General features: G+C 72.6%; 92 protein-coding genes (1 of these 92 cut by a window edge). 43 read left to right on the forward strand and 49 right to left on the reverse strand.

Going from position 1 to position 90,814, the window contains the following annotated elements:
* From ACGFI1_RS41925 to ACGFI1_RS41960, 8 genes are all read right to left on the reverse strand, one after another.
* Positions 1-65: the 5' end (the start) of a LamB/YcsF family protein gene (locus ACGFI1_RS41925; RefSeq protein WP_138640036.1), read on the reverse strand. It extends 688 nt beyond the left edge of the window; 65 of the gene's 753 nt are visible here — the first part of the coding sequence; it begins with the start codon at positions 63-65; its stop codon lies off the left edge, out of view.
* A gap of 55 nt (positions 66-120) precedes the next feature.
* Positions 121-489: a hypothetical protein gene (locus ACGFI1_RS41930; protein ID WP_138640037.1), complete on the reverse strand. Its 369-nt coding sequence runs from the start codon at positions 487-489 to the stop codon at positions 121-123.
* On the reverse strand, positions 486-2,471 hold the full coding sequence (locus ACGFI1_RS41935) for an SseB family protein (RefSeq protein WP_392793234.1): 1,986 nt from the start codon (positions 2,469-2,471) through the stop codon (positions 486-488). Before ACGFI1_RS41935 ends, ACGFI1_RS41930 begins: the two co-directional genes overlap by 4 nt.
* 64 nt (positions 2,472-2,535) lie before the next feature.
* The gene (locus ACGFI1_RS41940) at positions 2,536-4,155 is read right to left on the reverse strand and encodes a TY-Chap domain-containing protein (RefSeq protein WP_392793236.1); all 1,620 of its coding nucleotides are present in this window, start codon (positions 4,153-4,155) and stop codon (positions 2,536-2,538) included.
* 107 nt (positions 4,156-4,262) lie between these two features.
* Positions 4,263-5,798: a hypothetical protein gene (locus ACGFI1_RS41945; protein WP_386871720.1), complete on the reverse strand. Its 1,536-nt coding sequence runs from the start codon at positions 5,796-5,798 to the stop codon at positions 4,263-4,265.
* 176 nt (positions 5,799-5,974) lie between these two features.
* A complete protein-coding gene (locus ACGFI1_RS41950; RefSeq protein ID WP_386870976.1) occupies positions 5,975-6,223 on the reverse strand; it encodes a hypothetical protein in 249 nt (82 codons plus the stop codon).
* Between the two features lie 185 nt (positions 6,224-6,408).
* Positions 6,409-7,122: a cytochrome b/b6 domain-containing protein gene (locus tag ACGFI1_RS41955; protein WP_387074342.1), complete on the reverse strand. Its 714-nt coding sequence runs from the start codon at positions 7,120-7,122 to the stop codon at positions 6,409-6,411.
* Complete coding sequence (locus ACGFI1_RS41960; protein WP_392793238.1) at positions 7,109-7,813, reverse strand: molybdopterin-dependent oxidoreductase; 705 nt, start codon at positions 7,811-7,813, stop codon at positions 7,109-7,111. The genes ACGFI1_RS41955 and ACGFI1_RS41960 overlap by 14 nt, the downstream gene beginning before the upstream one ends.
* Before the next feature lie 94 nt (positions 7,814-7,907).
* On the opposite strand from ACGFI1_RS41960, the gene ACGFI1_RS41965 reads away from it, so the two are divergent.
* The 3 genes from ACGFI1_RS41965 (at position 7,908) to ACGFI1_RS41975 (ending at position 12,889) form a co-directional block, all read left to right on the forward strand.
* Positions 7,908-8,489, forward strand: a complete 582-nt coding sequence (locus tag ACGFI1_RS41965) for an HhH-GPD-type base excision DNA repair protein (RefSeq protein ID WP_138636743.1) — start codon at positions 7,908-7,910, stop codon at positions 8,487-8,489.
* A 389-nt stretch (positions 8,490-8,878) separates the two neighbouring features.
* Positions 8,879-10,978, forward strand: a complete 2,100-nt coding sequence (locus tag ACGFI1_RS41970; protein WP_392737544.1) for a SpoIIE family protein phosphatase — start codon at positions 8,879-8,881, stop codon at positions 10,976-10,978.
* Between the two features lie 252 nt (positions 10,979-11,230).
* Complete coding sequence (locus tag ACGFI1_RS41975) at positions 11,231-12,889, forward strand: RNA polymerase sigma factor (protein WP_138636741.1); 1,659 nt, start codon at positions 11,231-11,233, stop codon at positions 12,887-12,889.
* Between the two features lie 106 nt (positions 12,890-12,995).
* Here ACGFI1_RS41975 and ACGFI1_RS41980 read toward each other — a convergent pair whose 3' ends face one another.
* Positions 12,996-13,739 (reverse strand): YaaA family protein, encoded by a 744-nt coding sequence (locus tag ACGFI1_RS41980; RefSeq protein ID WP_392793240.1) that lies wholly within the window; start codon positions 13,737-13,739, stop codon positions 12,996-12,998.
* A 50-nt stretch (positions 13,740-13,789) separates the two neighbouring features.
* Between ACGFI1_RS41980 and ACGFI1_RS41985 the strand changes: the two genes are divergently transcribed.
* Positions 13,790-14,497 carry a GNAT family N-acetyltransferase gene (locus tag ACGFI1_RS41985; RefSeq protein WP_387074338.1) on the forward strand — a complete coding sequence of 236 codons (708 nt, stop codon included), beginning with the start codon at positions 13,790-13,792 and terminating at the stop codon, positions 14,495-14,497.
* 180 nt (positions 14,498-14,677) lie between these two features.
* Here the strand turns inward: ACGFI1_RS41985 and ACGFI1_RS41990 are convergent, their stop codons facing one another.
* The 3 genes from ACGFI1_RS41990 to ACGFI1_RS42000 form a co-directional block, all read right to left on the reverse strand.
* Positions 14,678-14,908: a DUF7455 domain-containing protein gene (locus ACGFI1_RS41990; protein WP_138636738.1), complete on the reverse strand. Its 231-nt coding sequence runs from the start codon at positions 14,906-14,908 to the stop codon at positions 14,678-14,680.
* 119 nt (positions 14,909-15,027) lie between these two features.
* Positions 15,028-16,101, reverse strand: coding sequence for an ABC transporter permease (locus ACGFI1_RS41995; protein ID WP_386870988.1), 1,074 nt, complete (start codon positions 16,099-16,101; stop codon positions 15,028-15,030).
* Complete coding sequence (locus tag ACGFI1_RS42000) at positions 16,098-17,000, reverse strand: ABC transporter ATP-binding protein (RefSeq protein WP_138636736.1); 903 nt, start codon at positions 16,998-17,000, stop codon at positions 16,098-16,100. Before ACGFI1_RS42000 ends, ACGFI1_RS41995 begins: the two co-directional genes overlap by 4 nt.
* 248 nt (positions 17,001-17,248) lie before the next feature.
* Between ACGFI1_RS42000 and ACGFI1_RS42005 the strand changes: the two genes are divergently transcribed.
* A complete protein-coding gene (locus ACGFI1_RS42005) occupies positions 17,249-19,339 on the forward strand; it encodes a DNA gyrase/topoisomerase IV subunit B (RefSeq protein WP_392793242.1) in 2,091 nt (696 codons plus the stop codon).
* A 60-nt stretch (positions 19,340-19,399) separates the two neighbouring features.
* Here the strand turns inward: ACGFI1_RS42005 and ACGFI1_RS42010 are convergent, their stop codons facing one another.
* On the reverse strand, positions 19,400-20,287 hold the full coding sequence (locus ACGFI1_RS42010) for a hypothetical protein (protein WP_386870993.1): 888 nt from the start codon (positions 20,285-20,287) through the stop codon (positions 19,400-19,402).
* A gap of 300 nt (positions 20,288-20,587) precedes the next feature.
* On the opposite strand from ACGFI1_RS42010, the gene ACGFI1_RS42015 reads away from it, so the two are divergent.
* The 6 genes from ACGFI1_RS42015 (at position 20,588) to ACGFI1_RS42040 (ending at position 24,365) form a co-directional block, all read left to right on the forward strand.
* Positions 20,588-21,724: a sensor histidine kinase gene (locus ACGFI1_RS42015; RefSeq protein WP_392793243.1), complete on the forward strand. Its 1,137-nt coding sequence runs from the start codon at positions 20,588-20,590 to the stop codon at positions 21,722-21,724.
* A gap of 11 nt (positions 21,725-21,735) precedes the next feature.
* The gene (locus ACGFI1_RS42020; RefSeq protein ID WP_392793244.1) at positions 21,736-22,380 is read left to right on the forward strand and encodes a response regulator; all 645 of its coding nucleotides are present in this window, start codon (positions 21,736-21,738) and stop codon (positions 22,378-22,380) included.
* Between the two features lie 74 nt (positions 22,381-22,454).
* Entirely contained in the window at positions 22,455-22,796 is a 342-nt protein-coding gene (locus ACGFI1_RS42025) for a hypothetical protein (protein WP_386870999.1), read from the forward strand.
* A 93-nt stretch (positions 22,797-22,889) separates the two neighbouring features.
* Positions 22,890-23,252 (forward strand): nuclear transport factor 2 family protein, encoded by a 363-nt coding sequence (locus ACGFI1_RS42030; RefSeq protein ID WP_392793245.1) that lies wholly within the window; start codon positions 22,890-22,892, stop codon positions 23,250-23,252.
* Positions 23,253-23,358: 106 nt separating this feature from the next.
* Positions 23,359-23,895, forward strand: coding sequence for a TetR/AcrR family transcriptional regulator (locus tag ACGFI1_RS42035; protein WP_392793247.1), 537 nt, complete (start codon positions 23,359-23,361; stop codon positions 23,893-23,895).
* Between the two features lie 23 nt (positions 23,896-23,918).
* On the forward strand, positions 23,919-24,365 hold the full coding sequence (locus ACGFI1_RS42040; protein WP_392793248.1) for a DUF6463 family protein: 447 nt from the start codon (positions 23,919-23,921) through the stop codon (positions 24,363-24,365).
* A 45-nt stretch (positions 24,366-24,410) separates the two neighbouring features.
* On the opposite strand, the gene ACGFI1_RS42045 is transcribed toward ACGFI1_RS42040, so the two are convergent.
* Positions 24,411-24,974 (reverse strand): TetR-like C-terminal domain-containing protein, encoded by a 564-nt coding sequence (locus tag ACGFI1_RS42045; RefSeq protein WP_392793249.1) that lies wholly within the window; start codon positions 24,972-24,974, stop codon positions 24,411-24,413.
* On the reverse strand, positions 24,967-25,806 hold the full coding sequence (locus ACGFI1_RS42050; RefSeq protein ID WP_392793250.1) for an alpha/beta fold hydrolase: 840 nt from the start codon (positions 25,804-25,806) through the stop codon (positions 24,967-24,969). The genes ACGFI1_RS42045 and ACGFI1_RS42050 overlap by 8 nt, the downstream gene beginning before the upstream one ends.
* 107 nt (positions 25,807-25,913) lie before the next feature.
* Here ACGFI1_RS42050 and ACGFI1_RS42055 point away from each other — a divergent pair, with 107 nt between their 5' ends.
* Both ACGFI1_RS42055 and ACGFI1_RS42060 read left to right on the forward strand, forming a co-directional pair.
* Positions 25,914-26,459 (forward strand): flavoprotein, encoded by a 546-nt coding sequence (locus ACGFI1_RS42055; protein WP_392793251.1) that lies wholly within the window; start codon positions 25,914-25,916, stop codon positions 26,457-26,459.
* A gap of 208 nt (positions 26,460-26,667) precedes the next feature.
* Entirely contained in the window at positions 26,668-27,861 is a 1,194-nt protein-coding gene (locus ACGFI1_RS42060) for an RNA-guided endonuclease InsQ/TnpB family protein (protein ID WP_392737562.1), read from the forward strand.
* Positions 27,862-27,902: 41 nt separating this feature from the next.
* Here the strand turns inward: ACGFI1_RS42060 and ACGFI1_RS42065 are convergent, their stop codons facing one another.
* The 4 genes from ACGFI1_RS42065 to ACGFI1_RS42080 all read right to left on the reverse strand — a co-directional run bounded on the left by ACGFI1_RS42065 (position 27,903) and on the right by ACGFI1_RS42080 (position 30,079).
* A complete protein-coding gene (locus ACGFI1_RS42065; protein ID WP_387074314.1) occupies positions 27,903-28,163 on the reverse strand; it encodes a hypothetical protein in 261 nt (86 codons plus the stop codon).
* Between the two features lie 9 nt (positions 28,164-28,172).
* Entirely contained in the window at positions 28,173-28,580 is a 408-nt protein-coding gene (locus ACGFI1_RS42070) for an SDR family NAD(P)-dependent oxidoreductase (RefSeq protein WP_387074311.1), read from the reverse strand.
* Positions 28,581-28,647: 67 nt separating this feature from the next.
* Positions 28,648-29,535, reverse strand: a complete 888-nt coding sequence (locus ACGFI1_RS42075) for an alpha/beta fold hydrolase (protein ID WP_392793252.1) — start codon at positions 29,533-29,535, stop codon at positions 28,648-28,650.
* Between the two features lie 70 nt (positions 29,536-29,605).
* Positions 29,606-30,079, reverse strand: coding sequence for a hypothetical protein (locus ACGFI1_RS42080; protein WP_392793253.1), 474 nt, complete (start codon positions 30,077-30,079; stop codon positions 29,606-29,608).
* A gap of 59 nt (positions 30,080-30,138) precedes the next feature.
* Between ACGFI1_RS42080 and ACGFI1_RS42085 the strand changes: the two genes are divergently transcribed.
* Complete coding sequence (locus tag ACGFI1_RS42085; RefSeq protein ID WP_392793254.1) at positions 30,139-30,549, forward strand: DUF4259 domain-containing protein; 411 nt, start codon at positions 30,139-30,141, stop codon at positions 30,547-30,549.
* 39 nt (positions 30,550-30,588) lie between these two features.
* Here the strand turns inward: ACGFI1_RS42085 and ACGFI1_RS42090 are convergent, their stop codons facing one another.
* From ACGFI1_RS42090 to ACGFI1_RS42100, 3 genes are read right to left on the reverse strand one after another with little or no spacing between them, the layout of a single operon-like run.
* Positions 30,589-31,053, reverse strand: coding sequence for a DUF397 domain-containing protein (locus ACGFI1_RS42090; RefSeq protein WP_392793255.1), 465 nt, complete (start codon positions 31,051-31,053; stop codon positions 30,589-30,591).
* A 49-nt stretch (positions 31,054-31,102) separates the two neighbouring features.
* On the reverse strand, positions 31,103-31,306 hold the full coding sequence (locus tag ACGFI1_RS42095; protein WP_386871025.1) for a DUF397 domain-containing protein: 204 nt from the start codon (positions 31,304-31,306) through the stop codon (positions 31,103-31,105).
* Positions 31,290-32,204: a helix-turn-helix domain-containing protein gene (locus ACGFI1_RS42100; RefSeq protein WP_392793256.1), complete on the reverse strand. Its 915-nt coding sequence runs from the start codon at positions 32,202-32,204 to the stop codon at positions 31,290-31,292. Before ACGFI1_RS42100 ends, ACGFI1_RS42095 begins: the two co-directional genes overlap by 17 nt.
* 260 nt (positions 32,205-32,464) lie before the next feature.
* On the opposite strand from ACGFI1_RS42100, the gene ACGFI1_RS42105 reads away from it, so the two are divergent.
* Both ACGFI1_RS42105 and ACGFI1_RS42110 read left to right on the forward strand, forming a co-directional pair.
* On the forward strand, positions 32,465-32,656 hold the full coding sequence (locus ACGFI1_RS42105; protein WP_392793258.1) for a hypothetical protein: 192 nt from the start codon (positions 32,465-32,467) through the stop codon (positions 32,654-32,656).
* 9 nt (positions 32,657-32,665) lie between these two features.
* Positions 32,666-33,157 (forward strand): hypothetical protein, encoded by a 492-nt coding sequence (locus ACGFI1_RS42110; protein WP_392793259.1) that lies wholly within the window; start codon positions 32,666-32,668, stop codon positions 33,155-33,157.
* 31 nt (positions 33,158-33,188) lie between these two features.
* Here the strand turns inward: ACGFI1_RS42110 and ACGFI1_RS42115 are convergent, their stop codons facing one another.
* Entirely contained in the window at positions 33,189-35,681 is a 2,493-nt protein-coding gene (locus tag ACGFI1_RS42115) for a DNA gyrase/topoisomerase IV subunit A (RefSeq protein ID WP_364549959.1), read from the reverse strand.
* Positions 35,682-35,829: 148 nt separating this feature from the next.
* On the opposite strand from ACGFI1_RS42115, the gene ACGFI1_RS42120 reads away from it, so the two are divergent.
* The 5 genes from ACGFI1_RS42120 (at position 35,830) to ACGFI1_RS42140 (ending at position 40,869) form a co-directional block, all read left to right on the forward strand.
* Complete coding sequence (locus ACGFI1_RS42120; protein WP_392793261.1) at positions 35,830-36,993, forward strand: lactate 2-monooxygenase; 1,164 nt, start codon at positions 35,830-35,832, stop codon at positions 36,991-36,993.
* Between the two features lie 46 nt (positions 36,994-37,039).
* Positions 37,040-38,320: an alpha-amylase family glycosyl hydrolase gene (locus ACGFI1_RS42125; protein WP_392793262.1), complete on the forward strand. Its 1,281-nt coding sequence runs from the start codon at positions 37,040-37,042 to the stop codon at positions 38,318-38,320.
* Between the two features lie 92 nt (positions 38,321-38,412).
* Positions 38,413-39,075 carry an ABC transporter ATP-binding protein gene (locus ACGFI1_RS42130; protein ID WP_392793264.1) on the forward strand — a complete coding sequence of 221 codons (663 nt, stop codon included), beginning with the start codon at positions 38,413-38,415 and terminating at the stop codon, positions 39,073-39,075.
* 61 nt (positions 39,076-39,136) lie between these two features.
* Positions 39,137-40,267, forward strand: coding sequence for a sensor histidine kinase (locus ACGFI1_RS42135; RefSeq protein WP_392793265.1), 1,131 nt, complete (start codon positions 39,137-39,139; stop codon positions 40,265-40,267).
* Positions 40,264-40,869 (forward strand): response regulator transcription factor, encoded by a 606-nt coding sequence (locus ACGFI1_RS42140; RefSeq protein WP_138641906.1) that lies wholly within the window; start codon positions 40,264-40,266, stop codon positions 40,867-40,869. Before ACGFI1_RS42135 ends, ACGFI1_RS42140 begins: the two co-directional genes overlap by 4 nt.
* A 10-nt stretch (positions 40,870-40,879) precedes the next feature.
* Here the strand turns inward: ACGFI1_RS42140 and ACGFI1_RS42145 are convergent, their stop codons facing one another.
* The 5 genes from ACGFI1_RS42145 to ACGFI1_RS42165 all read right to left on the reverse strand — a co-directional run bounded on the left by ACGFI1_RS42145 (position 40,880) and on the right by ACGFI1_RS42165 (position 44,097).
* The gene (locus ACGFI1_RS42145) at positions 40,880-41,569 is read right to left on the reverse strand and encodes a class I SAM-dependent methyltransferase (protein WP_386871040.1); all 690 of its coding nucleotides are present in this window, start codon (positions 41,567-41,569) and stop codon (positions 40,880-40,882) included.
* 39 nt (positions 41,570-41,608) lie between these two features.
* Positions 41,609-42,358 carry an SDR family NAD(P)-dependent oxidoreductase gene (locus ACGFI1_RS42150; RefSeq protein ID WP_138641908.1) on the reverse strand — a complete coding sequence of 250 codons (750 nt, stop codon included), beginning with the start codon at positions 42,356-42,358 and terminating at the stop codon, positions 41,609-41,611.
* A gap of 75 nt (positions 42,359-42,433) precedes the next feature.
* Positions 42,434-43,015: a TetR/AcrR family transcriptional regulator gene (locus ACGFI1_RS42155; protein ID WP_386871042.1), complete on the reverse strand. Its 582-nt coding sequence runs from the start codon at positions 43,013-43,015 to the stop codon at positions 42,434-42,436.
* Between the two features lie 39 nt (positions 43,016-43,054).
* Positions 43,055-43,624, reverse strand: a complete 570-nt coding sequence (locus tag ACGFI1_RS42160) for a hypothetical protein (RefSeq protein WP_138641910.1) — start codon at positions 43,622-43,624, stop codon at positions 43,055-43,057.
* 95 nt (positions 43,625-43,719) lie between these two features.
* Positions 43,720-44,097: a hypothetical protein gene (locus tag ACGFI1_RS42165; RefSeq protein WP_392793267.1), complete on the reverse strand. Its 378-nt coding sequence runs from the start codon at positions 44,095-44,097 to the stop codon at positions 43,720-43,722.
* A 323-nt stretch (positions 44,098-44,420) separates the two neighbouring features.
* Between ACGFI1_RS42165 and ACGFI1_RS42170 the strand changes: the two genes are divergently transcribed.
* The 12 genes from ACGFI1_RS42170 (at position 44,421) to ACGFI1_RS42225 (ending at position 56,241) form a co-directional block, all read left to right on the forward strand.
* Positions 44,421-45,677 carry a sensor histidine kinase gene (locus tag ACGFI1_RS42170; RefSeq protein ID WP_392793269.1) on the forward strand — a complete coding sequence of 419 codons (1,257 nt, stop codon included), beginning with the start codon at positions 44,421-44,423 and terminating at the stop codon, positions 45,675-45,677.
* The gene (locus ACGFI1_RS42175) at positions 45,665-46,312 is read left to right on the forward strand and encodes a response regulator (RefSeq protein WP_392793271.1); all 648 of its coding nucleotides are present in this window, start codon (positions 45,665-45,667) and stop codon (positions 46,310-46,312) included. The genes ACGFI1_RS42170 and ACGFI1_RS42175 overlap by 13 nt, the downstream gene beginning before the upstream one ends.
* Positions 46,309-47,118: a DUF4097 family beta strand repeat-containing protein gene (locus ACGFI1_RS42180; RefSeq protein ID WP_392793273.1), complete on the forward strand. Its 810-nt coding sequence runs from the start codon at positions 46,309-46,311 to the stop codon at positions 47,116-47,118. Before ACGFI1_RS42175 ends, ACGFI1_RS42180 begins: the two co-directional genes overlap by 4 nt.
* A 492-nt stretch (positions 47,119-47,610) precedes the next feature.
* Entirely contained in the window at positions 47,611-48,663 is a 1,053-nt protein-coding gene (locus tag ACGFI1_RS42185) for a methionine ABC transporter ATP-binding protein (RefSeq protein ID WP_386871052.1), read from the forward strand.
* Positions 48,660-49,316: a methionine ABC transporter permease gene (locus ACGFI1_RS42190; RefSeq protein WP_386871054.1), complete on the forward strand. Its 657-nt coding sequence runs from the start codon at positions 48,660-48,662 to the stop codon at positions 49,314-49,316. The genes ACGFI1_RS42185 and ACGFI1_RS42190 overlap by 4 nt, the downstream gene beginning before the upstream one ends.
* Before the next feature lie 20 nt (positions 49,317-49,336).
* Positions 49,337-50,152, forward strand: a complete 816-nt coding sequence (locus ACGFI1_RS42195) for a MetQ/NlpA family ABC transporter substrate-binding protein (protein ID WP_392793275.1) — start codon at positions 49,337-49,339, stop codon at positions 50,150-50,152.
* Positions 50,153-50,270: 118 nt separating this feature from the next.
* Positions 50,271-51,236, forward strand: coding sequence for an STM4015 family protein (locus ACGFI1_RS42200; RefSeq protein WP_392793277.1), 966 nt, complete (start codon positions 50,271-50,273; stop codon positions 51,234-51,236).
* Complete coding sequence (locus ACGFI1_RS42205) at positions 51,233-52,213, forward strand: STM4015 family protein (RefSeq protein ID WP_386871060.1); 981 nt, start codon at positions 51,233-51,235, stop codon at positions 52,211-52,213. The genes ACGFI1_RS42200 and ACGFI1_RS42205 overlap by 4 nt, the downstream gene beginning before the upstream one ends.
* Positions 52,210-53,289, forward strand: coding sequence for an STM4014 family protein (locus tag ACGFI1_RS42210; RefSeq protein ID WP_392793279.1), 1,080 nt, complete (start codon positions 52,210-52,212; stop codon positions 53,287-53,289). The genes ACGFI1_RS42205 and ACGFI1_RS42210 overlap by 4 nt, the downstream gene beginning before the upstream one ends.
* A 29-nt stretch (positions 53,290-53,318) precedes the next feature.
* Positions 53,319-54,110 carry an STM4013/SEN3800 family hydrolase gene (locus tag ACGFI1_RS42215; protein WP_171069190.1) on the forward strand — a complete coding sequence of 264 codons (792 nt, stop codon included), beginning with the start codon at positions 53,319-53,321 and terminating at the stop codon, positions 54,108-54,110.
* Positions 54,107-55,387, forward strand: coding sequence for an STM4012 family radical SAM protein (locus ACGFI1_RS42220; RefSeq protein WP_392793281.1), 1,281 nt, complete (start codon positions 54,107-54,109; stop codon positions 55,385-55,387). The genes ACGFI1_RS42215 and ACGFI1_RS42220 overlap by 4 nt, the downstream gene beginning before the upstream one ends.
* Positions 55,387-56,241: an STM4011 family radical SAM protein gene (locus ACGFI1_RS42225; RefSeq protein ID WP_392793283.1), complete on the forward strand. Its 855-nt coding sequence runs from the start codon at positions 55,387-55,389 to the stop codon at positions 56,239-56,241. The genes ACGFI1_RS42220 and ACGFI1_RS42225 overlap by 1 nt, the downstream gene beginning before the upstream one ends.
* 54 nt (positions 56,242-56,295) lie before the next feature.
* Here ACGFI1_RS42225 and ACGFI1_RS42230 read toward each other — a convergent pair whose 3' ends face one another.
* From ACGFI1_RS42230 to ACGFI1_RS42240, 3 genes are read right to left on the reverse strand one after another with little or no spacing between them, the layout of a single operon-like run.
* The gene (locus ACGFI1_RS42230) at positions 56,296-57,447 is read right to left on the reverse strand and encodes a DUF6745 domain-containing protein (RefSeq protein WP_392793285.1); all 1,152 of its coding nucleotides are present in this window, start codon (positions 57,445-57,447) and stop codon (positions 56,296-56,298) included.
* Positions 57,448-57,456: 9 nt separating this feature from the next.
* Positions 57,457-57,783 (reverse strand): hypothetical protein, encoded by a 327-nt coding sequence (locus tag ACGFI1_RS42235; RefSeq protein WP_392737608.1) that lies wholly within the window; start codon positions 57,781-57,783, stop codon positions 57,457-57,459.
* 38 nt (positions 57,784-57,821) lie between these two features.
* Entirely contained in the window at positions 57,822-59,192 is a 1,371-nt protein-coding gene (locus ACGFI1_RS42240; RefSeq protein ID WP_240808072.1) for a threonine/serine exporter family protein, read from the reverse strand.
* Positions 59,193-59,343: 151 nt separating this feature from the next.
* On the opposite strand from ACGFI1_RS42240, the gene ACGFI1_RS42245 reads away from it, so the two are divergent.
* The 3 genes from ACGFI1_RS42245 (at position 59,344) to ACGFI1_RS42255 (ending at position 63,240) form a co-directional block, all read left to right on the forward strand.
* Positions 59,344-61,437 carry a RecQ family ATP-dependent DNA helicase gene (locus tag ACGFI1_RS42245; RefSeq protein WP_392793287.1) on the forward strand — a complete coding sequence of 698 codons (2,094 nt, stop codon included), beginning with the start codon at positions 59,344-59,346 and terminating at the stop codon, positions 61,435-61,437.
* 292 nt (positions 61,438-61,729) lie between these two features.
* On the forward strand, positions 61,730-63,016 hold the full coding sequence (locus ACGFI1_RS42250) for an alpha/beta fold hydrolase (protein WP_392793289.1): 1,287 nt from the start codon (positions 61,730-61,732) through the stop codon (positions 63,014-63,016).
* Complete coding sequence (locus ACGFI1_RS42255; RefSeq protein WP_392793291.1) at positions 63,013-63,240, forward strand: alpha/beta hydrolase; 228 nt, start codon at positions 63,013-63,015, stop codon at positions 63,238-63,240. The genes ACGFI1_RS42250 and ACGFI1_RS42255 overlap by 4 nt, the downstream gene beginning before the upstream one ends.
* A gap of 4 nt (positions 63,241-63,244) precedes the next feature.
* Here the strand turns inward: ACGFI1_RS42255 and ACGFI1_RS42260 are convergent, their stop codons facing one another.
* Together ACGFI1_RS42260 and ACGFI1_RS42265 are read right to left on the reverse strand one after the other, a co-directional pair.
* Positions 63,245-63,751 carry a pyridoxamine 5'-phosphate oxidase family protein gene (locus tag ACGFI1_RS42260; RefSeq protein WP_301174811.1) on the reverse strand — a complete coding sequence of 169 codons (507 nt, stop codon included), beginning with the start codon at positions 63,749-63,751 and terminating at the stop codon, positions 63,245-63,247.
* The gene (locus ACGFI1_RS42265) at positions 63,748-64,833 is read right to left on the reverse strand and encodes a serine hydrolase domain-containing protein (RefSeq protein ID WP_392793293.1); all 1,086 of its coding nucleotides are present in this window, start codon (positions 64,831-64,833) and stop codon (positions 63,748-63,750) included. Before ACGFI1_RS42265 ends, ACGFI1_RS42260 begins: the two co-directional genes overlap by 4 nt.
* A gap of 688 nt (positions 64,834-65,521) precedes the next feature.
* Here ACGFI1_RS42265 and ACGFI1_RS42270 point away from each other — a divergent pair.
* Positions 65,522-66,547 carry a LysR family transcriptional regulator gene (locus ACGFI1_RS42270; RefSeq protein WP_205719696.1) on the forward strand — a complete coding sequence of 342 codons (1,026 nt, stop codon included), beginning with the start codon at positions 65,522-65,524 and terminating at the stop codon, positions 66,545-66,547.
* A 34-nt stretch (positions 66,548-66,581) separates the two neighbouring features.
* Here ACGFI1_RS42270 and ACGFI1_RS42275 read toward each other — a convergent pair whose 3' ends face one another.
* Positions 66,582-67,505 (reverse strand): carbohydrate kinase family protein, encoded by a 924-nt coding sequence (locus ACGFI1_RS42275; RefSeq protein WP_138641624.1) that lies wholly within the window; start codon positions 67,503-67,505, stop codon positions 66,582-66,584.
* A gap of 168 nt (positions 67,506-67,673) precedes the next feature.
* On the opposite strand from ACGFI1_RS42275, the gene ACGFI1_RS42280 reads away from it, so the two are divergent.
* The 4 genes from ACGFI1_RS42280 (at position 67,674) to ACGFI1_RS42295 (ending at position 73,265) form a co-directional block, all read left to right on the forward strand.
* Positions 67,674-70,112 carry a bifunctional acetate--CoA ligase family protein/GNAT family N-acetyltransferase gene (locus ACGFI1_RS42280; RefSeq protein WP_387074249.1) on the forward strand — a complete coding sequence of 813 codons (2,439 nt, stop codon included), beginning with the start codon at positions 67,674-67,676 and terminating at the stop codon, positions 70,110-70,112.
* Between the two features lie 415 nt (positions 70,113-70,527).
* Positions 70,528-71,109 (forward strand): DUF5998 family protein, encoded by a 582-nt coding sequence (locus ACGFI1_RS42285; protein WP_301177027.1) that lies wholly within the window; start codon positions 70,528-70,530, stop codon positions 71,107-71,109.
* 198 nt (positions 71,110-71,307) lie between these two features.
* Complete coding sequence (locus ACGFI1_RS42290) at positions 71,308-72,363, forward strand: alkaline phosphatase family protein (protein ID WP_392793296.1); 1,056 nt, start codon at positions 71,308-71,310, stop codon at positions 72,361-72,363.
* A 71-nt stretch (positions 72,364-72,434) separates the two neighbouring features.
* Positions 72,435-73,265, forward strand: a complete 831-nt coding sequence (locus ACGFI1_RS42295) for a sulfurtransferase (protein WP_386871088.1) — start codon at positions 72,435-72,437, stop codon at positions 73,263-73,265.
* Positions 73,266-73,285: 20 nt separating this feature from the next.
* On the opposite strand, the gene ACGFI1_RS42300 is transcribed toward ACGFI1_RS42295, so the two are convergent.
* Genes ACGFI1_RS42300 through ACGFI1_RS42315 form a run of 4 tightly spaced genes read right to left on the reverse strand, consistent with a single transcriptional unit; the run spans position 73,286 to position 78,013 of the window.
* Positions 73,286-75,796 carry a CHAT domain-containing protein gene (locus ACGFI1_RS42300; RefSeq protein WP_392793298.1) on the reverse strand — a complete coding sequence of 837 codons (2,511 nt, stop codon included), beginning with the start codon at positions 75,794-75,796 and terminating at the stop codon, positions 73,286-73,288.
* The gene (locus ACGFI1_RS42305) at positions 75,793-76,242 is read right to left on the reverse strand and encodes a hypothetical protein (RefSeq protein WP_386871092.1); all 450 of its coding nucleotides are present in this window, start codon (positions 76,240-76,242) and stop codon (positions 75,793-75,795) included. Before ACGFI1_RS42305 ends, ACGFI1_RS42300 begins: the two co-directional genes overlap by 4 nt.
* Positions 76,239-76,763, reverse strand: coding sequence for an RNA polymerase sigma factor (locus tag ACGFI1_RS42310; protein WP_138637218.1), 525 nt, complete (start codon positions 76,761-76,763; stop codon positions 76,239-76,241). The genes ACGFI1_RS42305 and ACGFI1_RS42310 overlap by 4 nt, the downstream gene beginning before the upstream one ends.
* A gap of 38 nt (positions 76,764-76,801) precedes the next feature.
* Entirely contained in the window at positions 76,802-78,013 is a 1,212-nt protein-coding gene (locus tag ACGFI1_RS42315; protein ID WP_392793300.1) for a S8 family peptidase, read from the reverse strand.
* A gap of 343 nt (positions 78,014-78,356) precedes the next feature.
* Between ACGFI1_RS42315 and ACGFI1_RS42320 the strand changes: the two genes are divergently transcribed.
* A complete protein-coding gene (locus ACGFI1_RS42320) occupies positions 78,357-78,851 on the forward strand; it encodes a DUF3145 domain-containing protein (RefSeq protein ID WP_392793302.1) in 495 nt (164 codons plus the stop codon).
* A 204-nt stretch (positions 78,852-79,055) separates the two neighbouring features.
* Here ACGFI1_RS42320 and ACGFI1_RS42325 read toward each other — a convergent pair whose 3' ends face one another.
* From ACGFI1_RS42325 to ACGFI1_RS42370, 10 genes are all read right to left on the reverse strand, one after another.
* On the reverse strand, positions 79,056-80,363 hold the full coding sequence (locus ACGFI1_RS42325; RefSeq protein WP_138637212.1) for a beta-ketoacyl-[acyl-carrier-protein] synthase family protein: 1,308 nt from the start codon (positions 80,361-80,363) through the stop codon (positions 79,056-79,058).
* 84 nt (positions 80,364-80,447) lie between these two features.
* Complete coding sequence (locus ACGFI1_RS42330) at positions 80,448-80,699, reverse strand: acyl carrier protein (RefSeq protein ID WP_138637210.1); 252 nt, start codon at positions 80,697-80,699, stop codon at positions 80,448-80,450.
* Positions 80,700-80,755: 56 nt separating this feature from the next.
* The gene (locus ACGFI1_RS42335; protein ID WP_387074232.1) at positions 80,756-81,724 is read right to left on the reverse strand and encodes a beta-ketoacyl-ACP synthase III; all 969 of its coding nucleotides are present in this window, start codon (positions 81,722-81,724) and stop codon (positions 80,756-80,758) included.
* Complete coding sequence (locus ACGFI1_RS42340; RefSeq protein WP_392793319.1) at positions 81,721-82,635, reverse strand: ACP S-malonyltransferase; 915 nt, start codon at positions 82,633-82,635, stop codon at positions 81,721-81,723. Before ACGFI1_RS42340 ends, ACGFI1_RS42335 begins: the two co-directional genes overlap by 4 nt.
* A 126-nt stretch (positions 82,636-82,761) precedes the next feature.
* Positions 82,762-83,943, reverse strand: a complete 1,182-nt coding sequence (locus ACGFI1_RS42345; RefSeq protein WP_240807697.1) for a PucR family transcriptional regulator — start codon at positions 83,941-83,943, stop codon at positions 82,762-82,764.
* A 53-nt stretch (positions 83,944-83,996) separates the two neighbouring features.
* The gene (locus tag ACGFI1_RS42350; RefSeq protein WP_392793305.1) at positions 83,997-85,064 is read right to left on the reverse strand and encodes an alpha/beta hydrolase; all 1,068 of its coding nucleotides are present in this window, start codon (positions 85,062-85,064) and stop codon (positions 83,997-83,999) included.
* Complete coding sequence (locus ACGFI1_RS42355) at positions 85,058-86,224, reverse strand: acyltransferase family protein (RefSeq protein WP_392793306.1); 1,167 nt, start codon at positions 86,222-86,224, stop codon at positions 85,058-85,060. Before ACGFI1_RS42355 ends, ACGFI1_RS42350 begins: the two co-directional genes overlap by 7 nt.
* Positions 86,217-87,164, reverse strand: a complete 948-nt coding sequence (locus tag ACGFI1_RS42360) for an alpha/beta hydrolase (RefSeq protein WP_392793308.1) — start codon at positions 87,162-87,164, stop codon at positions 86,217-86,219. The genes ACGFI1_RS42355 and ACGFI1_RS42360 overlap by 8 nt, the downstream gene beginning before the upstream one ends.
* A 132-nt stretch (positions 87,165-87,296) precedes the next feature.
* On the reverse strand, positions 87,297-87,962 hold the full coding sequence (locus tag ACGFI1_RS42365) for a response regulator transcription factor (protein WP_386871105.1): 666 nt from the start codon (positions 87,960-87,962) through the stop codon (positions 87,297-87,299).
* Positions 87,959-89,236: a sensor histidine kinase gene (locus ACGFI1_RS42370; protein WP_138637199.1), complete on the reverse strand. Its 1,278-nt coding sequence runs from the start codon at positions 89,234-89,236 to the stop codon at positions 87,959-87,961. Before ACGFI1_RS42370 ends, ACGFI1_RS42365 begins: the two co-directional genes overlap by 4 nt.
* Positions 89,237-89,320: 84 nt before the next feature.
* Between ACGFI1_RS42370 and ACGFI1_RS42375 the strand changes: the two genes are divergently transcribed.
* On the forward strand, positions 89,321-90,349 hold the full coding sequence (locus tag ACGFI1_RS42375; RefSeq protein ID WP_392793311.1) for a PHP domain-containing protein: 1,029 nt from the start codon (positions 89,321-89,323) through the stop codon (positions 90,347-90,349).
* Positions 90,350-90,359: 10 nt separating this feature from the next.
* Here ACGFI1_RS42375 and ACGFI1_RS42380 read toward each other — a convergent pair.
* Positions 90,360-90,814, reverse strand: a 455-nt coding sequence (locus ACGFI1_RS42380) for a transposase (RefSeq protein WP_392793313.1), incomplete at its 5' end; no start/stop codon positions are given.

A 90,814-nucleotide genomic window follows, 5' to 3' on the forward strand; every position in this document is an offset into this window, starting at 1 on the left:
TCGTCGCCCAGCTCCCAGATGCCGAACCCCTCGCCGAGGTCGGCGTTGATGTCGATGACCGCCATGTCCAAGACCTACCACCGATCCCGCGTCACTGACCGAGCGCACCCGCCGCCGGGCTCAGACGGGCTCCTCGTGCAGGTCCTCGACCTCGTGCCGGGACGCCCACGCCTGGTACACGCCGCGGTCGAACAGCTCCAGACCGAGACCCTCCGCCACGGGGGCCTTACCGCCGCAGTACTCCACCCGGAGCCAGCCGTCATGCTCGCCGAGCACCACGAAGGGTTCGCCGCGCCACGTGCAATGCGTGGTCACGTACTGCAGGCGGTCGACGTCGGCCAGGGGCACCACCTGGACGAACCGGTCCGGTGAGACCTGGCGGAAGCCGTCCGTGTGCCTCGCCGTGTACAGCCGCACCTGCTCGCCGTCGGGACTGGCCTCGTACTCGCCGCCGCGCCAGCTCGCGTAGAACCCGTGCCGGATGCTCATCCCCGCCCTCCCGGCAGCTTCACCAGCCACCTGCGCAGATCGGCGTCGTACCCCGCGACCAGGGTCTCGGCGCCGCGCGCGTCCAGCCGGTACAGCCCGGCGCCGTGCGGCAGCCGCTGGCTCTCGATCTTGAACTCCGGGATGGCCGGGCCCTCGCCGGGCGCGTACCCCGACCCGGGGAACGGCGCCCGCTCGATCACCCAGCCGCCCGGGATGATGCCCATGCTCCACTCGTCGATCCCGCCGAGGGGGCGCCGGAACAGCGCCGGCTTCACCGCCGGCCACCGGATCATGAAGACCTGCTCGTCCGCGTGCGTGAAGGGCGACCCCTCGTACACGAGCCCGAGCGCCCGGATCATCGCGGCGGGGGACCGGATCTCCCGCACGTCCTGCAGGCGGTGGACGTAACCGGCGACAAGGTCGTAGCCGCCCTCCAGGTAGTGCTGCACATGCTCGGGCCGCACCACCTTCTGCATCATCACCACCTGGGACGGAGTCTCGGGGGACGCGTCCTTCCCGGCCTGTGGTGCGGCAGTGGCCTCCTCCTGCGTGAGGACGGGCTCCTGCTTGGGGGCGGGCTCTGGCTTGGGGGCGGGTTCGTCGCGGCGTCCCTTGCCCTGGCCGTAGAGCGGCGCGACCGGGAGGCCGTGCGGGTCGCTCGGCGTCTCGCGTGCCGGCGATATCGGCGGGGCAGGCGGCCTGGCGACCGGCTGGGCGGCAGGGGGCGGCGGCGCGGCGGCCGCCGCGGGGCGCTGCGCGGGCGCCGGGGGACGCGGGGCCGGGGGCGCGGGCGGGGCGGGAGGCGGCGGGGCCGCCGTCGGGGCGGCCGACGGGGCCGGGGCGGCGGGAGCCGGAGGCCGGGCCGCGCGGACGGGCGGCCGCGGCGCACCGGCGGCGCGGGACGGGCCTGTGGGCGCCTCTGGCGGCGCACCGGCCGCGGCCGGTGCCTGCGGACGGCTCCGCGCCGGTTCGGGGCTCTGCGGCGCCTTGGCGGCCTGCGGTCGTGGCGGACGGAGGTCGGTGCGGGTGTCGGTGCGCGACGCGGCGTCGCGGGCCCGGCGGCGGGACGCGGGCCCCGCCACATGGACGTCCGTGGGCGCCGGCGGCGTCGGGGTGGCGGGCCTGCGCGGCTCCTCGGGTTCGAGGAGCGCCTTGGCGTCCAGGTAGGAGGCGCTGGGCAGGCCGGGGTTCACGGCGAGCTGCCACTCGGGGTGCGGCCAGCGCCGGGCGAGCTCGGCCAGCGTCGCCTCGCGGTGGTGGACGGCCTGGCCCTGCAGGGAGCGGTCCATGGCGCCGGGCGAGGTGAACGCCAGGACGAACGTGCCGTCCCCGAACTGGGCCGTGGCGAACTGGTGCCCGGCCGCGCCCGGTTCACCCGGCGCGGGCAGGTAGAGGGTCGCGCGCGCGAGGAGCTCCAGGTAGCCGTGCTGGTCGCCGCGCTCCCGGGCGTCGGTGAGGGCGTCCTCCAGGGCGGAGCCGGACGGCCGCGCGGGACGGGCGGAGGACGCGGCACGCCGCGCCTCGTCCTCGGGCACGGCCAGCGGGATGCCGAGGCCGGGCAGGGCCAGCGGCCCGCCGTCCGGCCCGGCCTTGCTCGCCTGGTAGACCAGCTCCAGCGGGGACTCGATGCCGTACACGTCGCGGAAGGCGCCCACCATCTGCCCGGCGAGCAGCGCGCACGCCTCCAGGTGCTCGGCCGAGGTGCGGCCGCCGCGGTCGCGCCAGGTGTACCGGTCCCACCAGTTCTTGCGCTCCTCCCCGTCCGGGGACTCCCAGCCGAGCGCGCTGAGCCGCCGCTCCTGCCGCGGAGCCAGCGGGCGGGGCAGGAACGCGCTGCCGACGGCCTCCGCGTCCAGCACGCCCTCGGAGCGCATCGCCTGCGCATAGGGCAGCCCGCTCGGCCCCTGCACGATGAGGAACGACTTGACCGGCAGCCGTGAAAGCTCCAGCGTCAGCCGTTTGGCGAAGTCGTTCCAGTCCACTCGGGATCCACTTTCACGTCCGCGGGGGCGAGGATGCCGTACTTGACGGTAGCCGAACGGTGCGTCACTCGGTCCAGGGTGCCGGGACGGCGTCGGCCCTTACCTGGGTCCAGACGCCGCCTATGGCGTCGTACACCGCGAGCGGTGTCTCGTCACCGTCACCGGCCGTCCGCCAGAGCCGGGTGCCGTGGGGCAGCCGCATGGGGGCGCCCGCAGGGCGCGGCTCAGGGGAGGGCGGCGTGCTCGGCGCGCGGTTCGCGGGCTGCTCCGGCGCCGGGCGGGGAGCCGGCGGCGGATCGCTGCGCGGCTGGTCCTGGGGCCGCTGCTCCACTGGGGGCTGAACGTCCGGTGCACGGTCGTCGGACGGCTTGTCCACCGGCTGGTCCGCCGGCCTGTCCGCGGGCTTGTCCGTCGGTGCGCCGAGTGGAGGCGCGGCCGGTGCCGGTTCGCGTGCCTCGGGCTCGGCCGTGCCCGCCGCCAGCGCCGCCCGCAGATCGTCCACCGTGTACGGGTCGATCGCCGTATGCGAGTCGTCGTAGGAGTCGCGCGGGTCGTCCGCACTGGGCAGGTCGGGGACGGAACCGTTCAGGCCCGGGACGGAGCCGTTCAGCCCCGGCACCGAACCGTTCAGACCGGGGGCCGAGCCACCGGCGACGGGGTTCGGCCCGGAGAGCGCGGTGGGATCGACCCTCCCGTACGGGTTGGACGGCTCCTCCGGGGCGGCGGGAGGCGTTTCCGGCCCGCCGCTCAGCCGGACGAGGGCGGACGAGTCGAGCAGCACCTCGCTGGGCAGCCCCCAGTTGATCGCCACCCGCCACGCCGGGTCCGGCCAGCCGGACGCCAGCCGCGCGAAGGTGGTGCGCCGGTACAGCCCGGGATGGCGGTCGCCGGTGCGCGCGAGGGCGCCCGGCGAGGTGAACACGGTGACGTGGGTGTCGCCGCCGATGGTGATGGTGGGGAACTCGGCGCGGTCGGGGTCCTCCACGGCGGAGGCGGTCGCGGGGAGCACGAGGTCGGCGCTCTCCAGCAGCCTGAAGTAGGTGGTGTTGTCCCCGTTCGCCTTGGCCTCGGCCAGGCGGGGCTCCAGCAGGTCGGCCTCCGCGCTCGGCAGCCCGTCCGTCGGCAGCGGCAGCGGCGTCCCCGCCGGGGGCAGGCCGGCCGGCTGCGCGCCGGCCTCGGGCAGGACCCCGCCGGACGCGGCGCGCCGCTTGTTCACCCTGGACGGGTCGGCGACGTCGATACCGAACCCGACGAGCTCGATGAGGCCCGTCCCGTGCCGGTGGAACGACTCGTAGACGAGGTCGGACGGGCGCCGGACGCCCTGGACGTCGCGCAGGGCCGTGACCATCACGTCGGCCAGCCGCGAGTAGTCGCCGTCCGTCACGCCGAGCATCCCGCCGGGGGCGCCGGCCTCGGGCAGCTCCGTCCACCAGTTGCGCGGCGCGGGGTCGGCGGGCGGGCGCCAGCCCGCGTCGCTCATGACCTCCTCGTCGGCCACCGTGAGAAGCAGCGGCCCGTCGAGGAAGTTGTTGCTCACGGCCTCGGCGTAGAGCCGGTCGGGCTCGCGCATGGCCTGGACGTAGTGACGGCTCTCCTCCCGCTCGCGCACGATGAGGATCGTGTCGCGCTCGAGCCCCGCCAGCTCACGTCCCAGCCGCCGGGCGAACTCGGACCACTCCAACAAGATCACTCCCTACGACCGGGGGCCGGCCCCCGGGCCCCGGAGACCCCGCGAGACCATGCCCGGGTCCCGATGATTGTCGTCGGGGACGCCGCGCGCAAACCGGGAGTTCACTCGGGCGGGGGTTCGTGACGAAGCACACGCAGCGCGTCGCGGAGCGCCTCCGGGGCGTGCCCGAAGCGGTCGAGGACGGCGATCAGCCTGTGCAGGATCTCGTGCCGTTCGTAGCCGACGTCCAGCAGCGCCTGGGCGGTCGTCCACAGCTGCGGGGGCCGGCCGTCCCACAGCCGCGCGGCGAGGCGCTCGTGCGCGTCGAGGTGGGCCTCGTCGGCGCCGGGATGCTCGAACTCCAGGATCGCGCGGCGGTCGTCCGGGTCGGACGGATCGAGTTTCGACAGGTCGATGAAGCCGTGCCGGCCCGACTGCCGGTGGGTGCCCGACAGGAACGGCATCGCGAACGCGCGGCGCGGCAGTGCCTCCAGGTCGCCGTCGGGCAGCAGCCGCTTGACGAGGTCGCGGTCGAGGCCGAACGCGGCCGGGTCGCGGTAGGCGTCGGCGAACTTCGCGGTGGCGTCCCACAGGGCGTCCAAGGTGGCCCTGATGCCCTCCTCCGGAAGACCCGTTCGCCGCCCCGCCCAGCGGACCCAGGCCCCCAGCACGTGCGGGACAGCCTCTTGTTCCGACGGGGACAGCAGAACCTTCCTCGGCAGCCAGTCGAGCAGGAACATCTCGCATTTGACGGGGGAGACCCGCAGCGGCCGGCCGAAGTCGTGGGTGCAGCCGTAGTCGATGATCCGGTCCACGCACCGGCTCGCCGCGGACAGGTCGGACAGCTCCTCCGCCTCGTCCGAGGCGAGGAACCGGGCCGCGATCGTGGCGCGCCTGTCCCGGCCGTACACCGGCGGCTGGGGCAGCCGCCCGCCGGGCGGAAGGATGTCCACGCGCGCGCGGACGAACGCGTGGTAAGTGCCGAAGGTGTCGTTCACCGGCGGGTCGTCGATGCCGTCCGTGAGCTCCAGGGCGCTCCGCAGCAGCGCCGCGGTGTCGCGGAGGTCGAGCTCCTCGAACCGCATCAGCGGGTTGTCGCGGCCGTCGCGGCGGCACCGGTCGAGGAGCGCGTCGACCCGCGAGGAGACCCAGGCGTCCCTGACCATGCCGCTCACCGGCGGCGCGGCCGGCGCGGCGGAGGCGAACGGGTCGCCGGACGGCAGGACGGCCCCGGCCTTGGTGCGGTCGACCACGATGACCAGGGCGTGCCGTTCGGCGCCGCCGTAGGTGTAGGTGCAGATGATGGAGTCCTGGTCGCCGTAGACGTCCCGGGAGACGAAGCACCCCTCCGGCTCCACCATCCCCACGCGGTCGGCCCATCCCGGCCGCGGGACGCCGCCGGCCATCAGCTCCAGGGCAGCGCGCTCGGCCTTGGCCGCCTGCCGGGGCGTGCCCATGTAGGCCATCCCGGTCAGCAGGGCCAGCGCGGCGGGCGTGGCGGCGGCCCTGGCGTGGTCGACCAGCGCCTCGCCGATGACCTCCTCGACGTCGCCGTCCGGGAGCCGGTGCCCCCACCAGGAGCCGAGGATCTCGCTGACGATCAGTTCCGCGTCCAGGGGGCTGCGCACGGCGAGGAGTTCGCGCGCGTGCTGCAGCATGCCGTCGAAGATGGCCGAGACCTCGTCCGGGGTGGTGTGGCCGTCCCGGGCCGGGTCCCCGGAGGAGCTGTTGCGGCTGCGGGGACTCACCCTTCTAGCCTCTCAGATCGCGCGCGCACGTTGGCCGGGACACGGCCGAATACCGGCGGGATCCGCGCCCTTTCCGCGTCGGCCGCTCAGCCGTCCACCCCTCCGCCGGGAGTGCGCCCGGACGGAGGCTCCGACTTCAGCACGCCGGTGAGGTGCTCACGCGCCATCCGCTCCACGCTGTCGGGCGTGGCGTCCAGCCCCAGGTGGTCCATGCATGCCTGGACGTCGTCCACGCACCGCCGGACCGCGTCCGAGGGGAAGGTGGTGAACTCGTCGCACAGGCGCCGTGCGAGCGCGTCGCGTGTCTCGATTTGGTGATCGGTCAGTGCAGGCATCTTGCGCACACCTCCGGGCACGGGGTTCCGGCAGGCGGGGCGCCGCCGGCTGAGGCGAAGCGCGGCACGGACCGGCCCCGGCGGGGGGATTCCGTGGAAACCCCGCCTCGATGTCCCATTTCAGCGCTTTCACGGGAAGAGTCAAGACATGCCGGGGGTGGCGTTCGGCAAATTCTGGACGGCCCTCAGGTGCCCTCTCGGTGCCGCCCTTGCGATCCGGCGCCCTGCGGCTCATCGCCGCGCGTCCGGGCATCGGCCCAGGCGGCGTGGTGGCGCGCCGCCCAGCCGCGGTCCACCCGCCCTGTCAGCATCCCGGTGAGCGCGTCACGGTCCCGTAGCGCCTCCCACAGGTGCCCGGCCGTCACCACGACGACGACGAGGAAGAGCCAGTCGTGGACGAACGTGGCTCCCGTCCGCCACCGGTCGCCCCACGGGTCCGGGAACGTCATGATCTCGCCGGTGCCGAGCATGACCAGGATTGCGCCCGCCGTGAACGCCGCGTTGAGCTTCTGCCCGGCGTTGAACTTGCCCACCGGCAGGACGCCCCGCCCGCCCTGCACGGCCCTCCGGTCGCTGCGTCTGAGCCATTCCCAGTCGTGCGGGGCGAATCTGTTCAACCGCCCGAGGTCGGCCCTGAACGCGCGTGACAGCAGGCCCAGCACGATCGGCACGGGCAGCGCGAACCCGCACCACACGTGGACGGTCTTGACCATTTCCCTGCGGCCCACCAGCGTCGACAGGACCGGCAGGTAGAGCAGTGCCGCGGTCAGCAGGCAGACGAGCATCAAGAGCGCGGTCGCATGGTGTATCGACCGCTCCGCCCGCGTGAACCGCAGCAGCCAACGCGACGCACCCGCCTCTGGGGTCTCCTCGTGCCCGCGCGTGTCATGTCGGTGCATCGTTACGCCCGTTCGACCGTCCGACCCAGGCGTCCACGTCGTAACCGAGGTTCTCCCAGTAGCCGGGCTCCACCTTGTCGGTCAGTTCGATGCCGCTGAGCCACTTCAGCGACTTGTAGCCGTACATGGGCGCCACGTAGAGGCGCGTCGGGCCGCCGTGATCGTGGGTCACCGGCTTGCCGTCCATCTGGGTCGCGACAAGGACGTCCCTACGGCGTGCCTGTTCCAGCGTGAGCGACTCGGTGTAGACGCCGTCGAACGACGTGAACCGCACTGCTCGGGCCTGCGGTGACACACCGACCGCGTCCAGCAGATCGGGCAGGGCGACTCCCACCCAGTGCACATCCGGTACCCGCCAGCCCGTCACGCATTGGAAATCGCGGTCGATGACCGTCTGGGGAAGCCGGGCCAGATCAGCCAGCCGGAACGCCTGCGGCTTGTTGACGAGGCCACTAACGGTCACGCGGTGGGTCGCGGCGCTGTGCCGCTTCACACCGTCCGTGACGGAGTAGTAGCGAAAACCGCCTGCGGCAGGCAGGACGTCCCCGATCGGGCCGACCGGCGCCAGCGTCCGGCTCACCTTGTCCTGGACCGACGCTCCCACGGCGACTCCCGCGACGCCGAGGCCGAGCATCCCCAGCACGACCCGCCGCCCGACCGGGCTGCCCTGTGTCCGCTCCTCCTCGTTCACCACTTCATTCGAGCACCGCGCGGCCGCGCCTGCCAGGGCCGCGCCGCGCCCGTAAGACTTCTGACAGATCCGAGGGCCGCCCTAAGCTGATGCCATGGCCACGAAGGTTCAACTCGCACAGCGTCCGGAAGCCGACGAGCTGCTCGGACGCAGCCCGCTGGCGGCGCTGGTGGGCATGCTGCTCGACCAGCAGATCCCGATGGAGTGGGCTTTCTCCGGCCCGTACACCATCACGCAGCGGCTCGGCTCCGACGACCTGGACGCGCACGAGATCGCCGCCTACGACCCGGAGCGGTTCGCCGCGGTGCTGTCGGAGAAGCCCGCCGTCCACCGCTACCCCGGCTCCATGGCCAAGCGCGTCCAGCAGCTGTGCCAGTACCTCGTGGACAACTACGACGGCGACGCCGAGAAGGTGTGGAAGGGCGTCGACAGCGGCAAGGAGCTGTTCAAGCGCCTGAACGGCCTGCCCGGGTTCGGCAAGCAGAAGGCGCAGATCTTCCTGGCGCTGCTGGGCAAGCAGTACGGCGTCCGGCCCGAGGGCTGGCGCGAGGCCGCCGGCGCCTACGGCGAGGAGGGCTCGCACCGCTCCGTCGCCGACATCACGGGCCCGGAGTCCCTGGCCCAGGTGAGGGCCTTCAAGCAGGAGCAGAAGGCCGCCGCCAAAGCCGCCAAGTAGCGGCGCCGTGGGGGCGCCGAGCCGGAGACACACCCGGACTAGGGAAGTTGACGCGCGGTGACGCCGGAGGGTCGTAACATCTCCTACTCGCCGTCCGGACGGGCCGCCTCGCGCGTCCCGTGCGGTGGTGTCCGAATCCGGTGCGTTCGTCCGGGACCGAAGGGACAACGATGTTCAGCAGGGGTTCCGTACACGCCGAACCATCGGGATGATGAATACCTGACTCCGACCGGTGTTGTGATGGAGGCGGGAGCGCTAGCCTGCTCCCATTCACTCATAGTGATGAAAACTTGCCGCGCGGTACGGGACCCTCTGGGGCGGAGGTGTTGTCCATGAGCACCGAGACGTCCGTTCCGCATCCCCGCGTTTCAGGGGTGGAGGGCAGGCCCATGGATGCGTCCGACGCCGCGCTGTACGCGACCTTGCTGAAGGAAGGCCCCGGCGGGCTGGCGTTCTTCGACCCCGACCTGCGCTGCCGCAAGGCCAACGACGCCTTGGCCGCGCTCCTCGGCGTGCCGGCGCGCGAGCTCCTGCAGCACAGACCGTCCGAGGTGCTGCCCGAGGCCCTCGGCGCGGCCTTCGAGACGGCGCTGCGGAAGGTCATCGACGAGGACCGCTCCGTCAGCGATCTGGACCTCGTGGTCCCGGCCGGCGAGGCCCCCGGAGGCGCCGCCTCCGACCCGGCGCCCGGCGCCGCGCCGGGCGTCGCCACGGCCGTCGAGGAGCGCATCCTCGCCTGCACGTGGCTGCCCGCCAGGGACGCCGAGGGCGCCCAGACGGGCGTCGTCCTCACCGCCCTGGACGTGACCGAGCGTCGCCGGGCCGAAGAGGTCATCCGCCGCAAGGAGCAGCGCTACCGCTCGCTCGTGGAGGCCAGCGCCCAGGTGGTGTGGGTCGCCGCTCCGGCGGGCGGCGTGATCGACGACGCGCCCGAGTGGCGCGCGATCACCGGGCAGACGCCGGACGACTACGCCGTCGGCGGCTGGCTGTCGGTGGTGCACCCCGAGGACCGTCCCCGCATCGAGTCGGTCTGGCAGGAGTGCGTCGAGGAGAACCGGGTCTTCGAGACCAACTACCGCATCCGCACCAAGAGCGGTACCTACCGCCACTTCGACGTGCGCGCCGTGCCCATCTGGCAGGGCGACACGGTCATCGAGTGGGTCGGCGCCAACACCGACGTGACCGGCCAGCGCGAGGCCGAGGAGATGCGCGGCAGGCTGACCGAGCAGCTGTCGGCGGCTGCGCTGCGCACCGCGCGCCTGCAGCAGGCCACCTCGATGCTGGCCGAGGCCCTGACGGTCTCCCAGGTCGTCCAGGTCATCACCGAGGTCGGACGGTCCGCCATAGGCGCCGACTACTCCGCCGTGGCGCTGCTGGACGACGACAAGCTGCGCCTCAGCATCGTGACGCCGTCCCAGCCGGGCTCGGAGAGCGAGACCAGCCCCGCCTCCCGCGACGACATCAAGGTCAGTGACCAGACCGTGATGTCGGTGGCGGTGCGGGAGAGCCGGCCGTTCCTGGCCGAGCACCCCGACAGCCTGCGCCTGCAACTCGGCCACGGCGAGCGCGACCTGTTCGCCCAGCACACCGAGGAACGCGCCTGGGTGGGCCTGCCGCTGCTGGCGGCGGGCGCCCCGATCGGCGCGCTCCGCTTCTCCTTCACCCGGCCCAGGGAGATCACCGAGGAGGAGCGGGTCTTCCTGGAGGCGCTGGCCGGTCAGTGCGCCCTCGCCGTCGAGCGGGCCCTGCTGTTCGAGCGCGAGCACCGCACCGCCGAGGAGCTCCAGCGCAGCCTCCTGCCGAGCGACCTCCCGCAGCTGCCCAGCATGGTGCTGGCCGCCCGCTACAACCCCGCCACGCGCCACGTCCAGGTCGGCGGCGACTGGTACGACGTGTTCCGGCTGCCCGACCAGCGGCTCGCCGTCGCCGTCGGCGACGTCATGGGCAAGGGCGTGCTCGCCGCGGCCGGAATGGGACGCGTCCGCAACGCCCTGCGCGCGCTCGCGCTGAACGACCCGCGCCCCGCCGCGGTCCTGGCCGGCCTCGACCGGCTGTTCAGCGCCACCGAGGACGAGGAGCAGTTCACCACGGTCGCGTACGTCGTCATCGACCCCGAGACCGGGCAGGGCGAATTCAGCAACGCGGGCCACCCGCCGCCCCTGCTGATCTCCCAGGATTCGCCCGCGCGCGTCAGTTCGCTGGAGCCCGGCACGCCCCTCGGCTGGCCCAGCCAGCGGCAGCAGACAAGTTTTTCCATCGAGACCGGCAACACTGTGGTGTTCTATTCCGATGGACTTGTGGAGAACCGTAGGCGTGGGGTGGACGCCGGGCTGGACGAGCTTGTCGCCGTGGCCGCGGACGCCCCACCTGAAGTGGTAGGAGATCCCGAGAGACTCGTCGACTTCCTGGTCGATCGGATGCTTGCCGGATACGAGCAGGTGGACGATGTGACCGTGCTCGCCCTGCACGTCCCGCCCGAGCCCGCGTGAAAACCGCCTGAGACCGCGTCAAGACGGAGTAGCACGTTCGAAGGACCGTCCCGCGCCCTCTAAGGTGGAGTGTTACCGGGTAGGACTCCAGGGCGGAATGCGCAGCAGTGCCAGAATGCTTGACCCAGACAGAGCGGGTACGCTGCGGTCCCGCACCGGTGGTCCGCTCCGTGTGTGGTCCCACCCAGTGTGAGGCCGGGCCCGTCAGGGCACTTGGGTCAACCAAGCCACACGTTCGTTCGAGAGGTATTTGTGTCGCCTGCTAGCTCGACCTCGAAAGCGTCGGATCTGCACGATCACGTCATCGCGCAACTGATCGAGCGTGGACGGTCCCAGGGTTACCTCGAAGCCGACGACGTACGCCGTACGTTCGAGGAGGCCGACATCCCCGTGTCGAAGGCCTCCAGCATTTTGCGGAGCCTCAGCAAGGAGGGTGTGACCGTCATGGTGAGCGCTGCCGACTCAGCGGCGCCCAAGCGCCCGCGCAAGCGCGCGGCGCAGGCGGCGCGCAAGCCCAGGACCGCCGCCGCCGCGAAGGAGCAGCCCGACACGGTGACCGCCGTGGTCGGCGACGACGCGCCGGAGGAGGCCGCCGCCGAGCCGCGCCCGGCCGCCGCCAAGCCCGCGCCCAAGAAGCCCGCGCCCGCCAAGGGCGCCAAGACGAAGAAGGCCGCGCCCGCCAAGAAGGCCGCCGCCGCCGTCAAGAGCGCGCCCGCCAAGGCCGCGCCGGCCAAGAAGAGCGAGGGCCCCGAGGTCGACGACGAGGTCGAGGTCGACCTCGACGAGGACCTCGCCGACCTCGACGTCGAGCTGGAGGACGACACGGCCGCCGAGGTCGAGGAGCCCGAGGCCGACGAGGAGGAGGCCCCGGCGGCGCCCGCCGCCAAGGCCGCCCCCGCCGGGAAGGGCGCCGAGGGCGCCGCCCCGGCCGAGGAGGAGGGCTTCACCCTCGGCGACGACGACGAGGACGCGCCCGCCCAGCAGATCGCCGCCGCCGGCGCCACCGCCGACCCGGTGAAGGACTACCTCAAGCAGATCGGCAAGGTCCCGCTGCTCAACGCCGAGCAGGAGGTGGAGCTCGCCAAGCGCATCGAGGCCGGGCTCTTCGCCGAGGAGCGCCTCGCCGTGTCCGCCGCCGCGATGTCCGAGGAGGACCTCGAGGACTTCGAGTGGATCGCCGAGGACGGCCGCCGCGCCAAGAACCACCTCCTGGAGGCCAACCTCCGACTGGTGGTGTCGCTGGCCAAGCGCTACACGGGGCGCGGCATGCTGTTCCTGGACCTCATCCAGGAGGGCAACCTCGGCCTGATCCGCGCCGTCGAGAAGTTCGACTACACCAAGGGCTACAAGTTCTCCACGTACGCCACCTGGTGGATCCGGCAGGCGATCACCCGCGCGATGGCCGACCAGGCCCGCACCATCCGCATCCCGGTGCACATGGTCGAGGTCATCAACAAGCTGGCCCGCGTGCAGCGCCAGATGCTCCAGGACCTGGGCCGCGAGCCCACCCCGGAGGAGCTGGCCAAGGAGCTCGACATGACCCCCGAGAAGGTCGTCGAGGTCCAGAAGTACGGGCGTGAGCCCATCTCGCTGCACACCCCGCTGGGCGAGGACGGCGACAGCGAGTTCGGCGACCTCATCGAGGACTCCGAGGCGATCGTCCCCGCCGACGCGGTCAGCTTCACGCTGCTGCAGGAGCAGCTCCACTCCGTCCTCGACACGCTCAGCGAGCGCGAGGCCGGCGTGGTGTCGATGCGGTTCGGCCTCACCGACGGCCAGCCGAAGACCCTGGACGAGATCGGCAAGGTGTACGGGGTGACCCGGGAGCGCATCCGGCAGATCGAGTCCAAGACCATGTCGAAGCTGCGTCACCCGTCCCGGTCGCAGGTCCTGCGCGACTACCTGGACTGATCGTTCGACCTGAGGGAACAGGGCCCCGCGCGCACGCGCGAGGCCCTGTTCTCGTCATGCCGGTGGAGGCTCGCGTCCCGTGCTCGCCGCCCGCCGTGCCGGGACGTCAGTCGTGCAGGACGACGTCCAGGTCGGTGCCGTTCAGCTCGACCGTGTGGCCGAGGTCGGCGACGGCCTTGAGCAGCTCGTCGGGGGTGCGCGGCGCGGCGCCCGCCTTGAGGAGGTCGTGGGCGATCTTCCCGCGGGTCGCCTTGGCCATGTGGCTGACGACGGTCCGCTTGGGGACGCCGCCGGTGACGCGCTCCCGGACCACGCGGACGGCGACGGCCGGCTGCGGCGCCTTCCACGCCGACGCGTACGGGCCGGAGCGCATGTCCACGACCAGGTCGTCCTCCAGCCGCAGTGCCTTGCTCATCGCCGGGCGCCACAGCGTCCCCAGGCGGCCCGTGGGCGGCAGGGACACGCCCATGGCCAGCCGGTACGGCGGGACCCGGTCGGTGAGCCTCAGCGCACCCCACAGGCCCGAGAAGACGATGATCTGCGCGGCGGCCGCGTCGGGGTCCAGGTCGGGGAGGTCGAGGTTGTCGTAGAGGACGCCGGTGTAGAGCCGTGCGGCGGGGAGCGTGGGCGCCTCCCGGAGCGCCTTGTTCCGGGCCAGCGCCTCGTCCACCTGGCCGGCCGGCAGCCCGAGCACGTCGGCGGCGTCGCGCCGCTTGCACGCCCTGGTGAGGCCCGCGAGGACCCGCTTTCGCGTCGCGGTGAGCCCGGGGAAGCTCAGCGAGGCCAGGTCGAGGGGCGGGCCGTCCCCGTCGGTAGCCTTCTTCTCCGACGGCGGCAGCAGGATGTGCACGATCCCCCCGAAAGCGGTGACAGATGGCGGCGCGGTCTCTGGAGACACGGTTGGGCGAGCTCGTCGCTGAGGCGTGGCCCGCGCCGTCCACCCAGGATATTGGCGGCTGGGTGCTGCGCCATGCCGAAGGAGTGACCAAGCGGGCCAACTCCGTCCTGCCCCTGGGAGACCCAGGGGACGTGGGCCGGGCCGTGGAGGAGGCTGAGCGCTTCTATGGCGCGCTGGGGCTGCCGACGGTGTTCTCGGTGGACGCCCAGGCGCGGCCTGAGGGGCTCGACGCGCTCCTGGAGGGCCGAGGCTACGAACTGGTCGATCCGACGATCGCGATGGTCGCCGACCTGGCCGTCCCCTACGAACGAGACGGGGCCGACATCACGGAGGCGCCGTCGCAGGAGTGGCTCGACCTGTGGTGGTCGGTGGACGGCCGGTACGACCATCAGCTGCCGATGGCGGAGAAGATCCTCACCGGTGTGGGCGCCGGATACGCGTCCCTCGACGGTCTCGCCGTCGGACGAGGCGTCCCGCAGGGGGAGTGGTTCGGTGTCTACGCCATGGCCGTCGCGCCTGAGGCGCGCAGGCGGGGTCTGGGGCGCCGCGTGCTGCGGGCCCTCCTCGGCTGGGGACGCGAGCAGGGGTGCGAACGGGCGTATCTGGTCGTCGTTGAGCGGAACGCGCCGGCGAGGGCGATGTACGCGGCGGAAGGGTTCGTTCCGGCGGGTGGCTATCACTATCGAGTGAAGAATGTCACTCCGGGGTGAGAACCATGTGGATGGAGTGATCCGGCCCATGGTCAGAAGCAATTTCACTACGCTGCGCGATTGTCTAATTACTCTCTGAAGTCATGCCTCTTCGCGGCTCGGCGGAGCGCGGCGGGGTGAAATGCGAACGGCGGCCACCGTTGCCGGTGACCGCCGTTCCTGGGGTTTCTATGGGGAGATCTACCGCTCCTCGGGGGACGCGGTGGCCGGGGTTTCGGTAAGCCGGTCGGTCTCGTCCTGTATGTCGGCCCCGTTGGCTCGCAGCGCCTCTGAGTACTTGCGTCCGTGGTGGGCGCAGAACAGAAGGTCGCCGCCGCCTACAAGAACAGCACGGACGTAGGCCTGGGCGCCGCAGCGGTCGCATCGGTCGGCGACGGTCAGCGGCTTGGTTGGGGCAAGGGCTCCAGTCACGGCACCTTCCTCATGCTCGGGGTCGGTACTTAGGACAACATCTAACCCGACGCTGGCGTTCCCAACCTGCTTCTCCGTACGCCCACAGCAGAATGGCCCAATAAGTGACCGAGGTCACATTAGGCGTCGTCCCATCGGAACAGGCGCACGGCGATCAACGCGCCGACCACCGCAACCCCCAGCAGAACGGCGATTTGGGGCAGTGCAGAGGACGGGCCGAGCCCGCGTCCCATCACGTTGAGCATCCCTTCGTTGAGATACCTCAGCGGGAAGATGTAGGACAGCGCCTTCATCCAGCCCGGTGACGCGTCCAGCGGGAAGAAGGACCCGCCCAGGAACGCCATGGGCAGTACGACCAGCTGTGTCACCGCCTGGGCGGTCTCCTGCGTCTTGGCCCACGCGCCGATCAGCATCCCGATCGACAAGAAGGCCAGCACGCCCGCTATCACCATCGGGATGGCCATCCACCAGGCGCCGCTGAGCTTCAGCCCGAACATCGGCAGTTGCGCCACCAGCACGAACAAGGCGAACTGCACCAGCGCGATGGCCAGGCTGACCGCGACACGCGCGGCGAACACGGTGGGTATCGGGGCAGGGGAGAGCTGGAGTCGGCGCAAGATGCCCTTGGTCCGCCACGTCACCAGCGTCTGGGAGGCCCCGAAGACGCCCGCCGAGGCCAGCGCCCAGCCGAGCAGGCTCGGCGTGAAGAACTGGATGGCCTTGAGCGAGTCGTCCTCCACCTGCTGCGTGGCCAGCGTGTAGGCGGGCGGCTTACCGGTCGCCGCCTGGTTGGCCGACTGGACGATGGAGTCCATCAGCCCCCGCACCGTCCCCGACTTGACCTGGTCGGTGGCCGAGTAGTGCACGACCAGCTCGGTCCCGCGCTGCTCGACGACGGCGTCCGCGTCGCCCTTCTCCACCTTGCGCAGCGCGGCGGCGCGGTCGGACGTCCTGGTGACCTTCAGGACCTTGGCGAGCTGGTCGGCCCCCTGCGTGACGGCGCCGTCCAGGATCGGTGCCTTGCCGACCTCCAGAACCGTGACCTTCGACGTCGTCTGGTGACCGAAGATGCCACCGAAGATGACCAGGAACATCAGGGGGAACAGCACGGTGAAGAACAGCGCGGTCCGGTCCCGCCTGAAGCCGAGGAGCATCGCCCGGGACAGGCTCTTGAAGCTCTGGTAGGTGCTCACGCCCGGTACTCCCGTCCGGTGAGGTCCAGGAAGACGTCCTCAAGGGTGGCGCCGCGGATCTGGACGCCGTCCAGGGCGTTCTTGGCCGCCATGGCCGCGACCACGGCCGAGGGGTCGCGCGTGGAGATGGTCAGCGAGACGCCGTCGTCGGCGGCCTCGTCCGCGCCCGGCAGGAGTCGGGCGTCGTCCACGCCGAGCATGCCGCTGGCCACGCTGATGCGCGCGGGGGCGTCCAGGCCGCGCACCAGCACCGCCGGCGGGCCGAGCCGCAGGATCCTGCCCGCGTCCATGATGGCGACGCGGTCGCAGAGGATCTCGGCCTCGTCCATGTAGTGCGTGGTCAGCACCACCGTGCGGCCCTCGGTGTTGATCTGGCGCAGCAGGTCCCAGAGGTTGCGGCGGGCCTGCGGGTCCAGGGCGGCGGTGGGCTCGTCCAGGAACACCAGTTCCGGATCGTGCACGAGCGCGCACGCGATGGATAGGCGCTGAGCCTGCCCGCCCGACAGCTTCTCCACCCGGACGTCGGCCTTGTCGGCCAGCCCCACCAGCTCCATCATCGCGTCGGCCTTCGCTGCGGGGACGCCGTAGAGGGAGCCGAACGTCTGCAACTGCTCGCGGGTGGTCAGCCGCTCGAAGAACGACGACGCCTGGAGCTGGACGCCGATCCTGGGCAGCAGCTTCGGGTTGCGCGGCCACGGGGAGAGCCCGAGCACCGAGACGTCCCCCTCGTCCGCCTCGCGCAGCCCCTCGATGATCTCCAGCGTCGTCGTCTTCCCCGCGCCGTTCGGGCCGAGGATGCCGAAGAACTCGCCCTCCTCGACCCCGAACGTCACCCCGTCCACGGCCCGGACGTCCCCGTAGCGTTTACGGAGGCCCGTGGCCTCGATCGTTTGCACCATGCAGAGGACAGTAAGGACCGGAGCGTCTACCGCACACCCACCTAAAGGTGGACGTTAAGGTCTAGAAGTGGAGGGCGGGGCACGCCCGGCGGGCCGCGGCGCGGCCGCGCGGCGAGCCGCCCGGGGGACCGGCGCGCGACCGCGGCCGGGACGCACGGAACGCCCGCGGCGGCGAGCCTCCGGCCGCAATGTCGGCGCCCGGGGGTACCCTGCTGCCGACCGTCCTACCCCCGAGGAGCGCACGCACGTTGACCGCCGCGACCGCCGAAGCGACAACAGAAGACCCGCACGGCTACTCCGCACGGCACCTGTCGGTGCTGGAGGGGCTGGAGGCCGTCCGGAAACGGCCCGGCATGTACGTCGGGTCGACCGACAGCAGGGGCCTCGCCCACTGCCTGTGGGAGATCGTCGACAACTGCGTCGACGAGGCCCTCGCCGGCTACTGCACCCACATCAGCGTGACGCTCCACGCCGACGGCTCCTTCGAGGTGGGCGACAACGGCCGCGGCATCCCGGTCGACCTGGAGCCCAAGACGGGGCTGCCGGGCGTCGAGCTGGTCATGACGCGGCTGCACGCGGGCGGCAAGTTCGGCGGCGTCTCCTACACCGCGTCCGGCGGGCTCCACGGCGTGGGGGCGTCCGTGGTCAACGCCCTCTCGGCGCGGCTGGACGTGGAGGTCGACCGCGACGGGTACACCCACGCGATCAGCTTCCGGCGCGGGCTTCCCGGCGAGTTCGCCGACGAGGGGCGGCCCAACGCCCGGTTCAAGAAGAAGTCGGGGCTGCGGCAGGTCCGCAAGGTCGCCAAGAAGACCACCGGCACCCGTGTCCGGTTCTGGCCCGACCTCCAGATCTTCCTGAAGGACGCCACGGTCGAGCAGGAGCTCGTCCTCGACCGGATGCGGCAGACCGCGTTCCTCATCCCCGGCCTCACCATCGACGTCCGCGACGAGCGCGGCGAGGAGGTCGTCGACGAGACGTTCCGGTTCGACGGCGGCATCAGCGAGTTCTGCACCTACCTGGCCAAGGACGCCCCGCTCGTCGACGTGCTGCGGCTGCGGGGCCGCGGCCACTTCACCGAGACCGTCCCCGTCCTGGACGACCAGGGCCACCTGACCCCCACCGACGTCGAGCGCGACCTCGAGGTCGACATCGCGCTGCGCTGGGGCACCGGCTACGACACGATCACCAAGTCGTTCGTCAACGTCATCGCCACCTCGAAGGGCGGCACCCACGTGCGGGGCTTCGACCGCGCCGTGCTGAAGGTGCTCAACGAGCAACTCCGCGCGACCAAGCTGCTGAAGAACGGCGATGAGGACGTCATCAAGGAGGACGTCCTGGAAGGCCTCACCGCGGTGGTGACCGTCCGGCTGCCGGAACCGCAGTTCGAGGGCCAGACCAAGGAGGTCCTCGGCACGTCCGCGGCGACCCGCATCGTGTCCCAGGTCGTCCTCCGCGAGCTGCGCGCCGTCTTCGAGAACCCGTCGCGCGGGCAGAAGCAGCCGCTCCGGGCCGTCCTGGAGAAGGTCGTCGGCGCGGCCAAGACCCGCATCGCCGCCCGCACCCAGCGCGACAACCAGCGGCGCAAGAACGCCCTGGAGAACTCGGCGCTGCCGGCCAAGCTCGTCGACTGCCGCACCACCGACGACCGCAGCGAGCTGTTCATCGTCGAGGGCGACTCGGCGCTCGGCACCGCCAAGCTCGCCCGCAACTCCGAGTTCCAGGCGCTGCTGCCGATCCGCGGCAAGATCCTCAACGTGCAGAAGGCGTCCGTCGCGGACGTGCTGAAGAACGCCGAGTGCGCCGCGATCATCCAGGTGCTCGGCGCCGGTTCGGGCCGCACCTTCGACGTGGAGGCGGCCCGCTACGGCCGCGTCGTGATCCTCGCCGACGCCGATGTCGACGGCGCGCACATCCGCACCCTGCTGCTCACGCTCTTCCACCGCTACATGCGGCCGATGCTGGAGGCCGGGCGGGTGTTCTCCGCCGTCCCGCCGCTGCACCGCATCGAGCTGATCAAGCCGAAGAAGGGCCAGGACAAGTACATCTACACCTACTCCGACGCCGAGCTGCGCAAGCGGCTCGTCGAGCTGGAGCGCAAGGGCCAGCGCTGGAAGGAGCCGATCCAGCGGTACAAGGGCCTCGGTGAGATGGACGCCGACCAGCTCGCGGAGACCACGCTCGACCCCCGGCACCGGGTGCTCCGGCGCGTCCGCATCGAGGACGCGGAGGAGGCGGCGAAGGTGTTCGAGCTGCTGATGGGCAGCGAGGTCGCGCCGCGCCGGGCGTTCATCACCGCCGGCGCCACCGAGCTCGACGTCGAGCGCATCGACGCCTGACCGGCGCGGTGGCGGGGGGCGGGGCCGTTCCCGTGGTGGACGGCCCCGTGACGACGTGGATCAGTCGCCGATCTTGAGGTTGCGGAACGTCTGGACGGGGTCCGGCGCGCTCCGGGCGGTCAGGGCGTTCGCCGACTGGTACGGCGCGGTGGCCATGTAGAGCTGGAACGACGCCGCGTTGTTACCGGACGCCGACGGCAGCCCGGCCTTCCAGTCGATCACCGGGCCGAAGATGCCGCAGCCGCTGGTCTTCGGCACCGCGAAGGAGGTGTCCTCGGTCGGCATCTGCAGGATGGGCGGGTTGTTGAACGGGTCGGTGTAGTCGCCCTCCGTCACGACCGTGATCTTGTTGAAGTCGATGCCGAGGTTGAGCTTCAGCGGGTCCTTGTTCGATCCGATGAAGCAGCCGTTGCCGATCGCGTCGTTGATCAGCTTGATCTTCAGGTTGATCGCGGTCGTCGGGAGGTTGAAGTCGAACCCGCCCGCGTACTTCGCCTGGACCTGCACCTTGTTGTAGGGCAGGCCGTCCCAGCCGGCGATCGGGAAGCCGAGCAGCCCGAGGACGCCGCCGGGGACCGTCATCGGCTTGCCGGTCATCTTCACGCTGGTGTACTCGGCCGGGTCCGACCAGGACGGCTGGACCGCCTGGATGACGGTCCGCATCGGCTGGGTGATCTCCTGGGTGAGACCGCCGAGCTTCATCGAGCCGCCGGTCACGACCAGCTGCAGGCAGGTCGCGAGGGCGGGGTCCTGCCCGGCGGGCAGCGGCGGGCACTGCTTGGCGAAGTCGAACTTCGGCACGTCCGGCGGCAGGTCCTGCGGGGCCGCGAGCGGGGCGGTGCCGGGGGCCTGCGGCGCGGCGGCCTGGGCGGGGGCCGCGGCCAGTCCGAGCGCGAGGCCGACGGGCGCCGCCGCGAGGGCGGCGCGGGAGAGGAGTTTCACAGGCATGGAGCCTTTCTCGGGGGATGCTGCGGGGACGGCTCGTTGGAGCGGTCCACGCAAGGAACCACGATTCAAAAACAAGATCGTGTCTAATAGCAAGATCGCTAACTCGGCCACATGCGGCCAGGTTCCGGCGCCTCCACCCGGGGGTGGAGAGCGGGTCTACAGCCGTGCGCCGATCCGCGCGGGAGCCGCGGGCACCTAGCGTCAGGGCATGCACACGCGGGACCACGTTCCTCCAGCCCCCCTGCCGCCGGCCCTCCGCGCGGGCCTGCCCGCCCGGTTCGCACGGGCTACCGTCGGACCGTGAACGGCAAGGTGGTGGCACCGGAGCGGCTCATCCGGCTGCTCATCGTCGGCATGCTCGCGATGTGGGGCCTGATCGCGTACATCCGGGGGCTGCTGCACGGGGACCCCGCTCCGGCCCTGCACGGCGACGGCCTGGCCCTCGTCGTCCTCAACGCGGTGATGTTCGCCCTGCTCGGGGCCGGGCTCGTGCTGGACCGCTGGGACGGCTCGCGCCTGCGGAGGCCGGGGCTCGCCCTCCTGCTGCTGTCCGTGGCGGCGGCGATGGCGCTGTACGCGATCGCGCCGCACGCCGGCGGCGGGTTCTTCTTCTGCATGGCCGGCCTGTGGGTGCTGCTCCTGCGGCTGCCGCTGCCGGCGGGCATCGCGGTGAGCGCGCTGACGGTCGCCACGATCGCCGTTCTGGGGGAGGCGTTCCGGCAGGGCGGGGCCGACCTCGGCCTGATGTCGGCGTTCGCCGGCCTCACGCTGGGCGCCGTCGCCAGCCGCCAGGGCGCCGCCGCGCAGGAGGCCAGCCGGAGGGCCGAGGCGGCCAACGCCGTCCTCGCCGAACGGTCGCGCATCGCCCGCGAGATCCACGACATCCTCGCGCACTCGCTGTCGGCGCAGATCGTCCACCTGGAGGGCGCGAGGCTGCTCCTCTCGCGGGACGGTGACCGTGTCCAGGCCCTGGACCGCGTAGAGCGCGCGCGGAACCTCGCCCGCTCCGGCCTGGAGGAGACAAGACGTGCCCTTGCCACCCTCCGCGGAGAGATACCGGAGCCCAAAGAGGTGCTGGCCGAACTCGCCGAGGAGTTCTACGCGAGCACGGGCCGTCCTTGCGACGTGCAAGTGACCGGTGTGCCGCGCGAACTCTCACCCCAAGCCGGCCTGGCGGTCGTCCGCACCGCGCAGGAGGCGCTTACTAACGTCCGCAAACACGCCCCCGGCGCGCGCGCACAGGTCACCCTGCGCTACCTGCCCGACAAGGTGGAACTCGAAGTGACCGACAGCGGCGGCACCGAATCGGTCATCGAGCTGGGCGGCGGGGGATACGGCCTCGTCGGCATGCGGGAGCGCGCCGAACTGATCGATGGCACCCTGGACACCGGTCCGGACGGCACGGGGTTCCGTGTGTCCCTCCAGGTTCCGGCGTGACGGGAGACGCGGTGGGCACGAGAATCCTGATCGTCGACGACCAGACCGTGGTGCGCGAGGGCCTCGTCCTGCTCCTCGAACTGCTCCCCGGCATCGACGTCGCCGGCGCCTGCGGCGACGGTGAGCAGGCGGTCGCGCTGGTCGACGAGCTGCGGCCCGACGTCGTCCTGATGGACCTGCGGATGCCGCGCATGGACGGGGTCGAGGCGACCCGCCGTATCAAGCAGGCCCATCCCGAGGTCGGGATCGTCGTCCTCACCACCTACGCCGACGACGACTCGATCTTCGCCGCGCTGCGCGCCGGCGCCCGCGGCTACCTCACCAAGGACGCCGGCGCCGACGAGATCGCCCGCGCCGTCGACGCCGTCCGCGACGGCGCGTCCCAGCTCGACCCGGCCGTCCAGCGCCGCCTGGTCGAGGCCGTCGCCGCGGGCGAGCGCCCCCGCCGCGCCGGCCTGCCCGACGGCCTGACCCGCCGCGAGGCCGAGGTCCTGACCCTGATCGCCCAGGGCCGCTCCAACGCCGAGATCGCGGGCGACCTGTTCATCTCCGAGGCCACCGTGAAGACCCACATCAACAACCTGTTCGCCAAGGCGAACCTCCGCGACCGCGCCCAGGCCGTCACCTACGCCTACCGCAACGGCCTGACCGGCTGATCCTCGGTCATCGTCCGGCAAGGCATCGGTCAAACCCGGCACCGGCGTGTCGCCGCGGCCCCACGATGAGGACCGTGCTGAGAACCTGCATGATCGCGGACTACCTGCGTCCTTACGCGCAATGGCGTATCGACCGGCCCGGCCCTCGCAACGCCCGCGCCGCGATCGGCCTCATCGACGCGGCCGCCTATGTGGCGCACCTGGACGAGAGCTCCCGCGTCATCGTCCGGATGGCCATCGCCGGCTGCTTCGCCCTGGGCCGCTTCAACCCGGGCGTCGAGGGCGAGGAGATCATCCGCGGCTGGCACTACGACGACGACACCGGCGGCCCGGCCGACCTGCTGGAGGCCCTTGCCGCCTCCGCCGAACGCGGCCTGCAGCCCCGCCCCGCCGAGACGGAAAGCACCCCGGCGTAACTCGATCAGATGTGATTCCGCCGCTGTCATTCGCCGGTGTAATTACATCGGCGCCCCAAGGAGACCAAGCGAACGCTTGGTAAACTCCGCCGCATGCCGTCCCAGGAACACATGAAGCAGGCGCTCCAGACCTACGTGGACGCCTTCAACGCCGCCGACGTCGCGACCGTGACCGGCCTCTACGCCGACGACGCCGTCATCGAGGACCCGGTCGGCCACCCCGAGATCACCGGCCGCGCCGCCATCGAGGAGTTCTACACGAACGCCGTCGCCAGCGGCGCCAAGCTCACGCTGGACGCCCCCATCCGCGGCTCCCACGGCGACCGCGCCGCGATGGCCTTCACCATCGACGTCCCCGGCATGCGCGTGCGCGCCATCGACGTCATGACCTTCGACGCGGACGGCAAGATCGCCCGCATGGACGCCCACTGGGGCCCCGACGACATCGAGACCTGACCTCGCCCGCGCCCCCACAGCGCCCGTGATCTGACCGACCCGGTCCCCGGACCGATGATCACGGGTGTTACGCTCCATACCAAACCTTTTGGTATGGAGGTGGGGCATGGTGGACTCCGGAGCCTGGCTGGACGAGGGGCTCGTTCTGCTCGCCGAGCAGGGCGCCCCGGCGGTGACCCTCCAGCAGATGTGCGAGCGCATGAACCTGTCGAAGGGCGCCTTCTACCACCACTTCGGCTCGATGTCGAAGTTCCGGGCGCGGCTCCTCGCCCACTACGAGGAGCGCTACACCACCGCGCTCATCGATGTGGTGGAGGAGACCGCCGGTCCGTCCGCGCGGGAGAAACTGGAGCGCCTCGCGCGGGAGGCGATCAGCGACGCCGGCCCGGACCTGGAGATCGCCGTGCGGGCCTGGGCGAAGCAGGACCCGCAGGCGGCGGCGACGCAGCGGCGTGTGGACGCGACCCGCCTCGCGTACCTGCGCGGCCTCTGCCGCGATGCCGGCCACGCCTCTCCCGACCGGATGGCCGAACTGCTCTACGTGGTCCTGATCGGCGGCGCGCATCTGATGCCGCCCCTTCCCGCCGCCGAGAAGCACGCCATCTACGACCTGCTGTTCCCGCTCCTGGACGCCGCGAAGTGAACCGGACGAGAGAAGAGGCCGTCATGACGCGAGAGCCGCGCCCCGCCGCCCTCAGCCGCTGGACACCGCGGCTGATCCTCGCGATCGCCGTCCTCCACGTGCTGGTGGGGCTCGGCTCCGACCGCTCCCACTGGCGCGGCATCGTCTCGGAGGGCCTGTGGAACACCGTCGCCGGCGACGACGCCCGGTTGACGGCCTCCTGGTTCCTGCTGTGCGGCGTGGCGCTCTTCGGCCTGGGGCTGCTCGTCAGGCGATCCCTGATCGCCACGGGCACGGTGCCCGCCGAGGCCGGATGGCTCCTGCTCGTCCTCGGCGCGCTGGTCTCGGTGCTGGAACCCGCCTCGGGCGGCTGGGCCCTGCTGGTCGTCGGAGCACTCTCCCTGGCCGCCACCCGTCGGACCGCGTCACAGACGGGCTCAGCGGGACCGGCCCCGAAAGAGGAGACCACCACCCCGCTCGGCCGCTCGTAGGTTTCGCTGGTGCCGACGCACCGCGTTCCAGGGCGGCGGACGTCCTCACAAGGTGCGCAGGCCCCGGTCGGCGAAGGCGATCAGCCATGCGAAGCTCTCGTCGATGTCGGTGCTCCATTGGAAACCGTTGGCCGCTTCCAAGGTGGCGAAACCGTGGCAGAGGCTGCGGAGCATGCGCAGGGCGTGGTTCGTGTCCGCCTCCTTGATCTCGTAGCCGCGCAGGACCGCCGAGAACGCGCTGAGCAGCCGCTGCCCCGCGGCGGCCAGCGGATCGTCCGATCCGGACGGTTCGACGCCTATCGTCGCGGCGTACCGGCCGGGGTGCGCCACGACGAACCCGCGGAAGGCGCGCGCCGCGGCCTCCAGGGCGTCGCGGCCCGCGTACCCCTGGACCGCGCCGCCGACGGCCTCGGCCGCCTCGCCCAGCGCCAGGGCCGCGATGCGGCGGTTGAGGTCCTCCTGGCCCTTCACGTGCTTGTACAGGGACGGCGTGCGCACGCCCAGCCGCTCGGCCAGCATGCCCATGGTCACGTTGGCGAGGCCGACCTCGTCGGCGAGGGCGGCGCCGGCCGCGACGACGGCCGCCGGGTCCAGACCGGCCCTAGGCACGGGCGGCGTCCGAGCGGAGGAAGTCGAGCACGAGCGAGACGACCTGCTCGGGGAACTGGTCGTGCGGGTAGTGCCCGGCGCCGTCGATCATCTCCAGGCGGCCGAGGCCGGACGGCAGGTCCGCGACGACGGCGGTGCCCTCGGCGCGCGGGTCGGCCCAGTCGGGGTCGAGCGTGCCCATCACGACCAGGACCGGGCAGCGGACGTTGCCGAGCTGCGCGCCGGCGTCGGTCGGGGCGCTGCGGCCCATGGCCTGCATGGCCTTCATCCGGCCCGGCTCGCGCAGCAGGGACTCGATCCGGCCGAGCCGCTCGGCCCAGTCGGCCGGCCTCCGGCCGGGGTAGGCCACGTCGAGGTAGGCGCGCCAGAGCGGCAGGCTGCCGAACATGGCCGTGCCGAGCAGCCGCATCATGCCGCGCCGGTAGCGCTTCACCTTCAGCATGCCGCCGAGGCTGGGCGACTGCTTGCGGGTGAACGGCGCCAGCTCGACGACGGCGGTGACCAGCGAGGGCTCCAGGGCCGCGGCGATGGTGGCGGCGCCGCCGGAGACCGAGTGTCCGACGATGACGGCCGGGCCGCCCAGGTGGCGGATCAGGGCGAGCAGGTCGCCGGCGATGGCGGTGCGGCTCCACTCCGGCCAGTCGACGCTGGACTCGCCGCAGCCGCGCAGGTCGACCGCGGCGACCCGGTGGCCGGCCTCGACCAGCGACGGGACCACGGCGCGGAAGGCGTCGCGGCTGTCGCCCACCCCGTGCGCGAGGACGATCAGCGGACCGTCCCCTGTCACCTCGTAAGCGATCGTCCCGCCGTCGATGGTCAGGTACTCGGTCATGGCGTCCTCCGTTGGCTAACTGTGTTAGCTAAAAGCTAATGCGGTTAGCTGACTCTGTCAAGCACGAGACCAACGGCGGTCGGTTCTCGCCATGGCAGGGTGGGGGAGTGGCCAAGGACCCGGTGCTCTACCTGATCGCCTGCGGCGGGCGCCCCGCCGCGGAACTCCCGCCCTTCGTCGAGGAACTCCAAGGAGACGGGTGGACGGTCTGCGTGGTCTCCACACCGTCCGGCATGAAGTTCCTGGACGCCGACCGGCTGGCGGAGCTGACGGGCTTTCCCGTCCGCTCGCAGTACAAGCAGCCCGACGAGCCCGACGTCCTGCCGCCCGCCGACGCGTTCGCCGTGGTGCCGGCGACGTTCAACACCGTCAACAAGTGGGCGCACGGGATCAGCGACACCCTGGCACTCGGCCTGCTCAATGAGGGTGTCGGCTCGGGGCGTCCCATCGTCGCGGCGCCGTGGCCCAACGAGGCCCTCGCCCGCCATCCCGTCTTCGTCCGCAGCGTCGCCGAACTGCGCGACTGGGGCGTCACCGTCGTGCTGGACGCGGCCCGCCTGCCGACCCCCGATTCAGGTGACGACCTCAGGGGCGTCTTCCCGTGGTCCGAAATCCGGCAGAGCCTCGCCGAGCTCCGCTCCCGCCTGGGCTGAGGGCCGAACGGCTAGGGGGTGACCTCGGTGTCGGCGGCGTAGGCCGCGTCGCGACGGGCCTCGAACGCGGCGAGCGGCTCACGGAGCGCGGACGTCACCAGACACCTGCAGCGTGGATGCCCGGCCCTTGAGGGCGGGGAGGAAACGCGGCACCGTGCGACACGGTGACCGTCCGGGTTTTGTCGGTGGCTCTCGGTATGTTGCGGGCATGTCCCGGTACCGGCTGTGCCCGACCCCTGTCCAGGAGGCGGGGTTGCTGGAGCACTGCTCGCACGCCCGGTACGTGTGGAACCTGGCCGTGGAACAGCACGCGTGGTGGACGCCCCGACGCGGCTCCGCCCCGGGATTCGCGGTGCAATGCCGCCAGTTGACCGAGGCCCGTGCCGCGAATCCGTGGCTGGCGGCCGGGTCGATCATTGTGCAGCAGCAGGCGCTCAAGGACTTCGCGCAGGCGATGAGCAACTTCTTCGGCGGCTCGCACCGGCGTCCCACCTGGCGCAAAGCCGGGCTGCACGAGGGGTTCCGGATCGTCGCGGTCAAACCCGGGGACGTGCGGCGCCTGTCCCGCCGTACCGGTGAGGTGCGGGTCCCGAAGGTGGGGTGGGTTCGGTTCCGGTGGTCGAGGGCCGTGCCCGACGGGGTGAAGTCGTTCCGAGTGGCCCGCGACCGGGCCGGGCGGTGGCATGTCGCGTTCGCGCACGTGCCCAATCCGGTGCCCGCGCCCGGCAACGGCGAAGCCGTCGGCGTCGACCGGGGCGTGGCGGTGTCCGCCGCGTTGTCGACCGGGGAGACCCGCGCCGTGCCGGGCCTGACCGATGCCGAGGCCAAGCAGCTGAAACGGCTGCTGCGGCGTCTGGCCCGCGCCCGCCGGGGGTCGAACCGCCGCGCCCGCGTCAAGGCCGCCATCGCCCGGCTCCGCGCCCGCGAGACCGACCGCCGCAAGGATTGGGTGGAGAAGACCTCTACCGATCTGGCGCGCCGCTTCGACGTGATCGCGGTCGAGGACCTCAACGTGCGGGGCATGACCCGCTCCGCCAAGGGCACGATCGACGCCCCCGGCACGAACGTCCGGCAGAAGGCCGGTCTCAACCGCTCGATCTTGGCCAGCGGGTGGGCCCGGCTCGCCGCCCGACTCGAACACAAAGCACCCGGACGCGTCGTCCGGGTGAACCCGGCGTACACGTCGCAGACCTGCAACACCTGCGGGCATCGCGCCCCGGGCAACCGTGAGAGCCAAGCGGTGTTCCGGTGCGTCGCCTGCGGGCATCGGGTCAACGCCGACGTCAACGCCGCCTGCAACATTCGAGACACCGCCGTGGGGCGCACGGTGGCCGCGCGGGGAGGCGGGGCGTTGGCCCGGCCGGCGAACCGCGAACCTCAACCCGCTCTCCGCTCTGTCTAGCGGACGGGTTGGAATCCCCTGCCTTCAGACGGGGGAGGACGTCAAGTTCTCGTAGGCGTCGGAGTTGAGTTGAGCAGCAGCCGCAGCGGCGGAGAGCGCGGCCTCGATCGTCGGTGCGCGACACCGGACTGGCTGGCGGGCATGTCCTCGACCGGCGGGGGAGGGGTGTCCGCGGGCTCGACCAGCATCGTCTTGATGCCGAAGGGCTGGACTTCTCGCGCCAAGGCTTCGAAGTAGCTCTCGATGCCCCATTTCGTTGCGTGGTAGATGCCGAACTTCAGGAACGCGAAGTGCCCGCCCATGCGGGACATCTACACGAGCACCCCGCCGCCCTGTTCGCGCAGGTGCGGGACGACGCGCCATGCGCGGTGGATGGACGCCGTCAGGTTCGTGGCGATTGACCGCTCCACCTGGTGGTCGCCCAGGTCCTTGGCGACCCCGAGGACGCCGAAGCCGGCGTTCGAGATGACCACGTCGATCTGCCCGAGATCGGCGAACGCCTTGCCGACCACCGCGTCGAGCTGAGCGGTGTCGGTGACGTCGAGCCGGTGCCGCCACAGCCGGTTGCCGTACTCGGCGGCCGGGTCGTCCAGTTGCTCGGGCCTTCGCAGAGTCGCGGCTACGCGGTCTCCACCGGCGAGGAACTGCTCAGTGAGTTCGCGCCCGATGCCGGGCGAAGCGCCGGTGATGAGCCAGGTCTTCGAACCGTGTGACGTCATTTATCAAGCTTCCACGGTTGGAGCCCAGTCCTCCCCGGGACCCGTCCGGCATATGGAGCTGAACGACTCAGAAGCCATCCCTTGCACGAATCGAGGAATCCCCGCCACCACGATTGCCCCTCGTATGATCGAGAATCAACCCTCCGATGGCCTCCCAATCGGCGCGGTCGAGCCCGTGGCCGGCGCCCTTGAGCGGCACGAAGTCGGCGCCTGGAATCTCCTCGGCCAGGGCCACGCCGTGCTCCAACGGGAACAACGGATCCGCTGTGCCGTGAATGACGAGAGTGGGCGCCGCTATCGATGACAGCGGCCCCCAGTGGCGATCGTCCTCGGGGATCGCATTGTGGTTCTGGACCGCCCTGATGTCGCGGGCCCGCTCCACGTCACGGCGGACCAGATCCCGCACAGCGGCCTCGTCCGGCGGACGCTCGGTGCCCGCGAGCATGACCTGGTAGCCGACGAGGTAGTCGATCACCGAGCCGGTGTCGGACCAGTCGACCTGCGCGGTCGAGACGAAGCGTCCGAACTCCTCGGTCGGGGGCGGTAGCTCCCGGCCGCCTGGCACCGCGCGGGTGGTGCTGATGAGCACCAGTGAGAGGACGCGCTGTGGATGGTCGAGCGCGAGCAACTGCCCGAACGCACCGCCCGCAGACACCCCCACGACGTGTGCGGCTGGGATGCCGTAGGCGTCGAGCACACGGGCGGCATCATTGACGAGATCCGAGCCCGTATACCCGGGGCGGCCCACGTCGTAGGTGGTGGAACGCCCTGTGTCCCGGTGGTCGTAGCGGATGACGAAGCGTCCACCGTCCGCGAGCCGCCGACAGAAGTCCTCGTCCCACCACAGCATCGACGCGCCGATCCCCATGATGAGCAGGATGGGCGCATCTCCAGGATCGCCAAAGGACTCCGCGCAGATCTCGACACCGTCCACTGCGACCATCTGCTCCGCCATCTGCAACGACTCCTGAACTAGGGAGAGGACGTACCCGGCACGCTAACGGCACCGACTGACACTCTCGGCGTCAAAGATCCACGGCCCACCCGAGGGCTCGATCGACCGACCGGCGAGTGAGGCCTGTCGAGGGATCGATGGTGACGAGCAAGGTGGGCTCACCACGCCCGGAGGCCCACGCACGGGCCTCCGGAGTGTGAAGATCATCGATCCAAGCAGCGGGCCGGAGCTGGGCCAGCCGGTCAACGAGCAGAACCTTCTCGCAGGGGTGAAACGGGATGGACGGCATGGCGAGAACGGGAAGCGGCGGGATGCCGAGCAAGGGCGCCAAGAGCCGGTTGGCGTCGTGGTTCCAGGCCGTCGCCCACGTGACGTCGTAAACGCGAACGAGTTCGCTGATCCAGATGCCGTGCTCCGGGTTCACCAGGACGGCTTCGTCGTCCTCGGCGAACAGTTCGTGTTCGGTGTAACCGGCCGGGCGACGGCTGTAGCCGTAGGGGTTGAGAACCCCGTCGACGTCGAGGAGGAGCAGCGGACGCATCACGCCGAAAATGATGCCCGCGATCCGGATAAGGTGCTCTTCTCGCTGACCTGGAGGCCGACATGGAAACTTGGGATGCCAGCCCGTTCGGCAATGACACTGCCGCCGATTTCGCAGGGGAGCTGGACGAGTTGGCCTTGGAAGAGCGTCCGTCGGCGATCCGAGAAGCCCTGGAGGCCGTGACCGGCGAGGCCGCCTGTGTGGACAGTTCTGAAGGCGTGCTGGCGGTCGCCGCTGCCGCGCTGGTCGCGGCGCAGTGCCCCGGTGGCCAGCCTGTTGACTCGATCTACGGCCCGGAGGAGCAGATCCCGGAACTGCCCGCCGACCTGCGCCCTCTCGCGCTGAAGGCTCTAGATCGGGTGATCGGCCCCCACTCGGAGCTGGAACGACTCTGGGACGAGAGCGGCGGCGCGGAGGAATGGCGAGCGGAGATCGCCCGACTCCGCCTAACGTTTTCCAGCCACCCGAACTAATCCCACAGCCACCGCAGACCTCCCACCTACCCCTCCACGTCAGGGAAGGTCATGGGCGCCCGCCTTAACGGCTTGAAGGAAGGCAGCCCACTCGCCGGACGAGTAGGCAAGAACGGGGCCGGTCGGGTTCTTGGAGTCGCGTACCGCGCGGCTATTGCCGACCTGCGCGATCTCTACGCATTCGGTACCACCACCTTGCGAGTAGCTGCTCTTGCGCCAGGCTGCGTCTTGCCACATCGAGCTGCTTATCCAGCTTCTCCGGGGTAACGTCACGGTTCCGCCGCTGGCGACCCTGTCAAGGGAGGTCATGGGCGCCTGCCTTGATGGCTTGGAGGAAGGTCGCCCAAGCAGCGGAGCGAAGGTGAGGACGGTGCCGACCGGATTCTTGGAGTCGCGTACCGCGCACGCATCCCTGGCCTGAGCGACTTCGACGCAATCGGTGCCGGCAGGCAGGGAGTGGCTACTTGTGCGCCATGACGCGTCCTGCCACTTCGCGTTGCTCATCCGGAGCTCCTCCAGAAGAAGGCCGCGGCCCCGCCGCTGGCGATACTGGTCAGGGGAGGTCGTGGGTTCCTGTCTTGACGGCTTGGAGCAAGGCCGTCCAAGCACCGGGAGTGAAAGTGAGGACGGGGCCGGTCGGGTTCTTGGAGTCGCGTACCGCGCACGTCCTCGCGTTTGTCGAGACCTCGACGCAGTTTGCCCCTTGCGCCGAGTACGAACTTCTAACCCATGAGGTCGGATCACTTTTTGTGCTCATTTGTACCAATATGCCCTACTTGAAGCTCGCTGGCGAGCCGGGAGATCAGCTCCAGTGACTCGTCGGCCCCGAGTGCAGCCATGGCGAGTTGGTTGAAAGCCAGAGAGTAGGTGTGGACCTGACTGTCGTCCTCGATGTAGAGGGCGCTCGTCAGTCCGTCGAGGTAGATCACCTCTGGCATGTGCCGTTCGGGGAAGGCCATGTGGGCGAACGTGCCAGTGGGGGCGGGATGGGCCCCTGCGGCGAACGGCAGTACTTGGAGCATGACGTTCGGCTGCTCGGCAAGTTCGATCAGATGGAGGCACTGGCGAGCCATGACCTCTGGACCGCCGATGGTGCGCCGGAGCGCTGCTTCGTCGATGATCGACCAGATGCGGAGCGGCTCAGGTTCGCGCGCGTGCAGTAGGTTCTGGCGAGTCGTTCGCACCTCGAGGCGTCGGTCGACCTCCGTGGCTGGAGCGAATTGCATGAGGCCCACTCGAATGACTTCACGTGCGTACTCGGTGGTCTGCAGAAGACCGTTGAGGATGAGGGCGTCGTAGCAGCGAAGGGATTTGGCCTCGGACTCCAGCTCGATGTAGGACGCGTAGCCGGTGTGGATCGTGTCGGCGTAGGCGTCCCACCAGCCGCGCTGCCGTGCCGTCCGGGTCAGGGCAAGTAGCGTTTCGCGCTTCTCGGGTGTCACGCCGTAGAGGTCGCACAGCTGGTTCACGTCCGACGTCTTGATTCCCTGGGCCGCCGTCTCGATGCGGGACAGCTTGGGGGTGGACCAACGTCCTTCACCTGCTGCTTGGAGTTCCGCGACGACCTGGTCCAGCCGCATGGTCGATCGTTCGCGGAGGCGGCGCAGCTCGGCGGCGAGCTTGCGCTCGCGGATCGTGGGACGGCGTTCAGGCATGTACTGAGTGTGCCGTGTCGGCTACGCACGTGGTGGCGATTCTTCAAGATCGGCCGGACAGTGAGATGGAATTTTTCGCTTTAACTTGCGATCACGCCGTGCCTGGGAGCACGATGCGTCTCAGTGATGGCCACGGAGCGTGGCCTCTTGGTCGCAGAGCGCGGAGGGGTGAGGTGTCGGATACGTCTAGCGCCGCCGGGGTGGTTCGGGCGGGTGGGTGTGCGGTTTGGGCGTTGCCGCCGGAGGCTCGGTGCGCCGGGGTGGCGCGGGAGGCCGTGGGGGAGACGCTCGGGGCGCTGCGGTTGCCCGAGGGGGTGGTGGACGACGCGGTGACGATGGTCTCCGAGTTGGCCACCAACGTGTTCGTGCACGCGCTGGGCGGGCGGCCGCTCCCGACGATGCCGACGGCGGGGCTGCCGGAGGTGCAGATCTACGTGCGGAAGCAGGGCTAGGAGGTCGTGGTGCGGGTCTTCGACTGCGCGGCCTGGTGCGGGACGGTGCCGACCGGGGCGAACCTGCGTCCGCCGCCCGAGGCCGAGGGTGGGCGCGGGCTTGAGCTCGTGAACGCCCTGGCGGTCGAGCACCGGGGGCGGTGGGGCGCGCATCGGAGCCGGTCCCAGCTGGGCTCTGTGCCGGTGTCGGGGAAGGTCGTGTACTTCGCGCTGCCCGCAACGGTGGCGTGGTGCCCGCCTCGCCGGGACTGCCTTGAGGCGGTTCGGGAGTTGCGGCGGTTGCTGGACGCGCGGGGGATCGGGCCGCTGCAGTTGGGTGAAGGGTGGCGGATGACTGTTCTCTCGGTACGGGCCGAGATCACGGTGTGGGTGCGGGACGAGACGTTCTTCGTCACGCTGCCGGATGGTGGTGCCCTCCATCCGGTTTGTGACGTTGTCGCGGTGGCGGAGGAGATCGTTCGGTGCAACGAGGATCTCGATGCCCGGAGTGTGAAGAAGTAGAGGCCCCGGGGTTGTCCCGGGGCCTCTTTGGTCATTCTTCGGGGGGCGCCTCTTCGGCTGCTGGGGCCGGGCCTATGGGGCCGCTGATGGAGACGATGGGGGTGTCCAGCCTTTCGCCGGAGCCGTCTCGGCGGCCCATCGTGACGTTCAGCATCGCCGGCTTGCCGTTGGCCGCGGCGGCTCGCAGGGGGGTCGGGGCCGCCCACGCCTGGAGCAGGACGTCCTCGCCCTTCAGGAAGCGGTGGGCTCGGACGCCGCCCGTCGCGCGGCCCTTGGACGGGAAGTCGGCGAAGTCGGCCAGTTTGATCGCGCCCGTCTGGGTGCCGGGGAGGGCCGACGAGGAGCCCGAGACCGTGATGACGCGGGCCTCGCGGGACGGGTCCAGGGCGCCGAACCAGAGGACGCTCGCTCCGGTGCCCAGCTTGATGCCCGCCATCCCGCCGGCCGCGCGACCCTGCGGACGGACGAGGGACGCGGCGAAGTGCAGCAGTTGGGCGTCGGTCGTGATGAAGACCAGGTGCTGCTCTTCGGAGAGGAGTTGCACGGCGCCGACCACGCGGTCGCCGTCCTTCAGGCCGATGACCTCGAACTCGTCGCGGTTCGCCGGGAACTCCGGGACCACTCGCTTGACCACGCCGTGCGCGGTGCCCAGCGCCAGGCCGCCGCCCTCTTCGGAGACGGAGGCTATGCCAACGACCGTTTCGTCCGGTTCCAGGTCGACGTATTCGGCCACCGGGGCCCCGCCTGCCAGGGACGGGGGTGTCGCGGAGGGGGGCAGGGTCGGGAGGTCCAGGACGTCGATGCGGATCATCCGGCCGAGGGACGTCACCGCGCCGACCTGGCCGCGGGCCGTCGCCGGGACCACCGAGGTCAGCACGTCGTGCTGGGCGCGGGGGCCGCTGTCGGGAAGGGGCGACGCGTCGTGCGTGCGGGCCAGGAGGCCCGTGGACGACAGCAGCACCGTGCACGGGTCGTCCGCCACCTCGAGGGGGACGGCCGCGGCGGCGGTGTGGCCCGAGGATTCGAGGAGGACCGTGCGGCGGGGCGTGGAGAACTCCTTGGCGACGTCGCCGAGCTCCCTGGAGACCACGCCGCGGAGCTTCCGCTCGGATTCGAGGATCGCGGTCAGCTTCGCGATCTCCTTGGCGAGCTGCTCCTTCTCCTTCTCCAACTCGAGCCGGTCGTAGCGGGTGAGGCGGCGGAGCGGGGTGTCCAGGATGTACTGCGCCTGGATCTCCGACAGCTCGAAGATCTGCATGAGGCGCTGCTTGGCCTGGGCGGCGTCGTCGCTCTGCCGGATGACCTGGATGACCTCGTCGATGTTCAGCAGCGCCACGAGCAGGCCGTCCACCAGGTGGAGGCGGTCCTCGCGCTTCTTGCGGCGGAACATCGAGCGCCGCCGGACGACCTCGATGCGGTGGTCGACGTAGACCTGCAGCATGTCGCGGAGGCCGAGGGTGCGGGGCTGGCCGTCGACCAGGGCGACGTTGTTGATGCCGAACGTCTCCTCCATCGGCGTGAGCCGGTAGAGGTCGGCGAGGACGGCCTCCGGGTTGAAGCCGTTCTTGATCTCGATGACCAGGCGGAGGCCGACATTGCGGTCGGTGAGGTCCTTCAGGTCCGAGATGCCCTGGATCTTCTTGGCGTTGACCAGTTCCTTGATCTTGGCCTTGACGCGCTCGGGCCCGACGGCGTACGGGAGTTCGCTGACGACGATGCCCTTGCGGCGGGCCGTGACGTTCTCGATGGAGACGGTGGCGCGGGTGCGGAACGTCCCCCGGCCGCGCTCGTAGGCGTCGCGGATGCCGTCCAGGCCGACGATCCGGCCGCCGGTGGGCAGGTCGGGGCCGGGGACGAAGCGCATCAGGTCTTCGAGGGAGGCGTCCGGGTGGTCGATCAGGTGCCGGGCCGCCGAGATGACCTCGCCGAGGTTGTGCGGCGCCATGTTCGTGGCCATGCCGACCGCGATGCCGGACGCGCCGTTCACCAGCAGGTTCGGGAACGCGGCCGGGAGCACCTCCGGCTCCTGCTCCTGCCCGTCGTAGTTGGGGCGGAAGTCGACCGTGTCCTCGTCGATCGACGCGACCATCAGCATGGCCTCGCGGGACATGCGGGCCTCGGTGTACCGCATGGCGGCGGGCATGTCGTCGCCGCCGAGCGAACCGAAGTTGCCGTGGCCGTCCACGAGCGGCATCCGCATCGCCCACGGCTGCGCCATCCGCACCATCGCGTCGTAGATCGCGCTGTCGCCGTGCGGGTGCAGCTTGCCCATCACCTCCCCGACGACGCGGGCGCACTTGACGTGGCCGCGGTCGGGGCGGAGGCCCATCTCGTTCATCGAGTACAGGATCCGGCGCTGGACGGGCTTCATGCCGTCGCGTGCGTCGGGGAGCGCCCGCTGGTAGATGACCGAGTAGGCGTACTCGAGGAAACTGCCGCGCATCTCGTCGGAGACATCGACGTCGACGATGTTCTCTTCAAAGTCGGGCGGAGGTGGAGGGGCTTGGGATCCGCGTCGTGCCATGCCCCACATTGTGGCCGGTCCCGGGGACATCTTTCGCCCGCCCCACCGGGTGCGCCGTCCAACTCGGGGGATCTATGCCGTTCCGTCACCTTGCCGAACCTGGCATCTTGAGGACCGACGGTACCGATATCCCCAGGTGGAGGTTCCTTTGAGCGGGCTGGCCGACTTCCAGAACTCGATCTATCTGCAGGGGCTCGGTGACGTCGTCCCGACGCTGCCGACCGATCTGACGAAGCTGGAGGGCCTCGCGGAGCGCGCGCTGTCGGCGCAGGCGTTCGGCTACGTGGCGGGGTCGGCGGGCAGCGAGGCGACGGCCCGCGCCAACCGGGCGGCCTTCGACCAGTGGCGGATCGTGCCGCGCATGCTGCGGGACGTCGCCGAACGGGACCTGTCGGTGGAGGTGCTGGGGACCTCGATGCCGTCGCCGGTGCTGCTCGCGCCCATCGGCGTCCAGTCCATCTTCCATCCGGACGGTGAGCTGGCCGTCGCGCGGGCGGCGGCGGCCGAGAAGGTGCCGATGGTGCTGAGCACGGCGTCCTCGTACTCCATCGAGGACGTGGCCGAGGCCAACGGTGACGGCCCCCGCTGGTACCAGCTGTACTGGCCCAAGGACAGGGAGCTTGCGGTCAGCTTCCTGGAGCGGGCCAAGGCCGCCGGTTACACGGCCCTCGTCGTCACCCTCGACACGTTCACGCTGGCATGGCGCCCGCGCGACCTCGACCAGGCGTACCTGCCGTTCCTGCGGGGGATCGGTGTCGCGAACTACTTCAGTGACCCGGTCTTCCAGAAGGCCGTGGGCGGGCCCGTCACGAAGGAGAACCGCGACATGGCGATCCTGCACTGGGTCGCCAACTTCGGGAACCCCAGCCTGACGTGGGACGACCTCATCTTCCTGCGCGACCACTGGGACGGGCCCATCGCGCTCAAGGGCATCCAGCATCCCGACGACGCCCGCCAGGCCGTGGACGCCGGCATGGACGCCGTCATCGTCTCCAACCATGGCGGACGCCAGGTCGACGGGGCCATCGCCTCACTGGACGCACTGCCGGGCGTGGTCGAGGCCGTCCACGACCAGGCGACCGTGATATTCGACAGCGGAATCCGGACGGGCGCCGACATCGCCAAGGCGCTGGCGCTCGGTGCCAAGGCCGTGCTTGTCGCGCGCCCGTACGCCTATGGGCTGGGCCTGGCCGGTCAGGCGGGGGTACAGCACGTACTGCGCTGCCTCCAGGCGGAACTGGAGCTGACCATGACTCTCTCGGGGATCAGCTCTCTGGACGGGCTCACCAAGGACATCCTCGTGCGCGCGTAGGACCGCGCGAGGCGGGTGGGACGCTCTCTCCGGGTAAGGGACGGGCATGCGCTGGCCCGATCACGCCATCTGGTGGCATGCCTACCCGCTCGGTTTCGTCGGAGCCGAGCGGGACGCCCTCCCTGCCGGGACGCCCCCGCCGCCCAGGCTCGCGAGGTTCGGCGGCTGGCTCGACCACCTCGTCGAACTCGGCTGCAACGGGCTCGCGCTCGGTCCCGTGTTCGCGTCCGAGACCCATGGCTACGACACCGTCGACCACTACCGGGTCGACCCCAGGCTCGGCGGCGAGGACGACCTGCGACGGCTCGTCGACGACGCCTCCCAGCGGGGCGTCAGGGTCCTGTTCGACGGTGTCTTCAACCATGTCGGGCGTGGCTTCGAGCCCTTCGCCGACGTCTCGGCGAAGGGTGACGCGTCCCGGTACCGGAAGTGGTTCCACCCGGATCTGCGCACGTTCGAAGGGCACGACAGGCTCGTCACGCTGAACCACGACGAGCCCGAGGTCGCCGACTACGTCACCGACGTCATGACCCACTGGCTGGAGCGCGGCATAGACGGCTGGCGTCTCGACGCCGCCTACGCGGTTCCGCCGGAGTTCTGGCGGACGGTCACAGACCGCGTCCGCGCGCGCTTCCCCGACGCCTGGTTCGTCGGCGAGGTCATCCACGGCGACTACACCCGCCTGGTGGAGGACACTGGATTCGACTCCGTCACCCAGTACGAACTCTGGAAGGCCATCTGGAGCTCGCTCAACGACGGCAACTTCTTCGAGCTGGCCCACGCGCTCGACCGGCACAACACGATGCTCGGTACGTTCGCCCCGCAGACCTTCCTCGGCAACCACGACGTGACCCGCATCGCCAGCCGCCTGAACCGGGAAGAGCACCGGGAGCACGCGCTCGTGATCCTGCTGACGGTCGGCGGTGTCCCGTCCATCTACGCGGGTGACGAGTTCGGCTTCGAAGGCGTGAAGGAGGAACGACCGGGCGGAGACGACGCCATACGGCCGGCCTTCCCGGAACGCCCTGATGAGGCCCCCGGCTACGGCGCCTCTTACCAGCGCCTACACCAGCAGCTGATCGGGCTAAGGCGACGTCACCCGTGGCTGGTCCGCGCCGAAACCACGGTCGCCACCTTGACCAACACGGTTCTCTCCTACACAGTGGGGCGCGGCGCAGAGCGGCTCGGGGTCGTCCTCAACCTGAGCGATGAGCCCGCCGAGATCGAACTGCCCGCCGCCGACTGGACGTGCGCGGCCGGTGAAGCGAGCTTCACCGCCGATGGCGCCACCGTCCCGCCGACCGGATGGGCGATCGCCGAACCCTGACATTTGTCATGGGTCACCCCTGCGAAACCTCATGATCGGTTCCTGACGTCCGTGACTGCACGCCCGCGCCCGCGGCGGCCAGCATGGAAGCCATGAAGGCACCTGTGATCGAGGTACGCGACCTGGACTTGAACGAGGCCGTGCGAAACGTCTCGTTCACCGTGGCCGAGGGCGAGGTCTACGCGCTGCTGGGCCGCTACGGCTCAGGCAAGACCACCCTTCTGGAGATGCTCGCCGGCCTGCGCCGTCCCACAAGGGGAACCGTCCGCCTCTACGGCGCCGACCCCTACACCGACCGCGACTCCGCGCGTGCTGGGGCCGTGTGGCGCGACGGCGGCCTGTTCCCGGGGCTGACCGTCGCCGAGGTCATCGACACCTGGCGGCGCTGGACGCTCGACCCGCTCACCCGCGACGAGGCCCTGCGCCTGGCCCGCCTCACCCACGTCGCTGACGTCCCCTTCGAGCGGCTGGCCCCCGGGCGTCGGCGCATGCTCGACATCGCGCTGGCCCTGGTCGGACGGTCCGACGTGCTGTTCCTCGACGAGCCGACCGCCGGGCTCGACGCCGCCGCGGCCCGCGAGGTGTGGTCCGTCCTGCTCATGCTGGCCGCGGACGGGGTCAGCGCGGTGGTCACGACCCGCGACCCGGACGAGGCGTGCCGCGCCGACCGGGTCGGGATCCTGGACGACGGATGCCTCGTCACCGGCCGCGAGGCCGCCCGGCTCCAGCGCCCGCCGGCCGACCGCGCCGCCTGACCGGCCACCGCCGCCCCCGCGCCCCCCGACGAGCACCATGCCGGCCGCATACGCTGGGCGCGTGCAGCCCGCCCTCCCGCGTCCCACCGTCATCGCCGCGATCATCGTGGGGATGACGGTGATGACGCTGGCCGGGTTCCTGGCGCCCGCGCTCTGGTACGAGGTCACCGAGCGGCGGGAGGCGGGCCGCCTGCTGCTCGCCCTCACCGGCACCGGCGCCGCGTTCGTCCTGTACGCCCGGCTCCTGTGGCAGAACCTGATGCGCCGCACCGCGCCCGCCCACCGGGCCGGGCTGGCCGCGATCGCGCTGATCTGCTGGGCGATGCCGCTGCTGCTCGGCATCGACCGGGGCTGGGGCAACGCGCTGCTCGTCCCGGCCGGGCTGATCGCGATCGTCCTGCCCGTCCGGGAGGCGATCGGCGCGGCCGCGGCGGCGACCGTCTTCACCCCCGTCTACGGCGTGCTGCTCGGGCTGCCCGCCCTGGCCGTCCTGTACGAGGTCGCCGCGGTGCCGCTCGGCGCCTTCTCCGGATACGTCACGGTCTGGCTGTTCCACGTCGTCCAGGAACTGCGGGAGGCCCGCGCCGAGCTGGCCCGCTCCGCGGTGGGGGAGGAGCGGCTCCGCTTCGCCCGCGACCTGCACGACGTCCTCGGGCACAGCCTCCAGGCGGTCGCCCTGCGCGCCGAGGTCGCCGAGCGGTTCGTGGAGCGCGACGACGCGCGCGTCCGCAAGGAGCTGACCGAGATCCAGACCATGGCGCGGGACGCCGTCCGCGATGTCCGCGAGGTCGTCCGCGGCTACCGGGCCACGTCCCTGCGCACCGAACTGGACGGCATGTCCGCCGTGCTGCGCGCCGCCGGGATCCGCTGCGAACGCCCCGAAGTGTCCCCGGCGCTGCCGCCGCACGTCCACGAGCCGCTCGGCTGGGTCGCCCGCGAGGCCACCACCAACGTCCTGCGGCACTCCAGCGCCACCTGGTGCGATATCAGCGTCCGGGCGGGCCGCGACCGCGTCGAGGTGGAGATCGTCAACGACGGCGCCGGGCGCCGCAGCGGCGACGCCGGCAGCGGCCTGGCCGGGCTCGCCGAGCGGATCGGCGCCGCCGGCGGCGAGTTCGCCGCGGGCCCCGCCGGGGACGGGACGTTCCGGGTCGCGGCCGCCGTCCCCGCCGCGCCGGAGGGAGAGGCATGATCCGCGTGCTGCTCGCCGACGACCACCTCCTGATCAGGGAGGCGCTCGTCCTGCTGCTGGAGACCGAGGACGGCATCGAGGTCGCCGCCGACGTCGGCCGCGGCGACGAGGCCGTCGACCGGGCCCTCGCCCTGAAGCCCGACGTCGCCGTCCTCGACATCGACATGCCCGGCCTGGACGGGCTCGCCGCCGCCGAGCGGCTGTCCCGCGACCTGCCGTCCTGCCGGCTGGTGATCGTGACCGCGCACGGCCGGCCCGGCAACCTGCGCCGCGCCATGGCCGCCGGAGTCCGCGGCTTCCTCGGCAAGGACGCGCCCGGCCGGCGGCTCGCCGAGGTCATCCGGCAGGTCGCCGCAGGCGCCCGCTACATCGACCCGCAGCTCGCCGCCGACGCCCTCGCCGCCGAGGAGTGCCCGCTCACCCCGCGCGAACTCGACGCCCTACGCGCCGCCGCCGGCGGCGCCCCCGTGTCCCGCATCGCCCGCGACCTCGGCCTGTCGGAGGGGACGGTCCGCAACTACCTGTCCGCCGCCGTCACCAAACTCGGCGTCGGCAACCGGCACGCCGCCGCCCGCGCCGCGCAGGACCGCGGCTGGCTGTAGCCCCGCCGGGTCAGCGGCGGGCGACGACCAGGGAGCCGCGTTTCGTCACCGGCAGGGGCGTGTCGAGGTGGGTGGCGGCCTCGGCGGCCTGGGGGCGGGGCACGCGGCGCGCGATCAGGTAGTCGCGGATCGCGGCGCGGTCGGGGAGCGTGATCAGCGGGGCGTCCCAGCGCTCCACCTCGACCTCGCCGAAGACCTCGCAGACCCGGTCCGGGGCGTCCTCGGCGTCGAACGGGGTGGGTTCGGGACGCCAGACGGGCGACAGTTCGGGGCTGTCGTTCCGGCAGATCGCGGAGACGAGCAGCATCCCGCCGGGGGCGAGGACGCGGCGGGCCTCGCGCAGGGCGAGCCCTGGATCGTCCAGGTGGTAGAGCAGGTTCACGGCCACGGCGGCGTCGAACGTCCCGTCCCGGAACGGCAGCCGCAGCGCGTCGCCGCGCACCCGCGGCCCGGGGTGGGCGCGCAGCAGGTCGGCGGAGGCGTCCAGCCCCACGAGCCGGAGCGGCGCCGGACGGGGGAGGGCGGCGCTGAGGGCGCCCTCCCCGCAGCCGATGTCCAGGACGAGGGACGCGCCGGCGTTGACCAGCTTCATGGCGATGTGGTCGTGCAGGCTCCGCGCCCCGATCAGGTACTTCCCGGTGACCCTGCCGGCGAGACGGAAGCGCTCCGGGTCGGAGTCATAGTCGGGTGTGAGGGCCATGCATGGAGTCTGCCCTGTGAGCGGTCCCGAAAAGCCTTGTCAGGCGGTGACACCCCCGTCGATGACGAGGTCGTGGCCGACCACGTGGGTGGAGGCGTCCGACGCCAGCCAGAGGACGGTCGAGGCCACTTCGGACGTGGCCGCCACACGGCCCGCCGGGACGGACGCGCTCATCCGCGCCGCCCGCTCAGTCTCGCTCTCGCCCGGCAGCAGCGACATGGGGGTGTCGCTTGCCCCGGGGCTAACGGCGTTGATGCGCACGCCATCGCCGATGTGGTCGAGCGCAGCGGTGCGGGTCAGGATGCTGACCGCCGCCTTGGACGCCGCGTACGCCGCCATGCCGGGGAGCCGGCGATGCGCCCCGATGTTGGACGCGACGTTCACGATCGTCCCGCCGCCGTTGGCGCGCATGTGGGCGATCTCGTGCTTCATCGACAGGAAGACGCCGGTCAGGTTGACCGCGAGGACGTCGTTCCAGGCGGCGGCGTCGATGTCGGCGACGGGCCCGGCCGCGCCGAGGATCCCGGCGTTGTTGACCGCGACGTGCAGGCCGCCGTGCCGGGCGACCACCGTCTCGACCATCCGGGCGGCGGACGCGGGGTCGGCCACGTCGGCGACCACGTGGTCGGCCGTGCCGGACCCGATCTCCTTGACGGCGTCGGCGAGCGCGGTCACGTCGCGTCCGGCGAGGACGACCGTGGCGCCCTCGGCGGCGAAGGCGCGCGCGGTGGCGCGGCCGATGCCGCGCGAGCCGCCGGTGATGAGGACGGTCTTGCCGTGGAAGGCCATGACGGCTCCTTTTTGTAGAACGATCGGTCTTGAATAAGGGCGTGCAGAACCCCCGACCGAGGTCGGGGACAAGGGTCAGTCGAAGAGGGACAGCGCCTCGCGCGTCGCGTCCCGGAGGCGGCCGTCGTCGGCGGGCGCGCGGCCGAGGACCCGCATGCCCTGGAACAGGACGAGCAGCAGCCGGGCCAGCGAGCGGGGGTCCTTGTCCGGCGGCAGCTCGCCCTGGGCGCGCGCCCGGGTGAGCGCCGACGTCAGGGACGCCTCCAGGAACGACCAGCTCGCCTCCACCAGCCGCGCCGCGTCAGGGTCCCGCGCGGCCAGCTCGACCGCCGTGTTCACCACCAGGCAGCCGCGCCGCGGCCGGTCGCGGGCCGCCTCCGCCGCGTAGCGCTCGATCAGCGCGCGCACCGCCGGCAGCACGGGGCCCGGCTGGGCCAGCGCCTCGGCGATCTTGGGGTCGGTCTCCTGGAGGTAGCGCTCCAGCGCCTTCAGGAACAGCTCGTGCTTACCGCCGAACGTGCCGTAGATGCTGGCCCGGGCGATGCCGAGGTGCTCCACGAGGTCGGCCATGGACGTCGCCTCGTAGCCGCGCTCCCAGAACAGGTCGAGGGCGCGCCGCAGGGCGGCGTCCGGGTCGAACTCCTTCGTCCGTGCCATGGCAGGACGGTAACCCGTTCAAGACCGAACGGTCAAATATCAGCCCTGCGGACGGGACGGGACGGCCGGACGGTCGAGGTCCATGGCGTCCAGCACCGAGCCGTCCGCGGCGAGGGCCTCCACGACCGGGCCCCGGCGGGCGCCCCACACGACGACGACGTGCCCGTGCTCGGGGACGTCCAGGATCCGGTTGCCGACCCGGACCCGCGCGACCTCCGCCGACGCCCGCAGCCGCGCCTCGTTCACCCACTTGGCGCCCCACGGCAGCAGCCGGTTGGAGTTGCGGACGCTCCGCCCCGACCCGTACTTGAGCAGGTGGCGGCCCATCATCTCGCCGGACGAGCGGCGCGCCAGGGGCTCGGCGGGCGCGAACCCGCCGGCGCCGCCCAGTTCCCGCCACTCGCCGTCGCGCTTGTGGAACGTCCACCCCTCGACGAACGCCGACGTGTCGCCCCACTGGTGAAGGAACGTGACAACGGCGACGTCGCCGTCCATGTCGAGTCCGAGCGGCAGGAAGTCCCGTCCCTCCTCGAAGGCGGCGGGAGCGGGGACGGGCAGGCCGTCCCGGAGGAGCCGCATGCACTCCTCGTGCACCTCGTGGTCGTTCATGTTCGGGGACCTCTGATCGTGCAGGCAGGGCGAGGGGCCCTCCCGCGAGAGGGCCCCGACATGGCACTCACTCTAGAGGTCCGGCTCGTCTGGTTTCACCCGTCTGGCGCACTCCCGTCGAGGCTTTGCCGATCACTGTTCACCAATTCGTCGATCATGGCTCCACGCTGCGTGTACGACCGCGCGGCGAGGGCGGCGCACAGGGCCGCAAGTGGAAGTTCCACTCCTGCCGCGAGCGCGATCGCCGACGCGCGCGCGGCGCCGGGCATGGCGGTCGTCACGTCGAACCACGCGTCCGCCGCCAGCAGGGCCGCGGCCACGGCGGCGCCGAGCCCGTACCGGGGATCGCGGCGGACGAACAGCACGCCCGTGCCCAGCAGGGCGGCGGCCTCCATCGCGTCCAGCCCCACCCAGGCCGCCGACCAGTTCGACACCGTCGCGGTGGACGGCATCGTGGTCGCGAGCACCCACATCCAAGGCACCAGTGCGGCAGCGCCCCCGATGAACCCCCATCCCACCCACCGCCCCTCTAGGGCGCGCCCTACATCGGGGACCGGCCGGCGCCGGAAGGAGACCTTGGACGAGACGGGGCGGGGGACGACGGTGACCATTTCGGCACTCCCAGAGGACGGTGATCCGGTGCGGCATCCGCGCTCCGGGACGCCCGGTCACAGCCTTGCCGCGGCGCCCGGCGCGGTCAGTGGCATCGCCATCCGACTTGGGGTGGCACTAGGTTCACCCCCGTCCTCCGGTTTGGTCCATGGTGGCGGACGAAGCGTGCCAATACGGTTGCCGCATGGCATCCATCTCCGCGGTCGCCCGTGCCCGCGTGCGCGCGCCGTGGACGGCGGCGGCGTGGCGCGACACCGTGTTCGTCGCCTCCGGGGTGCCGCTGCAGGTCGCCGGATGGGCGGTCCCGGGCTCGGTCTGGGCGGTCTGGGCGCCCGTGGACGTCGTGCCGGTCCTCGTCCTGGCCGCCGCGACGGTCGCCTTCCCGCTGCTCGCGCTGCGTCCGCTGACGTCGTGGCAGCGGGAGCGGTGCTGGGCCGTGCTCGGCCTGCACATTCCGCCCATGCCGGACCTAGCAGACGGGCGCCCGTGGGATCCGCTCCGCGACGTGCGCTCGCCCGAGGTGTGGCGGAAGCTGCAGTACCACCTGGTCGCGGGCCCGCCGCTCGCGCTCGGCGGACTGGCCGTGATCATGATGTGGGCGGCGGGGGCCGTCCTCACGGCCGTGCCCCTCTACGTGTGGGCGCTGCCGCACGTCGGCGTGTTCGGCAACCCGGTCGAATCGGGTGCGCTCGTCGTGACCGGCGTCCTGCTCCTCGCGGCGGCGCCCTGGGCGGCGGCGGGCGTGCGGCGGCTGGACGCCCGCGCCGCCGCCGGGCTGCTCGGCCCCGACCGCGCGGAGGAGCTGCGGCGCCGCGTCGAGGACCTCGCCGAGAAGCGCGCCAGCGTGGTCGACGCCGCCGACCTCGAACGCCGCCGCATCGAACGGGACCTGCACGACGGCGCGCAGCAGCGCCTCGTGTCCCTCGCGCTGAACCTCGGCCTGGCCCGCGAGACCCTCACCGGCGTCCCCGACGACGCCATGCGGGTGATCGTCGAGGCGCACGAGGAGGCCAAGGAGGCCCTCGCCGAGCTGCGCACGCTGATCCGCGGCCTGCACCCCGCCGTGCTGGAGGACCGCGGCCTGGACGCCGCGCTGTCCGGCGTCGCCGCCCGCGTGCCGCTGCCCGTCCAGCTGCGGGTCGAGGTGGAGCCCCGCGCCTCCTCCACCGTCGAGGCCGTCGCGTACTTCGTCGTGTCCGAGGCCCTCACCAACGTCGTCCGGCACGCGCGCGCCGCCGAGGTGGACGTCGAGGTCGTCCGCCGGGGCGACGTGCTGCGGGTGACGGTGCGCGACGACGGCGCGGGCGGCGCCGACCCGTCCGCCGGGACGGGCCTGACCGGGCTCGCGCGCCGCGTCCGGTCGGTGGACGGCGCGTTCCGGATCACCAGCCCCGCCGGGGGCCCGACGACCGTCACCGTGGAGCTGCCGTGCGCGTTGTGATCGCCGAGGACTCGGTCCTGCTCCGGGCCGGGCTGATCAAGCTGCTGGAGACCGCCGGGTTCGAGGTCGCGGCGGCCGTCGGCGAGGCCGAGGGCCTGCTCGCCGCCGTCCGCGCGCACCACCCCGACGCGGCGATCGTGGACGTCCGGATGCCGCCCGGCTTCACCGACGAGGGCGTCCGCGCGGCGCTCGTCATGCGGCGGGAGGCGCCCGAGGTCGCGGTGCTGCTGCTGTCGCAGTACGTCGAGGAGCGCTACGCCGCCGACCTGCTGTCGAGCGGCGCCGGCGGCATCGGCTACCTGCTCAAGGACCGGGTCGCGGACGTCTCGGTCTTCCTGGACGCGCTGCGCCGCGTCGCCGCCGGCGGCACCGCGCTGGACCCGGAGGTCGTCTCGCAGCTGTTGCTGCGCCGGCACTCCGACCCGCTCGGCCGGCTCACCCCGCGCGAGCGGGAGGTGCTGGCCGGCATGGCTGAGGGCCGCTCCAACGCGGGCATCGCCGCGGCGCTGGTGGTGAGCGAGAGCGCGGTCGCCAAGCACATCAACAACATCTTCGCCAAGCTCGACCTGCCGGACGCCCAGGGCGACCACCGGCGCGTCCTCGCCGTGCTGCGTTTCCTGGACGGCGACACATGACCGCCGGGCAGGAGGAGGCCATCGCCGCGGGCCGGCCCCGGCGGCGCGGCGTGTGGATCGCGCTGGCGATCGCGACCGCGCTGGTCGTGGTGACGCCCGTCCTGCTCGCGGCGCTCGGACGGGCCGTCCGGCAGACCTCGGCGTCCGTCACCCCCTACCACCACGTGATCAGGGAGCTGCGCCTCGACATGGACGGCGCCGCCGTCTCCGTCGGCCCAGGCCCGGACGGCGAGGCCCGCGTCTACACGAGGCTCCGCTGGGGCCTGGACCGGCCCGGCGTCACGGAATCGCTCGTGGAGGACGTGCTGTTCGTGACGTTCCGCTGCGGAAGTTCGGACGTGCTCGGCGGCTGCGGCGCCGACATCGACGTCCAGGTCCCGGCGGGGACGCGCGTGTCGGCGGTGTCCGGATCCGGGGAGATCAGCGTGCGGGGCCTGACCGGCGACCTCGACCTGCGCACCGGGTCCGGCGAGATCGGCGTCGCCGGGGTGCGCGGCCGGCTGCGGCTGGAGGCCCGGTCCGGCGCGATCACCGGGACCGGGCTGGCCGCGGCCAAGACCCGGGCGCGGGTGTCGTCCGGCTCCCTCGACCTGCGCTACGCCGAGCCGCCGGGCGCCGTCGAGGCGTCCGCCGGGTCGGGCACGGCGAAGATCATCGTGCCGCCGGGGTCGCGCTACCGCGTCCGGGCCGGGACAGGCTCGGGCAGCACCCACCTCAACCCCGCCGTCGTCGACGAGGGCGCCGCGAGGTCGATCTCCGTCCACAGCGGGTCCGGCAGCACCTACATCGACTACCGCGACGACTGAGCGCGGACGTCCCCGTCGGTGTCCGCCACTCAGCGCGATGGACATCACACCCGCCGGATTTGCGGTCACTGGTGTGAAGCCGGTTAACTGCTGACATGTCTTCCGTACGCCCGTGCCGTGAGCACCGCCCGCCGATGCGGCGGGCCATGCGGGCTACGTGTTGCCGGCGAATGTGTGGCCGCTGAGGGCCCCTGCCGTCCTGCGTCTCGCGCCCCGAAGCGAGCCTGTCCGCCACACCCCTGAGTCGCCCATGTTCTTCGAACGCCACCTGCTGAGCCACGCACCGTTCCCGCCCGGCCGCTCCTAGGCGCTTGCCTTCGTAGGCGCTTCCTAGGCGCTTTGTAGGCGTTCCCCCCGAGCGTTCGCGCGCCGCGCATGCCGCACGCCGCATGCCGTACGCCGCGCCGTGCCGCCCGCGCTCGCCCGCGTCGCTCGCCGTCCCGCTGACCGCCGCCGCTCGTCCGGCGCCCGTGCCCGCATGGATGTTTTCCTGTGATCCAGATCGAGAAACTTCGAAAAAGCTACCGCGACCGCGGCCGCGAGGTGATCGCCGTCGACGGGGTCGATCTGACCGTCGCCGAGGGCGAGGTCTTCGGCGTCCTCGGCCGCAGCGGCGCCGGCAAGAGCACCCTGCTGCGCTGCGTCAACCTGCTGGAGCGCCCGGACGAGGGCCGCGTCGTGGTCGGCGGGCAGGACCTGCTCGCGCTGCGCGGCGGGAACCTGCGCCGCGCCCGCCAGGGCATCGGCATGATCCACCAGCATTTCGGCCTGCTCGGCAGCCGGACCGTCGCCGGGAACGTCGCGTTCCCGCTGGAGGTCATGGGCGTCCCGCGCGCGGAGCGGGCCGAGCGCGTCGCCGAGCTGCTGGACCTGGTCGGGCTCACCGAGCACGCGAAGGCGTACCCGGCGCAGATCTCCGGCGGGCAGAAGCAGCGCGTCGGCATCGCCCGCGCCCTCGCCGGCCGTCCCAAGGTGCTGCTGTCGGACGAGGCGACGTCCGCGCTCGACCCGGAGACGACCGCGTCCATCCTGGAACTGCTGCGCGACCTCAACCGGCGGCTCGGCCTCACCGTCCTGCTGATCACCCACGAGATGGACGTGGTGAAGCGCATCTGCGACTCGGCCGCGGTCATGCGGGACGGCCGGATCACCGAGTCGGGGCCGGTCACCCGGCTGCTCGCCCGGCCCGGCTCCGAGCTCGCCCGGGACCTGTTCCCGCTGCCGCCGGCCGAGCCCCGCGACGGCTGGACGCTCGTCGAGGTCACCTTCACCGGCGGCGCCACCGACGAGCCGTTCGTGTCGGCGCTGGCCCGCAAGTACTCGCTGGACGTGAACATCCTCGGCGGCGCCGTCGAGACGGTCGGCGGCGAGCGCGTCGGCCGCCTCCAGCTCGAACTGCCCGGCGACCCCGCGGCGAACGCCGCCCAGCTCGCGTTCCTGCGCGAGTCCGGGCTGACCGTCGACGTCAAGCACGCCGGCGACCCCGCCACCCCGCCCGGCGGTGCCGGCCGGGCCGCCGACGACGACCGGGAGGACGCCCGATGACCTGGGACGAGGTCGCTCCGCTGCTGTGGCCCGCCACGGTGGACACCCTCTACATGACCGGCGTGGCCACGCTGTTCACCGTCGTGCTCGGGCTGCCGCTCGGCGTCCTGCTGGTCGTGACCGAGCGCGGCGGGCTGCTGCCCGCCCAGCCCGTGAACCGGGCCCTCGGCGTCGTCGTCGACATCGGCCGCTCGCTGCCGTTCCTGATCCTGATGGTGGCGATCATCCCGTTCACCCGGCTGGTCGTCGGCACCAGCATCGGCAACGCCGCCGCGATCGTCCCGCTGACGATCGGCGCCATCCCGTTCTACGCGCGGCTCGTCGAGATCGCGCTGCGCGAGGTCGACCCGGGCGTGCTCGCGGCGGCGGACGCCATGGGCGCCACCCGCCGGGAGATCGTCGGCAAGGTCCTGCTGCGCGAGGCGCGTCCCGGCCTGGTGTCGGGCCTGACCGTCACCGTCATCGCGCTGATCGGCTACACGGCCATGGCCGGGACGGTCGGCGGCGGCGGGCTCGGCAACCTCGCCGTCGTCTACGGCTACGAGCGCTTCGAGACCAAGGTCATGCTCGCGACCGTGGCGCTGCTCGTCGTCCTGGTCCTGCTCATCCAGGCCGCGGGGGACCTCGTCGCCCGCCGCCTGACCCACCGCTAACCCACAGAAAGGCACTTGTCGTGCTTCGCAAGCTCACTGTCGCGCTGGCCTCCGTCGGTCTCCTCGTGGGGCTGACCGCCTGCGGCTCGTCGGAGGCGTCGGACGATCCGGACGCCCCGCTGAAGGTCGCGGTCAACCCCGTCCCGCACGGCGACATCCTGACCTACGTCAAGGACAATCTGGCCGACAAGGCCGGGCTCAAGATCGAGATCGTGGAGTTCAGCGACTACCAGCAGCCGAACACCGCGCTGAAGGAGAAGCAGGTCACCGCGAACTACTTCCAGCACGTCCCGTTCATGGAGGAGTTCGAGAAGCAGTCGGGGACGAAGCTGGCGTTCGTCGCGCCCGTCCACCTGGAGCCGCTCGGCGTCTACTCCAAGAAGGTGAAGAACCTCCAGGACGTCCCGCGTGGCGCCGAGGTCGCCGTCCCGAACGACCCGGCCAACGGGGGGCGCGCGCTGAAGCTGCTCGCCGACAACGGCCTGATCACCCTGAAGCCGGACGCGCCGACGACCGCGACCCCGCGCGACATCGCGACCAACCCCAAGAACCTGAAGTTCACGCCGGTCAAGGCCGCGCAGCTGCCCCGGTCGCTGGACGACGTGGCCCTGTCGGTCATCAACGGCAACTACGCCATCGAGGCCGGGCTGTCGCCGAACAAGGAGGCGCTCGCCGCCGAGAAGGCCGAGGGCAACCCGTACGCCAACGGCATCGTGACGCTGCCGGAGAACAAGGACGACGCGCGCGTGAAGAAGCTCGTCCAGCTGCTGCAGGGCCCCGAGGTCAAGAAGTTCGTCGAGGACAAGTACAAGGGGTCGGTGCTGATCGCCTCCTGACGCCGGTGCCGGGCGCCCCGCACCGGGGCGCCCGCCGCCGGGGCCCTCGCCGGAAATCGCGCGGTTTGTCCGTCGGTCCTGATAGGACATGGTGCCGACGAACTCGCGAAGGGGACCCATGGGCGTTTATCAGCACCTTGAGGAGTACGCCGGCCTGCCGGTGGCCACGTTCAACCACGAGACCGAAACGGGCGACGCGGGGGACGCCGGCACCGACCCGGTCACCGGTGAGGAGTACCCGGCGGCGGGCGAGGCCGCCTGGTACGTCGGGACGGCCTTCGACGAGGAGGACTTCGCCGACGTCTTCGCGCGCTTCGCGCAGACGGTCGACACCGCCGAGATCACCGCGCTGATCATCGGCTACTGGGGCGCGGACTACGACTCCGGCGCCGCCGACCCGGTCGACGTGCTCACCAAGGCCGCCGCGTCCTTCCCGAAGCTGCGGGCGCTGTTCCTCGGCGACATCACGGGCGAGGAGGCGGAGATCTCCTGGATCGAGCACTCCGACATCACGCCGCTGTTCAGCGCGTTCCCGGACCTGGAGCGGCTCGAGGTGCGCGGCGCGCAGAACCTCGCCCTCGACCCGGTGAAGAGCGAGCGGCTCAAGGTGCTGCGGTTCGAGTCGGGCGGGCTCCCGGCCCGCATCGTCCGGGCCGTGGGCGCGAGCGAGCTGCCGAACCTGGAGCACCTCGACCTGTGGCTCGGCGAGGAGAACTACGGCGGCGACACCGCGGTCGCCGACCTCGCGCCGCTGCTCGGCGGCGAGCGGCTGCCCGCGCTGCGCCACCTCGGCCTGGAGGACAGCGAGATCCAGGACGAGATCGCCGCGGCCGTCGCGGGCGCGCCCGTCGTGGCGCGCCTGGAGTCGCTCAGCCTCGCCATGGGCATCCTCACCGACCAGGGCGCCGAGGCGCTGCTGTCCGGGCAGCCGCTCACCCACCTGCGCAAGCTGGACCTGCACCACCACTTCCTGTCGGACGCGATGATCGAGCGGGTGAAGGCCGCGCTGCCCGGCGTCGAGGTCGACCTGGACGAGCAGGAGAAGCCGGACGGCGAGTGGCGCTACATCGCGGTGTCCGAATGATCGAGGAACGCCTCTCGACGTTCGCCGGGCTCCCCGTCCACGCGTTCGACGGGGACCCGGAGGGCGGCCCGCTCCCCGCCGCCGGGGACGTCGCCTGGGGGATCTACCACCACATCCACGACAACGGGGTGTGGGGCGCTGAGGTCCCCGAGAACTTCGACCGCTTCCTCCAGGAGGTCGACACCGCGCAGGTCACCCACCTGATCATCGGCTTCTGGGGGTTCGACTGCACCGAGTTCGACCCGGTGGAGCGGCTGGTGGCCGCCGCCGACCGGCTGCCGCGCCTCCGGGCGCTGTTCCTCGGCGACATCCGCGACTGGGACCTGCACCTCTCGTGGATCAAGCACACCGACGTCGCGCCGCTGTTCGAGGCGTTCCCCGAGCTGGAGCACTTCGAGGTGCGCGGCTCCGACGGGCTGCTGTTCCCGGTGCTGGACGCCCGTGCCGGCGCCCGGCTGCGGACGCTGCGGTTCGAGGCGGCCATGCTGCCCGCCGGGATCGTCCGGTCGGTGGCCGAGAGCGACCTGCCGGGGCTGCGCCACCTCGACCTGTGGCTGGGCGGCGGCCAGGCCGACTGGGTCGCCTCCCTCGACGACCTCGCGCCGATCCTCGCGGGGGAGCGGCTGCCCGCGCTGCGCCGCCTCGGGCTGGAGAACGCCTCCGGCCACGACCGGATCGCCGAGGCCGTCGCGGACGCGCCCGTCGTCGCGCGGCTGGAGTCGCTGAGCCTCGCGCTCGGCACGCTCACCGACGCGGGCGCGGAGGCGCTGCTGGCCGGCCGCCCGCTCGGCCACCTCGCCGACCTCGACCTGCACCACCACTTCCTGACCGAGGAGATGGGCGCGCGGGTTCGGGAGGCGCTGCCGGGCGTCCGGGTGAACCTGGACGATCCGCAGGGGTTCCCCGAGTGGCTGAAGCCCCAGTGGCGGCGGCTCGCGCTCGACATGAGCGGCTCCTACATCGCGGTCGCCGAATGAGCCTCGTCGTCGTGGGGACGCCCGGCGACCGGCGCCCCGCGCTGTTCGCGGCGGCGTGCCGGTCCGCCGGGCTGCCCGAACCGCGGCTCGTGCCCTGGGCGGACGTCCTGCGCGGCGCCCCGCTCGGCCTGGCCGCGGGCGACCTCGTGCGCGTCGACTCGCCCGGCGAGGACCGCGAGGCCGACGCGCTGCTGCGCGGCCCCGGCGAACCGGCCCGGGTGGGCGGCGGCGCCCGCTGGTACCAGACGTTCACGGCGGCGCTGCGGCGGATGTCCGGGGAGGCGTCGGCGGCCGGCGCCCGGCTGCTCGGCGACGTCGAGGAGATCGCGGTCATGTTCGACAAGCGGCGGTCGCACGCCCGCCTGCTGGCGGCCGGGGTGCCCGTCCCGGCCGCGCTGCCGGACGTCTCCGGCTACGCGGCGCTCCGGTCCCGGATGGACGAGGCGCGGGAGCGGCGCGTGTTCGTCAAGCCCGCGCACGGCTCGTCCGCGTCCGGGGTGGTGGCGCTGCAGACCGCGCCGCCGGACCGGATCAGGGCCGTGACCTCGGCGTTCATGACGGACGGGCGGCTGCTCAACTCGCTGCGCGTCCGCTCCTACGAGACCGAGGAGGAGGTCGCCGCGCTCATCGACCTGCTCGCGCCGGACGGCCTGCACGTCGAGCGGTGGCTGCCCAAGGCCACGATCAACGGCCGCGTGTTCGACCTGCGGGTCGTCGTCATCGGCGGCGAACCCACGCACGCGGTCGTCCGGACGAGCCGAACGCCCATGACCAACCTGCATCTTGGCGGCGCCAGGGGCGACCTGGGAGCCGTGCAGCGCGTGCTCGGCGAGACCAGATGGCGGCGGGCGCTCGACGTGTGCGCGCGGGCCGCGTCCTGTTTCCCGGGCAGCCCGATGGTCGGCGTCGACCTGCTCGTAGGCATCGGCCTGAAGCGGTTCGCCGTCTGCGAGGTGAACGCGTTCGGCGACCTGCTACCCGGGCTTACCGGTCTGCCCGGTAGCCCGGCCGAGGGACTCGACACGTACGGCGCCCAGGTCGCTCTGCTTCAGGACGCGGCGGGGGCGGCGGCGTGACGAACATGGATGCAGGCGTGTCGCACGACATGAACGCCATCGTCGGCACCCACGATCTGCTGCTGGTGACTCTCGACACGCTCCGCTACGACGTGGCCGCCGAACTGGCGGCGGCAGGGGAGACGCCCACACTCGCGGGGCTGCTCCCAGGGGGCCGTTGGGAGCGCCGCCACACGCCGGGCAGTTTCACCTATGCGGCGCACGCCGCGATGCTGGCCGGGTTCATGCCGACCCCCGCCTCCCCTGGGCCGCACCCACGTCTCTTCGCGGGGGCGTTCCCCGGCAGCGAGACGACCGCGCCCCACACGTGGACGTTCGACGCCGCCGACCTGCCGTCCGGGCTGGCCGCCGCCGGCTACCACACCGTCTGCGTGGGCGGCGTCGGGTTCTTCAACAAGCTGACGCCGCTCGGGTCGGCGCTGCCGTCCCTGTTCGCCGAGAGCCACTGGGAGCCCGCGTTCGGCGTGACCGACCCCGACGCGCTGCCCAACCAGATCGACCGCGTCGCCGAGACCATGGCACGGCTGCCGTCCGACCGGCGGCTGTTCCTCCTGGTGAACGTCGCGTCGCTGCACCAGCCCAACTGGTTCTATCTGCCCGGCGCCACCCGGGACGACGGCGACACGCGCGCCAGCCACGCCGCAGCCCTCCGCCATGTCGACGCCCACATCGGGCGCCTGTTCGCGCTGATGCGCCGCCCCTGCTTCGTCATCGTCTGCTCCGATCACGGGACGGCCTACGGCGAGGACGGCCACACCGGGCACCGCATCGGCCACGAGGTCGTCTGGACCGTTCCGTACGGGGAGTTCGTTCTACAGTGAAGCCTTACCAGGGATACGTGTACGCGTACCCGCACAAGACCGCCTACCGTCCGCTGAACCCGTCGCCTCCACTGCGCGACGTGTGGGCGGGGGAGCCGCTCGACTCGCTCTTCCTGTACCTCCACGTGCCCTTCTGCGAGATGCGGTGCGGCTTCTGCAACCTCTTCACGCGCACGGGCGCGCCCGAAGAACTGACCGGCGCCTACCTCGACGCCCTCGACCGGCAGGCGACCGCCGTACTGGACGCCCTGGACGGCCCCGCCTTCGCCACGGCCGCGTTCGGCGGTGGCACACCGACCTACTTCACCGCCCCGGAGCTGGAGCGCCTCTGCGACATCGCCGGACGCTTCAAGGGCTTCGGGACGATCCCGCTCGGCGTGGAGACGTCCCCGGCCACCGCCACCACCGACCGCCTGACCGTCCTCGCCGAACGCGGAACCACTCGCATCTCCATCGGCGTGCAGAGCTTCCTGGACGAGGAGGCGCGCGCGGCCGTCCGGCCCCAGAAGCGCGCCGAAGTGGAGGCCGCGCTGGACCGCATCCGGGCCGTGGGCTTCCCGACCCTCAACATCGACCTCATCTACGGCATCGACGGCCAGACGCCCGCGACATGGCTGCACTCCCTGGACGCCGCGCTTGCATGGCGTCCAGAGGAGGTCTACCTGTACCCCCTCTACGTCCGTCCGCTGACGGGTCTGGGACGCCGCGCCCAAGACTGGGACGACCAGCGCCTCACCCTGTACGGCATCGGCCGTGACCACCTTCTTGCCGAAGGCTACGAGCAGGTGTCGATGCGGATGTTCCGGCTCCCCGGAGACGCCGCCAACGGCACCGAGTACTGCTGCCAGACGGACGGCATGGTCGGGCTCGGCTGCGGAGCCCGCTCCTACACCTCCCGCCTGCACTACTCGTTCGAGTACGCGGTGGGGGCCGGCCAGGTGCGCTCCATCATCGACTCCTACGTGAGCGAGACCGACTTCACCACCGCCCGTGTCGGGTTCACCCTGGACGGCGACGAGCAACGCCGCCGCCATCTGCTCCAGTCCCTGCTGCAGGCGGCCGGGGTCGACCGGGCCGAGTACCGTGCGCGCTTCGACAGCGACCCACTGGACGACTTCGCGGCCGACTTCGCAGCGTTCGGTGAGCGCGGATGGCTGGAGACGTCCGACACCACGGTGCGGCTCACGCCGGAAGGGCTCGCCTACTCCGACGCCATCGGCCCCGCGCTCTTCTCGTCCGGCGTCGAGGGCCTCATGGACTCCTACGAGGCGCGCTGATGGGGCGGCACCTGACGATCCTCTACCGGGGACCGCTCGCGAGCTGCGACTACGACTGCCCGTACTGCCCCTTCGCCAAGCGCCGCGACACACCGGACCAGTTGCGCGCCGACCGTGCCGCCCTAGAACGCTTCACGGCGTGGGTCGCCGGCTGCGGGCACCCCGTCTCCGTCCTGTTCACGCCGTGGGGCGAGGGGCTGGTGCGCTCCTGGTACCGGCAGGCGCTCACCACGCTGAGCCATCTCCCGCATGTCGAACGGGTCGCGATCCAGACCAACCTCAGCCACCGCGTGTCGTGGACGGCCGACGCCGACCTCACCCGGCTTGCGCTGTGGGCGACCTACCATCCCGGCCAAGTGCCCTACGAACGCTTCCTAGGGAAGTGCCGGGACCTGGCTGAACGTGGCGTCCGGTACAGCGTCGGCATCGTCGGCCAGCCCGAACACCTCGACGCCGCCCGCCGCCTGCGCGCCGACCTGCCCACCGGCACCTACCTGTGGGTCAATGCCGCCGAGGGGCGCGTCTACGACGACGCCGAAGCCGCCACCTGGGCCGAGATCGACCCGCTCTTCCCGCTCAGCCGCCGCCCCCACGCCAGCCGCGGCCTCCCCTGCCGGACGGGGGACACGGTGGTGTCCGTGGACGGCGACGGCACCGTCCGCCGCTGCCACTTCGTCCCGGCCGTGCTGGGCAACCTGTACGACGGCACGTTCCGGGACGCGCTGACCCCGCGCCCCTGCCCGCTCGACGTCTGCGACTGCCACATCGGCTACGTCCACCTGGAGCCCCTCGGGCTCTACGACACCTTCGCCGGCGGCGTCCTGGAACGGATCCCGGCCCTGCTGGAGCGTTGAAGGACGGGCGTCCCTTGGTGACTGGGGAAGTGCGACCAAGGGACGCCCGCGGGCTCAGGTCTGCTTCTCGGGGTGGTAGTCGGCCTCGTCCACGCCGAACGTCCAGGCGACGCCCGCGCGCGCTGTGCGGGTGCCGGGCGGGACGCGCAGATAGTAGGTGCGGTACGTCCCGTCTGGTTCGGGGGTGGAATTGACCACCTCGACCATGACCACCGGCTCGTCGCCGGGCAGGTCGATGGACCACAGGACGCCCGTCTCGTCCCGGTGAAGGGGACGCGCGCCCGTCTCGGCCAGGTACCGGTCGTATCCGAAGATCTCCAGCATGACCCGGCGCAGTTCGGCGTTCGCCTCCGCCGAGATGCGGTCGGCCGTCAGGCCCGTCAACGAGGCCACGAAATCGGGCGGGATGGGCATGCCGCGCCAGGCGTGCAGCGCGAACCCGTCCGGGTAGGCGAGAGCGGGGCCGTCGCCGCGATGCAGCCTCCCAGGCTCGTCACGGTGCAACTCGCTCGGACGTTCCGAAAGGATCACCAGCCGCTCGTACGGCCACCACCAGCCGGCCGACCGGGCGACCTCGGCAAGGCCCGCGAGAGGGCCCTCCAGCCGCCCGAGCGACTCGAACAGCGCCAGCCACGGCGCGTCGTGCTGGCCCAGTACGGCGTCGAGCGTGGCGGCGCGCAGCAGGGACGCCACCTGCTCCTGATCCGGCGCGGGGCGCTCGTTCCCGGCCGCGAGCGACCCGGCGTGGGCCTGCTCGCCGATGGCCGCGCGCACCCGCGTGACCAGCGACTGGACCTGGTCCCACAGGAGGCCGCCCGTCTCGGCCCACGTGCGCGGCCACTGCTCCGGCCCCTGTTCGGAGCAGGCCGCCGCACGCATCGCCTCCCACGGGCGGGTGCGGACGTCCGCGAGGACGCTCCCGCCCGCCGGCCCTTCACCGAGGTCGGCGCGGGCCTGCTCGACCAGCTCGTCCAGCCCCGCCGTCTTCAGCGCGTCGCCGTGCCCCGCCAGGACGGCCGCCGCGACAGCCCCGCGCGCGGGGGAGGGGACCCACACGTACCGTTCAGGGGCGGGCAGGCCCGCGGAGGCGTAGGCGGAGGCGACCCCCGCCTCGGCCAGGGCGCGGTCGGCGGGGCCGGTGCCGAACGCCGCCGCCTGCCAGTCGCCGACCACGAAATGGGTCTCGCGCAAGGTTCCGGTGACCATCCCGCTCCCTCAGTCCGCCACGACGCGCACGGCGCCGGGCACGTACTCGCGCTGGCGGACCACCCGGTACCACCCCTTGGGCAGCGTGATCGCCGCGTGCTCCTCATGCACCAGCCGCCCGCCGGACGGCAGGTGCAGATGGTCCGGGGCGAGCGGGTCGGGGGTGCGCAGCAGCGAGCCCGGCGCGGTCAGCGCGTGCGCGTGCCCGGTGGCCTCGCCGAGGGCCAGCACCATGCGTCCCCGGCCGTCGCGCGGAGTGGGCGGCAGGTCGCGCACGGACCGCGGGACCGCCTCCTCGGACACGGGCAGGATCAGGATGTCTCCCTGTCGGTACATGCCGCGAACGTAACGTCCGCCACCGACAGAACGAGGGCTCAGAAACCGCGCGTACGGCGGGCCGCGGGACGGGCCCACCGTCCAGACGCGCCGAGGCCGACGCGCTGGAACGCGCGGACCAGCTCACCACCGAGGTTCACGCCGGCGCCCAAGGCCAGCGCCACGGACACGGCCCCGATGAGGCTCAGCACACCCGTGTTCGGGGAGCCCGTGTTGAGCTCCACCATGCTGCGGTACAGCGCGGTCCCGGGCAGCAGAGGGCCGATGGCCGGGACCACGTAGGGCATGACGGGTTGCTGGTTTCTTCGCGCCAGCCAGTTCGCCGCAACACCGACGACCGTCGCCGCCACCGCCGCCGCCAGCACCGGGGGAACGTTCCACCCGCGCGACAGGACGTACAGCACCCAGATGAGCGCACCGCCCAAGGCCGCCGCCAGCAGGACCTGCTTGGGCGCGGCAAGGGATATCGCGAACGTCACGGAGATCGCCGCCGCCGCGATCACCGCGACCGGCCGCAGCTCCGCCGCCGGCGTGGGCAGGTGCTTGACGTCGATGGGGACGTTCAAATTGACCGCGAGGTAGACGACCGCGCCGAGCCCGGCGACGATCGCGGCGATCATGAAGAAGACCTCCAGGACCCGCGCCCCGGCGCTCACCAGGTCGCCGGTGATGCCGTCCTGAATGCTCGCGACGAGGGGGCGTCCCGGCAGCAGCGCCAGGATCGCGCCCGTGACGATGGTGGAGGCGTCCTTCGGATTGCCCAGGGCCACCACGATGACCGCGGCTCCCGCTCCTATCGCGGCGGCGACCGTCAGCTGGAAGAACTCCGCGATGCCGCGCCGCGCCAGCGCCGCGGCGGTGCGGTCGCCGAGCACCGTCGCGATGAACGCGGTCGTCGCGACGAGCGGCCCACCACCGGACAGCACACTGCCCGAGGCGGCGATGAGGCCCAGCGACACGACCATCAGCCACGCCGGATAAGGCGCGCGCCCGCTCTTGATCCCCGCGAGGCGCTTGTGCGCGTCGTCCAGTTCCAACATGCCGATGGAGGCGTCCTGGACGAGATCATGCAGCGCCGTAAGGCGCCAGTAGGCCGGGGTACGGCGCCGGATGGCACGCGTCCCCGTCATCGGCGGCGCCCCTTTGCCCGGGTGGGCCGACACCAGAAGGCTCGTCAGCGTGACCTGGACCTCGCACCGGGGAAGCTCATAGGCAACGGCCAGGCTGAGCATCGCCTCGTTGACGCGCTCGGTGGTCTCACCGCTCGCCAGCAGCAGTTCACCGACGCGCAGGACGAGATCGACCGCACGCGGGTCGACGACCTCACCGGGCTCTTCCTCTGGCGGTTCCGGGGGATGCCCGTCCATCAGGACCTGCCAGGTCCGCCGCAATCGTTCGGCAGCGCGCATTGCCCCCGCTGTGTTCCTTCCCCGCCGTCACCTGATCTTGACCAGCAGGCTACCCACGCACTCGCGGCCGCAACGCCCCGGCTCCCACCCGCCTTTTCCACAGAACGCGTTTTTGGTGCGGTGTCTTCCACGGCGCTGGTACCAAGGACACATGAGCACTTCAGACGGGCTCCGGGACGATGCCGAGCGCTGCCTGCGCGCCCTCGCCGGCGACCACGCGCGGCTCCGCGACGACCAGTGGACGGCGATCAGCGCGCTCGTCGTCGACCGCCGCCGCGCCCTGGTCGTGCAGCGCACCGGGTGGGGCAAGTCGGCGGTGTACTTCGTGGCGACCCGGCTGCTCCGCGAGCGCGGCGCCGGCCCCACCGTGATCGTCTCGCCGCTGCTGGCGCTGATGCGCAACCAGATCGAGGCCGCCGACCGGGCCGGCATCCACGCCCGCACGATCAACTCGTCCAACACCGGCGACTGGGAGCAGATCTTCGCCGAGGTCGAGGCGGGCGCGGTCGACGTGCTGCTCGTCAGCCCCGAACGGCTCAACAACCCCGACTTCCGCGATCTCGTCCTGCCGAAGCTCGCCGCCGGGGCCGGGCTGGTCGTGGTCGACGAGGCGCACTGCATCTCCGACTGGGGCCACGACTTCCGCCCCGACTACCGGCGGCTGCGCACCCTGCTCGCCGAGCTGCCGCCCGGCATCCCCGTCCTCGCCACCACCGCGACCGCCAACGCCCGCGTCACCCAGGACGTCGCCGAGCAGCTCGCCGGCGACGACGCCCTCGTCCTGCGCGGCCCGCTGGAACGCGAGTCGCTGCACCTCGCCGTCGCCGCGCTCCCCACCGCCGAGCAGCGCATCGCCTGGCTCGGCGAGCACCTCGCCGACCTGCCCGGCTCCGGCATCATCTACACGCTCACCGTCGCCGCCGCCCACGAGATCACCGGGTACCTCCGCGACCGGGGCCACGAGGTCGCCGCCTACTCCGGCCAGACCGAGCAGGCCGAACGCCTCCAGGCCGAGCAGGACCTCCAGGACAACAAGCTCAAGGCCCTCGTCGCGACCAGCGCCCTCGGCATGGGCTTCGACAAGCCCGACCTCGGCTTCATCGTCCACATGGGCGCGCCGCAGTCCCCGGTGGCGTACTACCAGCAGATCGGCCGCGCGGGCCGCGGCGTCGACCGCGCGGAGGTCATCCTCCTCCCCGGCCGGGAGGACCGCGACATCTGGGCCTACTTCGCCAGCCTGGCGTTCCCTCCGGAGCAGACGGTCCGCACCACCCTGGAGGTCCTCGACTCGACCGACCGCCCGCTCTCCACCGGCGCCCTCGAACCGATGGTCGACCTCACCCGGGCCCGCCTGGAGATGATGCTCAAGGTCCTCGACGTGGACGGCGCGGCCCGCCGCGTCAAGGGCGGCTGGACGTCCACCGGCCGGCCCTGGAGCTACGACCGCGAACGCTACGAGCGCGTCACCGCCGAGCGGCGCCGCGAGCAGCAGGCGATGCTCGACTACATCTCCACCACGGGCTGCCGCGAGGAGTACCTCCGCCGCCAGCTCGACGACCCGGCCGCCGCCCCCTGCGGCCGCTGCGACAACTGCACCGGCCGCCACTGGCCCACCGACGTCGCCCAGGAGAGCGCGACCCGCGCCCGCGACCGCCTGCACCGCCCCGGCGTCGACATCGCCCCCCGCCGCATGTGGCCCACCGGCCTCAAGGACGACCTCGGCGTGTCCGGCCGCATCAAGGCCGACCTCCAGGCCGAGACGGGCCGCGCCCTCGGCCGCCTCACCGACATCGGCTGGGGCAACCGCCTCCGCGACCTGTTCGCCGCCGACGACACCGACGTCCCCGCCGACCTGGTCGACGCCGTCGTCAAGGTCCTCGCCGCCTGGGACTGGGGCACCCGCCCGACCGGCGTCGTCACGATCGGCTCCCGCTCCCGCCCCCGCCTGGTCACCACGTTCGGCCGCCGCATAGCCGAGATAGGCCGCCTTCCGTACCTGGGCGAACTGACCCCACTCGGCGACCCAGGCCCCCGACGCCACAACAGCGCCCAACGCCTCCACCAGGTCTGGCAGAGCCTGGCCGTCCCGGCGCCCCTCACCGAGGCCCTCCAAGACAACCCCGGCCACATCCTCCTGGTAGACGACCGCATAGAAACCGGCTGGACGATGACCGTCGCCACCCGTCTCCTCAAGGAGGAGGGCGCCCAATCAGTCCTCCCCCTGACCCTCGCCACCCCCTCCTAACCCACCCGCCGCATCGCACGCGGCACGCCCACGCCTGCCGCCGCCACCGGGCGGAGTGGCGCAAACGCCCACGCGGCCCGGGCGGCGCGCCTGCGGCCGGATCGGGCCACCGGGGACGGACATCAGAAGCGCTCGCCCGCCTCGATGGCGGGGCCACGGTGAAGGCCCACCGAACCATGAAATTCGCCGGTGTGGTGCCCGGGGGTGGGTTGGTCTCCCTCTCAGGGGGCGGGCGCGGGTTACCCGTACAGGACGATGCGCGTGCGACACCGTGCCGTCCAGGCTGCCGTGCATGAAGTTGATCTCGAAGGGCAGCGGGATGCTGGTGGCCGGGGTCGCCGCGGTGGTGGCGAGTGGGCTGGTCGCCGTGCCGGCGGGACGTGCCGGGACGCCTCAGCGGACGGCGGAGAACGCGTCGGCCGGGTGCGTGCCGGTGCCGGGTGCGGTGTGCGGGACGGTGCGGGTGCCGCTGGTGCGGGCCCGCCCCGGGCTGGGGGACATCACCGTGGCCTACGCGTTGATCAAGCACCGCGACACGTCCCGGCCCGCCAGGGGAACCGTGACCATCAATCCGGGCGGCCCCGGCGATTCCGCGATCGCGTCCGCCTCCACCTATGCCCGCATGTTCGGCGGGCTGCTGAAGGACCATGACCTGCTGCTCGTCGATCCGCGCGGCGTCAACCGGTCCGACCCGGTCAGCTGCGGCGCGCTCGGTTCGCTGCCCGCGACACGCGAGGAGTTCGTGCGGGCGGTCGGCGAGTGCGGCCGGACGCTGGGCGCCGGGGCGCGCGGCTACACCTCCGCCGAGATCGCCGATGACATCGACGCCGTCCGCGCGGAGCTGGGCATCGCGCGGCTGGACTTGATCGGGGAGTCCTACGGCACCTACCTGATGACGGTCTACGCGAAACGGCACCCCGAGCGGGTGCGCTCGCTCGTGCTCTCCAGCGCCTACCCGCTCGCCGTGGACATGTGGGGACGTCCCAACGCGCGGGCCGCCCGCCGGGCGCTGCGGCTGGTCTGCGAACGCAGCGCCGGCGCCTGCGACGGCGACCAGGTGCTCCGCGACACCGCACGGCTCGCCCAGCGGCTGCGCACCCGGCCCGTCTCCTACACGCTGGGCGGACAGCGGCGGCGGCTCGACGACACCGCGCTGGCCTCGATCGTCTACGGGCTGGCCAAGACGGCGCCCGCCGGCCTCGGCGACGTCCCCGCGATGGTCAGCAGCGCACTGCGCTCCGACACCACGATGCTGATCGACGCGGCTCAGAAGACGGCCCCGCTGAGCGGGTCCTCACTGCGTCAGGACGACCCGCAGCCCTTCAACCCCGAACTGGCGGCGACCGTGGTCTGCAACGACTACCCGACGCTGTGGGACCGCGGGGCGCCGGTCCCCCTTCGGCTCCGGCAGTTCGCGGCCGGGCGCGCCGCACTGCCCGAGAGCGACTACTGGCCGTTCGGAAAGCGGGCCTGGACCAGCATGAGCTACGACCAGGGCAACACCTGCGTCCGCTGGCCCGACCGGCACGGCACGGGCCAGCCGACCGGCGGGCCGTTCCCCGACTCCCCGTCCTGGTGACCTCAGGTGACCTGGACGCCAACACTCCGACCGAGACGGGGCGGCAGGCCGCACGCCAGTTCCGCCGCGCCACGGTCGTGGAGGTGCCCAACGTCGGCCACGTGCCCGAACACGAGCCCAGCGGCTGCGTGGCCGGGATCCAGACCGGATTCGTCCGTGACCTGCGAGTCCCCGACACCTCCTGTCTGGCCGAGATCCCGCCCGCGCCGGTACGCCGGGGGTGACGGGTCAGGGGGTGTAGCGGGTCTGGGTGAAGGTGCCCTTGGTGAAGGCGAAGATCTTGGTCGGCTTCACGGCCAGGACGAGGGCTTCGCCCGCCTGGTGGACGAAGCCGGTGTCGGCCACCTCGTACTGCCACTGGCCGGTCCACTTGGTGGTCCAGACGGCGGCGAGGCGTTCGAGGGTGGGGCGGTCCGTGACGCGCCGGGCCTCGCCTTCGACCATGACATCGAGGCCCTGCGTCCAGTCGTTGCAGCCGGTCGTGAGGACGACGTGGGGGTTGTGCGAGAGGTTCACCGCCTTCTGCTCCTCCGGGCCCGTGCAGAAGTGCAGGGCGTCGTCGAGCCAGACCGCCACGAGGGGCGTGACGTGCGGGCGGCCGTCGGCGTGGACGGTCGTGATCCAGAAGAGCTGCGCCGTTTCGAGGGCCTTGAGGGTGGTGGCCCAGGGGGTCGCCTGGGCGGCGGGGTCGCTGAAGCGCTCGTCGAGCTGCGGTGTCGGGTTCTGCATGGTCATTCGCTCCGATCGATGGTGTCGCAGATGATGTGGTCGATGCGCGTCAGCGCCGTGAGGTCGGGCGTGAAGCGGTTGCGCATCACCGCGACGGCCACGCCCGTGTCGATGTCGGCGTAGGCGGCCGAGCCGTTCATGCCCGGCATGCCGAACGTCGATCCGGGGCGCGGGCGGGCGGGACGGTAGTCGCTGAAGCCGAACGCCCAGGTCGCCGGCATGTCCATGACCTCGTCCATGCCGTCGACGTGGACGGCCGCCATGTCGGCCAGGCGGGCGGGGGAGACCAGGTCGACGCCGTCGACGTGGCCCAGGAGGGCGGCGTAGACGCGAGCCGCGCCGCGGGCCGTCATCGTGCCGGCGGACGGGATGTCCGAGGTGAGAACGTCCGGGCGGTTGGCGTATGCGGCGTCGGGTCTGATGCCGGGCGGGAGTGACCGGTCGGCCGGAGCCGGGTCCGGTGGCGGTTCCGTCGGCGGTTCCTGATGGGCGACACGGGGCAGGTGCGCGGTGGGGACTCCGAAGTGCACGTCGTCCCCGACGCCGAGCGGCCGCGTGACGGCCTCGTGCAGCCACCAGGTCAGGGTGCGTCCGGTGGCGCGCCGTACGATCTCGCCGAGCAGGAACCCGAACGTCTGCGCGTGGTAGCCGAAGCGGGTGCCGGGCTCCCACCACGGTTCGGACGCGGCCAGAACGGCGCACATGTGGTCCCAGTCGCACAGGTCCTCGATCGTGGTGTCGTGCGGGGGTGCGGGCACGCCCGCGGTGTGGAGCAGGACGTGGCGGAGCGTCGTCTCGCCCTTGCCGTGGGCCGCGTACTCCGGCCAGACGTCGGCCGCGCGCATGTCGTAGGTGAGCTCGCCGCGCTCCACGAGCACATGGGCCACCGCCGACGCCACGCCCTTGGCGGTGGAAGCGGCGTAGAAGAGCGTGTCGGGTGTCACCGCGTGCTCAGGGGCGGCCATGCCCGCGACGACGTCGGCGACCGTCCGTCCGTTGTGGACGACCGCGATCTGCAGGCCCACCTCGGCGCCGGACGCCACCAGATCATCGGCCGCGTCTTGGAGTCTCTCCTGGAGGGACGTCATTGGACGCTCGCGCCGGGGGCTCTGCTCACGGGTCGGCCTGGCGGCGGGAGCACCGTTGTCGCTCGCGGCGGTATGGCGGGGCCTTCGCGGGGCATGGGTGCGGGCTCCTTCGGTCGGGATCGGGCGTCATGGTTCTCGCGGCGTCCATACAGACCTTCGTGCCCCCGCAGATTCATCGGTCCCACAGGCGGTGACTCGGACGTGCCGCCCGCACGCTGGACTGATCGCACCGTCCGGCCCGGAGAGCTACCCGAGCGTGCCCTGCCGACAGCCGTTGCGAGCGGGGCGCGCGCGGTGGGTCCGGTGATCGTGGGCCGCCCGCGCGCCCCCGTGGGCGCGGGCGGGACGATCGGACCGGCCCGTGCGCGCGGCCCCGCGCACGGGCCGGCGTCCGGCCCCGGCGCCGCGGCGGAGAAGGGCCGCGGCGAACGGGAGTCGGGTCGCCGGGCGGCGGCCCCGGTGGCCGGCACCACCGGGGCGCGCCCGGAACGCCGCCGTCCGGTCGGGACGAGGGACGGCGGCGGGGAGCGGCTCGAAAGAAAGTGTCCTAGAGGTCAGAAAACTCTGTCCAGCTGTTTGCAAGAACATCTTTAGATAAGTTCAGTGGGAAATGTCATCAGTTCCCGCCCAGCTGGCCGCATGGCCATTTGTCGTCGGACCGGTGGAACAGGTAGTAATGTCCCTCACCGTGTCACCGACCCTCGACGCCCTCCTGGACGGTCCGTCCGGGCTGCTCGACATGACGTTCGACCAGCTGCGGACGCTCCTGGTGGTGCATGAGACCGGGTCCGCGCTGCGGGCCGCGCGGGTGCTGGGGCGCGAGCAGTCCAGCGTCCAGAAGCAGCTCGACATACTGAACCGCAACAGCCAGAACCTCTGCGGCGAGGTGCTGACGGTCCGCCAGGGGCGCGGCAAGGACTTCCTGTTCACCCCCACCGGCGAGGCCACCGTCGAACTGGCGCGCATGACGTTCGACAAGTGGCTGGAATCCATTCACCTGAGCCGGCGCAGGCTGGGGCGGATGCTGACCGTCGGCACCACCGAGTTCACCCTGCCGATCGTGTCCCGGGCCTGGAACCGGGTGTCGGAGGAGTTCCGGCAGCGGGAGGTGGAGTTCAAGGTCGCCCACGTCCGCACGAAGGACGTGTGGTCGCGGCTGGAGAACCGGCAGGTCGACCTCGTCTGCGGGAGCATCGTCAGCACCCCCGAGGGCGATCTGCGGCTGAAGGAGTACGAGGTCATCGAGTACGCGCGGGGCCAGGCGCTGCTGCTGACCAACCTGCCGGAGAGCGAGCTGCCGGACGGGCCCGTCGAGACCAGCGCGCTCGGGCGCGTCCCGCTGGTGGTGCCGCCGGCCGGGCTGGTCGCCGACCTGCTCGCCACCTGGTACGGGCCGCACTACCGCGACCGCCTCAACGTCGTCGCCGACATCGACGACGTCCACTACGGGCTGTCGCTGCTGCGGTCCGGGTTCGTCCGCGGCTGCATGATCGTCACCGGGTCGATCGGGCGGGGCATGGCCGCGCAGGACGATCCCGACGCGGTGCCGCTGCGCGCCATCGGGCTGCACGACGACCTGGAGCCCAAGGCCGAACTGATGACGGGCGCGTTCGTCCGCCGCGCCGACCTGGAGCGCTACGGGCCGGGGCACCCCCTCAACCGCCTCTGGGCGGCGGTCAAGGAGGACGTCCGCACCTACACCCCGCTCGCCTGACCCCGCGCCCGGACCCAACTCGAGCGCCCGGGCCCTACTTGATCTGGTTGTCGACCACGTCGAGGGTCGGGCGGGCGCCGAGGTGCTTCATCGCGCGGGCGGCGAGCCGGCAGCCGGCGGTGAGCGCGTCGGCGGGCTGCTTGCCGTCCAGCCAGGGCGGCAGGAACCCGGCGACGAACGCGTCCCCGGCGCCGGTGCCGTCGATGATCTTCTCGACGGGTTCGGCGGCGACGGTGACGGGCTCGGGCCGGCCGTTGGTGTACCAGAGGGCGCCGTCGGAGCCGTTCTTGATGACGACCTGCGGATACCAGGCGGTCAGCACCTTGGCGGCCTGCTCCGGCGTGTCGCGGCCGGTGAGGATCTCGGCCTCTTTGGCGTTGACGACCAGCAGCCGCGCGCCCTGCGTCCACTCCAGGAACGGCTCGGCGCCCATCCGCTTGAGCGGGGAGGACGACCCGCCGTCCACCGAGACGGACATCTGCGCCTTGCGGGCGAGGTCCAGGGTGTGGATGGCGGCCTTCCGGGAGCCCTCGTTGATCAGCGAGTAGCCGGACAGGTGCAGGTGCGTGCCCTGGTTGAACAGGTCTTTGCAGCGCTCGATGTCCTCGGGGAGGAGCGCGCCGTTGGCACCGGGATCGGACAGCATCGTCCGGTCGCCTTTGTGCGTGACCATGACCACGCAGGTGCCGGTGGGACGCTCCTGGTCCATGACGAGGCGGGCGTCGACGCCGTACCCCATCATCTCCATGTCCCGGTTCCGGCCCGCGATGTCGGAGCCGCGGCGGCCGACGAACGCGACCTCGACCCCTTCCAAGGCGAGCCAGGCCGCCACGTTGGCGCCGGAGCCGCCCCCGTGGGTCGTTACAGCGGCGGGCGTGTCGCTCCCCTTCGCCAGGGGATACGCGGCACGCGCCACGGTGTCTGTCATGAGATCGCCGACCACGACCACGCGCGTCATGGAGTCATCACCTCGATCAACACGGCCCGCGCGAGCGGCAAGTCTGGACGTGTGCTCGACCGTAACAGCTCCGGAGCCCCGATTAGGTCTCGAACGCGCAGCGAAACGCGGGGAAGACCGTTTTTCCCGGCGCGGCCCCAGGAGCGTCCGTGCCTTACCCTCGGGTACGTGACCGAGCGTTACCCGGATCAGTGGGAGGCCGACGTCGTGCTCAGCGACGGCGGGACGGCCCACCTGCGTCCCATCCGGCCCGATGACGCCGACCTCCTGCGCTCCTTCCACGAGCGGCTGTCCCCGGAGTCGATCTACTACCGGTTCTTCTCGCCGCGCCCCCACCTGTCGGACCGCGACGTCGAACATTTCACGACCGTGGACCACGACCGGCGTGTCGCGCTGATCGCCACGATCGCGGGGGTGATGGTGGCGGTCGTCCGCTATGACCGGCTCGGCGACCGGCCGGAGACCGCGGAGGTCGCGTTCCTCGTGGAGGACGCGCACCAGGGCCGCGGCCTCGGCGCGGTGCTGCTGGAGCACATCGCGGCGGCGGCGCGAGAGCGGGGCGTGCGCCGGTTCGTGGCGAGCGTGCTGCCCGACAACCGCCGGATGACGCGGGTGTTCCGGGAGGCGGGCTACCGGGCGGAGCAGCGGTTCGAGGAGGGCGTGATCGAGCTCGTCCTCGACCTGGAGCCGACCGACACCTCGCTGGAGGTCATGACGGCCCGCGAGCACCGGGCCGAGTCGCGGTCGATCCAGCGGCTGCTGTTCCCCGGGTCGGTGGCGGTGATCGGGGCGAGCCGCGCGGAGCACAGCGTGGGGCAGACCGTCCTGCGGAACCTGCTCGCCGGGGACTTCAGCGGGCCGGTGTACCCGGTGCATCCGACGGCGGTCGCCGTGGCGGGGGTGCGCGCGTACGCGTCCGTCCTGGACATTCCCGACGATGTGGATCTCGCGGTCGTCGCCGTCCGCGCCGACAGCGTCCACGGGGTCGTGGAGCAGTGCGCGGCCAAGGGCGTGCGGGGCCTGGTCGTGGTCTCGTCCGGCTTCGGTGAGGTCGGCGAGGAGGGGCGCGCCAACCAGAAGGAACTCGTCAGCCTCGCGCGCGCGTATGGAATGCGCGTCGTGGGCCCCAACTGCCTGGGCATCGCCAACACCGACACGGATGTGCGGCTCAACGCGACCTTGGCGCCGACCATGCCGGGGCGCGGGCCGGTCGGTTTCTTCTCCCAGTCCGGTGCGCTCGGCATCGCCATCTTGCAGCGGACGGCCGAACGCGGCCTCGGCCTGTCCACCTTCGTGTCCGCGGGCAACAGGGCGGACGTCTCAGGCAACGACCTCATGCAGTACTGGGAGGAGGACCCGGCGACCAAGGCCGTCCTGCTGTACCTGGAGTCGCTGGGCAACCCCCGCAAGTTCGCGCGGCTGGCGCGCCGGCTGGGCCGCCGCAAGCCGATCGTCGCGGTGAAGAGCGGCCGCAGCACCCAGGGCGTCCCGCTGGGGCACGCGGCGCGCGCGCTCACGCTGCCCGACCACGCGGTCAGCGCGCTGTTCGAGCAGGCCGGCGTCATCCGGGTCGAGGACCTCGCCGAGCTGTTCGACGTCGCGCAGGTGCTGGCCTACCAGCCCCTCCCCGCCGGGGACCGCATCGCGATCATCGACAACTCCAACTCGCTCGGGCTGCTCGCGCAGGACGAGGCGGTGGCGCACGGCCTGCAGGTCAGGCCGCGCATCGACCTCGGCCCCGGCGCGGACGCCGACGACTACGAGGCCGCCCTCGCCGCCGCGCTCGACGACGACACGGTGGACGCGGTCGTGGCGCTGTTCACCCCGCCGACGATCGGCGGCTACGACGTGCGCGTCCCGGAGAAGATGCTCCGGCTCGCCGCCGGCGCCGGCAAACCGGTCGTCGCGACCTACCTGGGCACCGAGGGCATGCCCGCCGAACTGCGCGTCCCCGGCCCGGACGGGATGCCCGCCGAGGGCTCGGTGCCGTCCTACACCTCGCCTGAGGACGCCGTGCGCGCCCTCGCGTACGTGATCAGGTACGCGCAGTGGCGGCGGCGCCCCGCGGGCCGCATGCCGGTGTTCGAGGACGTGGACCGCGACCGCGCCCGCGTCCTCGTCGCGGAATGGCTCGGCGACGGCGGCCCGGTGGACGTCCCGGCGAAGAAGGCGGCGGAGCTGCTCGCCTGCTACGGCATCGAGGTCGCCGACGGCGGGGACGGCGTGCCGACCCGCGTCGTCGTCCGGGAGGACCGCTCGTTCGGCGCGCTGATCTCGTTCGGCATCGCCGACGAGACCGCGGAGCTGCTCGACGACCGCGCCTACCGGCTGTCCCCGCTCGCGGACGTGGACGCCGCGGAGATGATCCGCGCGATCCGCACGGCGCCGCTGCTGCTCGGCCACCGGGGCGCCGAACCCGTGGACGTCAAGGCCCTCGAACGGCTGCTGCTGCGCGCGTCGCGCCTCGGCTACGACCTCCCCGAGGTGGCGCGCCTGGAGCTGGACCCCGTCATGGTGGACGGCCACGGCGTCACGGTGCGCGCGGTGAAGCTGACGCTGGAGCGCCCCCTCGGCCCCCGCGCCGAAATGGGCCCCCGCCGCCTCTGAGGCGCGGCCTGCTAGCCCGGTGGGCCGGGCGGGCGCGGCTCCGGGGTCGGCGGGACGGGGTCTGGCTCCGGTCCTGGCGGGATCGGCTCCGGCGGCGGCGCCGGGGGAGTCGGCTCCGGCGCGGGGCCGGGCGGCGTGGGCTCCGGCGGCGGCCCCGGCGGGACCGGTTCGGGCGACGGGCCGGGCGGAACGGGCCCGGGCGGCCGCGGCGGCGGGCCCGGGTAGGGGCCCGGCGGCGGTTCGGGAGGCACCGGGGGCTCCGGCGTGGGGGCCGGGTCCGGGGTGGGCGGCGGCACCGGCGGCGGGGTCGGCAGTGGATGCTCGTCCATGCCCCCCACCTACCCCGCGGGGGCGCGAATGACCGCGCGGCGGGCCGTCATGTGCGCGTCCGCCACGGACAGGGCAGGATGGGGCCATGAGGGAAACCCGAGCGACCGCCAACGGGTTGCGCACGGCGATCGAGCGCAGCGGTTACTACCCGGCCCTGGTCGCGGACGCGGTCGAGTCGGCCGTCGGTGACGAGCCCGTCGTCGCCTACGTCGTGCACCACGAGGCGACCTTCGACCCGGCGATGGAGGTGCGGCGGCACGTGACCGTGCTCGTGCTGTCCGCGACCCGGCTGCTGGTGTGCCACACCGACGAGCATCCGCCCGGCGAGGGCATGGCCCAGCCGCACGCGTCCACCACCACCGAGGCCGTCAAGCTGGAGCGCGTCCAGTCGGTCGCGGTGACGCGGGTCGTCCCGGACCCGGCGTCCTACGTGCCGGGCGTCCCGCCCACCGAGGTCGTGCTGACCATCGGCTGGGGCGCGATCGCCCACATCGATCTCGAACCCGCCACCTGCGGCGACGAGAACTGCGAGGCCGACCACGGCTACACCGGGAGCGTCACCGCCGACGACCTGTCCCTGCGGGTCAGCGAGGCGGCCGACGGCGCGGACGCCGTCACCCAGGTCCTGGCCTTCGCCGAGGAGCTCTCGGCGGCGACCGCCCGGTGACCGGAGTGGAGCGCCAGCGGAGCGTAGGGAGCCGGGCGGTCCGCTTTTGCGGGGGGTGTGGGGGGTCGCCCCCCACGGGGAGGACGGCCCGGTGACCGGAGTGGAGCGCCAGTTGCCTCCCACGGGGAGGGTCGCCCGGTGAGGGAGGTTCCTGTACCTCGGTATGGGGCCGGGGCGCTTTCTGATCTTCCCGGGTCGGTGCTGGCGGCGCTCGGCGTGCCGGGTGCGGTGAACGTGCTGGGGCTGCCCGAGTTGCCGCGCGCGTGCGTTCTGCTCGTGGACGGGCTCGGCTGGGAGCAGCTCAGGGCGCATCCGGACGAGGCCCCCTTCCTGAACGCGATGGACGGCGGCCCGATCACGGCCGGGTTCCCGGCGACGACCGTCACCAGCCTGGCGTCGCTGGCGACGGGGGCGCCGCCCGGCGGGCACGGGCTGCTGGGCCTGCAGGTGGCGGTGCCCGGCACCGGCCGGCTGCTGAACTGCCTGCACTGGAAGGACGACGACCCGGATCCGGCGGCGTTCCAGCCCGTCCCGACCGCGTACGAGCGGGCGGCGGCGGACGGCGTCGAGGTCGGCTACATCTCGCTGCGCCAGCACAAGCGGTCGGGGCTGAGCCGGGCGACCGCCCGCGGCGCCGAGTACCTGTCCGCCGAGGGCCTCGGGCAGCTCGTCGGGCGCGCCGAGGCGGCGCTGCGCCGCGGTGACCGCGCCTACGTCACCGCCTACCACGCCGACCTGGACGGGACCGGCCACCGCTTCGGCGTCGGGTCCGCCGACTGGCGGCACCAGCTGCGGTTCGTGGACGTGCTCGCCCAGCAGATCGCGGCGGTGCTGCCGCCGGGTGCGGCCCTGTACGTGACGGCCGACCACGGCATGGTCGACCCGTCCGAGCGGGTGGACGCCGACACCGTCCCCGAGCTGCGGGACGGCGTGGCGCTCCTCGGCGGGGACGCCCGCGCCCGGTACGTCTACAGCGAGCCCGGCGCCCACGACGACGTGCTCGCCGCCTGGACGGCCTTGCTCGGCGACCGCGCCTGGGTCGTGCCGCGCGAGCAGGCCGTGGCGGACGGCTGGTTCGGCCCCCTCGGCGACGGCATGCGCGAGCGCATCGGCGACGTGATCGCCGTCCCGCGCACCGATCTCGCGATCGTCGCGTCCGAGCGGGAGCCGTGGCTGAACCGGATGGTCGGCATGCACGGCTCCCTCGTCCCGGCGGAGCAGCTCGTGCCGCTGCTCGCCACGTCCCGTCCCTGACACACAGCGGATATGAGATGAACCAGGATTCGCCCCTCCCTAATCAGGGCATTTACGCGCAAACTGGCCGTGTGCACCCTCTCATCGAAGTGCCCGCGCTGGACCGGCTGCTCCGGCGGCAGGCGCCCGTGGTCCTGCTGGACGTCCGATGGCATCTGGCGGGTCCGCCGGGGATCGAGTCCTACCGCAAGGGTCACCTGCCGGGCGCCGTGTTCGTCGACCTCGACCGCGACGTGGCGGGCCCGCCCGGGAGCGGCGGCCGGCACCCCCTTCCCGAGCCCGCCGTCTTCGAGGCGGCCATGCGCCGCGCGGGCGTGTCGCACGACAGCCTGGTCGTGGTGTACGACGACGCCGACTCCACCTCCGCCGCCCGCGTCTGGTGGTCGCTGCGCTACTTCGGGCACGACCGGGTGCGCGTCCTGGACGGCGGCTACCGCGCCTGGACGGAGGCGGGCCTCCGGCTGAGCACGGCCGAGCCCGAGGTGAAGCCGGGCGACTTCATTGCCAACCCGGGCCGGCTGCCCGTGCTGGACGCGGAGGGCGCCGCCGAGCTGGCGAAGGCGGGCGTCCTGCTCGACGCGCGCGCCGCCGAGCGCTACCGCGGCGAGCAGGAGCCGATCGACCCGGTCGCGGGTCACATTCCGGGGGCCCGGAACGCTCCGACGTCCGGAAACGTCGGCGTGGACGGCCGTTTCCTGCCGCCCGGGCTGCTGCGCGAGCGCTTCGCCCAACTCGGCGCCACCGACGCCCTCGACGTCGGCGCCTACTGCGGTTCCGGGGTGACCGCCGCCCACGAGATCCTCGCCCTCAACCTCGCCGGCATCCCCGCGGCCCTCTACGTCGGCTCCTGGTCGGACTGGGTGAGCGACCCGTCCAACCCCGTCGCGACCGGCGACGCCTGACCCGGCTCTCACCCGCCCCCTCACCCCGCGCCCATCGCCAGGAAACCGGTGGTGGCCGGGGTGCGGGGGAGCGCGGCGAGGGCCTCGGCGGGGCGGCGGCCGGACGCCACGGCCGCGTGGAAGGCCGCCATGAACTCCGGGGTCGCCTCGTCGCGGACGGGAGTGACGCTGGCGATCACCGTGGCGGTGCCGAGGGCGAGGAGCGCGCCGGCCATGCCGAGGACGGCGTCGCCCTCGCCGGCGCGGCCGATGTCGCAGGCCGACAGCACGACCAGGTGCGGCGCGGCGGCCATCTCGTCGAGGTCGTGCACCATCAGCGGGCCGCCGGCGAGGCGCAGCCGCGAGAACAGGGCATTGCTCTCGCGGAACTCGCCGTGCGCGGCGATGTGGGCGAGGGACGCGCCGTCCAGGGCGTCCCGGACGGCCTCCGCGCGCGCTTGCACGCCCGTCAGGACGCGCGCCTGAGGGTGGAGCCGCTGGAGCGCGGCGACCTCCCGTTCGGCGTGGCGCAGATCGGGACCCGCGACCAGGACGGCGTGCCCGCCGGGAGGAGCCGCCGCATGAGCCTGGAGCCAGGCGCTCGCGGACGGGACGACCGTGAAGGGCCGCCCGGCCAGCGACGGCAGCGCCGCCCACGGCAGGCCGTGCAGGGCGCCGGTCGGGGCGATGACGAGGTCGTGGTCGCCGGTGACAGGGCTCAGCGGGCCGAGCAGGAGCCGGTCGAGGCGCTCCGCCGCGCCGGTGAGGGTCGCGAGGGCCTGCGGGTCGTCCCGTTCGGCGAGGCGGCGCGCGGCGAACCGGAGGAGGCCGGTCTCGCGGTCGACGCCCTCGCACGGCCCGAGGGGGTGGCGGCGCGGCAGCCCGTCCGCGACGGTGACGGCGTGCAGCTCGCCGCCGGTCGCGACCAGCTCGACGAGGACCCGGTCGCCCAGCGCCGCGGCGATCTCGGCGGGCTCGGCGGTGCGGGGCGGCGCGGCCCCGGACGGGCGGCACCGCGTCCGTGACCGGATCCGCGCCTCCAGCGCCCCCAGGTCCGGCGCGAGCGCGGACGGCCCGCCGCCGCGCGCGGTGTCGGCGGTGTGGCCGGCGCTCAGCGCGCGGAGGGCGGCCAGCGCGGCGGCGCGCTCGGGGTCGGCGGGCGGGCGGACCCGCACCGGCCGCGCGATCGCCCGGCGCCGCTCCTCCACGGCGAGCAGTTCCGCCGCCGAACGGGCCAGGGCGAGGCCCATCTCGGCCAGCTCGGCGGCGAACCCGGCCGCGCGGGCGCGCAGGTCGAGCGCGCCGAGCACCTCCGCGTGCTCCTCGGTCACCCGCAGCCCCGCGTTGACGGCGGCCACGGCGCCCTCACGGTCGTGCCGCGCGGCGCGTTCGAGGGCGAGGGCGTGCCAGGCGGCGATCTGGGTGGACGCACGGCCCCGCGAACGCCCGACGGACGACAGCAGGTGCCCGGCGGGCCTGCCCAGTTCCAGCGCAACGCGCGCCGCCACGATGCGGGCCTCGTCGGCGGCGTCGGACCAGCCGCCGCCCTCCAGCCGCTCGGCCGTCGCCGCCGCCGAACGGAGCAGGACCGGGGAGCGTTCACCGCACGCCCATCTGGCCCTGAGTAAGGCGTGCTCGGCCAGGAGCATCCATCCTGTGCGCTCCTGCTCGGCGAACATGGTGCGGGCGTGCTCGGCTGCGGCGGTGGCGTCCTCCGGGTTGCCGCCGGCCAGTTCGGCGTGGGCGAGGAGCAGGAAACCGTCCGCGACATCGCACCCGTACCCGTTCGCCATGGCCGCCTCCAAGGCGGCGGTCAGGACGGGACGCGCCTCATCTGCCAGACCCGCCATGATGAGGGTCTCCGCCTGGTCGAACCGGCACTGCGCCAGGCGCTCACCGGTCAGGCCCGGCTCGGCCTCTGCGAAGAGGCGAAGCGCGCGCGGGGCGTCCCCACGCCGCGATAGCGCGAAGGCCAGGTTGCCCTTCGACATCGCCGTCTGATGGCTCAGCCCAGCGGCCTCACCCACGGCGACGGCCTCCGCCAGGGCCTGTTCAGCACCGTCGTAGTCACCGCGAAAGGCGCACGCCAGACCCAGATTGGTGAGGAGGCCGTTCAACGCGGCCGCGTCATGGCCCTCGCGTAACCGGGGCAGGGCGGCCTCGGCCACCGCATGGGCCTCGTCCAGCCGTCCGGCCCGGGCCAGGGCGCATGCCCTGTTCGCGGCGAGCCTGTCAGCGTCACGGCCGTGCAGAACGGGCTGCGCCTCGTCCGCGCGGGCGAGGGCCTCGTTGACGTCGCCGCGCGCCGTGAGCAGGCCGACGAGGTTCATCCGCACCTGTGCGGCCGTGTAGCCCTCGGCGAGGCGCAGGGCGCGGTCCAGGTGGGCGATGCCCTCGTCCAGCCGCCCCAGCTCCTTGGCCGCCAGCCCCGCCACCCGCAGCGCGAGGACATCGCCGCCGTCGTCGTCGAGCAGCTCTCGCGCCCGCGCCCACGCGGTCGCCGGGTCCGTCGCCGCCAACGCCAGCAGCGCGCTCTCGTCCGGCCCGGTCACAGATGGATCCAGCTCGTCACGATCGAGGAGCCGTCCTCCAGCCGGAACACGAGGCTGACCAGCCCCTCCGGGACGCGCGGGACGCAGAACAGCCCGGCCGGCTCGGTCCGCGCGCTGATCCCGCCCGGCGGCAGGTCGCGGTGCCGGATTTCGACGAGCGCCGCCGCGGACGGGACGAGCCGCCCGCTGATCTCCCGCTCCCGGCCCTGCTCGGCCACCTCGATCTCCACCTCCCGGCCGGGGCAGCTGAACGTCAGCGTCCGGCACGCCCCGCCGCGCACCCCGGCCGCCGTCCGGCCGCCGCGGTCGTGCGCCAGCTCCGCCAGCGCCGCGGCCGGGAGCCGCCACGCGATCGACGCGCGCGCCGCCGCCAGCACGTCGGCGGGCACGGGGTCCAGGACCTCGAAGGCGTCCCGGACCCCGGACATCAGCTCGTCGTCGTTCACGGGACGAGCCTCCGCAGCGCCTCCAGGCAGCGCGCCCGGGTCGGCGCCACGCTGCCGACCGGGATGCCGAGCGCGGCGGCCAGCTCGGCGTGGCTCGGCGCCAGCGCGAACAGCCGCAGCAGCGTCCGGCAGCGGCGCGGCAGCGTGTCGAGCGCGGCGCCGACCCGGCCGAGCCGGTCGCGGTCGGCGACGACCCGCTCGGGGCCCGGCTCCGGCCGCCGGGGCGCCGGCACCAGCGGCACGTCGCGGCTCCTGCGCCGCACCAGCCGCAGGCTCTCGTTCCGCGCCGTGGTGGCCAGCCAGCAGCCGGTGGCCGCCGGGTCCCGCAACCCGTCGATCCGCTCCACCAGCCGCAGCCACGTCGTCTGCACCACGTCGCCCGCGTCGGCGTCGTTCAATCCGTGCGAGCGGGCGATCGACCACAGCAGCGCGCTGTGCCGCTCGACCAGCCGGGCCCACGCGTCACCGTCGCCGCCGCGCGCCCGGACCACCAGCTCGTCCGTTCCGTCCTTATGGGCCACCGAAGTCTCCTCCCGAGGCCCCCCGCTTATTGCTGACCCTATGCCATCGAACGCTGACTGTCAGTATCACTTTGCGACCCGATGACGACGCCCAGGCCCGCGCGGACGGGATGGGCCGCCGGATCGAGCACGCGGTCGGCCGCCGCGACCGCGCCGACGCCCTCCGCCCCCGCGAGCCCGGCGATCCGGCCCGCGACCGCCGGCGCCGCGAACGACGTCCCGCTCCACGTCGCGTAGCCCGCGAACCGGTCGGGGTCGATGCCGCGCACCGGCGGCCGCGCCCCGTCGAACGAGACGAACGTGCTGGCGACGTCGACGCCCTGCGCGCACGCGTCGACCCACCAGCCGTGGTTGGAGAACCAGGCGCGGTCGTCCCCGTCGAGCGCCCCGACGCCGATGACCGGCTTCATCGCGGCGGGCCAGAACGGGCGGTCGGTCGCCGCGTTCCCCGCGCACGCCACCACGACCGTCCGGCGGCCGAGCGCGGCGACGGCCTGGGCGACCACCGGCGACGGGCGGTCGTCGTAGGTGTGGCAGCCGAGGGAGAGGTTCACCACGTCGGCGCCGCCCGACTCGGCGACGGCGGCGAGCGCCCGGATCACGTCCAGTTCGTCGCCGACCCCGTCCCCGCCGATGACCCGGCGGACCCGCAGCCGCGCCGCCGGCGCCTGCGCGAGCACCACGCCCGCGACGAACGTGCCGTGCCCGGCCTGCGCGTCCAGCGCGTAGTCGAGATCTTCGTCGAGGACCTCCGCGTCCTCCGCGCGCTGCTTCCGGTACCAGTCGGCGCCGGAGTACCAGGGGTGCGGTGCGAGGCCCGTGTCGAGGATCGCGACCGTCACCTCCCGCCGCGCCTGGACGGCCTCCGGCGCGGGCAGGGGCGCGGCCGGACGGGGCAGGTCGGCGGGCCCGCTCCACCACATCGGCTGGCCGAGGACGAGGTGGTTCGGCGCCGCGCTCAGCCGCCGGGACCGCGCACCCCTGCCGGGTCCGCCCGCCGCCAGCATGGCCGCGACCTCGCACACGTCCACCTTCGCGGGGGCGCGCAGCCGCAGGCGGGAGACGCCGTACTCGTCGTGCCGTGCGTCGGACCAGCGCCGGAGGACGTCCTCGGCCGCGCCGGCGTCCCGCCCGGCGACGAGGATCTCGTCCCGGCGGATCAGCGCCGGGCGGCCCGGCAGCGGCTCCACCACCACCGCGCCGGGATGCCGGGCGAGCACCCGCTCGATCCGCGCCTGCTGGTCGAACATCCGTCCTCGCTTTCGCCCCGGCGGCCCCCGCGGTCATGGTGCCGGATCATCGACGCACCGTCACTGGAAACGAACGGAAAGTTCCTGGCGGTGAGGGGCGTCGCGGTGGTCGGCGACGGCCCCACCGGGTTGCGTGCTTTCGTCGCGGACCGCTCGCGGAGGGCCTACCCTTGTCGCGCGGACCCGGTGAACGGCGCGCATCGTGCGGTCAAGCGTTCGATAAACAAGGAACTCACGGTGGTGCCAGACGGGCCGATGATGCACAATGAGGGACGCGGACGCCGACTTGGGACGTACGAGGCCGTAGGGGAAGACGAGCCTCGGTACAGATCCAGGAGGTCCGGTGACCGCACGTGGCGTCTTTTACGTCCACTCCGCGCCGCCTGCGCTGAGCCCGCACATCGAGTGGGCCGCCGCAGGTGTTCTCGGTGTGCCCGTTTCCCTTGAGTGGGCAGATCAGGCGGCCGCGCCGGGAACGCTGCGCGCGGAGCTGCATTGGGAGGGCAAGCCCGGTACCGCCGCGGGCATCACCTCGGCGCTGCGCAATTGGAAGCTCGTGCGGTTCGAGGCCACCGAGGACCCGACACCCGGTACCGACGGCATGCGGTTCAGCTTCACGCCGTCCCTCGGGGTCTTCTCCGGCGTCATCGGGGCCAACGGCGACATCCTCGTCCCCGAGGACCGGCTCCGCGCCGTCATGGCCAACGCGGCGGTCGGCAAGACCACGCTGGAGCACGAGCTCGACCGCCTCCTCGGCACGCCGTGGGACAACGAGCTGGAGCCCTTCCGCCGGGCCGGCGACGGCGCCCCCGTCCGCTGGCTGCACGCCGCCGTCTGAGCCCCGCCGGTCCGCGCGCCGCCGCCGCCTCGGCGGCGGCGCCCGGCGCGTGGCCGGCCGGAGCGTGCCCGCCCCGCGACGCGCACGCCCCCACGCCGGTGAACGACCACCGCGCTGACGGGGGCGTGCGCGCCGGCCGAGGGCTTGGGACGGCAACGGCCCGGTGAGCCGTGAGGCTCGCCGGGCCGTTGCCGTGCGTGGGTGTCAGAGGGCGCGCTGGAAGGCGACCGACACGTTGTGGCCGCCGAAGCCGAACGAGTTGTTCAGCGCCGCCGCCGGACCGTCGGAGATCTTGCGCGGCTCGTCCCGGACGATGTCCAGGTCGGCCTCGTCGTCGAGCTCCTCCAGGTTCGCGACGAAGGGGATGAGCCCCTCCTTCAGCGCGAGGACGGTGAACACCGACTCCAGGGCGCCGGCGCCGCCGAGCAGGTGCCCGGTCATCGACTTGGTGGCGGTGACGGCCACCTGGCGGGCGGCGTCCTCGCCGAGGCCCGCCTTGATGGAGGCGAGCTCGGCCACGTCGCCGGCGGGGGTGGAGGTGGCGTGCGCGTTGATGTGCACGATGTCGGCCGGCTCCAGCCCGGCGTCCTTCAGCGCGCGCTGCATCGCCTTGGCCTGCCCGGCGCCGCTCGGGTCGGGCAGGACGATGTCGTAGGCGTCGCCGGAGTAGCCGCAGCCGGCGGCGATGCCGAGGACGCGGGCGCCGCGGGCGCGGGCGTGCTCCTCAGACTCCAGGATCAGCACCGCGGCGCCCTCGCCGAGGACGAACCCGTCGCGGTTCTTGTCGTAGGGGCGGGACGCGCGCTCCGGCGCCTCGTTGCGGGTCGACATCGCGCGCATGGCCCCGAACGAGGCCATCTGCAGCGGGTGTATGCACGACTCGGTGCCGCCGCAGATCACCACGTCGGCGCGGCCCGCGCGGATCATGTCGATGGCGTAGCCGACGGCCTCGCCGCTGGACGCGCAGGCGCTGACCAGGGCGTGCGAGCCGGCCATCGCGCCGAACTCGATGCCGACGTGCCCGGAGGCGCCGTTCGGCATCAGCATCGGGACGGTGAAGGGCGAGACCCGCGACCAGCCCTTCTCGCGGTAGACGTCATAGCTGTTGAGGGCGGTGTGCAGGCCGCCGATGCCGCTGGAGAACACGACGCCGAGGCGCTCGCCGTCGACGGTGTAGCCGCCGTCCACGCCGGCCTTCTCCATGCCCTTCTGCGGCTTGCCGCCGGTCGACGGCGCGAACCCGGCGTCGGCCCACGCCTCGCGCGCGGAGATCAGCGCGATCGCCTGGTTGCGGTCGAGGCGGCGCATCGCCTGCTTCGGCAGGACCTCGTCCGGCTGGACCTTCAGCGTCGCCGCGAACTGGACCGGCAGCTGATCGACGCCCTCCCAGTCCAGTCTCCGGACCCCGGATTCTCCGGCGAGCAGGGCGGACCAGGTCGACGGCAGGTCTCCGCCGAGTGGGGTCGTTGCACCGAGACCGGTCACCACGACTCTGGTCTGGCTCTTGCTCATACTGGGTGCTCCTTGCGGACTGGGAGGGGAGAAGGGCGGGCGCGCCGCCTTCCGGCCGGGCCGGCGGCGCGCCGTCCCGAGGTGCTAGCTCTGCAGGTTCTGGACGAAGTTGACGACGTCCTTGACCGTCTTCAGGTTGCGCAGCTCGTCGTCGGGGATCTCGACGCCGAACTGGTCCTGCGCGGCCACGGCGATCTCCACCATCGACAGCGAGTCGATGTCGAGGTCGTCGATGAAGTTCTTCTCGGGGGTCACCTCGGCCTTGTCGATGCCGACGATGTCGTCGATGATCTCGGCGAGGCCGGTCAGGATCTGCTCTTCGGTGGCGACTGCCATGGTTCTGCGTTCTCCTTCGGTGGGTTGGTCCAGGCCCGGCGGGCAGGCGTGACGGCCTACGGGATCTGGATGACTTGGGCAGCGTAGGACAGTCCGGCCCCGAAGCCGACCAGCAGGGCCGGGGCGCCGGACGGCACGTCGCCGCGTTCGATCATGCGGGAGAGCGCCAGCGGGATGGAGGCGCCCGAGGTGTTGCCGGAGTGGACGATGTCGTCGGCCACGACGGCGTTGGCCGCCTTCACCTTGCGGGCGATGGCCTCGATGATGCGCAGGTTGGCCTGGTGCGGGACGATGGCGGCGAGGTCCTCCGGCTTGACCCCGGCGCGCTCGCAGGCCTGGAGCGCGATGGGGGCGATGGCGGTGGTGGCCCAGCGGAACACCGCCTGGCCCTCCTGCCGGATGAACGAGTGCCGGTCATCGATGATGATCTTGTCGTACTTGTCGCCGGCGCTGCCCCACACCACCGGGCCGATGCCGGGCGAGTCGCTGCCGCTGACGACCGCGGCGCCCGCGCCGTCCGCGAAGATGATGCAGGTGGAGCGGTCGGTCCAGTCGATCCACTGGGACATCTTCTCGGAGCCGATGACCAGCACGTTGCGGGCGCTGCCCGCCTGGACGGCGGCGCTGGCGGTGGCGAGGGCGTAGCAGAACCCGGCGCAGGCGGCGTTGAGGTCGAACGCGCCGGGCGCGTCGATGCCGAGGCGGTGCGCGACGAGCGCGGCGTGGCTCGGCATCGGCGACTCCGCCGAGCAGGTCGCGAGGATCACGAGGTCGATGTCGGACGGGTCGAGGCCGCTGCCCGCGAGGGCCTTGCCGCCCGCGTGCACGGCGAGTTCGACGATGCCCTCGTCGTCGCCGGCGATGCGCCGCTCGGTGATGCCGACGCGGCTGCGGATCCACTCGTCGCTGGTGTCGACGGTCTCGGCCAGCTCGTCGTTGGTGACGATGCGGGCCGGCCGGTAGTCGCCGAAGGCGAGGACGCGGGCGCCGGCGGTCGGCGCGGGGATCGTGAGCCCGGCGGTCATGACGCGTCCGCCTTGATCAGCTCGCGGGCCTTGTCGAGGTCGTCGGGTGTCTTGAGGGCGACCAGCGGGACTCCCTTCAGCTCGCGCCGGGCGAGGCCCGTGAGGGTCCCGGCGGGCGGCAGCTCGATGATGCCGGTGACGCCGATCTCGCGCATCGTCTCCATGCACGCGTCCCAGCGGACGGGCGCGCTGACCTGCTCGACGAGCCGGGCCACGAAGTCGCCTCCGCCGGTGACGGCGGTGCCGTCGCGGTTCTGCAGCAGCGTGGTGCGCGGGTCGGCGGCGCGGACGCCGGCGGTGAGCCGGCGGAGCGTGTCGACGGCGGGCTCCATGTGCTCGGTGTGGAACGCGCCCGCGACCGACAGCGGCCGGAGCCGCGCCTTGGCGGGCGGCTCGTCGGCGAACGTCGCGAGCCGCTCCATCGTCCCGGCGGCGACGATCTGGCCGGCGCCGTTGACGTTCGCGGGGGTGAGCCCGTGCTTGTCGATGGAGGCGAGCACCTCGTCGGTGTCGCCGCCTAGCACCGCGGTCATCCCGGTCTCGGTGACGGCGGCGGCCTCGGCCATCGCCCGGCCCCGCTCCCGGACGAGGACCAGCGCGGTCTCCGGCGTCAGGACCCCGGCGATCGCGGCGGCGGCGAGCTCGCCGACGCTGTGCCCGGCGACGGCGCCGGGGACGGCGTCCTCGTAGAGCACCTCGTAGGCGGCGAGCGCGGCGGCGACCAGCAGCGGCTGCGCCACGGCGGTGTCGCGGATCTCCTCGGCGTCCGCCTCCGTCCCGTACCTGACCAGGTCGAGCCCAGTGACGGCCGACCACCAGGCGAGACGGTCGGCGACTCCGGGTATCTCTAGCCATGGCTGCAGGAAGCCGGGGGTCTGGGCGCCCTGGCCGGGCGATGCGAGGAGAATCACAGCGTCCAGCATTCCGTCAATGTCCGCTGACCTCGATACCGATCAGCACGAACTTTGGTCGGAACCCTTTGTACGACCCCTACAACCCCTTAGGGCGCGTCCGCCGGGTAGGGGTCGGCCGGGAGGTCAGCCGTGGGCGGAGCGCGTCCCGAAGCGGCCGAGGACCAGGGCGATGCGGAGGGTGAAGGCGTTGCGGCCGTCGGTGGGCGCCAGCCCGGTCAGTTCGGTGACGCGGCGGAGCCGGTACCGGACGGTGTTGGGGTGGACGAACAGCAGCCGCGCGGTGGCCTCCAGCGACGAGCCCTGTTCGAGGTAGGTGGTGAGCGTGTCGAGCAGGGGCGCGCCGGCGGCGAGCATCGGGTTGTAGACGCTCTCCACGAGGTAGCGGCGCGCGTCGTCGTCGCCGTCCAGGGCGCGTTCGGGCAGCAGTTCGGTCGCGTGGACGGGACGGGGCGCGTCGGGCCATCCGGCGGCGGCGCGCAGGCCGGCGACGGCGGCCTGCGCGGAGTGGGTGGACTCGTAGAGGTCGGCGACCTGCGGGCCGACGACGACGGGCCCGGGGCCGCACTTGGCGGCGATGGGGCGGGCCGCCTCGACGGGGTCGATATCACCGCCGACGATGACGATGACGCGGTGCCCCTGCACGCCGGCGAGCACGTCGGCGCGCGCGCGGCGCGCGGCCAGCTGCATCTGGTCGATGGTGACCTCGGGCTCTTCGTCTTCCGGGGTGAACCCCGCGATGACGGTGACGGGCTTGGACGTCCAGCCGAGGGCGGCGGCCCACGAGTGCATGCCGTCGTCGACCTCGCCGCGCAGCACCGCGTTGACGACGAGGGCCTCCAGCCGGGCGTCCCAGGCGGCGCGCGTCTCGGCGGCGCGCGCGTAGACCTGGGCCGCGCCGAACGCCACGTCGCGTGTGTAGCGGAGGATGGCCTCGCGGAGCTGGGCCTCGCCGCCGGGCGCGGCCAGTTCGTCCAGCCGGGTCTCCACCACCTCGATGATGACGCGGATCATGTCGATGGTGTGGTGCAGCTTGATGGAGCGCAGCAGCTCGCGGGGCGCGGTGCCGAACACCTCGCCGGCGATGGCCGGGCGCGTCTTCTCGTTGTTCTTGAACCACTCGACGAACGCGGCGATGCCCGCCTGCGCGACGAGGCCGATCCAGGACCGCTGGTCGGCCGGCATGCGCCGGAACCAGGGGAGCTGCTCCTCCATGCTCGCCAGCGCCGCGGTGCCGAACGTCCCCATGGCCTTCTCCAGGCGCTGGGTGGTCTGGTCGCGGATTTCGGCCTCGTTCGCGGTGTCCACCACCCCAGGGTGCCACTATCCCGATGATGACCCGACCCCGAGTGCCGGACGGGTCAGCCGTGCGTGACCTCGGAGGCGCGGCCGAGCGCGATGTCGGTGAGGTTGCGCAGCGACGCCGAGCCGGGGGCGAGGTAGTCGCTGTGGCCGCCGGATCCGGCGTCGAAGACCCGCGCGCCGAACTCGGGGGAGACCGGGTCGGGGCCGAGGCCGATGCCGAGGAAGCGCACGTGGGGGACGTCCTCCATCCAGTCGGTCGTGCCGCGCCCCGCCCAGACGCGGGCGGTGCTGCTCAGCTTGGACGCCGACCAGGCCGACGTGCCGGGACTTCCGTAGAGGGCGATGTCGGTGACGTGACGCCAGGACGTGCTCTTGGGCGCGTCCAACGCCGCACGGCCGCACACCACCGAGCCGTAGCTGTGGCAGAGCAGACCCACGGTCGCGCTGGGGTTGACCCGGTGCAGGCCCTTCACGAAGTGGTGCAGTTTCCCGGCGCCTTCGTCGGCCCGGTCGTCGGTGAGGACGTCGCTGCTGAACGTCTTGGGCGCCGCGTAGCCGAGCCAGGCGACGACCGCGAGCTCCGGGTCCGTCGCCATGGAACGCGCCTGCGAGTAGACGGCGCGCGCGCCGCCGCCCGGTGTCGACCACGGTTTGCCGCCGCGCGTGTCGAACGCGGACAGCGTGGTGTCGGCGCCGGGGACGAGCACCGCGATCCGCCGCGCCCGGGTGAGGTCGCCGACGACCTCGACGGCGCGCCCGCCGCCGCGCGGGTCGAAGTAGAGGAAGCGGCGTCCGGGCTGGAGGAACGCGCCGAGCGCCTTGCCGCGGTCGGTGTCGCCGACCGACTGCGCCGTCTTCAGCGCCTCCTCGATGGCGCCGCGTTCGGCGGTGTACCGGACGTCCAGCGTCGAGGGCGCCAGTTCGGGGACGCGGACGGGCGCGGCGTAGGGGTCGGCGTGCCCGGTCCCGGCCGTCGTCAGCATGATCACGCCGATGGACGCGGCGCCCGCCAGGGCCCGGCGCAGCCGCCGCGAGCGCGGCCGCCGGACATGCGTCCCCGGCGGCCGCCGGACGTGGGACCCCGGCATCACGGCGTTCGGCGGCATCGTGCGTATGTCTACCATCCAGGGTCGGTGCGGCGGCGCGGCGCCCGTTCGAACCGGCCGGTCAGGGCGCGGAGCACGGCCAGCACCACCGCGAAGGCGGCCAGCCACGGCAGCCGCATCATGATCCATTCCGGGCGGCCGGGTGCCGTGTGCACCCCTTGCAGGCTACCCAACGTGAGGAGCGTCACCGAGGTCACGGCCATCAGCGCGGTCTGGTGCCACAGGAAGACCGTCATCGCGGAGCGGCCGGACGCGTCCAGGACCGACCGCACCCGGGCGTGTCGCGTCCAGCGGGTGAGGGGCCCGTGCAGCAGCACCGCGAGGCCGGTCTGGGCGAGGCCGAACGCGACGGCCGCGAGTGTCGGCGGGCTGAGGTTGGAGACCGCGGCGCCCGGCACGCCGACCATGCTCGCCGGATACCCGGCGAGCAGCACGAGCAGCGCGGTCGCCGCCGTGCCGCCGCCCAGCAGGGCGAGCCCGGCGCGGCGGGAGCGCAGCGCGCCGCGCGCCCAGCCGGTGCCGAGGTAGAACGGCAGGAGCCAGGCGGTGAGGACGGTGGCCCAGCCCGTCCACCCGGGCGTGTCGAGCGCGAAGCGGCCGAGGTCGATCGCGGCGGTCGCCGCGACGAGGAGCGCGGCGCCGCGCGGCCCGAACCGGTCCCACGCGGACGCGATCAGCGGGCCGCACGCCGTCAGCACCACGTACACGCAGAGGAACCACAGCGGGCTCAGGACCAGTTCGAGCATCGTCCGGACGGTGCCGGACGAGAACCCGGCCCACCGCAGGGCGATGGCGGCCGGGATCCACGCGAGGGCCAGGACGGGCAGGGGCCGCGCGAACCGGGTCAGGCGCCGCCGCATCAGCGCTCCCCACGCTTCGCCGGGACGCTGTGACTTCGCCGCAGAGTAGCCGCCGACCAGGAAGAACACGGCGAGCGTCTGGAAGACCCAGGAGATGGGTGCGAGGTAGGGCATCGTCTTCAGCGGGCTGGTGACGTGCAGGTCGCGGCCGGAGGGGTCCGCGACGAACGCGGTGACCAGCCAGTGGCCGAGGACGACGCCCAGGATCGCGAGGACGCGCAGCGCGTCCACCGCGTAGTCGCGTTCCGGCGCGCGGGCCGGGCGAACCTGCGCGCGGGCCGGGCGGACGTTCGCTTCTCGTAAACGCGTGTCAAGCACGGCTGACCTCCGCGGTGCGGCCGAGGGCGATGAGGGTGAGGTTCCGAAGCGCGCGCGAGCCGGGCTTGAGGTAGGCGCTGTGCGGGCCGGTGCCGGCGTCGAAGCGGAGTGCGCCGAAGCGCGGTGAGACGGGGTCCGTGCCGAAGCCGAGCCCCGCGAAGCGGATGTTGGGCACGTAGCGCATCCAGTCGCCCTTGGCGCGGCCCGCCCACACGCGCGCGGGCGTCCCCAGGTCGGAAGCCGTGTCGACGGTCGTGCCGGGGCTGCCGAAGAGCGCGATGTCGTCCACGGGCAGTGGCGAGAGGCGTGGGGCGGCCTTCGCGCAGACCACCGAGCCGTAGCTGTGGCAGAGCAGCGCGAACCGGGCGTTCCCGTTCACCCGGTGGATGCCGGTGAGGAGGCGCTCCAGCCCGCGCGCGCCGTCCTCGGCTCGGCGGCCCGTAAGGACGCCGGGGCTCGGCGTGGAGGGCGAGTCGTAACCGAGCCAGGCGATGACCGCGAACCGTGAGTGCGCGGCGTTCGCGCGAGCCTCTTGGTAGAGGGCTCGGGTGCCGCCGCCGACGAACTTGGGCGAGTCGTAGTTGGCCAGCGTGTTGTCCGCGCCGGGAACGACGACGGCGATGCGGTCGGCGTGCTCCAGGTCGCCGACGACTTCGACGGCCCGTCCAGAGCCGCGCGGGTCGAAGGCAAGGAACCGCCTGCCCGAGCCCAGGAAGGCGGACAGCGCGCGCGCCCGGTCCTCATCGTGGACGCGTTCCGCCGTGGCCAGGGCCCGGCCGATGTCCCGCTCGGTGGTCTGGTAGCGGGCGGTCAGGGCCGGCGCGGACAGCGCGGGCACCGGCCCTGGGGCGGCGTACGGGTCGGCGTGCCCCGCCGCGGGGGCCGCCGAGCCCGCCGCGAGGAGCGACACGGCGGCGAGGGACTGGCGCACACCCGGCATCGGGCCCGTCCTTCCTGGTCAGTGGTTCGCAGCACTGATCAGGAAGGTAGAAATCGGACACCCGGCCGGGGATCACCCGGCGGAGCCGTCTTGCGGCGTGCGACCACGGTCCGACGGCGTGCCACCCGGGTATCAGTCGCCGGGCCGGACGAGCCCCACCTCGTAGGCGTAGACGATCGCCTGCGGGCGGTCCCGGAGCCCCAGCTTCATCAGGATCCGCCCGAAATGGGTCTTGACGGTCTGCTCCGCGACGACGAGCTTCGCGGCGATCTCCCCGTTGGACAGGCCCCGCGCCACCAGCCCGAGGACTTCCGTCTCCCGCTCGGTCAGCTCCTCCAGCCGCTTGCGGGACGGCGCGCGCGGCCCGCCGAGCCGGGAGAACTCCGCGATCAGCCGCCGGGTGACCGACGGCGACAGCAGCGCGTCGCCCGCCGCGACGACCCGCACCGCGTCGGCCAGCTCGGTCGCGGACGCGTCCTTCAGCAGGAACCCGCTGGCCCCCGCCCGCAGCGCCGCGTAGACGTAGTCGTCCAGGTCGAACGTCGTCAGCATGAGGACCTTCGGGGCGTCGCCCGACGTCTCGGACAGGAGCCGGCGGGTCGCCTCCAGGCCGTCCATCACCGGCATGCGGACGTCCATCAGCACCACGTCCGGGGCGAGCTCGGCGATGCGCCGCAGCCCCTCCTCGCCGTTCACCGCCTCGCCGACGACCTCGATGTCCGGCTGGGCGTTCAGCAGCACGCCGAACCCGGCGCGCACCATGCCCTGGTCGTCGACGATCACGACCCGGATCGTCACGTCGTCTCCCGCGCCCTCAGCGGCAGCGTGGCGGTCACGGCGAATCCTCCCTCGGCGGTGGGGCGGGCGGTCAGCTCACCGCCCAGCGCGGCGGCCCGCTCCCGCATCCCGAGCAGCCCGTGGCCGCCGCCGGGCAGCGGCGTGCCGGGGACCTGTCCGGCGGCGGGCGGGCCGTTCACGACGCCGAGCCACACTAGACCGTCATCTCGGGACACTTCGACGTCCACCCGGGAACCGGGCGCGTGCCGCATCGCGTTGCTCAGCGCCTCCTGCATGATCCGGTACGCGGTGAGGCCCACGCCGGGCGGCAGCCCGGCGAGATCGCCCTCCAGCCGCGTCTCGACCCGCAGGCCCGCGCCGCGCGCGTTGCCGACCAGCTCGTCGAGCCGGTCGAGGCTCGGCTGCGGGGCGGTCTCGGCGCCGTCCTCCGCGCGCAGCACGCCGAGGATCCGGCGCAGCTCGGTCAGCGCGTCCAGCGCGGTCGCGCGGATCTCGGCGAGGTCCCGCCGGGTCTCGTCCGGGACCTCCGCGACCTTGTACGGCGCCGCCTCCGCCTGGATCGCGATCATCGACATGTGGTGCGCGACGACGTCGTGCAGCTCCCGCGCGATCCGCTGCCGCTCGGTCAGCACCGCCTCGGCGTCCCGGTGCCGCCGCTCCTGCTCGGCCAGCTCCCGCCGCGACGTCCGCCGCACCCGGACGGCGTAGCCGACCGTCAGCGGCAGCAGGAGCAGCACCGACGCCCCGGCCCCGGTCTCCGGGTCCTTGATCCACACCCCGGCGAAGGAGATGATCCCGACGCCGAGGGTGATGTCGCGCGAGCAGCGCACCGCGACCGTGTACACGCACACGATCGCCGCGAACGTGCCCGCCGGGACGTACGGGACGGTCAGCCACCCGTCCACGTCGACCAGCGCCATCGCCGCGAAGCTCAGCCGCCACGCGCCCAGCGGATGCCGGTCCCGCAGCGCGAGCGGCGCGGTCACCGCGACCGCGATGAGCAGCTTCGTCCCGTCGGACACGTCGAGGCCGCGGCGCGTGGTCTCGGTGGTCAGCAGCGACACCGTCCCCGCGACCAGCCCGACGGTGAGCGCGAGCCCGAACAGGTTCGTCACGAGCCCGTAGGGGAGCCGGCCGACGCCGATGTAGCGGGTCCAGCGCAGCAGCAGCGGCCAAGGCCGGTTCAGGGGAGCCGGGTCCGCCCGGCCCGTGAACGCGGCGGCCACCAGCACGTCCCGCAGGATGCCCCGCAGCGTGAGATTGTCCCCGGCCATGCCGCCAGGCTAGAGCCGCCGCGGACTCACCCGGATGACACCGTGGTGGGACGCATCAGGTCATACCTGGGTACGGTGCGAGGCGTGGAGCCCGTCGAAGCGCTGCGCCGCATCGCGTTCCTGCTGGAGCGCGCCCACGAGCCGACCTACCGCGTGCGGGCGTTCCGCACGGCCGCCGACCTCGCCGAGCGGACGCCGCCGGACGAGCTAACCGGCCGCGCCCGCGACGGGACGCTGACCGCGCTGCCCGGCATCGGCAAGGTCACCGCGCTGGTGATCGAGGAGGCGCTGCGCGGCGAGACCCCCGTCTACCTGCGCCGCCTGGAGGCGACCGAGGGGCAGCCGCTCGACGAGGCCGCCGCCGCGCTCCGCGCCGCCTTGAAGGGGGACCTGCACACCCACAGCGACTGGTCGGACGGCGGCTCGCCCATCCGGGAGATGGCCGAGACGGCGCGCGGCCTCGGGCACGAGTACCTCGCGCTGACCGACCACTCCCCGCGCCTCAAGGTGGCCAACGGCCTGTCCGCCGACCGCCTCCGCCGCCAGCTCGACACCGTCGCCGCGCTGAACGAGGAGCTGGCGCCGTTCCGCGTCCTCACCGGGATCGAGGTCGACATCCTGGAGGACGGCACCCTCGACCAGGCCCCCGACCTGCTCGAACGCCTCGACGTCGTCGTGGCCAGCGTCCACTCCAAGCTCCGCATGGACCGGGTCGCCATGACGAAGCGCATGGTCGCCGCGATCGCGAACCCGCGGGTGAACGTCCTCGGGCACTGCACGGGGCGGATCGTGAAGGCGGGCGGCAAGCGCGGCGGCCTGCGGCCCGAGTCGGAGTTCGACGCCGCGCTCGTCTTCGACGCGTGCGCCGCCTACGACGTCGCCGTCGAGATCAACTCGCGTCCGGAGCGGCTCGACCCGCCGAAGCGCCTGCTGCGCGTCGCCGCCGAGGCGGGCTGCCGCTTCTCCATCGACTCCGACGCCCACGCGCCGGGCCAGCTCGACTGGCAGCCCTTCGGCTGCGAGCGCGCGGCCCGGTGCGGGGTCGAGGCGTCCCAGCTCGTCAACACCCTTCCCGCCGACGAGCTGGTGGCCTGGACGCGTTCCAAACTCTGACTCCGGGCGACTAGGGCGTGTTTCGAAGTAGTTGGAGCCATTCGTTGATGGCGGTGATCTCGAGGGTTGCCTGGTAGCGGACGGAGAGCTTGTCGTATCTGGTGGCCACGGCCCGGTGGCGCTTGAGGCGGTTGATGCCGCACTCGACGGCGTGGCGGCCGCGGTAGTCGTCCAGGTCGAAGGCGGGTGGGCGGCCGCCGCGGCGGCCCCGCCGCTGCCGGTGTCCGGCCTGGTCGGCCGGCACCGGGATCGTGGCTGCGATACCGCGTCGGCGCAGGTGAGCACGGATGGCTCGGGACGAGTAGGCCTTATCGGCCCGGACCCGATCCGGCCGGGTCCGGGGACGACCCCGACCAGGCCGGGCGACGCGGATCCCGGCCATCACCGCCTCGAACTGCGGGGCGTCGCCGCGCTGCCCGGCGGTCACCACCAGCGACAACGGCATCTGCCCCTGCTCACAGGCCA

It is taken from the genome of Actinomadura geliboluensis (genome assembly GCF_043197915.1).
GTDB classification, from domain to species: Bacteria; Actinomycetota; Actinomycetes; order Streptosporangiales; family Streptosporangiaceae; genus Spirillospora; species Spirillospora geliboluensis.

What these genes read in the sequence shown, in the direction of transcription:
- ACGFI1_RS42235 (WP_392737608.1), bottom strand. Translation starts at nt 57,783, where the DNA reads ATGTACCGACAGGGAGACATCCTGATCCTGCCCGTGTCCGAGGAGGCG.
- ACGFI1_RS42050 (WP_392793250.1), bottom strand. Translation starts at nt 25,806, where the DNA reads ATGACCGAGTACCTGACCATCGACGGCGGGACGATCGCTTACGAGGTG.
- ACGFI1_RS42030 (WP_392793245.1), top strand. Translation starts at nt 22,890, where the DNA reads ATGCCGTCCCAGGAACACATGAAGCAGGCGCTCCAGACCTACGTGGAC.
- ACGFI1_RS42275 (WP_138641624.1), bottom strand. Translation starts at nt 67,505, where the DNA reads ATGACGCGCGTGGTCGTGGTCGGCGATCTCATGACAGACACCGTGGCG.
- ACGFI1_RS42125 (WP_392793262.1), top strand. Translation starts at nt 37,040, where the DNA reads ATGCGCTGGCCCGATCACGCCATCTGGTGGCATGCCTACCCGCTCGGT.
- ACGFI1_RS42085 (WP_392793254.1), top strand. Translation starts at nt 30,139, where the DNA reads ATGGAAACTTGGGATGCCAGCCCGTTCGGCAATGACACTGCCGCCGAT.
- ACGFI1_RS42160 (WP_138641910.1), bottom strand. Translation starts at nt 43,624, where the DNA reads ATGAACGACCACGAGGTGCACGAGGAGTGCATGCGGCTCCTCCGGGAC.
- ACGFI1_RS42265 (WP_392793293.1), bottom strand. Translation starts at nt 64,833, where the DNA reads ATGACGTCCCTCCAGGAGAGACTCCAAGACGCGGCCGATGATCTGGTG.
- ACGFI1_RS42370 (WP_138637199.1), bottom strand. Translation starts at nt 89,236, where the DNA reads ATGGCCGGGGACAATCTCACGCTGCGGGGCATCCTGCGGGACGTGCTG.
- ACGFI1_RS42230 (WP_392793285.1), bottom strand. Translation starts at nt 57,447, where the DNA reads ATGGTCACCGGAACCTTGCGCGAGACCCATTTCGTGGTCGGCGACTGG.
- ACGFI1_RS42350 (WP_392793305.1), bottom strand. Translation starts at nt 85,064, where the DNA reads ATGGTAGACATACGCACGATGCCGCCGAACGCCGTGATGCCGGGGTCC.
- ACGFI1_RS42040 (WP_392793248.1), top strand. Translation starts at nt 23,919, where the DNA reads ATGACGCGAGAGCCGCGCCCCGCCGCCCTCAGCCGCTGGACACCGCGG.
- ACGFI1_RS42070 (WP_387074311.1), bottom strand. Translation starts at nt 28,580, where the DNA reads ATGACGTCACACGGTTCGAAGACCTGGCTCATCACCGGCGCTTCGCCC.
- ACGFI1_RS42245 (WP_392793287.1), top strand. Translation starts at nt 59,344, where the DNA reads ATGAGCACTTCAGACGGGCTCCGGGACGATGCCGAGCGCTGCCTGCGC.
- ACGFI1_RS42285 (WP_301177027.1), top strand. Translation starts at nt 70,528, where the DNA reads ATGAGGGAAACCCGAGCGACCGCCAACGGGTTGCGCACGGCGATCGAG.
- ACGFI1_RS42090 (WP_392793255.1), bottom strand. Translation starts at nt 31,053, where the DNA reads ATGAGCAACGCGAAGTGGCAGGACGCGTCATGGCGCACAAGTAGCCAC.
- ACGFI1_RS42190 (WP_386871054.1), top strand. Translation starts at nt 48,660, where the DNA reads ATGACCTGGGACGAGGTCGCTCCGCTGCTGTGGCCCGCCACGGTGGAC.
- ACGFI1_RS41950 (WP_386870976.1), bottom strand. Translation starts at nt 6,223, where the DNA reads ATGCCTGCACTGACCGATCACCAAATCGAGACACGCGACGCGCTCGCA.
- ACGFI1_RS42315 (WP_392793300.1), bottom strand. Translation starts at nt 78,013, where the DNA reads ATGTTCGACCAGCAGGCGCGGATCGAGCGGGTGCTCGCCCGGCATCCC.
- ACGFI1_RS42215 (WP_171069190.1), top strand. Translation starts at nt 53,319, where the DNA reads ATGAACGCCATCGTCGGCACCCACGATCTGCTGCTGGTGACTCTCGAC.
- ACGFI1_RS42335 (WP_387074232.1), bottom strand. Translation starts at nt 81,724, where the DNA reads ATGACCGCCGGGCTCACGATCCCCGCGCCGACCGCCGGCGCCCGCGTC.
- ACGFI1_RS42155 (WP_386871042.1), bottom strand. Translation starts at nt 43,015, where the DNA reads ATGGCACGGACGAAGGAGTTCGACCCGGACGCCGCCCTGCGGCGCGCC.
- ACGFI1_RS42145 (WP_386871040.1), bottom strand. Translation starts at nt 41,569, where the DNA reads ATGGCCCTCACACCCGACTATGACTCCGACCCGGAGCGCTTCCGTCTC.
- ACGFI1_RS41955 (WP_387074342.1), bottom strand. Translation starts at nt 7,122, where the DNA reads ATGCACCGACATGACACGCGCGGGCACGAGGAGACCCCAGAGGCGGGT.
- ACGFI1_RS42180 (WP_392793273.1), top strand. Translation starts at nt 46,309, where the DNA reads ATGACCGCCGGGCAGGAGGAGGCCATCGCCGCGGGCCGGCCCCGGCGG.
- ACGFI1_RS42330 (WP_138637210.1), bottom strand. Translation starts at nt 80,699, where the DNA reads ATGGCAGTCGCCACCGAAGAGCAGATCCTGACCGGCCTCGCCGAGATC.
- ACGFI1_RS42225 (WP_392793283.1), top strand. Translation starts at nt 55,387, where the DNA reads ATGGGGCGGCACCTGACGATCCTCTACCGGGGACCGCTCGCGAGCTGC.
- ACGFI1_RS42000 (WP_138636736.1), bottom strand. Translation starts at nt 17,000, where the DNA reads ATGGTGCAAACGATCGAGGCCACGGGCCTCCGTAAACGCTACGGGGAC.
- ACGFI1_RS42260 (WP_301174811.1), bottom strand. Translation starts at nt 63,751, where the DNA reads ATGACCATGCAGAACCCGACACCGCAGCTCGACGAGCGCTTCAGCGAC.
- ACGFI1_RS42240 (WP_240808072.1), bottom strand. Translation starts at nt 59,192, where the DNA reads ATGCGCGCTGCCGAACGATTGCGGCGGACCTGGCAGGTCCTGATGGAC.
- ACGFI1_RS41970 (WP_392737544.1), top strand. Translation starts at nt 8,879, where the DNA reads ATGGATGCGTCCGACGCCGCGCTGTACGCGACCTTGCTGAAGGAAGGC.
- ACGFI1_RS42140 (WP_138641906.1), top strand. Translation starts at nt 40,264, where the DNA reads ATGATCCGCGTGCTGCTCGCCGACGACCACCTCCTGATCAGGGAGGCG.
- ACGFI1_RS42170 (WP_392793269.1), top strand. Translation starts at nt 44,421, where the DNA reads ATGGCATCCATCTCCGCGGTCGCCCGTGCCCGCGTGCGCGCGCCGTGG.
- ACGFI1_RS41945 (WP_386871720.1), bottom strand. Translation starts at nt 5,798, where the DNA reads ATGCTGCAGCACGCGCGCGAACTCCTCGCCGTGCGCAGCCCCCTGGAC.
- ACGFI1_RS42100 (WP_392793256.1), bottom strand. Translation starts at nt 32,204, where the DNA reads ATGCCTGAACGCCGTCCCACGATCCGCGAGCGCAAGCTCGCCGCCGAG.
- ACGFI1_RS42205 (WP_386871060.1), top strand. Translation starts at nt 51,233, where the DNA reads ATGATCGAGGAACGCCTCTCGACGTTCGCCGGGCTCCCCGTCCACGCG.
- ACGFI1_RS42325 (WP_138637212.1), bottom strand. Translation starts at nt 80,363, where the DNA reads ATGAGCAAGAGCCAGACCAGAGTCGTGGTGACCGGTCTCGGTGCAACG.
- ACGFI1_RS41965 (WP_138636743.1), top strand. Translation starts at nt 7,908, where the DNA reads ATGGCCACGAAGGTTCAACTCGCACAGCGTCCGGAAGCCGACGAGCTG.
- ACGFI1_RS41930 (WP_138640037.1), bottom strand. Translation starts at nt 489, where the DNA reads ATGAGCATCCGGCACGGGTTCTACGCGAGCTGGCGCGGCGGCGAGTAC.
- ACGFI1_RS42360 (WP_392793308.1), bottom strand. Translation starts at nt 87,164, where the DNA reads ATGCCGGGTGTGCGCCAGTCCCTCGCCGCCGTGTCGCTCCTCGCGGCG.
- ACGFI1_RS42165 (WP_392793267.1), bottom strand. Translation starts at nt 44,097, where the DNA reads ATGTGGGTGCTCGCGACCACGATGCCGTCCACCGCGACGGTGTCGAAC.
- ACGFI1_RS42095 (WP_386871025.1), bottom strand. Translation starts at nt 31,306, where the DNA reads ATGAGCACAAAAAGTGATCCGACCTCATGGGTTAGAAGTTCGTACTCG.
- ACGFI1_RS42035 (WP_392793247.1), top strand. Translation starts at nt 23,359, where the DNA reads ATGGTGGACTCCGGAGCCTGGCTGGACGAGGGGCTCGTTCTGCTCGCC.
- ACGFI1_RS42065 (WP_387074314.1), bottom strand. Translation starts at nt 28,163, where the DNA reads ATGGGCGGGCACTTCGCGTTCCTGAAGTTCGGCATCTACCACGCAACG.
- ACGFI1_RS42130 (WP_392793264.1), top strand. Translation starts at nt 38,413, where the DNA reads ATGAAGGCACCTGTGATCGAGGTACGCGACCTGGACTTGAACGAGGCC.
- ACGFI1_RS42150 (WP_138641908.1), bottom strand. Translation starts at nt 42,358, where the DNA reads ATGGCCTTCCACGGCAAGACCGTCCTCATCACCGGCGGCTCGCGCGGC.
- ACGFI1_RS42250 (WP_392793289.1), top strand. Translation starts at nt 61,730, where the DNA reads ATGAAGTTGATCTCGAAGGGCAGCGGGATGCTGGTGGCCGGGGTCGCC.
- ACGFI1_RS42010 (WP_386870993.1), bottom strand. Translation starts at nt 20,287, where the DNA reads ATGCCTGTGAAACTCCTCTCCCGCGCCGCCCTCGCGGCGGCGCCCGTC.
- ACGFI1_RS42210 (WP_392793279.1), top strand. Translation starts at nt 52,210, where the DNA reads ATGAGCCTCGTCGTCGTGGGGACGCCCGGCGACCGGCGCCCCGCGCTG.
- ACGFI1_RS42060 (WP_392737562.1), top strand. Translation starts at nt 26,668, where the DNA reads ATGTCCCGGTACCGGCTGTGCCCGACCCCTGTCCAGGAGGCGGGGTTG.
- ACGFI1_RS42200 (WP_392793277.1), top strand. Translation starts at nt 50,271, where the DNA reads ATGGGCGTTTATCAGCACCTTGAGGAGTACGCCGGCCTGCCGGTGGCC.
- ACGFI1_RS42075 (WP_392793252.1), bottom strand. Translation starts at nt 29,535, where the DNA reads ATGGCGGAGCAGATGGTCGCAGTGGACGGTGTCGAGATCTGCGCGGAG.
- ACGFI1_RS42115 (WP_364549959.1), bottom strand. Translation starts at nt 35,681, where the DNA reads ATGGCACGACGCGGATCCCAAGCCCCTCCACCTCCGCCCGACTTTGAA.